This window comes from Pedobacter sp. FW305-3-2-15-E-R2A2 (genome assembly GCF_038446955.1).
Lineage (GTDB): Bacteria > Bacteroidota > Bacteroidia > Sphingobacteriales > Sphingobacteriaceae > Pedobacter.
Genome location: NZ_CP151803.1, coordinates 57,672 through 173,014, shown reverse-complemented (window position 1 = coordinate 173,014; position 115,343 = coordinate 57,672). Strand labels below are relative to the sequence as shown.

At 42.6% G+C, this 115,343-nt stretch carries 86 protein-coding genes, 1 tRNA gene and 1 riboswitch (2 of these 88 cut by a window edge); of the genes, 35 read left to right on the top strand and 52 right to left on the bottom strand.

Annotated features, from left to right (window positions below; genetic code table 11):
- The 4 genes from AAFF35_RS00650 to AAFF35_RS00635 form a co-directional block, all read left to right on the top strand.
- Nucleotides 1-548, top strand: partial view of a Bax inhibitor-1/YccA family protein gene (locus AAFF35_RS00650; RefSeq protein WP_342330416.1) — the 3' portion only. It extends 205 nt beyond the left edge of the window; only the last 548 of its 753 coding nucleotides appear in the window; its start codon lies beyond the left edge, outside the window; its stop codon occupies nt 546-548.
- Nucleotides 549-665: 117 nt separating this feature from the next.
- A riboswitch (SAM riboswitch) is annotated at nt 666-775 on the top strand.
- Between the two features lie 115 nt (nt 776-890).
- Nucleotides 891-4,550: a methionine synthase gene (gene metH / locus AAFF35_RS00645; RefSeq protein WP_342330415.1), complete on the top strand. Its 3,660-nt coding sequence runs from the start codon at nt 891-893 to the stop codon at nt 4,548-4,550.
- 31 nt (nt 4,551-4,581) lie between these two features.
- Nucleotides 4,582-5,538, top strand: a complete 957-nt coding sequence (gene metF / locus AAFF35_RS00640; protein ID WP_342330414.1) for a methylenetetrahydrofolate reductase [NAD(P)H] — start codon at nt 4,582-4,584, stop codon at nt 5,536-5,538.
- 75 nt (nt 5,539-5,613) lie between these two features.
- Nucleotides 5,614-6,045: an META domain-containing protein gene (locus tag AAFF35_RS00635; protein WP_342330413.1), complete on the top strand. Its 432-nt coding sequence runs from the start codon at nt 5,614-5,616 to the stop codon at nt 6,043-6,045.
- Here AAFF35_RS00635 and thrC read toward each other — a convergent pair.
- The 3 genes from thrC to thrA are packed head-to-tail and all read right to left on the bottom strand — an operon-like array spanning nt 6,032 to nt 10,729.
- Complete coding sequence (thrC, locus tag AAFF35_RS00630) at nt 6,032-7,342, bottom strand: threonine synthase (RefSeq protein ID WP_342330412.1); 1,311 nt, start codon at nt 7,340-7,342, stop codon at nt 6,032-6,034. The two genes, AAFF35_RS00635 and thrC, sit on opposite strands and share 14 nt — an antisense overlap.
- A gap of 7 nt (nt 7,343-7,349) precedes the next feature.
- Nucleotides 7,350-8,285: a homoserine kinase gene (locus AAFF35_RS00625; protein WP_342330411.1), complete on the bottom strand. Its 936-nt coding sequence runs from the start codon at nt 8,283-8,285 to the stop codon at nt 7,350-7,352.
- A complete protein-coding gene (gene thrA / locus AAFF35_RS00620; protein WP_342330410.1) occupies nt 8,282-10,729 on the bottom strand; it encodes a bifunctional aspartate kinase/homoserine dehydrogenase I in 2,448 nt (815 codons plus the stop codon). Before thrA ends, AAFF35_RS00625 begins: the two co-directional genes overlap by 4 nt.
- Before the next feature lie 417 nt (nt 10,730-11,146).
- On the opposite strand from thrA, the gene rsgA reads away from it, so the two are divergent.
- From rsgA to AAFF35_RS00605, 3 genes are read left to right on the top strand one after another with little or no spacing between them, the layout of a single operon-like run.
- A complete protein-coding gene (rsgA, locus tag AAFF35_RS00615; protein WP_342330409.1) occupies nt 11,147-12,067 on the top strand; it encodes a ribosome small subunit-dependent GTPase A in 921 nt (306 codons plus the stop codon).
- Nucleotides 12,068-12,073: 6 nt separating this feature from the next.
- Entirely contained in the window at nt 12,074-12,526 is a 453-nt protein-coding gene (gene dtd, locus AAFF35_RS00610; RefSeq protein ID WP_342330408.1) for a D-aminoacyl-tRNA deacylase, read from the top strand.
- 1 nt (nt 12,527) lies between these two features.
- Entirely contained in the window at nt 12,528-12,854 is a 327-nt protein-coding gene (locus AAFF35_RS00605) for a nucleotide pyrophosphohydrolase (protein WP_342330407.1), read from the top strand.
- A gap of 4 nt (nt 12,855-12,858) precedes the next feature.
- On the opposite strand, the gene AAFF35_RS00600 is transcribed toward AAFF35_RS00605, so the two are convergent.
- Nucleotides 12,859-13,326 carry an Lrp/AsnC family transcriptional regulator gene (locus AAFF35_RS00600; protein ID WP_074608504.1) on the bottom strand — a complete coding sequence of 156 codons (468 nt, stop codon included), beginning with the start codon at nt 13,324-13,326 and terminating at the stop codon, nt 12,859-12,861.
- A 158-nt stretch (nt 13,327-13,484) separates the two neighbouring features.
- Between AAFF35_RS00600 and AAFF35_RS00595 the strand changes: the two genes are divergently transcribed.
- Complete coding sequence (locus tag AAFF35_RS00595) at nt 13,485-14,675, top strand: histidine decarboxylase (protein WP_342330406.1); 1,191 nt, start codon at nt 13,485-13,487, stop codon at nt 14,673-14,675.
- A gap of 70 nt (nt 14,676-14,745) precedes the next feature.
- On the opposite strand, the gene AAFF35_RS00590 is transcribed toward AAFF35_RS00595, so the two are convergent.
- From AAFF35_RS00590 to rsmA, 4 genes are all read right to left on the bottom strand, one after another.
- Nucleotides 14,746-15,153: an HIT family protein gene (locus tag AAFF35_RS00590; RefSeq protein ID WP_342330405.1), complete on the bottom strand. Its 408-nt coding sequence runs from the start codon at nt 15,151-15,153 to the stop codon at nt 14,746-14,748.
- A 19-nt stretch (nt 15,154-15,172) separates the two neighbouring features.
- Nucleotides 15,173-15,646, bottom strand: a complete 474-nt coding sequence (gene greA, locus AAFF35_RS00585) for a transcription elongation factor GreA (RefSeq protein ID WP_124585378.1) — start codon at nt 15,644-15,646, stop codon at nt 15,173-15,175.
- A gap of 157 nt (nt 15,647-15,803) precedes the next feature.
- On the bottom strand, nt 15,804-16,733 hold the full coding sequence (locus AAFF35_RS00580) for a 2-hydroxyacid dehydrogenase (RefSeq protein WP_342330404.1): 930 nt from the start codon (nt 16,731-16,733) through the stop codon (nt 15,804-15,806).
- Nucleotides 16,734-16,750: 17 nt separating this feature from the next.
- Nucleotides 16,751-17,533 (bottom strand): 16S rRNA (adenine(1518)-N(6)/adenine(1519)-N(6))-dimethyltransferase RsmA, encoded by a 783-nt coding sequence (gene rsmA, locus AAFF35_RS00575; RefSeq protein ID WP_342330403.1) that lies wholly within the window; start codon nt 17,531-17,533, stop codon nt 16,751-16,753.
- A gap of 302 nt (nt 17,534-17,835) precedes the next feature.
- On the opposite strand from rsmA, the gene pdxA reads away from it, so the two are divergent.
- From pdxA to AAFF35_RS00525, 10 genes are all read left to right on the top strand, one after another.
- Nucleotides 17,836-18,915, top strand: coding sequence for a 4-hydroxythreonine-4-phosphate dehydrogenase PdxA (gene pdxA, locus AAFF35_RS00570; RefSeq protein WP_342330402.1), 1,080 nt, complete (start codon nt 17,836-17,838; stop codon nt 18,913-18,915).
- A 64-nt stretch (nt 18,916-18,979) separates the two neighbouring features.
- Complete coding sequence (locus tag AAFF35_RS00565; protein ID WP_342330401.1) at nt 18,980-19,513, top strand: DUF177 domain-containing protein; 534 nt, start codon at nt 18,980-18,982, stop codon at nt 19,511-19,513.
- Between the two features lie 18 nt (nt 19,514-19,531).
- Nucleotides 19,532-19,723: a 50S ribosomal protein L32 gene (rpmF, locus tag AAFF35_RS00560; RefSeq protein WP_073238280.1), complete on the top strand. Its 192-nt coding sequence runs from the start codon at nt 19,532-19,534 to the stop codon at nt 19,721-19,723.
- Nucleotides 19,724-19,824: 101 nt separating this feature from the next.
- Nucleotides 19,825-20,763 carry a phosphate acyltransferase PlsX gene (plsX, locus tag AAFF35_RS00555; RefSeq protein ID WP_342330400.1) on the top strand — a complete coding sequence of 313 codons (939 nt, stop codon included), beginning with the start codon at nt 19,825-19,827 and terminating at the stop codon, nt 20,761-20,763.
- Between the two features lie 12 nt (nt 20,764-20,775).
- Nucleotides 20,776-21,765 (top strand): beta-ketoacyl-ACP synthase III, encoded by a 990-nt coding sequence (locus AAFF35_RS00550; RefSeq protein WP_342330399.1) that lies wholly within the window; start codon nt 20,776-20,778, stop codon nt 21,763-21,765.
- Between the two features lie 73 nt (nt 21,766-21,838).
- A complete protein-coding gene (gene accB / locus AAFF35_RS00545) occupies nt 21,839-22,315 on the top strand; it encodes an acetyl-CoA carboxylase biotin carboxyl carrier protein (RefSeq protein WP_073238289.1) in 477 nt (158 codons plus the stop codon).
- A 64-nt stretch (nt 22,316-22,379) separates the two neighbouring features.
- Nucleotides 22,380-23,720 (top strand): acetyl-CoA carboxylase biotin carboxylase subunit, encoded by a 1,341-nt coding sequence (accC, locus tag AAFF35_RS00540; protein ID WP_342330398.1) that lies wholly within the window; start codon nt 22,380-22,382, stop codon nt 23,718-23,720.
- A gap of 80 nt (nt 23,721-23,800) precedes the next feature.
- Nucleotides 23,801-24,691 (top strand): twin-arginine translocase subunit TatC, encoded by an 891-nt coding sequence (tatC, locus tag AAFF35_RS00535; protein ID WP_342330397.1) that lies wholly within the window; start codon nt 23,801-23,803, stop codon nt 24,689-24,691.
- Nucleotides 24,692-24,736: 45 nt separating this feature from the next.
- The gene (rpiB, locus tag AAFF35_RS00530; RefSeq protein WP_342330396.1) at nt 24,737-25,177 is read left to right on the top strand and encodes a ribose 5-phosphate isomerase B; all 441 of its coding nucleotides are present in this window, start codon (nt 24,737-24,739) and stop codon (nt 25,175-25,177) included.
- Between the two features lie 47 nt (nt 25,178-25,224).
- Nucleotides 25,225-26,814, top strand: coding sequence for a M28 family peptidase (locus AAFF35_RS00525; RefSeq protein ID WP_342330395.1), 1,590 nt, complete (start codon nt 25,225-25,227; stop codon nt 26,812-26,814).
- A 121-nt stretch (nt 26,815-26,935) separates the two neighbouring features.
- On the opposite strand, the gene AAFF35_RS00520 is transcribed toward AAFF35_RS00525, so the two are convergent.
- Entirely contained in the window at nt 26,936-27,481 is a 546-nt protein-coding gene (locus AAFF35_RS00520; protein WP_342330394.1) for a DUF2807 domain-containing protein, read from the bottom strand.
- 282 nt (nt 27,482-27,763) lie between these two features.
- Between AAFF35_RS00520 and AAFF35_RS00515 the strand changes: the two genes are divergently transcribed.
- Together AAFF35_RS00515 and AAFF35_RS00510 are read left to right on the top strand one after the other, a co-directional pair.
- On the top strand, nt 27,764-29,155 hold the full coding sequence (locus AAFF35_RS00515) for a LutB/LldF family L-lactate oxidation iron-sulfur protein (protein WP_342330393.1): 1,392 nt from the start codon (nt 27,764-27,766) through the stop codon (nt 29,153-29,155).
- A gap of 2 nt (nt 29,156-29,157) precedes the next feature.
- Nucleotides 29,158-31,134, top strand: coding sequence for a dehydrogenase E1 component subunit alpha/beta (locus AAFF35_RS00510; RefSeq protein ID WP_342330392.1), 1,977 nt, complete (start codon nt 29,158-29,160; stop codon nt 31,132-31,134).
- A 63-nt stretch (nt 31,135-31,197) separates the two neighbouring features.
- Here the strand turns inward: AAFF35_RS00510 and AAFF35_RS00505 are convergent, their stop codons facing one another.
- Nucleotides 31,198-32,574: a M57 family metalloprotease gene (locus tag AAFF35_RS00505; RefSeq protein WP_342330391.1), complete on the bottom strand. Its 1,377-nt coding sequence runs from the start codon at nt 32,572-32,574 to the stop codon at nt 31,198-31,200.
- A 264-nt stretch (nt 32,575-32,838) separates the two neighbouring features.
- Between AAFF35_RS00505 and AAFF35_RS00500 the strand changes: the two genes are divergently transcribed.
- Nucleotides 32,839-33,648 (top strand): hypothetical protein, encoded by an 810-nt coding sequence (locus AAFF35_RS00500; protein ID WP_342330390.1) that lies wholly within the window; start codon nt 32,839-32,841, stop codon nt 33,646-33,648.
- On the opposite strand, the gene AAFF35_RS00495 is transcribed toward AAFF35_RS00500, so the two are convergent.
- The 22 genes from AAFF35_RS00495 to AAFF35_RS00390 form a co-directional block, all read right to left on the bottom strand.
- Nucleotides 33,597-34,211 (bottom strand): SprT-like domain-containing protein, encoded by a 615-nt coding sequence (locus AAFF35_RS00495; protein WP_342330389.1) that lies wholly within the window; start codon nt 34,209-34,211, stop codon nt 33,597-33,599. The two genes, AAFF35_RS00500 and AAFF35_RS00495, sit on opposite strands and share 52 nt — an antisense overlap.
- Nucleotides 34,212-34,246: 35 nt before the next feature.
- Nucleotides 34,247-34,759 (bottom strand): ferritin, encoded by a 513-nt coding sequence (locus AAFF35_RS00490; protein WP_342330388.1) that lies wholly within the window; start codon nt 34,757-34,759, stop codon nt 34,247-34,249.
- Nucleotides 34,760-34,789: 30 nt separating this feature from the next.
- Complete coding sequence (gene feoB / locus AAFF35_RS00485) at nt 34,790-36,895, bottom strand: ferrous iron transport protein B (RefSeq protein ID WP_342330387.1); 2,106 nt, start codon at nt 36,893-36,895, stop codon at nt 34,790-34,792.
- Between the two features lie 16 nt (nt 36,896-36,911).
- Nucleotides 36,912-37,127 carry a FeoA family protein gene (locus AAFF35_RS00480; protein WP_073238326.1) on the bottom strand — a complete coding sequence of 72 codons (216 nt, stop codon included), beginning with the start codon at nt 37,125-37,127 and terminating at the stop codon, nt 36,912-36,914.
- 300 nt (nt 37,128-37,427) lie between these two features.
- Nucleotides 37,428-37,838 (bottom strand): VanZ family protein, encoded by a 411-nt coding sequence (locus tag AAFF35_RS00475; RefSeq protein WP_342330386.1) that lies wholly within the window; start codon nt 37,836-37,838, stop codon nt 37,428-37,430.
- Between the two features lie 3 nt (nt 37,839-37,841).
- Nucleotides 37,842-38,222 (bottom strand): glycine cleavage system protein GcvH, encoded by a 381-nt coding sequence (gene gcvH, locus AAFF35_RS00470; protein ID WP_342330385.1) that lies wholly within the window; start codon nt 38,220-38,222, stop codon nt 37,842-37,844.
- A gap of 55 nt (nt 38,223-38,277) precedes the next feature.
- Complete coding sequence (gene sprA, locus AAFF35_RS00465) at nt 38,278-45,480, bottom strand: cell surface protein SprA (RefSeq protein ID WP_342330384.1); 7,203 nt, start codon at nt 45,478-45,480, stop codon at nt 38,278-38,280.
- A gap of 9 nt (nt 45,481-45,489) precedes the next feature.
- Nucleotides 45,490-46,074: a Holliday junction branch migration protein RuvA gene (ruvA, locus tag AAFF35_RS00460; protein WP_069378652.1), complete on the bottom strand. Its 585-nt coding sequence runs from the start codon at nt 46,072-46,074 to the stop codon at nt 45,490-45,492.
- 5 nt (nt 46,075-46,079) lie between these two features.
- Nucleotides 46,080-48,395, bottom strand: a complete 2,316-nt coding sequence (locus AAFF35_RS00455) for an NADP-dependent malic enzyme (RefSeq protein ID WP_342330383.1) — start codon at nt 48,393-48,395, stop codon at nt 46,080-46,082.
- Between the two features lie 84 nt (nt 48,396-48,479).
- Entirely contained in the window at nt 48,480-49,700 is a 1,221-nt protein-coding gene (locus AAFF35_RS00450; RefSeq protein WP_342330382.1) for a transglycosylase SLT domain-containing protein, read from the bottom strand.
- Between the two features lie 72 nt (nt 49,701-49,772).
- On the bottom strand, nt 49,773-51,191 hold the full coding sequence (gatA, locus tag AAFF35_RS00445; RefSeq protein ID WP_342330381.1) for an Asp-tRNA(Asn)/Glu-tRNA(Gln) amidotransferase subunit GatA: 1,419 nt from the start codon (nt 51,189-51,191) through the stop codon (nt 49,773-49,775).
- Between the two features lie 38 nt (nt 51,192-51,229).
- Nucleotides 51,230-51,442, bottom strand: coding sequence for a twin-arginine translocase TatA/TatE family subunit (locus AAFF35_RS00440; protein WP_074608439.1), 213 nt, complete (start codon nt 51,440-51,442; stop codon nt 51,230-51,232).
- A 10-nt stretch (nt 51,443-51,452) separates the two neighbouring features.
- Nucleotides 51,453-51,845 (bottom strand): twin-arginine translocase TatA/TatE family subunit, encoded by a 393-nt coding sequence (locus AAFF35_RS00435; protein ID WP_342330380.1) that lies wholly within the window; start codon nt 51,843-51,845, stop codon nt 51,453-51,455.
- 57 nt (nt 51,846-51,902) lie between these two features.
- Nucleotides 51,903-53,228, bottom strand: coding sequence for a peptidoglycan DD-metalloendopeptidase family protein (locus AAFF35_RS00430; RefSeq protein WP_342330379.1), 1,326 nt, complete (start codon nt 53,226-53,228; stop codon nt 51,903-51,905).
- A gap of 22 nt (nt 53,229-53,250) precedes the next feature.
- Entirely contained in the window at nt 53,251-54,045 is a 795-nt protein-coding gene (locus AAFF35_RS00425) for a DUF4292 domain-containing protein (RefSeq protein ID WP_342330378.1), read from the bottom strand.
- Nucleotides 54,023-55,720, bottom strand: coding sequence for a tetratricopeptide repeat protein (locus AAFF35_RS00420; protein WP_342330377.1), 1,698 nt, complete (start codon nt 55,718-55,720; stop codon nt 54,023-54,025). The genes AAFF35_RS00425 and AAFF35_RS00420 overlap by 23 nt, the downstream gene beginning before the upstream one ends.
- A gap of 11 nt (nt 55,721-55,731) precedes the next feature.
- On the bottom strand, nt 55,732-56,163 hold the full coding sequence (dut, locus tag AAFF35_RS00415; protein ID WP_124585434.1) for a dUTP diphosphatase: 432 nt from the start codon (nt 56,161-56,163) through the stop codon (nt 55,732-55,734).
- Nucleotides 56,164-56,189: 26 nt separating this feature from the next.
- On the bottom strand, nt 56,190-57,674 hold the full coding sequence (locus tag AAFF35_RS00410) for a polysaccharide biosynthesis C-terminal domain-containing protein (protein WP_342330376.1): 1,485 nt from the start codon (nt 57,672-57,674) through the stop codon (nt 56,190-56,192).
- Nucleotides 57,675-57,677: 3 nt separating this feature from the next.
- A complete protein-coding gene (locus tag AAFF35_RS00405) occupies nt 57,678-57,950 on the bottom strand; it encodes an acylphosphatase (protein ID WP_124585438.1) in 273 nt (90 codons plus the stop codon).
- Nucleotides 57,951-57,979: 29 nt separating this feature from the next.
- The gene (locus AAFF35_RS00400; protein WP_342330375.1) at nt 57,980-58,927 is read right to left on the bottom strand and encodes a nitronate monooxygenase; all 948 of its coding nucleotides are present in this window, start codon (nt 58,925-58,927) and stop codon (nt 57,980-57,982) included.
- A 5-nt stretch (nt 58,928-58,932) separates the two neighbouring features.
- A complete protein-coding gene (locus tag AAFF35_RS00395; RefSeq protein WP_342330374.1) occupies nt 58,933-60,123 on the bottom strand; it encodes an amidohydrolase family protein in 1,191 nt (396 codons plus the stop codon).
- Between the two features lie 25 nt (nt 60,124-60,148).
- The gene (locus AAFF35_RS00390) at nt 60,149-60,337 is read right to left on the bottom strand and encodes an ORF6N domain-containing protein (protein WP_342330373.1); all 189 of its coding nucleotides are present in this window, start codon (nt 60,335-60,337) and stop codon (nt 60,149-60,151) included.
- Nucleotides 60,338-60,641: 304 nt separating this feature from the next.
- On the opposite strand from AAFF35_RS00390, the gene AAFF35_RS00385 reads away from it, so the two are divergent.
- Nucleotides 60,642-61,367, top strand: coding sequence for a YafY family protein (locus AAFF35_RS00385; protein ID WP_342330372.1), 726 nt, complete (start codon nt 60,642-60,644; stop codon nt 61,365-61,367).
- Between the two features lie 7 nt (nt 61,368-61,374).
- On the opposite strand, the gene AAFF35_RS00380 is transcribed toward AAFF35_RS00385, so the two are convergent.
- The gene (locus tag AAFF35_RS00380; RefSeq protein ID WP_342330371.1) at nt 61,375-62,199 is read right to left on the bottom strand and encodes a DUF6266 family protein; all 825 of its coding nucleotides are present in this window, start codon (nt 62,197-62,199) and stop codon (nt 61,375-61,377) included.
- A gap of 397 nt (nt 62,200-62,596) precedes the next feature.
- On the opposite strand from AAFF35_RS00380, the gene AAFF35_RS00375 reads away from it, so the two are divergent.
- From AAFF35_RS00375 to AAFF35_RS00355, 5 genes are all read left to right on the top strand, one after another.
- The gene (locus AAFF35_RS00375) at nt 62,597-63,094 is read left to right on the top strand and encodes a DinB family protein (protein ID WP_342330370.1); all 498 of its coding nucleotides are present in this window, start codon (nt 62,597-62,599) and stop codon (nt 63,092-63,094) included.
- An 84-nt stretch (nt 63,095-63,178) separates the two neighbouring features.
- Complete coding sequence (gene rluF, locus AAFF35_RS00370) at nt 63,179-64,210, top strand: 23S rRNA pseudouridine(2604) synthase RluF (protein WP_342330369.1); 1,032 nt, start codon at nt 63,179-63,181, stop codon at nt 64,208-64,210.
- A 100-nt stretch (nt 64,211-64,310) separates the two neighbouring features.
- Nucleotides 64,311-65,363: a 23S rRNA (adenine(2503)-C(2))-methyltransferase RlmN gene (rlmN, locus tag AAFF35_RS00365; RefSeq protein WP_342330368.1), complete on the top strand. Its 1,053-nt coding sequence runs from the start codon at nt 64,311-64,313 to the stop codon at nt 65,361-65,363.
- A 189-nt stretch (nt 65,364-65,552) separates the two neighbouring features.
- A complete protein-coding gene (locus AAFF35_RS00360; RefSeq protein ID WP_342330367.1) occupies nt 65,553-66,107 on the top strand; it encodes a phosphoribosyltransferase family protein in 555 nt (184 codons plus the stop codon).
- Between the two features lie 546 nt (nt 66,108-66,653).
- On the top strand, nt 66,654-67,205 hold the full coding sequence (locus AAFF35_RS00355; RefSeq protein ID WP_342330366.1) for an AAA family ATPase: 552 nt from the start codon (nt 66,654-66,656) through the stop codon (nt 67,203-67,205).
- Between the two features lie 2 nt (nt 67,206-67,207).
- Here AAFF35_RS00355 and AAFF35_RS00350 read toward each other — a convergent pair whose 3' ends face one another.
- Nucleotides 67,208-69,973: a PAS domain S-box protein gene (locus AAFF35_RS00350; protein ID WP_342330365.1), complete on the bottom strand. Its 2,766-nt coding sequence runs from the start codon at nt 69,971-69,973 to the stop codon at nt 67,208-67,210.
- Between the two features lie 20 nt (nt 69,974-69,993).
- Entirely contained in the window at nt 69,994-71,265 is a 1,272-nt protein-coding gene (gene glyA, locus AAFF35_RS00345; protein ID WP_342330364.1) for a serine hydroxymethyltransferase, read from the bottom strand.
- Nucleotides 71,266-71,358: 93 nt separating this feature from the next.
- On the opposite strand from glyA, the gene dxs reads away from it, so the two are divergent.
- Nucleotides 71,359-73,287 carry a 1-deoxy-D-xylulose-5-phosphate synthase gene (gene dxs, locus AAFF35_RS00340; RefSeq protein ID WP_342330363.1) on the top strand — a complete coding sequence of 643 codons (1,929 nt, stop codon included), beginning with the start codon at nt 71,359-71,361 and terminating at the stop codon, nt 73,285-73,287.
- A gap of 91 nt (nt 73,288-73,378) precedes the next feature.
- Here the strand turns inward: dxs and AAFF35_RS00335 are convergent, their stop codons facing one another.
- From AAFF35_RS00335 to AAFF35_RS00300, 8 genes are all read right to left on the bottom strand, one after another.
- Nucleotides 73,379-75,322 carry an OmpA family protein gene (locus AAFF35_RS00335; RefSeq protein ID WP_342330362.1) on the bottom strand — a complete coding sequence of 648 codons (1,944 nt, stop codon included), beginning with the start codon at nt 75,320-75,322 and terminating at the stop codon, nt 73,379-73,381.
- Between the two features lies 1 nt (nt 75,323).
- Nucleotides 75,324-76,337 (bottom strand): type IX secretion system membrane protein PorP/SprF, encoded by a 1,014-nt coding sequence (locus AAFF35_RS00330; protein WP_342330361.1) that lies wholly within the window; start codon nt 76,335-76,337, stop codon nt 75,324-75,326.
- Between the two features lie 11 nt (nt 76,338-76,348).
- Nucleotides 76,349-85,744, bottom strand: coding sequence for an Ig-like domain-containing protein (locus AAFF35_RS00325; RefSeq protein ID WP_342330360.1), 9,396 nt, complete (start codon nt 85,742-85,744; stop codon nt 76,349-76,351).
- A 267-nt stretch (nt 85,745-86,011) separates the two neighbouring features.
- A complete protein-coding gene (locus AAFF35_RS00320) occupies nt 86,012-86,680 on the bottom strand; it encodes a hypothetical protein (RefSeq protein ID WP_342330359.1) in 669 nt (222 codons plus the stop codon).
- A 9-nt stretch (nt 86,681-86,689) separates the two neighbouring features.
- Nucleotides 86,690-87,760, bottom strand: a complete 1,071-nt coding sequence (locus AAFF35_RS00315; RefSeq protein ID WP_342330358.1) for a helix-turn-helix domain-containing protein — start codon at nt 87,758-87,760, stop codon at nt 86,690-86,692.
- Between the two features lie 214 nt (nt 87,761-87,974).
- Nucleotides 87,975-88,856 carry a helix-turn-helix transcriptional regulator gene (locus tag AAFF35_RS00310; protein WP_342330357.1) on the bottom strand — a complete coding sequence of 294 codons (882 nt, stop codon included), beginning with the start codon at nt 88,854-88,856 and terminating at the stop codon, nt 87,975-87,977.
- Nucleotides 88,857-89,240: 384 nt separating this feature from the next.
- A complete protein-coding gene (locus tag AAFF35_RS00305; protein WP_342330356.1) occupies nt 89,241-90,902 on the bottom strand; it encodes a RagB/SusD family nutrient uptake outer membrane protein in 1,662 nt (553 codons plus the stop codon).
- A gap of 18 nt (nt 90,903-90,920) precedes the next feature.
- Nucleotides 90,921-94,109, bottom strand: coding sequence for a TonB-dependent receptor (locus tag AAFF35_RS00300; RefSeq protein ID WP_342330355.1), 3,189 nt, complete (start codon nt 94,107-94,109; stop codon nt 90,921-90,923).
- Between the two features lie 699 nt (nt 94,110-94,808).
- Between AAFF35_RS00300 and AAFF35_RS00295 the strand changes: the two genes are divergently transcribed.
- The gene (locus AAFF35_RS00295; protein WP_342330354.1) at nt 94,809-95,510 is read left to right on the top strand and encodes a hypothetical protein; all 702 of its coding nucleotides are present in this window, start codon (nt 94,809-94,811) and stop codon (nt 95,508-95,510) included.
- Between the two features lie 80 nt (nt 95,511-95,590).
- Here the strand turns inward: AAFF35_RS00295 and AAFF35_RS00290 are convergent, their stop codons facing one another.
- From AAFF35_RS00290 to AAFF35_RS00260, 7 genes are all read right to left on the bottom strand, one after another.
- Nucleotides 95,591-99,136: a response regulator gene (locus AAFF35_RS00290; RefSeq protein ID WP_342330353.1), complete on the bottom strand. Its 3,546-nt coding sequence runs from the start codon at nt 99,134-99,136 to the stop codon at nt 95,591-95,593.
- Between the two features lie 95 nt (nt 99,137-99,231).
- A complete protein-coding gene (locus AAFF35_RS00285; protein WP_342330352.1) occupies nt 99,232-101,547 on the bottom strand; it encodes a glycoside hydrolase family 20 protein in 2,316 nt (771 codons plus the stop codon).
- Nucleotides 101,548-101,701: 154 nt separating this feature from the next.
- The gene (locus AAFF35_RS00280; protein WP_342330351.1) at nt 101,702-103,123 is read right to left on the bottom strand and encodes a glycoside hydrolase family 125 protein; all 1,422 of its coding nucleotides are present in this window, start codon (nt 103,121-103,123) and stop codon (nt 101,702-101,704) included.
- A gap of 103 nt (nt 103,124-103,226) precedes the next feature.
- Nucleotides 103,227-105,956: a hypothetical protein gene (locus AAFF35_RS00275; protein ID WP_342330350.1), complete on the bottom strand. Its 2,730-nt coding sequence runs from the start codon at nt 105,954-105,956 to the stop codon at nt 103,227-103,229.
- Nucleotides 105,957-106,040: 84 nt separating this feature from the next.
- The gene (locus tag AAFF35_RS00270; protein ID WP_342330349.1) at nt 106,041-106,571 is read right to left on the bottom strand and encodes a hypothetical protein; all 531 of its coding nucleotides are present in this window, start codon (nt 106,569-106,571) and stop codon (nt 106,041-106,043) included.
- Nucleotides 106,572-106,752: 181 nt separating this feature from the next.
- The gene (locus AAFF35_RS00265; RefSeq protein WP_342330348.1) at nt 106,753-107,241 is read right to left on the bottom strand and encodes a hypothetical protein; all 489 of its coding nucleotides are present in this window, start codon (nt 107,239-107,241) and stop codon (nt 106,753-106,755) included.
- 1 nt (nt 107,242) lies between these two features.
- The gene (locus AAFF35_RS00260) at nt 107,243-107,764 is read right to left on the bottom strand and encodes a hypothetical protein (RefSeq protein WP_342330347.1); all 522 of its coding nucleotides are present in this window, start codon (nt 107,762-107,764) and stop codon (nt 107,243-107,245) included.
- A gap of 107 nt (nt 107,765-107,871) precedes the next feature.
- Here AAFF35_RS00260 and AAFF35_RS00255 point away from each other — a divergent pair, with 107 nt between their 5' ends.
- Nucleotides 107,872-108,684, top strand: coding sequence for a hypothetical protein (locus AAFF35_RS00255; RefSeq protein ID WP_342330346.1), 813 nt, complete (start codon nt 107,872-107,874; stop codon nt 108,682-108,684).
- Between the two features lies 1 nt (nt 108,685).
- Here AAFF35_RS00255 and AAFF35_RS00250 read toward each other — a convergent pair whose 3' ends face one another.
- Nucleotides 108,686-111,031, bottom strand: coding sequence for a patatin-like phospholipase family protein (locus AAFF35_RS00250; RefSeq protein ID WP_342330345.1), 2,346 nt, complete (start codon nt 111,029-111,031; stop codon nt 108,686-108,688).
- Nucleotides 111,032-111,310: 279 nt separating this feature from the next.
- On the opposite strand from AAFF35_RS00250, the gene AAFF35_RS00245 reads away from it, so the two are divergent.
- The 5 genes from AAFF35_RS00245 (at nt 111,311) to AAFF35_RS00225 (ending at nt 115,171) form a co-directional block, all read left to right on the top strand.
- Nucleotides 111,311-112,105, top strand: a complete 795-nt coding sequence (locus tag AAFF35_RS00245) for an endonuclease/exonuclease/phosphatase family protein (RefSeq protein WP_342330344.1) — start codon at nt 111,311-111,313, stop codon at nt 112,103-112,105.
- 363 nt (nt 112,106-112,468) lie between these two features.
- The gene (locus AAFF35_RS00240; protein WP_342330343.1) at nt 112,469-113,086 is read left to right on the top strand and encodes a helix-turn-helix transcriptional regulator; all 618 of its coding nucleotides are present in this window, start codon (nt 112,469-112,471) and stop codon (nt 113,084-113,086) included.
- Between the two features lie 73 nt (nt 113,087-113,159).
- Complete coding sequence (locus AAFF35_RS00235; protein ID WP_342330342.1) at nt 113,160-113,855, top strand: hypothetical protein; 696 nt, start codon at nt 113,160-113,162, stop codon at nt 113,853-113,855.
- A 101-nt stretch (nt 113,856-113,956) separates the two neighbouring features.
- Nucleotides 113,957-114,029, top strand: a tRNA-Thr gene (locus tag AAFF35_RS00230).
- Nucleotides 114,030-114,073: 44 nt separating this feature from the next.
- Entirely contained in the window at nt 114,074-115,171 is a 1,098-nt protein-coding gene (locus tag AAFF35_RS00225) for a DegT/DnrJ/EryC1/StrS family aminotransferase (protein ID WP_342330341.1), read from the top strand.
- 85 nt (nt 115,172-115,256) lie between these two features.
- Here AAFF35_RS00225 and AAFF35_RS00220 read toward each other — a convergent pair whose 3' ends face one another.
- Nucleotides 115,257-115,343: the final stretch of an acyltransferase gene (locus tag AAFF35_RS00220; RefSeq protein WP_342330340.1), read on the bottom strand. 558 nt of this gene lie beyond the right edge of the window; only the last 87 of its 645 coding nucleotides appear in the window; the start codon falls outside the window, past its right edge; its stop codon occupies nt 115,257-115,259.

Sequence of the window (115,343 nt, the reverse complement as noted above, 5' to 3'; positions counted from 1 at the left end):
TATTAGGATATATTGCCATGTTTGCCCCTCTGGGCCTGGTACTATTAATGGGAGCTGGATTTAGCCGTCTTTCTTATGGCGCACTATTAGGCGTTTTCGTCTTATTCTCCATCCTCTTAGGGGTGAGTTTAAGCTTTATTCTTTTAATATATACTGCCGGATCTATTGTGGCTTGTTTTGCCGCAGCAGCAGGTATCTTCGGGATTATGGCCGTTCTTGGTTATACTACTGATGTAGATTTAAGTAAATTCGGACCAATCTTAATGGTTGGTGTTGCAGGATTATTCATTGCCAGCATCATTAACATGTTCCTTGGAAGTCCTACTTTTAGCTATATCATGAGCTTCTTTGGTGTAGCCATCTTTACCGCTCTTACGGCGTATGATGTTCAAAAGCTGAAACGTATCGGTGCAGGTATCGAAGAAAATGGTGATCAGATGGTTGCTGCAGATGCTAAAAAATTAGCCATCATGGGTGCCTTATCACTTTATCTTGACTTTATCAACATCTTCCTATTCTTATTAAGAATCTTCGGAAGCAGAAGATAATCACAATTTTACAGAATATTGTTCCGAAGGCCATGCAAATTTGCATGGCCTTTGCAATTTTATATGCTTTAAGCGCTGTTTTTTTGGAAATCATTTTTCTTTGTTGCATTTTTGCAGTGCTTATAGAGAAAGACGGAGGGATTAGACCCTGCGAAGTCTTAGCAACCTGTGCTTACAAGGTGCTACATTCTACTGGAACCGAACCATTGGTTCCCGAAAGATAAGTTAAAGTCGACCTTATACCGGACTTTTCAATAAGCTTTTTGACTGCGTATAAAATAGTAACCAGTATGATATTCATACCCGGAAGCTCTTTTCTTACGCGTTACCGGAGAAAACAAAATGGACATTAGAGCAGAGTTAGAGAAACGCATATTGATTATTGATGGTGCCATGGGAACCATGATTCAGCGTTATATCCTGACAGAAGAAGATTTTAGAGGAGAGCGGTTTAAAGACCACCCATGTGATGTTAAAGGCAACAACGATTTGCTGAACCTCACGCGTCCTGACATCATTAAAGCAATACACACCGAATACCTTAAGGCCGGTGCAGATATTATTGAAACCAATACTTTTAGTACCCAGCGCATTTCACTGGCAGATTACCAGATGGAAGAACTGGATTATGAAATGAGTTTTGCAGGGGCAAAGATTGCGCGTGAAGCGGTAGACGAATTCATGGCCGAAAATCCGGACAGAAGGTCTTTCGTGGCTGGTGCCGTTGGCCCAACCAACAGGACACTTTCCATCTCACCAGACGTGAATGATCCCGGATATAGGGCATTAACTTTTGATGAACTCGTAGATGCCTATGATCAGCAGGTCCGCGGATTGGTGGATGGCGGTTCCGATCTGCTATTAATCGAAACTATCTTTGACACCTTAAATGCCAAAGCTGCTATATTTTCTATTAAAAAATATGAAAAAGAGATTGGCAGAACGATAGAGATCATGATTTCCGGAACCATTACCGATGCTTCTGGAAGAACCCTATCGGGACAAACCGTGGAAGCTTTCTTAAATTCGGTGATCCACGCCAACCCAATCAGTATAGGCTTTAACTGTGCACTGGGTGCCAAAGACATGAGGCCACACATTGAAGAGCTTTCCGCCAAGGCGACTTGTTACGTATCAGCCTATCCCAATGCAGGTTTGCCCAACGAGTTTGGCGCCTATGACGAGATGCCTCATGAAACGGCGCATTTAGTAGAAGATTTTATACAACATGGATTTGTAAATATTGTGGGTGGTTGTTGTGGCACAACACCTGAACACATCAGCTGTATTGCTGCCAAAGCCAAAAAAGTTAGCCCAAGAAAAATCCCTGAAGTAGCCCCATACTTACGCCTAAGCGGCCTGGAACCCGTAACTATTACCCCGGAAAGTATTTTCGTCAACATTGGGGAAAGAACAAACATCACCGGATCCCCTAAATTTTCGAAACTCATTTTAGGTGGCGACTATGAAGCTGCCCTTACTGTTGCCCGTCAACAGGTAGAAGGTGGTGCCCAGGTGATCGACGTAAATATGGATGAAGGGATGTTGGACGGAGAAGCGGCAATGGTGAAGTTCTTAAACCTGATCGCTTCTGAGCCCGATATTTCCAAACTTCCAATCATGGTCGACTCCTCCAAATGGAGTGTCATTGAAGCCGGATTAAAATGTTTGCAGGGAAAAGGAATCGTCAACTCCATCTCTCTGAAAGAAGGGGACGAAAAGTTTAAGGAAAGCGCCCGCAAAATCATGAATTACGGCGCAGCTGTGGTGGTGATGGCCTTCGATGAACAAGGACAGGCAGACAACTTTGAAAGAAGAAAAGAAATCTGTAAACGCTCTTATGATATTTTAGTGAATGAAGTTGGATTCCCTGCGGAAGACATCATCTTTGATCCAAATATCCTGACCGTAGCAACCGGTCTGGAAGAACACAATAACTATGCAGTAGACTTCATTAATGCCACCCGATGGATCAAAGAAAACCTGCCTTACGCTAAAGTAAGTGGAGGAGTTTCCAATATATCTTTCTCTTTCAGAGGAAATAATACCGTGAGAGAGGCTATGCACTCCGCATTCCTGTACCATGCCATTAAAGCAGGTCTGGATATGGGGATTGTAAATGCCGGAATGCTGGAAGTTTATCAGGAAATACCACCAGAACTTCTGGAACGTGTGGAAGATGTATTGCTCAACCGCAGGGAAGATGCAACCGAAAGACTGGTAGAATTCGCGGATACCATTAAATCTAAAGGAAAAGAGATTGTCAGAGATGAGGAATGGAGAAAAGAAAGCGTAGAAAGCAGATTGTCTCATTCCTTGGTAAAGGGCATTATAGAATATTTAGATGCCGATGTAGAAGAAGCCAGACAGAAATATCCTAAACCAATACATGTGATTGAAGGTCCGCTAATGGATGGGATGAACATCGTTGGAGATCTCTTTGGGGCAGGAAAAATGTTTCTTCCTCAGGTGGTGAAATCTGCCAGGGTAATGAAAAAGGCCGTGGCCTATCTCCTCCCTTTCATCGAGCAGGAAAAACTGGACAATCCTGATGGAAAAGCAAGTTCATCCGCAGGAAAGGTATTAATGGCCACCGTAAAAGGCGATGTTCATGATATCGGGAAAAACATTGTAGGTGTAGTATTGGCCTGTAATAACTTCGAGATCGTAGATCTTGGTGTGATGGTTCCTGCACAAACCATTATTCAGAAAGCCAAAGAAATTAATGCCGATATCATTGGATTAAGTGGTCTGATTACTCCTTCGCTTGACGAAATGGTACACTTTGCCAAAGAAATGGAACGTGAAGGCTTTACCATTCCTCTGATCATCGGCGGTGCCACCACCTCCAGAATTCATGCAGCCGTAAAAGTGGCGCCAAACTATTCAGGCCCTGCCATTCACGTATTGGATGCTTCCAGAAGTGTAACGGTATGCAGTACCCTGATGAATGAAGAAACCAGAGGTCCTTATATTGAAGGTATCAAAAAAGAATACGATAAAGCAAGAGAAGCACATTTAAACAAACGCTCCGATAAACGTTTTAAGACCTTGGAAGAGGCCAGAAAAGATCAGTTTAAGATCGATCTTGACTTGGTTGCTCCGGCTCCGGAGTTTACCGGAACAAAAGTATTTGAAGATTATCCACTGGCAGAACTGGTTCCTTACATCGACTGGACTCCTTTCTTCCATACCTGGGAGCTTCGTGGCAGCTATCCTAAAATATTTAACGATAAGTTGGTTGGTGATGAAGCAAAAAAATTATTTGATGATGCGCAAACGCTGCTAAAAAGAATTATCGATGAGAAACTGCTGACCGCTAAAGGAGTGATCGGCTTCTGGCCGGCAAATACAGTTGGTGACGACATCATTCTTGATGTTGAAGGGCAGGAAGTAACCATTCATACCCTTCGCCAGCAGGCAGAAAAAGTAGCTGGCGAACCTTATTATGCCTTATCAGACTTCGTGGCCCCTAAAGAATCAGGCGTTACGGATTATTTTGGGGGCTTTGCAGTCACTACAGGTATAGGATGTGATGAGCTGGTGGCTGAATTTGAAGCCAACTATGATGATTACAACAGCATCATGGCCAAAGCACTGGCCGACAGGCTTGCGGAGGCTTTTGCAGAAAGAATGCACGAACTGGTCCGTAAAGATTACTGGGGTTACGCAAAAGATGAGCAGTTGAGCAATGAAGCGCTGATCAAGGAAGAATATGCAGGAATTCGTCCCGCACCAGGATATCCTGCCTGTCCGGAGCATACCGAAAAAGGAACACTTTTTGAATTGCTTGATGCAGAAAATAAGATAGGTCTCCGCTTAACTGAAAGCTATGCGATGTATCCTACCGCAGCGGTAAGTGGATTTTATTTTGCACACCCACAGTCCAGGTATTTCGGTTTAGGAAAAATCACCAAAGATCAGATCGAAGAATATGCCCTTAGAAAAGACATGCCAATAGAAGAAGTAGAAAGATGGTTAAGTCCTAACCTGGCTTATTAATTACAGACAACCAACCTAACAAGAAATATTAATGAAGATCGTAGACCATATCAGTAACGCAAAAGGAAAAACCCTTTTCTCCTTTGAGCTCTTACCACCAATAAAAGGGCAAAGCATTAAGGGCATTTTTGATGCAATAGATCCCCTAATGGAATTCAATCCACCTTTTATTGATGTGACTTACCTCAGAGAGGATTATATCTACAAACAACATCCAAATGGTTTGCTGGAAAAGATCGCTTACCGCAAACGTCCCAGTACTGTGGCGACCTGTGCAGCCATTATGAATAAATATAATGTAGATGCAGTGCCCCACCTGATCTGCGGAGGTTTTACAAAGGATGAAACTGAAAATGCACTGATCGATCTTCAGTTTCTGGGAATCGATAATGTGCTGGTTTTACGTGGAGATGCCCGGAAAAGCGACAATTCCTTTATCCCAACTCCAGACGGACATGCTTATGCTTCAGAATTGTTACAGCATGTAGTAGACATGAACAATGGCCGTTACCTGCATGATTATATGGAAGATGCTGCAAAGACTGACTTTTGTATCGGTGTAGCGGGTTACCCTGAGAAACATTACGAATCGCCAAACCTGGATACCGATTTTAAATACCTCAAACATAAAGTCGATACCGGAGCAGATTTCATTGTTACACAGATGTTTTTTGACAATAAAAAATATAAAGCATTAGTGGATAAATGCCGTGCAAATGGCATTAATGTTCCAATTATCCCAGGATTGAAACCAATCACGAGCAGCAAACAACTGGTTAGCCTGCCAAAAATTTTCCACCTGGATATTCCAATGGAACTGACTGAAGCGATCCAGGCCTGCAAATCAGAGAAGGATGTGAAAGAAGTGGGAATAGAATGGATGATCCACCAGTGTCAAGAGTTAAAAGAAATGGGTGCGCCTGTCCTTCACTTCTACACGATGGGCAATCCGGAACCTACAAAGAAGATCGTACAGGCAGTATTTTAGCCTTTTCATGATGCCCGATAGGTGTATTTTCGAATACTCTTTGTACCTTTCGGGTATCATTAAAACAATAAGGCTATGAAAAGAATCATGTTACTGGCAATTGTAATGACCAGCACTTTTGCTGCGTGCACCACCCTGAAACCCGGAACGATAGGAAATGGCGGATTATCTCAATTGGGAGGAACCTGGGAATTGAACTATATCTCCGGTCCAAGAATAGCTTTTAATGGTTTATATCCTGCAACAAAACCTACCATCACCTTTGATGTCACAGGGAAGAAATTAAGCGGTAATACCAGCTGTAATTCTTTCTCAGGTACTTTAATAGCAGATGACACTACCGTCAATTTCACCCATCCTCTAGCCATGACAAAAATGGCCTGCCCTGGTGAAGGAGAGGCCACTTTTCTGGAAATGTTAAAAAAAGCAAGTACTTATTCTGTAAGTGACAGTACGCTTAACCTGATGATGGGCGACATTGCCATCATGCGTTTTAGTAAAAAGTAGTCAGGTAGTTTTTAAAAGATTCATATACCGTATCCATCTTTTCAGCATGTTTTAATTTGGCAGTCAGTTCCTGCACCTGAGCGGGAATTTGAATTTTGCTGCTCATCTCCTCAGAAAAGACATCCGGAAACTTACAGGCATGTGCCGTAGATAAAAACACACCCGCAGCGTTTTCCTGCGGGTTTTCCTTTTTATAATCCTCCAGCGCCAACCATGCGATTGCAGTATGCGGACAAGCGATATATCCAAACTGATCATAAATCGAATGAATCCCCTTTAATGTTTCTTCATCGGTATAGCTATAACTTTTCAATACCTCCTGCAAAACAACTTTATCCTGATTAAAAAGATCCATGATCCTCACCCAATTGCTTGGCGCACCTACGTCCATTGCATTGGCATAAGTCTGTATAGAAGGCCTCGTTTCATATACTCCTGTTTTCAAATACCGGGGAACAGTATCGTTCACATTCGTAGCAGCGATAAACTGTTTTACCGGAAGTCCCATTTTATAGGCCAGCAATCCAGCAGCAATGTTCCCAAAATTACCGCTGGGCACGGAAAATATCACTTCCTTTTTTCCTGCCCTGCGGAGTTGCGCATAAGCATTGAAATAATATAAAGTCTGAGGGATCAGTCTGGAAATATTGATAGAATTGGCGGAAGTCAGACGAAGCTTGCGGTTCAGTTCTTCATCTGCAAATGCCTGTTTAACCAGATGCTGACAATCGTCAAATGTTCCATCTACTTCTATGGCATGGATATTCTGTCCATTCGTACACAATTGTAATTCCTGAATTTCACTCACCTTCCCTTTCGGATAAAGGATCGTTACCCTGGTATTCGGTACCCCAAGAAATCCCAATGCCACTGCTCCTCCGGTATCACCGGAAGTGGCAACGAGAACATCGAGTAATTGTTCTCCATCTTTTAAGAAATAAGCCATAATCCGACTCATGAACCGGGCTCCAAAATCTTTAAAAGCGAGGGAGGGGCCATGAAAAAGCTCCAATACATAAGTCTCAGCTTCAAGTGGTACCACAGGTGCATCGAAATTAAATGCTTCGTCAATGATTTTTTGCAGATCTGCAGCAGGGATGGCCTGATCTAATAGCGCAGAGGCGACCTTGAAGGCAATCTGTGGCAAGGTATATTGATCGATCTGTTGAATAAACGCCTGATCCAATACCGGAATATTTACCGGCATGTATAAACCTTTATCCAAAGGCATACTGTTAAAAACAGCGGTGGGAAAGTCAACGTTTAAATCGTGATTATTAGTACTATATAGTTTCATAATGGGATTAATCTAAAATAACTGGACCTTTTTTATTTACTTCCGAAACAAAAGACAAGCTATTGATGCCTATGCTTTTTAAATGCTGCTGCAGCTTCTGAGTGATTGCCCTGGCTGTCGCCTCATCTTTTGTTAAAGCAAAAACCGAAGGACCAGAGCCTGAAATACCAAAGCCCGTAGCCCCTGTTTTCATGGCCAGACTTCTTAGTTTATAGAAATCAGGAATTAAAATAGAACGGGTAGGCTCCACCAGAATATCAGTCATACTTCTGCCGATCAGGTCATGATCTTTCAGAAACAAACCACTCACCAGACCTGCAACATTCCCCCATTGGGTAACCGCATCTTTTAAAAGCACTTTAGAACGGATCATTTGTCTGGCATCCTTAGTTGGGACATCAACTTCCGGGTACACAATAGCAGCATACAGATCATCAGGATGAGGTAAACTGATAATGTCCAGCGGCTGATAGCTTCTGATCAATACGAAGCCTCCCAATAGCGCCGGAGCCACATTATCAGCATGTCCGTAACCACAGGCCAATTCCTCCCCTTTCATGGCAAAAGGAACAAGCTCTCTATTGGTCAACAAATTATCAAACAGTGTATTTACGGCAAATAAGCCGGCAACTGTACTTGCTGAACTAGATCCCAATCCACTGCCTATCGGCATCTTCTTATGCAATTCAATTTCTATTCCCGTATCCGGTTTTCCGATATGGTTCAGGTAATGCTGTACACTTGCACTTACCGTATTTTTCTTTGGATCCAATGGCAGCCGCCCGTCATCACCAGTGATCTTTGTGATCTTGATTCCGGGAGCTTCCGTTAACTTCATAATAACTTCATCACCAGGTTCATTTACTGCAAACCCCAGAACATCATATCCACAAACTACATTGGCAACAGTGGCAGGGGCAAAAACTTTTATAGACTCTTTCATCGTTTACCTACATTAATAATATCAGCAAAAACACCTGCAGCGGTTACTTCCGCACCGGCACCCGGACCTTTAACCACCAGTGGACGGTCTCTATACCGGTCTGTGGTAAAAGAAATAATATTGTCACTTCCGGAAAGCATGTAGAAAGGATGACTATCATCTACCATTTGTAAAGTGATCATTACTTTTCCTGCTTCCAGCTTACCGATATATCTTAGTGCTTTATTACCTGAAGCAGCCTCCTGCTTGAGTTTCTCAAAATAGTCTGTATTGTTTTCCAGCTCCTGATAGAAATCTGCCACGGTAGCTGCAGCAAGACAAGCCGGAGGGAGCATACTTTCAATCTCAATGTCGCTTTCCTCCAATGGATAACCAGCATCACGGGCCAGGATGAGCATCTTTCTCATAAAGTCTTTCCCGTTCAGGTCATCTCTAGGATCAGGCTCAGTATATCCTTTATCCTGTGCTTCTTTCACCACCTCATGAAACAATTTATCTCCTTTATAATTATTAAAGATATAAGAGATGGTACCTGATAGAATAGCTTCAATCCGGTCAATCCGGTCGCCACTCATCATGAGGTCTTTTAAAGTCCGGATGATTGGTAAGCCCGCACCCACATTTGTTTCATAGTAGAAATCGACCCCGTATTTTCTTGCTGCCTGCTTAAAGGCAACATATTGCTCATAGTCTGCAGAGTTCCCGATCTTGTTGCAAGTCACTACCGAAATGCTGGATTGAAGAACATCCTGATAAAATTGAATCGGATTATGGCTGGCAGTATTGTCCACAAACACACAATTCGGTAGGTTCATGGCCTTCATCTGCTTGATAAATACCGCTAAATCTGCTGGTTCACCATGTGTTTCCAGGTCCTTTTCCCAATCATTCAAAGCGATACCTTCTGCATTCTGGTACATCTTACGGGTATTACTTACGCCCATCACTTTTACCTGAAGGTCGTTGTTGGTCGCTAAAAAGTCCATTTGAGCTTCCAGCTGTGTGAATAAAGTCTTTCCGATGTTACCAGTCCCCAGACAAAATACGTGTAAAGTTCTTTTCAGATTAGCATAGAACGCATCATGAACCGCATTTACTGCTTTTGAAAGGTCAGGTTTGGAGATGATCACAGAAATATTATACTCTGAAGAACCTTGTGCAATTGCACGTACATTCACCCCATTCCGTCCCAAAGCATTAAATAACTTCCCTGACATCCCTGGTGTTTTTTTCATATTCTCCCCTACGATCGCCAGGGCAGCCAATCCATTTTCCACTTCAGGATATTCCAGTTTGCGTGCCTGAAGCTCCAGCTCGAACTCTTTATTGATCAGTGCCAATGCTTTTAAAGCGTCAGCAGGTTTCACGGCGAAAGTGATGCTATGCTCAGAAGAAGACTGAGTAATCAGGATAATATTGATTTGCTCGCGCGATAACAGGGAGAATAACCTTCCACTAAAACCAGCTTTTCCAACCATTCCACTTCCCGTAAGGTTCAGCACACTGATCTCATCAATAGAAGAAATCCCTTTGATTGGTAGTTTCGAAACACTGGTTCCATGTTTAATATAGGTCCCTGAAAAACCGACGTTAAAAGTATTTTTGATGACAATCGGGATTCTTTTTAAAAATGCAGGGATCATTGTTGGAGGATAGATCACCTTTGCACCAAAATAAGAGAGCTCCATCGCTTCGGTATAGCTCAGCTCCGGCAGGGAGAAAGCTTTTTTTACCATTCTTGGATCTGCAGTTAACATCCCATCCACATCTGTCCAGATCTGAATCTCCGCTGCATTTAACGCAGATCCCCAGATTGCAGCAGTGTAATCACTTCCACCTCTCCCAAGAGTGGTGATTCGGCCCTCATCGTTACTGGCAATAAAGCCGGTCACGAATAATAGCTTATCCGCATTACTCTCCTGGAAATCCCGGATCAGGGTCTCGGTCAGATAGGTATTTACCTTTGCCTGTCCGAAATTATGATCTGTTTTAATCAGCTCTGATCCATCTACATAAAGGGCGTTCGGGAAAGTCTGTCTGGCGATATGGCTGATCATCACCGTAGAACAACGTTCTCCATAGCTCAAGATCAGGTCTTTCGTTTGCAAACTCAATTCCCTCAGGTTATAAACCGACTGTAAGATTTCCTCCAGCTCATTAAAATAGATTTTAAGCTTGGTTAACACCGGATTCTGAGCGTTTGCAGGCAACAAAGCCCGGATCACATCAAAGTGCTTTTTCTCAATTGTTTTTAACTCCTCACTATAATCTCTACCCTGCCCTGCGTTTTCTGCCATTTCGACCAGGGCATTGGTTACCCCACTCATGGCCGATAAGACGACAATAGGATTTTCAGCGCCTTGCTGATCCTTAAGGATACTTAACAATGCACTTATGCTTTGCAAAGAACCGACTGATGTACCTCCAAATTTTAAAATATTCATAATTTACGGTTAAAAAAAAAGCGCCTTCCCCGATTAGAGGAAGGCGCTTTTTGTGGTTTTTAGTTTTTTATTTTTACCCATTAGCTAGCCTCCCTCCGAGATATCCCGGTGGTGGTAATAATGGAAATAATGGTTGAATTATTAAACATTGTATTTTTTACACTTACTGTGCTCTGACGTAAAGTAAAGTTATATTTTTCTAATTAGCAAATGATTAATAAAATATTTATCTGATTTTTCAAAAGTTTGCGTTTGAAGCAGATTAAAGCAAGCTCTCAAATTGGCAGGCAGTTAAGTCACTCATTTTCAGTGATGATTTTAAGATACCAAACAGCAACCTGTTTTCATTCTTCAAAGACGCAATTTTTATTAAGCAAAGATTCAAGCCCCTGAAATTTCTTACCTTTACCCCATCATATGCAAGGATTAGTCATAAAATCAACAGGGAGCTGGTATCAGGTACACGCAGAAAATGGTGTCGATTACGACTGCCGTATTAAAGGGAAGTTCCGGATTCAGGGCATTCAAACGACAAACCCCATTGCTGTTGGCGATCAGGTAGAATTTGAACTTGAACCCAACTCAGACAATGGTGTTATTTATAAATTACACGACCGGAAAAACTACATCATCCGTAAATCTATTAACCTGTCTAAACAAGCGCAGATCATCGCGGCCAATATGGATCAGGCTTTTTTAGTCGTTACCCTCGCTTCACCACGAACTTCCTTAGGTTTTATCGATCGCTTCCTCGCTACAGCGGAAGCTTATGATATTCCGGCAGTTCTGATTTTCAATAAGCTCGACTTATTTAATGAAGACGGATTGGCCATCCTGGAAGATTACAAAAGTATTTATGAAAACATTGGCTATCCCTGCTATACCGTATCGGCATTGGAAGGCACCAATATCCCTCAGATCGAAAGCCTGTTAAAAGATAAAACGACCTTATTCTCCGGACACTCAGGAGTAGGAAAATCAAGCCTGATCAATGTCCTGCTTCCGGGCAGAAGCATCAAAACCGGCGAAATCTCCGAAGCAAGTGATAAAGGACAACATACCACTACTTTTGCAGAGATGCACACGCTTCCTTTTGGAGGATACCTGATCGATACACCCGGCATCAGAGAATTGGGCATCTTTGACATCAGACCTGAAGAACTGGGTCATTATTTCAGAGAAATGAGGGCTTTACTCAATCAATGCAGGTTTAACAATTGCAGGCATGTCAATGAGCCTGGATGCGCGGTCATCAGGGCTGTAGAAAACGGAGAAATCGAAATCAGCAGGTATGAAAGCTACCTCAGCATTTACAATGGAAACGAAACCCGTGCTTAAATTCCCATGAGAGCAATTATACAAAGAGTTACTGAAGCAAGTTGTGTGGCCGAAGGAGCAACAACCGGCAGCATCAAGACCGGTTTCCTGGTATTGTTAGGCATTGAAGATGCCGATACTGCAGAAGACCTGGATTGGCTGAGCCACAAGATCGTCAATATGAGAATCTTTGGAGATGAAAATGACCTGATGAATAAATCACTGGCCGATGTGAACGGAAATATTCTGCTGATCAGTCAGTTTACTTTATTTGCCGCGACAAAAAAAGGCAACAGACCTGGCTTTACCAGAGCTGCCCGACCAGACAAGGCCATTCCACTTTACGAAGAAATGATCAAAAAACTATCCGGCCTTCTCCAAAAGGAAGTGCAAACCGGAATCTTCGGCGCAGATATGAAGATCAGCCTGGTAAATGACGGCCCGGTAACCATCATGATAGACACCAAAAATAAAGAATAGTATGACGATAGCAGAAGCACAGGAAACCGTAGACCAATGGATAAAAAATACAGGCATCCGTTATTTCAATGAGCTCACCAATACGGCGATCCTTATGGAAGAAGTAGGCGAAGTGGCCAGGATCATGTCCAGAAAATATGGGGAACAGTCTTTCAAGAAAAGCGATGAAGCCGTAGACCTGGCTGATGAAATGGCTGATGTCTTGTTTGTACTCATCTGCCTGGCAAATCAGACCGGAATCGACCTGACCGAAGCCATGGAAAAAAACCTGATCAAGAAAACCATCAGGGATACAGACCGACACAAGAATAACGAAAAATTAAAATAAACTGCTATTTTTCGATCACATAAGCGGTACTGTGCTTGATCTCCGTCATCACAAATAAGCTGTTCACGTTGGCAATATTCTCAATCGCGGCCAGCTTATTGGTCAGGAAATCCTGGTACCTGTTCATGTCATTGACCACCACTTTTAACAGGTAATCATAGGTTCCGGCAACGTGATAGCATTCCATCACCTCATCGAGCTTACTCATTGCCGCTTCAAATTTCTTTAACAAGGGAAGAGAGTGTACCTGCAAAGTAACATTGCAAAATGCAGCCAGCGTCTTGCCTATCTTTTCTCTATCCAGCAAGGTCACATAATTCTTGATCACCCCGGATTTCTCAATCTTTTTCAACCGTTCATAAGTAGGCGTAACAGTTAAACCCACCTTATGGGCAATCTCCTTCGTATTCAACCTTGCATTGTGTTGTAAAGCATTTAAAATGCGTTGATCCATCTTATCGAACTGTTCCATCTAGTTTAGTTTTTCTGATTTTTAAAATAATCAACCTCATTTTAGATCAATAAGACTAATTAAATAACAAATTAAGTGTTTATTTTCTGTTATAATCAAATTAAAAGATCAATTAACTGGTTATATATAAATTTGAAGTCTAAACAATCTGAATAACCATGGAATTTAATCTTTCAACTGAAGATAATAAAAGACTCACGGAGCTATATGGAAAGGTGCAATCGAAAACCCGTTTATTCCTTGGCTATCCCGTATCTAAAGATTTCGATTATAGCCCGCTGCTTCCCTTCCTGCAATATCCAATCAATAACCTTGGCGATCCTTTTACCGAATCTACTTATGCGGTAGACACCAGAGAAATGGAAAGAGACGTGGTTCGTTTCTTTGCGGAACTCTTCCGTGCACAACAAGACAACTGGTGGGGATATGTAACAAATGGAGGCTCAGAAGGAAACATGTATGGCCTCTACCTCGCCAGAGAACTTTATCCAAAGGCCATGGTCTATTATTCCGACTCCACACATTACAGCGTTCAGAAGAACCTTTTGCTATTGAACATGCCCAATATCGCCATCCGCTCCCAGACCAACGGAGAGATGGATTATGAAGACCTGCACAACAGTCTCCTCATGAACCGTCATCTGCCGGTAGTGATCTTCGCCAACATAGGAACAACCATGACAGAAGCAAGGGATGATGTGAAAAGAATTAAAGGAATCCTGAAAAATCTGGCCATCAAAAATCATTACATCCATGCAGATGGTGCTTTATCAGGAAGTTACAGCGCTTTTATTGAACCCCGCCCGGCATTCGACTTTGCCGATGGCGTAGACAGCATCGCCATCAGTGGACATAAGTTTCTGGGTTCGCCTATGCCTTGTGGCCTGGTGATCGTTAAAAAAACAAACCGCGACAGGATCGCGCGTTCCATAGATTATATCGGTAGTGTAGATACCACCATCACTGGTTCCAGAAATGGACACAGCCCGCTGTTCCTTTGGTATACCTTGAAGAAATTAGGGATGAAAGGCTTAAAAGAAAGAGCCATGCACAGTCTCGCCATTGCTGCTTATGCAGAAGAACAGCTGAAAAGCCTGGGGATTGAAGCCTGGAGAAATCAGAATGCCATCACCGTTGTTTTTCCTGCTCCTTCAAAATGGGTTTGTCAGAAGTGGCAACTCGCTTCAGAAAGCGGTTTATCCCACATTATCTGTATGCCAAATGTGGATAAAGACCAAATTGATGAACTGATCTGCGACATCATTTCCGATCCGCAACAGATCAATTACTGTTTCCAGAAGGGAGCCTCGGAAATGACAAAAGACATGTCCTTCTCCAATACATTTTAAAAATACAAAAGGCGGGTATTCCATGGTGGATACCCGCCTTTTGTACGGTATAAATTAATATGTTTACTTTTTAAGAAGTGCTTTCACTGAGTGCTGCCTTGATCTTGATCGCGGCTTCTGCCAGTTCTTCAGCCGAAGGTTTCAGCTTTTCCTTACTAAAGTTCATATCATTCACAGCATTCATAGGAATAAGGTGAATATGCACATGGGGTACTTCCAGGCCAATCACGGCGACACCTACTTTCTTACAGGGAAAAGCTTCCTTCAAGCCTGTAGCTACAATTTTAGCAAACAAGGTTAGTCCGAAATAGCTTTCTTCATCCATGTCAAAAATGTAATCAATTTCCTTTTTAGGAATCACCAGGACATGGCCCATAGTGAGGGGATTTACATCTAAGAAAGCCAGGAATTCTGTGGTTTCCGCTACAACATGTGCAGGGATTTCACCATCTACTATTTTTGAAAATATGCTTGCCATTGGATAAAAGGTTAAAAGATTATCGGGTGATCTCTAATATTTCGAATTCAATCTTTCCTGCAGGAACCTGGATCTCTGTTTTATCACCTACAGATTTACCCAATAAACCCTGGGCAATCGGAGATTTTACGGAGATTTTGCCGGTTTTAAGGTCGGCCTCACTCTCTGCTACCAACTGATAAGACATCGTAGCTCCGTTTTTAACGTTTTTGATCTTTACTATAGATAATGCCAATACCTTCGAGGTATCAAGCTTAGATTCATCAATTAATCTGGCTGTAGAAAGTGTTGTTGCCAATTTTGCTATTTTAGCTTCATGCAAACCCTGCGCCTCCTTTGCTGCATCATATTCCGCGTTCTCAGAAAGATCACCTTTATCTCTGGCTTCGGCAATTGCCTTAGAGATCTGTTGTCTTCCGGTAGTCTTCATATGATGTAATTCTTCCTTTAGTCTGTCTAAACCATCTTGGGTATAATAGGTAACCTCTGTCATAGCTCAATTTATTTTATGTATTACTATAAAAACAAACAAGACTACATCGGTTATTAAACCTACATAGTCTTGCTTCAATAAAAACGAAGATAATGGGGTACAACCACAAAAACAAATTATTTAATTTGAATTTCGGGAGTTTAAGTAAAATGTATGTTTAAATGACAGAAGAAAGCTTCTCGGCTAAAACTTCTGATATTTTACGGTAAGATTCGAAGGTCCAGCCACCAACATGTGGAGTTAAAATGACTTTTCCGGCATTTTTAAGGTCAGAAAACCAGCGTTGATCTGCCAATGCAGGAAATTTCTCCACCTCCAGAACATCCAGTCCTGCGGCCAGAATTTTACCTGTTTTAATCGCAGTCAGGACTGCTTCGGTATTCACAATCTCTCCCCTTGCGGTATTGATAAAAAAGAAAGGCTTACGGAAATGAAACAGGTACTCTTCATTGATCATCTGACGGGTTTCTCCTGTCAACGGAATATGTAAACTCAACACATCACTTTGCCTTACGATCTCTTCCATGCTCACTTCTTTCGCGTAAGCATCTGTAAAGCCTGTCTTATACTTATCATAAGCAATTACGTTCACTTCAAAGCCGGAAAGTTTTTTCGCAAAGCGCTGCCCCATAAAACCATAACCGATAATACCAACAGTCTTTCCTTTCAACTCATAGCCCCGGTTTCCCTCTCTGTCCCAGATGCCATTACGCACTTCCTGGTCCGCATTTCGGAAGTTATTCATTAAGGACAGCAGCAAACCGATAGCATGTTCACCTACCGCATCCATATTGCCTTCAGGCGCATTTAGCAAAGCGATGTTACGACTTAATGCATAAGCTTCGTCAATATTATCCAAACCCGCTCCGGCTCTGGCGATAAATTTAAGTGAAGGCGCAGCTGCCATCAATTCCTGATCAATTCTGAATTTTGTTCTCACAGCAATCCCCTGATAATCAGAAATTGCAGCTAAAGTTTGAGCTCTTGTAAAAAGAGGCTCATCGTCCACTTCATATCCTAAAGCTATCGCCCGCTCCTTAAAAACAGGATGCAGTTCATCAACAATTAAAATTTTCCCTTTGCTCATTGCAATTAAAATGACTGTTATAGTGAAAGATGGGCTAAGTGTTGTGTCAGTTCGATAAACTGTTCCACACTTAGCTGTTCCGCGCGTTTATCAAAGAAAATATGATCGTCCATTTTATCTTTTGGAACGACACCGGAAAGCGCATTTCTCAAAGTCTTCCTCCTTTGATTGAATCCGGCTTTCACCGTTCTCCAAAATAGCTTTTCATCGCATGGCAAACTTTCTACCTGATTACGACTTAACCTGATCACACCAGAGTTGACCTTTGGCGGTGGGTTAAAGGTGCCCGGTTTCACGGTAAATAAATATTCTATATCGTAGTATGCCTGAATCAGCACACTCAAAATTCCATAATCTTTGGTTCCGGACTTGGAGGCACAACGCTCTGCAACTTCCTTCTGAAACATACCAACCATCTCGACCACCTGCCCCCTGTTTTCCAAAATCTTGAAAAGAATCTGGGAAGAGATATTATAAGGGAAGTTCCCGATGATCGCATATTTTTCTTTAAATATCGAAGAGAGGTCTAAAGCCAGAAAATCACCATTGATCAGGCGGCTTCCCAACTGAGGGTATTTTTCCTGAAGAAAATGGTAAGATTCCACATCGATGTCGATCAGAAAAGTCTCCAGATCTTCCCGTTCCAATAAAATATCGGAAAGAATTCCCATCCCGGGGCCAACCTCAAGCACCTGCCTGTACTGATCGGTATGCACCAGGCCGTTTACGATTTTTGCCGCAATCTTTTTATCGGTTAAAAAATGTTGTCCTAAATGCTTCTTTGCCCTAACCAAACTCATAATATACTCCTCCTAAAAGCTGCAAAATAAGCAAAGTTTTGCGAGTATTGGACTAACATTCGGTCAAAAGCCTCTTAAAGGCTTTAAAATGGGAATTTCATTTTTCATGACAAAGGCGGTAAATTCTTTCACATGGGATCCTGCGCCTCAGGGAGAAATCAGAATTTAGCGTTTTTCAGCATTCACCAATAGAAAAATAATAGGGTCAATAGCCAGTCTGTCGCGACAGACTGGCCTTCTACAGGAAAAATCCGGTCATTTTAAAATGAATTCTGTAATTTGCGCTAAATTTTTCATGAAGCATGAGCAATAAAATAAAAATTGGAATAAGCATAGGTGATGTTAATGGTATTGGTTTAGAGGTCATCCTTAAAACTTTAGCTGAAAGCAAGATTCTTGATTACTGCACACCCATTGTTTACGGACATACCAAGGTTGCTTCATACCACCGCAAGGCTTTAGGCCTGAGCGACTTCAACTTCAATGTAATTACAGAAGCGCAACTTGCCAATCCTAAAAAAGCAAATATCATCAACTGCTGGGAGGAAGATGTAAAGATCGACCTTGGTGTTGCTAACGAAATTGGCGGGAAATACGCCTTAATTTCTTTGGAGAAAGCAACAGAAGACTTAATAAAAGGCAATATTGATGCATTGGTCACTGCGCCAATCAACAAACATAACATCCAGTCGGAAACCTTTAAATTCCCGGGACATACAGAATACCTGATGGAACGTAGCGGAAGTAATGACGTACTGATGTTCCTTTTAAGCGAAGACATCAGGGTAGGTGTGGTTACCGGCCACATTCCGATCACGGATGTTTCCAAAAGCATCACCACAGAGGCCATCGTGAAGAAACTGGTACTGATGAACGAAAGCTTAAAAAAGGATTTCTGGGTGGAAAAACCGAAAATCGCTGTCCTTGGATTGAATCCACATGCGGGCGACAACGGACTATTAGGCAAAGAAGAGGCTGAAATAATTATACCGGCGATTCAGCAAGCCTTCGATAAAGGGGTAATTTGCTTTGGTCCTTACCCTGCCGACGGATTTTTTGGAAAAGGTGGATACAAACAATTTGATGCGGTTCTAGCGATGTACCATGACCAGGGTTTAATCCCTTTCAAGACCATCGCTTTTGGTACCGGAGTAAACTACTCCGCAGGCCTCAAAATCGTCCGTACCTCACCAGATCATGGCACAGGATACGACATTGCGGGAAAGAACGTCGCAGATCCGACTTCGTTTATAGAAGCCTTATTTGCAGCAACTCACATCGTGAGGAACAGAAGAGAACAGGAAGAATTATTGAAAAACCAGCTCAGAAGTGGCGGAAAAATTATAGAAACTGCAGCAGATACAAAAGATGATGCAAATTAGAATGAAAAAACATTTTAATTCTATAAAATAATTCCTACATTTGCGGGCTAAAATTTTGTTACAATTGAAACCACTAAAACAATTTTCAATCCCCTTTACCGGCTTAAAAATTGGCAAGCATCAGTTTGACTTTGACGTTGATAACAGCTTTTTTGACGCCTTTGAATACTCTTTAGTAAAAAAGGGAACTTTAAAAGTTGACATTGAACTGGATAAACAGGAAACAATGTTAATTTTGCAGTTCCACATCAAAGGAACAATCGTATTGGATTGTGATAAATGTTTATCAGAATTTAATGCACCAATAGAAGTACAGGAAAGGCAGATCGTAAAGTTTGCTGAAGATGAACTGGAAAGTGATGATTTAGAAATCATTGTCCTGAGTAAAAAAGAAAGTGAGCTCGATGTAGCTCTTCCGATTTACGAACTCATCAATGTTTCAGTACCTTATATTAAAATCTGTGAGCAGGACGGCGATGGCCAGAAATGCGACCAGGAAATGATCGAGAGACTGGAACGTTTATCGGCCGGAACACCCGAAGAAGAAGAAAACAACGATGATGACCCGCGTTGGGCAGCATTAAAAAAATTAAAATAATAATTAAACAAATCAGCAATGGCACATCCAAAACGCAAGATTTCTAAAAGTAGAAGAGATAAAAGAAGAACTCACTATAAAGCAGTAGCTCCTTCTTTGGCTACTTGTCAAACCACTGGTGCAATTCACGTACCTCACCATGCATATAACGTTGATGGTAACCTATACTACAACGGTAAATTGGTTATTGAAAACACTTCAATAGGTTAATTTTCTTGAAAAATAGTTTGTGTTTTAAGTCGGTTTAAGTTTACCTTTAGCGACTGGAAACAAAGGCAATTGTGCCTTCTAACACAAACTGATTTTTTACTATGAAAATAGGTCTCGATATAATGGGCGGAGACTATGCTCCTAAAGCAAACGTTTTAGGAGCAATAGCTGCCCATCAATTGTTATCTCCCGGAGAGCACATAGTGCTGATCGGAGATACGCAGCAGATTAAGCCCCTTCTCACTGAAAACGGATTCAATCCGGATCACTTTGAATATGTTCATACCGAAGAAGTGATTGGTATGGGCGAACATCCCACTAAGGCTATTGTTCAAAAGCCTAACTCCAGTATTGCGGTCGGCTTTTCCTTACTTAAAGAAGGTAAACTCGATTCCTTTGCCAGCGCCGGTAACTCTGGTGCAATGCTTGTTGGTGCCGTATTTAGCGTAAAAACTATTCCCGGAATCATCAGGCCATGTCTCACAACCTTTCTTCCTAAACTTAGCGGTGGCGTAGGCCTCATGCTTGATGTTGGCGCAAATGCCGATTGCAAGCCTGATACCTTGCTTCAGTTTGGTATATTGGGAAGTTTGTACGCGGAATATGTGATGCAAATTGTCAATCCTAAAGTGGCCCTGATGAATATTGGTGAAGAAGACGAGAAAGGCGACATGCTGAGCCTCGCGACCTTCCCTTTAATGAAGGATACCCATCTCTTCAACTTCGTGGGAAATGTGGAAGGAAGGGACTTATTCAACGATAAAGCCGACGTCATTGTATGCGATGGATTTACAGGAAATGTAATGCTGAAACTGGCAGAATCATTTTACGTACTGACCCTGAAAAGAGGATTAAAAGACGAGTTCTTTGACCGCTTTAATTATGAGAACTATGGCGGAAGCCCGGTTCTGGGTGTCAATGCTCCTGTGATCATAGGTCATGGCATTTCAAGTCCGACGGCCGTCAAAAACATGATCCTGCAATCCAGAGACATGATTACTACTGGCTTGGTAGGCAAAATTCAAGCTGCATTTAAATAAGGAACATTGAAAATGAATAAAATTCACGCTGCGATTACGGCTGTTAATGGTTACGTACCAGATTACGTACTGACTAATAAAGAGCTTGAATCCATTGTAGACACTACGGATGAATGGATTACTTCCAGAACCGGTATCAAAGAGCGGAGAATATTAAAGGGTGAAGGATTAGGTACTTCACACATGGCTGTTGAAGCCGTGAACGGATTACTTAAAAAACGTGGAATTTCTGCCGAAGAGATCGAATTGATCATCTTCTGTACCACGACACCCGATATGCCTTTTCCTGCATCAGCAAACATCTTAGCTGATAAGATTGGCGCCAAAAATGCCTGGGGATACGACCTGCAGGCAGCATGCTCGGGGTTCATCTTCGGACTTTCTACCGCAGCACAGTTCATCGAATCGGGTAAACACAAAAAAGTATTGGTTGTTGGTGGCGATAAAATGTCGTCTATCATCAATTACAACGACCGCACCACCTGCATCATTTTTGGTGATGGATGCGGCGCTGTTCTTTTAGAGCCTAATGAAGAAGGAATGGGCATCCAGGATTCCATCCTGAAAAGCGATGGAGCCGGCCGACAATTCCTGCATCAGAAAGCAGGAGGCTCTGCCAGACCTGCAAGCCATGAAACCGTAGACAATAATGAGCACGTGGTGCATCAGGAAGGTCAGGCGGTATTCAAATTTGCGGTGACCAATATGGCGGATGTTGCTGCGGAGATCATGGAAAGAAATCACCTGACTTCAGATGACGTCACCTGGTTGGTTCCTCATCAGGCCAATAAAAGGATCATTGATGCTACTGCATCGAGAATGGGCCTTGGCACAGAAAAAGTAATGATCAACATTCAACGTTACGGAAATACGACTAATGGTACGATCCCCCTTTGCTTATGGGAATGGGAAAGCCAATTAAAAAAAGGCGATAACATTATCCTGGCAGCATTTGGAGGCGGTTTTACCTGGGGCTCCGTCTACTTAAAATGGGCTTATTAAATTTTATTAAAATAATTAATCTTAACTTAGGTAATTGTTAAGACATACTGTTTTCTCTAAATAACACCAAAAAATGGATATCAAACAAATTCAGGAACTTATTAAATTTGTTTCTCGTTCGGGCGTAAATGAAGTCGCTATTGAGCAGGAAGACTTCAAAATTACTATCAAAACCAATCAGGCACCAACAGTTGTTCATGCAACCGTTCCAGCTCAGATTGCTCCGGCAGTAGTACCGGCTGCGGCAGCACCACAACCGGTAGCACCAACAGAAACAAAAGCAAGCGTTGCTGCTGAAGACGATTCTAAATACATCACTATAAAATCACCAATGATCGGAACATTCTACCGTTCATCAAGCCCTGATAAACCTTCTTTCGCCAATGTAGGTGATGAAATCGCGGTAGGTAAAGTGATCTGTATCATTGAAGCCATGAAATTGTTCAATGAAATCGAAAGTGAAGTTTCCGGAAGAATCGTTAAGGTTCTTGTAGAAAATGCTTCTCCAGTAGAATATGACCAACCGTTATTTTTAGTTGAACCTATGTAATCCGTCTTGTTGAACCTTAACCTCCAAGGCTAAAGGTCAACAGCTCATTACTTAATAGACATATATGTTTAAAAAGATACTAATTGCCAACAGGGGCGAGATTGCATTACGCATCATCCGCACCTGTAAAGAAATGGGCATCAAAACCGTTGCGGTTTACTCTACAGCAGACAGAGAGAGTTTACACGTACGCTTTGCCGATGAAGCCGTTTGTATAGGACCTCCGCCAAGTAAGGATTCTTACCTGAGCATCCCAAATATCATTTCGGCTGCAGAATTAACCAATGCAGATGCCATCCACCCAGGTTACGGTTTCCTATCTGAAAACGCTAAGTTTTCTTCCGTTTGCCGTGATTATGGAATTAAATTTATCGGTGCTACTCCGGAGCAAATCAACTCTATGGGTGATAAAGCTTCCGCAAAAGAAACGATGAAAAAAGCAGGTGTTCCAACCATTCCTGGTTCGGAAGGCTTACTCGACAACTTCAAAGACGGTATCAAAATCGCCAATGAGATGGGCTACCCTATCATTCTGAAAGCTACTGCTGGTGGTGGTGGCCGTGGAATGCGCGTAGTCTGGAAAGATGAAGACTTTGAAAATGCATGGGATAGCGCCAGACAAGAATCAGGTGCAGCCTTTGGAAATGATGGTCTTTACTTAGAAAAATATATCGAAGATCCACGCCACATTGAAATCCAGATCATCGGAGATCAATATGGTAAAGCCTGTCACTTGTCAGAAAGAGATTGCTCTATCCAACGCCGCCATCAAAAGCTGGTAGAAGAGGCACCTTCTCCTTTCATGACACCAGAGCTTAGAGAAAGAATGGGTGAAGCGGCCATCAAAGGTGCCATTGCGGTACAATATGAAGGCGCGGGAACCATTGAATTCCTGGTGGATAAACACCGCAACTTCTATTTCATGGAAATGAATACCCGTATCCAGGTTGAACACCCGGTTACAGAAGAAGTGATCAATTACGACCTGATCAAGGAACAAATCAAAGTAGCTTCAGGAGTTCCAATCTCCGGAAAAAACTACTTACCGGATATGCATGCCATCGAATGCAGGATCAATGCTGAAGATCCTTTTAACAACTTCAGACCTTGTCCTGGAAAAATTACCAACTTCCACTCTCCGGGTGGTCATGGGGTAAGGGTAGATACACATGTATATGCAGGATATCAAATCCCTTCAAACTACGATTCAATGATTGCTAAACTGATCTGTGTTGCACAAACACGAGAAGAGGCCATCAGTACAATGGAACGTGCTTTAAGCGAATTTGTAATTGAAGGTGTAAAAACTACGATACCTTTCCACTTAAAACTGATGAAAGATCCTAACTTTAGGGCTGGTAATTTTACCACGAAGTTTATGGAAACCTTCGAATTTTCAGAATAGAAAAACTATTTAGTAGATTTAAAACGTAAATACCATTCTGAATACAATAGAATGGTATTTTTGTTTTACAAATAACGTACATGAGTGATACTAAGAAAAGGGACCTTATTGGTGCTATAAAAGAAAAAGGAAAAACTTTAGAGGCAGAGATGTCTTTCTTTGACCACATTGATGTCCTCAGAAAACATCTGTTACGCGCCTTAGCCGTGGTCCTTGTGCTAACAGCAGGAGCGTTCTATTACACTGACTTTATCTTTAATACCATTATTATGGGGCCCAAGAACCCCAACTTCTGGACCTACAGAATGATGTGTAAACTGGTAGAAAAGTTTCCTTCCATAGGTTCCGACTTCTGTATCACCAAAATTGACGCAAAGATCATCAACACAGAAATGGCCGGGCAATTTACCCTCCAGTTGAACTCCTGTGTGATGGTAGGGATCATCTTAGGTATCCCCTATCTGTTGTTCGAACTCTGGCTATTTGTTAAACCGGCCCTTCATGAAAATGAAAGAAAGTCTGCCAGCGGCTTTGTCGCCTTCGCATCGTTTCTATTCTTTCTGGGAATCCTTTTCGGATATTACATGATCTGCCCGCTGTCTATCAACTTCCTGACCAACTTCACGGTGAGTCCGGAGATTCAGAATACCTTTACCATAGATTCTTACCTTTCTTCTGTGATGACTTTAACGCTGGGCTCTGGTGTGATCTTCCAGCTTCCGGTAATCATCTACATCTTATCAAAGTTAGGCGTCATGACACCGGCATTTATGCGTGCCAGCAGAAGGTATTCCACAGTACTGATCCTGATCGTTGCAGCTATCGTAACACCGACTGCCGATCCTTATACCATGCTGATTGTTGCCCTTCCTTTATTCTTGCTTTATGAATTGAGTATTTACATCTCAGCAAATATTGAACGCAAGAAAAACAAAGAACTTTATGGCGTAGCCAAAATAAAAAAAGACTAACAAGAAGGTTACGCAGGTTTATTATTATTCTATATATTTTTGAAGATGTCAACAGAAACAAAAACCAAAATTGCAATTGGTGCAGACCATGCAGGTTTCGAATACAAGGAGTTATTAAAATCCTTTCTAACTGATTATGAGGTCAAAGACTTTGGAACACATTCTACTCAGTCTGTCGATTATCCTGATTTTGCCCACCCTGTGGCATCAGCAGTAGAAAGCAAGGAATATGCCTTTGGAATCCTGGTTTGTGGAAGTGCAAATGGTGTGGCAATTACTGCAAACAAACATCAGCATATTCGTGCAGCCATTTGCTGGCTGAATGAAATAGCTGTCCTGTCAAGAATGCATAACAATGCTAATATTTTATGTATCCCTGCAAGATTTGTTTCTGAAGACCTGGCAAAGGAAATGACCACAACTTTCTTAAATACCCCTTTCGAAGGTGGAAGGCATGAAGGTAGAGTTGACAAAATTTCCTGCTAATTTCCAGACGTACCAACTAAACCAACCGCTAACCAAATTATTAACTCATGAAAAAACATTTCTTGTACGCCAGTTTAGTGCTTACAATGGCCTGTTCTGCTTCCGCACAAAATAAGGATGCGGTCAGGTTCAGTAAAACCATCACTAAAGACAACGCCTACAAACACCTGTCTGTACTTGCTTCCGATGCCTACGAAGGCCGGGAAACGGGCACGAAGGGCGGATGGATGGCTGCTGATTACATTAAAAATTACTTCAAAAGCCTGGGCCTGAAAGGACCGGTAAATGGAGATTATTTTCAGCCGATCGATATGGTCAACACTTCGCTTTCCCAGATCGTAACGATCAACGGACAGCCGGCAGAAGCCATAAAAGATTTTTATATCGTCCCACAAACTGTTTCAGAAGAAGGTTATGCGTTTAATGCCAACAGCATTTTATTTGTTGGTTATGGACTGACGAAAGAAGGTTACAATGACTTTGAAGGCATAGACGTTACCGGAAAAGTGGTGATGCTTTTCAAATCCGGAGATCCAAGCGGTGTTGCTTCCTCAAATTCAAGGAACGCGGCCACTGCAAAAATCAAATATTTAACAGAAAAAAAAGCAGCAGCGGTATTGGTCATCGACCCTACCATTGATGTCATGCCTGAAAATCTGAAAGCCTACCTTCTTTCTTCACAATTGGTGATGAAATCTAAAGAAGAAATGGAAAAAAGGAAAGCTCCGGCAGGACTTCCAACAATCATGATCGGGACCGCAGTGGCCAATCAGATTCTTGCTGCTGCAAAAACAAATATCGCTGACCTGAAAAAGAAAATTGCAGACAACGGCAAACCGGCATCACAGGAGATTACCATTCCGGTATCCGTAAATGCGAAGAAACAGGAGACCAAAGTAAGAGCAGAAAATGTATTGGGATTCCTGGAAGGTTCAGACCCTAAACTTAAACATGAAGTTTTAGTCGTAACTGGCCATTATGACCATATCGGAATCACGCCGGAAGCGAAAGGACCGGATAAAATCAATAATGGAGCGGATGATGATGGCTCGGGAACAACAGGTGTACTCCTGATGGCAGAAGCATTTTCCAAAGCGAAAAAAGCAGGTAAAGGACCTAAAAGAAGCATCCTCTTTATGACCGTTACCGGTGAAGAAAAAGGACTGTTAGGGTCAGAATGGTATTCCGAAAATCCGGTATTCCCATTGGAGAACACCATCACCAACCTGAATATCGACATGATCGGCAGAGGCGATAAAGACCATGCGTCGGACAATAACTTTGTTTACATCATCGGTTCAGACATGCTGAGCTCGGAGCTGGACAAAATCGGAAAAAAAGCAAATAAGGATTACGTAAATATCAATCTGGATGAACGATATAATAACAGAACAGATCCAAACCGCTTCTACTACCGCTCTGACCATTATAACTTTGCCAAACACGGAATTCCTGTAATTTTCTACTTCAACGGTGTTCATGAAGATTACCATCAACCCGGAGATGAAGTCAGCAAAATAGATTTCCCTATGCTGGCCAAAAGAGCAAGATTGGTTTACTATACGGCATGGGAGCTGGCCAACCGTGCCACCCGCCCTAAAGTAGACAAGAACGACGACGGAACACCAAAGAATTAAAAATACTTAACCTCAGAAAAACCTGCCTTGTGCAGGTTTTTTCATATACAAAAAAACCGCAGATCGGATCAGCGGTTTCTTGCAAAGGGATTTCCCTTTCTTGTCTCTAAGTTACTGGCTTTTATAGTTTGGCAATTACGAAATCATTCAGGTTTAATTTAGAAACATCATTTCTAACCAGATTGTGTTCTGCTGATGAACCGCTTAATTTCAAGTCTGACTGGTCTTTCATATCGGTATAAAGGCTACCTACTTTTGCATTTACATTTGCTTTAGCGCCATCTTTTAAAAAGATCTGAAGAACGGCAAGGTCAAACTTACCACTGGTTTTTACCTCAGCTGTGTTGGCAGCATCAATCCTTTGCAAATCTTTCACAGAGATATAGATCGTTGCAGGGCTTTGCTCAGTTGAGTTGATGTACAAAGTATATCCTTTTTGCTGAACAGTAGTGTTGGCAGTCAGCTCCTCATTCGTAGTGATGCTTTCTGATTTTGCCTGTACCAATACCACTTTGGCATTTCCGGTTACGACTACTTTATTGAATTTTACAGTTGCTGCTGTTGCTGTTACAGGGTTGGTGTCTTTAGCGAAAGTACTGAAGGCTGAAGAAGTTAAAACGATAGCAGTTAACGAAGAAGCGATTAGGGTTTTGATGGCAGTTTTCATGGCTTTTATATTTTAAGTATTTAATTATTTAATGGTTGTTTTGTAGATAAGACATCATCTCACAGGAAACGTTTCAGCGTTTTTTGGCGCATTAGACCATGCCGCAGTAACAGTCGACCAACTGCCATTACTATTCGACCAACAGACACCAATATTTTTTGTCGAAAGCCCGAAAAATGAGCTTTCAATTTCCGAATGCATTTCAGAGGTAATAAAAAACATTAGATTGGGAAATAAATCAGGCAGATCATTACTGAAGCCTAATTATTTTTATATTTGAAGATGATGAAGATATCTGATGAATTTTTGGTTAAGGCCGATGAAAAGGCCTTTGATTTAGGGCATCGCAAGACAATTAATCATAATATTGGCAAATATAATGTTGCCGTAGAAAGGGGAACCTCGAGGTTTGAGAATTTAGAAAACTCAAAGAAGAAGGCTCATGTGATTAAATGGCGTGTGATGGAGAACCTGGATAAGTTTCTTCCTGAATTTGAATCCAATTTTCAACGTAGAGGAGGAAAAGTGATCTGGGCAAATGATGCAGAGGAGGCCCAAAAAGAAATCCTGAACATCATCCAGCGAAATGGCGGAAAGACGGTGATCAAATCAAAATCCATGACCACCGAGGAAATACACCTGAATAGTTTCCTGGAAAAGAACAATATTGAATCTCTGGAAAGCGACCTGGGCGAATACATTGTACAACTCCTTGGTCAGGCACCCTACCATATTGTCACTCCGGCCATGCACCTGAATAAGGAAGAAATTGCAAAGCTGTTCAATGAAAAATTCGGAACACCCATTGATGCAACACCGGAACAGCTGACACAAAAAGCCAGAGAGCTGCTTAGAGATAAATACCTGAAAGCAGATATCGGCATCTCCGGAGGGAACTTCTTAATCGCAGACACCGGAAGTATTGCATTGACAGAGAATGAAGGAAATGCCAGGTTATGTACCACTTTTCCAAAAATCCATATTGCCATAGTAGGAATTGAGAAAATCATCCCCTCCATGGCTGATCTGGACCTCTTCTGGCCTTTGCTTGCCAGTCACGGGACCGGACAAAACCTAACGGTTTACAATACGATTTTAAGTGGTCCCCGACGTCCGGAAGAAACCGACGGACCGGAAGAGATGTATGTCATCTTACTGGATAACGGAAGAACCAACCTGCTCGCCGAGAAAGATCAGCGTCAGGGCTTATATTGTATCCGGTGTGGTGCCTGCCTGAATGCCTGCCCGGTCTATAAAAATATTGGCGGACATACCTATAACACCACTTACAGCGGACCTATAGGTTCCATCATTACCCCACATTTAAAGGGAATGAAAGATTTTAAACACCTGAGCTATGCTTCCAGCTTATGTGGTAAATGTTCGGAAGTATGTCCTGTAAAAATAGACATTCATAAAATGCTGCTGCTCAATAGAAGAGATGCTGCAGCAGATCATGAAAACAGTAAATCCGAAGAAATTGGCTGGAAACTGTTCAATACAGGAATGCAAAAAAGATCAAGAATGGATATGGTGAGCGGAAAGATCAAAAACTTCTTTTTGAAGTTCCTTTTCAGGAAGACCTGGGGCAAGTACCGCAATATGCCGGAAGTTGCACCGAAGTCTTTTGCCAAACTCTATCAGGAGAAAAATAAAGCAGACAAAAACATATAATTATGCAGTTTGACAGAAAAGATAAGAATGATGCTACCTTATTAGATTTATATACGCAGTTGCTTTACCCAAGAATGGTAGAGGAAAAAATGCTTATCTTATTACGTCAGGGCAGGATTGGCAAATGGTTTTCCGGAATCGGACAGGAAGCCATTGCCGTAGGAAGTACTTTAGCGATGAAGGAAACCGAATACATCCTTCCAATGCATAGAAACCTGGGCGTATTTACCGCCCGGGATATTCCTTTAAAAAAGCTGATGGCCCAATGGCAAGGTAAGATTTCCGGCTTTACCAAAGGCCGGGACCGCTCCTTTCATTTCGGCACACAGGAATATAAAATTATCGGAATGATTTCCCATCTGGGTCCTCAGATGGCACTTGCCGATGGTATCGCCCTGGCAGACCTGATTGCCGGTAAAAAACAGACCACCCTGGTATTTACCGGAGAAGGTGCCACCAGTGAGGGCGACTTTCATGAAGCGATCAATGTGGCTGCAGTATGGAACCTACCTGTGATCTTTCTAATTGAAAACAACGGATACGGACTCTCCACTCCCATCAATGAGCAGTTTAAATGTAAAGACCTCGTGGACAGGGCCGCAGGATATGGAATCGAAGGCATCCAGATAGACGGAAATAACATCCTGGAAGTTTACGATACCCTCTCCGACATTGCCGAAAAGATGAGAGCAAACCCCAAACCTGTACTCATAGAGTGTCTTACCTTCAGAATGAGGGGCCATGAGGAGGCTTCAGGAACAAAATATGTACCTCAGGAACGCTTTGACCTCTGGGCAAAAAAAGATCCGGTAAAATGCTTTGAAGAATACCTGTTGGAACAAAAAGTATTGACTCCGGAAAGCATGGCAGAGATTAAAGCAGATTTTAAAACCGGAATTGAGCAGGAAGTAGAAGCGGCTTTCCTGGAAGAAGAGCCGGTAGCAGATATCGCAACCGAAATGGCAGACATGTATGCAGCGCATACCTACCAGCCTATTGAACCGAATGAAGCGTCCACAGAAATCAGGTATATTGACGCCATCACAGACGCATTGAAGATTGGCATGCAAAAGCACGACAACCTGGTTTTGATGGGACAGGATATTGCCGAATATGGCGGGGCTTTTAAGATCACGGATGGCTTTGTAAACCTTTTTGGTAAGGCGAGAGTCCGCAATACCCCAATCTGCGAATCCGCGATTGTAGGCGCCGGATTAGGCCTTTCCATCAACGGCTATAAGGCAGTAGTGGAGATGCAGTTTGCTGATTTTGTCACCTGTGGATTCAACCAAATTGTCAACAACCTTGCAAAAACCCATTACCGGTGGGGAGAAAAAGCCGATGTAGTGGTCAGAATGCCTACCGGAGCAGGAACAGGCGCGGGCCCTTTCCATTCCCAAAGCAATGAAGCCTGGTTTACAAAAACTCCTGGCTTAAAAATCGTGTACCCGGCTTTCCCTTTCGATGCAAAAGGCTTACTCCTTGCTGCTATTGACGACCCGAATCCGGTATTATTTTTTGAACATAAATATTTATACCGCAGTTTAAGCGGACAAGTTCCTGCAGGGGAATATACACTGGAAATTGGGAAGGCCAACCTGATTAAAGAAGGCAATCAACTGAGCATCATTACTTATGGATTGGGTGTACACTGGGCATTATCCTATATGGATGAACATCCGGAACTAAGTATCAACCTGCTGGATTTACGCAGCTTACAACCCTGGGATAGAGAGGCAGTGGCGACAGCAGTCAGGAAAACAGGAAGGGTATTGATCTTACACGAAGATACCCTGAGCAACGGCTTTGGAGCTGAACTGGCCGCATGGATTGCCGAACATTGTTTTGAGCATCTGGATGCCCCTGTAATGCGCTGTGCGAGCACGGATACTGCCATTCCTATGAGTAAAGTCCTGGAAGAAAGCTTTCTTGCCAAAAGCAGGTTAAAAGAAAGCATTCAGAAATTAGTCGCATATTGATTTTAAACCACAGGCCACCTCAGCTTTCCTGAAATGGCCTGTGATCTATTTTGAAATTCTAAATTAATCCATTGGCTTTAAAGGGATATAATAGTCAAGATCATCTGAAGTACCAACAGACATTGTTCCATCTTTATACCATGCATAACACCAACCTGAACTCGCCGCAATCCCAACATCTGCAATATCTGTATAAGTTTTTCCAGGAGGTAAGCTATAGTTATACAATCCCCTGTAAGCACCTAAATCAGTAGAATTACCCACAGAAGCCGTTCCGTCTGTATACCAGGCATAACACCAGCTCGTATTTTTAGCAATTGCAATTCCAACAACGTCAGCAGGTGTTTTTCCCGCAGGTAGGACATAAGGTTTTGGTGCGATGAAATTCCCTAAATTATTCGCACTACCCACAGACATTGTTCCATCTTTATACCATACATAACTATAGCCCGTATTTGCAATCCCCATATCTACAACATCAGCATAGCTTTTCCCCGCCGGTAGGACATAATCAGAAGTTGGTCCGTAAATGAGTGTAGAATTACCCTTAGTCACTTTCCCGGAAAGTCCCCAGAAATAGACGCCATCGTCCAGACCGATATCAATTCCTGCCATGGTGGAAAGTGTACCTGAAGACCCATTACCGGCTGCCACCGGGTATAAAACAGCAGTGGCCAGCTTATCCTTATCCGACAGGAAGCTCGCACCTGAACCACATTGACCTCCGTTCATAAGCGATCCCGGGTCCGTACCTCCGGCCCCCGGAACGTCAATGGCACCTGCAGGAGTTCCAATATCATCAGTTCCATTCTGAGGCTCCCCGTTTCCAGCCCAGTTCGTATGCCTAAATCCTATCGCATGACCCAATTCATGTGCTATTGTCCGCTGCCGCTGATCGAAACTATTACCAGATATATAGCCTTTATTAATCCTGATCAATCCCCCTGCGACACCATCTTTTGGAAACCTGGCAACGCCGCAATATCCTACGCCAAGATTTGCATCCTGCACAAGGATATCATAGGGTCCACTGGTAACTACATTGAAATGAATGTTGGTATTGGGAACTGTATTCCATTGATTAACCGCAGAATTAACTTCATTAAGCATACTTGTCATTGATGGATCAACATATACCCTGATATTGGTACGGTTTGCCGGACTAACTAAATAACCGGTAAAGTACTGTTCTGTCTTCGGATCACCTGGTGTCGGTATAGACATGTTTTTAGGAAATGATAAATCTCCCTCTACAATATATTCGTCTCCAATATCTTTAATTGAGGATGCAGGAAAACCCATATTCTTAATATAAGCTAAAACCGATTCGGCTTTGTTGTTAGCCACTTCCTGAACTTTCTCTTCTCCCTTTTTACAGGAATAAGATAGCATACAAACCATACCGGCAATAATGCTGATTTTTAAGTATTCTTTTTTCATAAAGTATATATATTTAATGTTTATATCTAAAATACAAATAATAATGACAAATAAAATTTACTTAAATAAACAATTATCAATAAAACACATAAATAGCGTATTAAAATTAACAAAAACACTATTCCAAAGATAAATTCATGATTACGCAACAATATAGCATTGACTATCAGCGAATCAACCTTCATCAGTATTCATGAAAATCAACAAATTATTTCGCTGGCACGATAATGGCCTTCTTTAAACTGTCAGACTAAAAAAAATGCCATGAAAACCTCTTATATCCTATCCTGCCTACCTGTTCTAGTCACCATACTCAGCTGCAGCCAACAGCCCAAACATCCACAGGCAGACTTGATCAGCCAGTCTGCTGCAACTGCGATGACCGATAAGACCATCGGGATCTTAGCAGATTCGATTGATGCCAACCTGGCTCAACTGGAAAAACAAAGCAGCCTCGTTTACCTGCAGGGGGAGCAATCCATGTACGCAGAAAGATACAGCTCGAATGGCAAAGCCATCCTTTATGTGGAACAGCGGGATAACGGACTCATCAACAGCCAGATTAAAAAATACTATTTCAAAAATGACAGCTTAATCCTTGTTCAGGAGAACAAAAAAATCAATAATGACTATACGGACACGCGTATTTTTCTGAGAAATAACATTGCCTTTAATAAGGAACAACGCAAGGCCAACTCTTTCTCAGCCCTTCAGACCAAACCTTACCTGTCCTTAAAATCAATCAAAGACAATACCCTAAAGGAAGATGACTACAAGCAAAACATCAGGACATTGGACGAAGCGATCGCCGGAAATAACCAGTATGAAATGTTGTTCGATCAGTTCATTGACATCCCAGGTGAAAACATCATTCAATTGAAAAGCAAGGCACAGAACGGCTATACTGCCAGTATCCTCGTAAAAGAACCCGATGCATTCATCGACAGCTTAAAAAGCAATCCGCAAAATTTCAGAAATGAAAAGCTTAATTTTAAATGGAAAGTGGAAGAAAAAGAAGCTGTTTATGTACCTGTAGCCGCTAAAGTTACTTCCGCTAAAGGATTAAACAAATAGACATTACCATTGGTCAGGCAAAGACAACGGTATCTTTTCCGTAATTTTTCTCCCTTTCTGAACTGACGACCGTCTTTTATGGTAAATACCGCATCTAACGGCAATTCCTCCAGGCGGGAAGCGTCTTTAGGCAGGTCGTGCTTTTTTAATGCGCGGGAAAGTTTCAGGTCGGTACAGCTTGCTGCAGAAGGATTATTCAGGTAACTCACAATCGCTTGCTGAACGTCCTGAGGAAAGACATTCTGTTCAATAAAGGGTGCCATCATCCTTTTAAAATTGTGCTTCCATTCTGCACCATGAGGCTTCACTTTATTTTTATGGTCATTCCAGGTCAGCAGATGGGCAAATTCATGTACCGTGGTGACTAAAAAAGCATAGGCATTCAGGTCATTGTTGACCGATATTTTATGCCCTAAATCTTTATAAGGATGACGGTAATCGCCAAGTTTCGTCGTTCTGTTTTTAGATATTTTAAACTCACATTGAAAATAATCTATCCACTTCGCGATAATTGGCGCCGCTCCCGGGGGCATATACTGCGCTAAGATCTCCTCCTTTTTCACGCTTCCAAGATAAGGAAATTAATTAAAAGCGATGCTTAGGCAGCGCCACCTGTGGCGGCGTTAAATGTTCTTTGAGCTAATTCCGTATTCAGCAGATATAAAGCCGAAGAATTGTCCCCGATCATCTTCAGCTTGCTGATGATCTGTGATACCGTCGCCTCTTCTTCTACCTGCTCCGTAACGAACCATTGCAAAAAGGTATGGGTAGCAAAATCACTTTCCTCAAAAGCAGCTTTAATCAGGTTTCCAATGCTCCTGGTAACCGCCTTCTCATGTGCCAGGGTGATTTCAAAAATTTCCAGCACAGAACCAAAGTCAGATTCAGGTTGCTGAATTGAACCAATAGTGACCTTACCGCCAACATCATGAATGTAGTTGAATTGCTTTTCCGCATGAAAAAGCTCCTCTTTTGCCTGAACTTTAAAATAATTAGCGAATCCATCCAAATCCTTGTCCGAGAACCAGGAACACATTGCCCAATAGGCATTAGCCGAATACATTTCTAAGTTAACCTGCTCATTGAGCAATTTTTCCATTCTTTTGTTCATGACAGCATTGCGTTTTATGAAGTCAATATATTACTTTAAAAACTGATAAGCAATTAAACTCGCCACATAAGCCATCACGGTCATATACACCAATTGTATCATTGGCCACTTCCAGGATTTTGTTTCCCGGAACACCACGGCTACCGTACTCATACACTGCATCGCAAAGGCGTAAAATAACATCAATGAAAAGGCAGTAGCAAAAGTAAACACCGGCAATCCGGTTTCCGGATTTTTTGCGAGTCTCATACTATCGCGGATCTGCATCACATTCTCATCTCCACCTTCCACGCTGTAAATCGTAGCCATCGTTCCTACAAAGGCTTCTCTGGCAGCAAATGAAGTGATCAGTGCAATGCCGATCTTCCAGTCAAAACCCAAAGGTCTGATGGCTGGCTCTATGGCATGACCCAGAATTCCTGCATACGAATTTTCAAGCCTTTCAGCCGACTTATCCCTTTCAAGCGTAGAAATCTGTACACTATCTTTTTGAGCCTCTATAGCGGCGTATTTTTTATCAATTTCAGCAAAACGCTCGGAAGGACCATAAGTCGCCATTACCCAAAGCACAATGGAGATGGCAATGATCACTTTACCCGCTTCAAATACAAAAGTCTTAGACTTATCATACATCGTGAAAAGCACATTTCCCCATCTCGGCATTCTGTATACCGGCATTTCCATGATAAAATAAGATTTCTCTTTTGCCTTCAGGATGAATTTCATGACAAAAGCCACCAATACCGCTGCAACAATGCTGATCAGGTACATCCCCATCAGGGTTAATCCCTGAAGGTTAATGAAGCCCCAAACCATTTTTTCAGGAACAACAAGGCTGATCAATAAAGTATATACAGGTAACCTTGCAGAACAACTCACCAAAGGGGCCACCATAATGGTAATGATGCGGTCTTTCCAGTTTTCGATATTTCTGGCACTCATGATGGAAGGAACCGCACAAGCCAGACTTCCGATCATCGGCACCACGGATTTTCCACTCAAACCGAACTTTCTCATGATCCTGTCCATCATAAAAGTCACCCTGGCCATATAGCCTGTGTCTTCCAGAATCGAGATAAAAGCAAAGAGAATAGCAATCTGCGGAATGAAAACCACGATCCCACCTAAGCCGGCAAGCACACCGTCCAGCAGTAAATCACTCAGCTGCCCGGCGGGTAAATATTCATGTCCCAGTTCCTGCAGTTTGGCAAAGATAAACTCAATCATCTCCATCGGATAAGCCGACCAGGAGAAAATGGCGTTGAACAAGAAGAACAACAAGCCCATAAAAATGATCAGGCCCCAAAACCTATTGGTCAGGATGGAATCGATTTTATCACTAAAAGCAAACTTCTTTGCCGCTCCTGTATCTTCGATTATACCAGTCAGGACCTTTCCCAGGTCACGGTAACGCGCAACGGTTTCCTCGGTCTGTAATTTAGAGGTTTCAAAACCGGTTGCTTTTTTGATCTGATCAAACCCTGCATGATCTACCTCGGAAAAGTGATCCAGGTTATAATGCTGGTGCAATACCTGCAAAGCAAAATAATCGTTCTCTGTTCCGATCTTGTCTTTCACTTTCTGAATCGCTTCAGGAGCCAGCGCAAGTACATCGGTACCTTTTAACTGTGTCGCAATCTTCGTGGTATTGCTGATCGCTTGTTTTAATTCGGTTAGTCCCTTATTGCTTCTCGCAGAGATCGCAACAATCTGGATGCCCAATCTTTCCGAAAGTAAATTAACGTTGACATTAATCCCTTCTTTTTGTGCCAGATCGGTCATATTAAGCGCCAGTACTACCGGCACCTGCAGGTCAGCAACCTGCGAATAAAGCAATAAATTTCTTCGGAGATTGGTCGCATCAGCCACCAATACCACAATGTCCGGATAGCTTGAATTGTTCTTATCCGCCAACACCTGGAAGACAATACTTTCATCCTTACTCTTCGGATATAAACTATAGGTTCCCGGTAAATCGGTAATCTCTGCACTTCTGCCATCAGGAAGCTTGCAGTAACCTACTTTTTTATCAACGGTAATGCCCGGAAAATTTCCAATTTTTTGATTTAACCCTGTAAGCAGATTAAAAAGAGTAGACTTGCCTGTATTGGGATTCCCAACCAGAGCTATTTTCAAATCCTTTGCCAAATTACTACTGAATTATAATACTAGATGCTTCGCTCTTACGTAAACAAAGTTGATAACCTGAGACCCGAATGGCAATCGGATCACCAAGCGGAGCAAACCGTTCCACCTCTACAACTTCTCCAGGCAAACAGCCCATCTCCATTAGTTTAACAGACATTTCTAAATCAGTAAATGCCACTATAGTGCCTCGTTCCCCCGGATTCAATTGTGAAAGTTTCATCTTTATTAATTTATTTTAATTCTTGAAGGACCATATTGACTCCTTCCCTAATCAAGGCGCAATTTAGGCTTAATTTATAATAGTTCCAAATAAACAGAATCCCCCGCTCTTCTCAGAAATAGCTTTCAGCGCAGCAAAAGGATGATTTGTGCAATTAAAAAGTCACAACAAAGTAACATAATGAATACAGGGTGTTTTTACCGCTGAGGATAGCTGTTATAGCTTACCGGAGGGCATTTACAGCCCGGCTTAAAAATACTGCAGCTACTGGCCGTCAGTACCAGCAAAAGCAGGAATAACCTACTGATGTTCTTTTTCATTATAATGAGATTTATGCAAAAGTATAAAGCTGAAGACCCCCATAAATACGCCACCCATATCGCAGGTAAAATCCCACCATTCTGCCGACCTGTAGGTAAATACTTTCCATTGAAGCAATTCAATGCCACCACCCAAAGCAGCGGTGATCAGGATGATCTTAAAAATCGTCAGCGAGCGAAAACTATAGTTATGGGTATAGTTTATCCTTCCATAAAACAGCAGGATGGTCAGGACAAAGAAAAACCCAAGATGCACCATCTTATCAAATCCTTCAAAAAAAAAGCCTGTCCCATTAGTGGAGACAGGCATTTCTATATTGCAAAGGATCAAAATCACTACCGTCCATACGATGGCCCAGATCTGGTATTTTAATGCTTTAATTTTATTCATTGATTAAGCTCCAACAAGGGCTTTGTAAGCATCAGCATCTAATAAACCATCCACTTGTGAAGCATCAGAGATCGTTACTTTAACCATCCAGCCTTTTCCATAAGGATCAGCGTTTACCAGTTCAGGATTGTCATTCAATTCCGGGTTGGTTTCCAATACGGTTGCAGTTACCGGCATAAACAAATCAGATACGGTTTTAACAGCTTCTACTGTTCCGAAAACATCGTCTTTGCCTACTTCATCACCCACGGTATTAATATCGATGTATACAATATCACCTAACTCACGTTGTGCAAAATCAGTAATACCGATATAGGCCTCGTTACCTTCAATCTTAACCCATTCGTGGTCTTTAGTGTACTTTAATTCTGATGGAAAATTCATGTGTATATTTATTTTTATTTTCAAAGGTAATTAATCTGCGCATTTATAACAATGCCTAATTCAGCGTTACCCTCAAACTAAATCCAAAGTTGCTGAATGAGGTATTAAACGTCTGTGAAGTATAAGGCTTCGTGATATTCGAATCGTAGAACACCCTTACATTAAAGCGTTGGTTCAGGATATAATCCACACTCGGCCTTAAAGTGATGTTTTTTGCTCCCGAGGAAACTTCTGCCTCCGTCACATCAGCACGGTAGATCACGGTTTTGTTATCCCTCACCGCAACATCCAGTTTAAAGTCCATATTGTTGTCCATCTTCAATTGTTTAAACAATCCGAAAGGGAACCTGAACTTCGTAGTACGATACCCCAGACCAAAGACCAGGTTATTTTCCGTCAATTGTGCCAGCTGGCTGTTCGCCATACTTAGCCCTAACAAACGTGTCCTGCCGATCTCAAAGTTCGCCGTCAGGTTATTCTTTAAGCGGGTATCTATTCCAATCAGCGGAGAGAACTGCTCTGCAATCGTCACCCTTGCATATTGCAACTGCGGAAGGAAATTATCGTCTTTATCCCTGCTGCTTACCCCACCATTACGCTCCTCATATTTCAATAAAGAGTTAAAGCTATTGATGCTGTATACAGAGCGGTAAGAATGCCTTAAATCAATAGAGCTGAAATGTTCGGCAAGGAAAGCAATCCGGGTTAATCCCCTGTAATTCAAACGCCAGTTTGGCAATGGAATTTTAGGCATAGAATTCAGACTTGCCGAAGAGGCACTCTTTCCGGAATAGGCTGCAAGGAAGGCAGAGATCACCACATCCTGTGAGTTCTTATCATAACCATCCGCATAACCTCCACCTCTTATTCCTGAGGAATTCGGATTCAATTCTCCCAGGCGCTGAGAGATCACCTGTCTGTTCGCCATAAACTCATTGAACAATTTAGATACTGCAGCTCCTGATTTTTCTGAAAATGCCGTTCCCAGACTAATGAAGGAAATGCTGTAATCACCAGTGGTGAAAGGACTGAAATTCTGGAATTCTTTACTCAGGTCATCATACCTGAAATTCGTAGAATAATTCATCGTCTTATTTCTGTTCGCAGTCAGCGTAATGGTCAGGTCTTTGATCGGCTCGATTAAACTCGTTAAACTCAGGTCTTCTCTCAGGGTATTGATGTACAGCTGAGATTGTAAAGTATCCGTCGTAATCCAACCATTCCTCAATGCCTCTTCCCTGATGTCCCGCTGACTTCCCAAAACAAACCCTAATCCCGGTGCACCTGTCGCATTGTCTATCCCGAAAATATTTGTTTTCGGTAAATAACCAGGCAGGAAGATTCCTTTGGTTTGGGTATAAGCACCCACCACATTTTTGATACTCGTTAACAATCCGATCAATACTCCTGAACCTGTTTGTTTCGCATCAGCAGCACTACTACCTGATTTCCTCACGAAACCAAATTTATTGTAAAGTGAAGCCAGGTTAAAAGTCGGATTGATCTGTATTGTTCTCGAGTTCTGAACCGTATTTCCGAGATTGATATTTGGATCTCTCAAAGTAGAAAGTGGTTCTGTCTGCCAGTTGAAATTCGTGCCATAACGTGTAGCCACATTTATCCAGTCTAAGCCTGGAATCTTATTAATTGGCAATGCATAGGTTACGTTTAGGTTATGGCTATAATCTGTTGTTCTGCCCAACCTCATCATGTTCTGCCATAAAGTATCTCTTTTCAATCCTTCAATTCTTCCATAAGGCTCATCAATGATCGAATAATTCGTTGCATCAATATCCAGTGTCAGTGATTTACTCAGGTTCCAGGCAATTCCATATACCCTGGACACCAGGAAGTTTTTGTTAAACGTGGTATTCACCGGAATAGAATTCATCGGATCATTATTTCTCAGGCTGTTTTCCGAATAGAAACGGTCTACATCAATCCTGAAATTAATTGCCGTTGGCATCAGGCTAAAGTTAAAATCTTTTAACAACGCCAATGTGTTCGACTTGATCAGCTTTTTGAAAGGCTCATAAGTTTTTGCCGGCCCGGAATAATTATAAGCCAGGGAACCGCGGTAGGTTTTCTGGAAATTGTTTTCCACGATAAAGTCGCGGTGCGAATACTTGGTATAGGCATAGCTGACATTAAAGTTTTCTATATCCCAGACCTTCGGTTTCTGCTCCGGATTGGTCCTTTCCTTTCTTACATTGGTAAAGTTGATGCTGCTTCTGGTGGTAAAGTCCTGTGCAAAGTTCAAAATAGAATCCCTTTGCGATTTGGTTGCGGCATCCAGTGCATTTTTCAACTCAATATCCGGCATGCTCGGGTTGTACTGAGGCGTACTTACCTGACTGGAATAACTCACAAACATAGGCACCTTGATCCCTGTTTTCTTAGGGAAAAACTTACCCAGCTCCATGCTCGAAGAAATGTCAAAGAAGACATTGTCTGCCCTGTTTCTTTCACTCACCCGGGTTTCCAAAGAACCAAATCCAATGGTCGATTTACTTCCTGATACATTCACATCTGCAAAGTCCGCCAGTTTCGCACTCAGCCTGGCCGTAGCTGCCCAGCCTCCACGTTCATCAAATTCTGTTAAACGAAGCTCATTAAACCAGATGATCGCACTTTTATCCAGCCCGTCGTCATTCCCGGTTACGTTTTTATATGGGTTCTTTACCCCCAACATATAAACCCTGACCTTACTCATGTCCGGCTGCCCTTTTACCACAATCACTTTCCCATTTACAATATAGTTAAAGGGAATGTTAATTGGCCATGGTGCACCTGTAGACGTCTTTGCATTATTTCTCGCCAGCTTTGCTTTCTGGAAAAGCTCCAGCTGGATGTCCATTTTGTTATATTCAGGCCAAATGTTGTTCGGATCATTTGTTCCCGGCTGTGTTACCCTTAATGGCTGTGAATACTCATAATAGTTGTCCTGATTGTCTGTACCGATGCGTAAAAATGCACTCAGATCATTGTCATTTAAGATGTTTGAGCCCAACGCTTCCGCATGGATGTACATTTCCAAATGTTTGTAAGATCTGAAATCGTTAAAGGCAGTTTTAAATGCTGCACGGCCATAACCATCTTTCAGATCCCTGATCGTTACCGATAAAGACTGTTCATTCTGACGGGTATCTCCACGATAGTTACTGAAATCGCGTTCTCTTTCAATCCCCGGAGGAATCACATAAGGGATCGGTGTACGTTTACCATTTTCTTCAATATTCACTGTTGCCACTTCGATCTTGGACTGATCTGGACTGATCGTTCCTAAAGCAGGGTCAACAATTGTTTTTGAAGCTTCATTACTGGCATTGTACTGTCTCCACTCTCCTCTTACCAATTGAATTTTTCCAAACCTTAATACCGTAGTATCTGCGAAATTGGTCATGAACATCCGGATGAAACGGATCGATTTAAAATCCTGAATTCCTCCGACTACGTTTGTCGGTTGTGCCAATGGAATGCGAATCTGATACCAGGTAACGGCTTGCGTCTGTCCATTCGCCAGTTTTACTTGTGAAGTCACCTTATCGGTGATGTATTTTTGTCCCACCACCAGGTCAGCCGGACGCATAGAGACCTTGTATTCAAAGTACTCGTCAGACTGCGTCATGTTGTTGTCCCTGTTGATGTCTTCCCCATCAGGTAAAGAAGTAGAAGCAGAATTTTCTACGCCCAGGTCGGCCTGCGACTGCTGTGCGGTCTTAGAGTTTCCTTCTGTACCGTTATATTTCTGGTAACGCTTTAAGATCCCTGCATTTTCACGGTCAAGATCCGGTCCTCTGAAATAGGTATAATCATCTGACGAAGGGTCACTTTCAATTTTAGCAGCAGCATCCGGATTTAACTGCCCTTTGATCTGGTTGATTAAAGTCGCAAACTTCCGTTGCTCATCCGCATTGCCCATTCCATCAAGACCCACATCCTGTGCTTTTCTCGCATTAGGATCGTTGTCAAATGCCTGAACTACCGGTTGCAACTTCGGAACCCTTCCCCAATTCGTTTCATCAAATTTTGAAGGATCACCATCTGCAGGCAAACCATTCTCCAATGATTTACGTCCGTCTTTCAGAATATCCTCAGAGATGTTGCCAATGTTAAAGTACAGATCACCTCCCAAAGAATTCGGTTTATAAATATTGGGATCCATTACCCAAAGCTCAATAAACTCAATGTTCAAAGCTTCAAAGTCATTGGTTTCAATTCTTCTGAACAAACCACCCCAACGGCTACGTGGGTTATTCAATGCACCTGTAGGATCAAAACCTGTTGGTGTATAATTGTAAGGACCGCGGACCGTCGGATAAAAAGCAACATCTAAGGTTGGCAAAGCAAATGGCTGTCCCGTTCCGATTTCTTTAAAAGGAAATACTTCCTGTTCAACCACCTGACGTACATAGTGATTGGAAAGCTCATTTTTATTGTTCCTCAATGCGGAAGGAAGCGTCGCATCCGTCCGGTTGTAAAAGATAGGATCAATGTTGTAAAAAGCGATCAATGCCCTGTTAAAGCCATAGCTCAGGTCGTCCATTCTCGCAGATTCAGAGAACATCTGAGGCGTACCAGACAACTGCCAGGCCACAGCACTTTTCAGGTCGATCACCGAACGTGATGCTTCAAAATCGTCCAGGTAACTTACCCCACCTTTCTTGCCACCGAAGTTCAGCGCGGAAGGGTGTCCAGGAACGAGTTGTGCAAACTCTCCGGAGAAACTAAAGCTGGAAGGAACTTTTGTAGAAATGAAAGGCAACTTATCCACCAGCTTTGTTAAGAACCTGGAAGGCGAGCTATAGTTCAGATCCAGTCCCCACATCGTATTTGAGATGGGTTCTTCCCCAAGGTTTACTTTTGGGGTAAGTGGCTTTTCAGTGAGGTTCATAATCGTACCTCCCAAATTCAACTTATTGTTTACCTTATAGTCCAGACGTGTTCCAAACAAGGAACGCTGCTGTAAACCAAAAAGCTCATTATTTTCTGTAGAAATCTTTATCGGCTGACCGGAAATCAAAACGGCGGTATTCAGAATTCTAACCCTTCCACCCTGGTAATCTACGGTATAATCCACCCCTTCCTGCAAGGGAATCGTTCCGGCAAATACTTTTACCGAACCCTCAGGAACGTTGATCGCATTTAAGCTAAACTCTGAAGCAACCTGACTTTGATAAGCTCCTTTAATCACATAACGGTTTTGTTTCGTGAACAATTGCTGAGCAATTACTTTGGTCGAATCATACAAAGCGGTATAGGTGTATTTGTCTATCAGCGCTTGTTCTGCCGGACTAAACTGATCGGCAAGATCCTTACCAAAAGGCTCGATAAAAGGAAGGATAATTCTTCCATTCAATGGATCTATGGTCACATAACCATTACTGGTATTCGTGGAGAAATTACTCAGATTGGTATTGGAACCATTTGTATTTCCGCCGTTGTTGTTAGGATTGTTGTTAACAGGTGTATTGAAAGCAATATTCTGGTTAGCTCCGAATGGCTTATTTTCCGCTTCAAAGTCAAAGATCCCATCCGGGCTTCGCTCCTTCTGCTGATTTAAACGGTCTAAACCAACGATCTGAATCCATTGTTTATTCTTCAATGGCCTGCGGTCCGCATCAAGTTTCTCTCCCTCATCAATGTATGGTTTTTCTACACCCGTCTTATCGTCAATCCTGAAAATGTCCAGCTTAAAATTCATCGGACTGATCTGGTAACCACCTATAGAATAGATGTTTTTCATCATCAGGTCCCAGGTAGGCAGTTTCACTTTTGTCGTTTCGTTCTTCAGCAATTTGGTAAACAAAACCTTTGGCGAGGCCTGATCAAAAGAAACATCTGTCGTGAATTCCCCCACCTGATATTCCACACCACGATAGGTATAACGGTAAGCTACCGTCAATACTTCATCTGTATTTAAAGCGTTATTCAAGGAGATGTATCCGAGTTGAGGATGGAAAGTATACTCCCTGTCAGCCAGCTTTCTGGCGTAAGTTAACTTGGCATAATTGTCTGTTCCTCCATTCGCTGCAAAGAAGCCGATCACGGCATTAGAATTGGTCTGCCTCGCGTCAGGCGGCAATTGTGAAAGTAAAGTATTGGATGCCCTTGGAAACTGCGGATTGTCAAAACCGGAAGGCAACACTGAGCCTCCTCCTGGTATTGCCGGATTATAAGGCGCATTTTCAGCAAGGTCTATAAAGCCGAGTACATCCCTGGAATCCTGCGTATTTCCGGTTTTATTGGTAATCCAGACTTCCACTTTGGTAATGAGTACACCCGAGGTAATCGTTGGTGGTGTAGCCAGTGTTTTATTGTAGTTATTTCTAAAATATTGCGCTAAGAAATAGTGTTTATTCGCTTCATAATTGTCGGCACTCAGCCTGAATTCATTTTGCTGTGCGCCATTATTGATACGGATTTCCCGGGATTGGGACTTCTGCTGAGAGAAGACCGAGCTCACACTCAGTTTTCCGAATTGCAATTGTGTTTTTACCCCGAATAAAGCTTGTGTTCCATTGATCAGCGTCGTGTTCAGCGGCAAGCTTACATTTCCCGCTTCGATCTTCTGGATGATGTCGTCCTTTCCTCCGGTATAATCCAGTTTCACCTGGTTTTCAAAATCAAACTGAGCTTCCGTATTGTAGTTCATGTTGATCTTCATCCGCGTTCCGATATTTCCGATCACATCCATCTGGATGCGCTGGTTAAAATCAAAATTTGATTGTACACGCTGACGTTCATTGAAGAGCGGATTTTCGTTTTTATTGATCCTGCCCAGGAAAGTCAGTTCGGCCTCTCCACGAGGCTGGATATCTATGGTGGTACCACCAAAAATACGTTCAAAAGCCTTACTATTGATTTTCAGGCTGGGAATGAATCCGTTTTTTCTGACTTCATTCAATTCTTCACTGGAGTACATCCGCCAGTTGTCTCTTTTCATCTCACTGTTCACCAGGCGTTGGTATTCTTCAATCGTCAGGTATTGTGGAGGGGCAAAAAGGCGGTTACCGATCAATTGCCGGATGATGTATCGTTTATTCTTCGCGTCGTATTCGACTTCCCGCTTCACATTATCCGGAAGGGGTTGAAAAGAATTGTTTAAGTTTCTGAGACCTAATCGTTGTTTTTCCTTCAGACTAAAGGAATTTCTAAGGGTATCTGTTCTTTTTCCCGGGGTTCCCGTTTGAGAAAATGCTTGCTGTCCGCCAAGGCAGAGAAAAAAAAGAAGAAGGAGCGCTAATCTGGTTTTCAAGGGAGAAAGTTATAAGTTCTTCAAAGCTATTTTAATCATTTGTTCTACTGATAAGTCTACACCACCGTTTTTCACCGCATTATCAATTGATTTCTCTGCAGGTTGTTTTGCAAACCCGAGCATCATCAAGGCCGATAAGGCTTCTTCTCTAACAGTATTATTTAGAGGGGCCGCGATCAAAGATCCGGTTCCTTCTTTTTTCAATTTATCCTGCAATTCCAGCACTAAGCGCTGTGCAGATTTTACACCAATTCCCTTAATCCGTTGGATTAAAGGCAAATCACCATTCACAATAGCCGTTTGAATTTCTGTAGGCGTGATCGAAGAAAGCATCATCCTACCCGTATTCGGTCCAATTCCGGAAACAGAGATCAGATGAAGGAAGAGCCTGCGCTCTCCTTCATCTGCAAATCCGTATAAAGTATGTGCATCTTCTTTAACATGGAGCCAGGTATACACCTTGCAGCGTTCCACATCAGCCAGACTGCTATAAGTATTCAGTGAAATATTGATATGGTAACCAATTCCTCCGGCCTCCACAACAATATAAGCGGGGCATTTAAAGGTCAGCTTACCATCAATATATTCAAACATAATTCCTATTTCTTAGTTATTCTTTTTAATAAACCACCTTTTTTAGCGTTTGCTTCCTGTTCTTTCGACTGAACATCAAGAACTGCTAAAGTGACCATATTTACAATCTCACGAACTGAACTGCCCAACTGTACAATGTGAACAGGTTTGTTCAATCCCAGTAGAATTGGACCTACCGCTTCAGCACCGCCTAATTCCTGCAACAATTTATAAGCGATATTTCCGGACTCCAGGTTCGGGAATACCAAAGTATTTGCAGGAGCATCTACTAAGCTACTAAAAGGAAAGTTATCTTTCAGCAAAGAATTGTTAATTGCAAAATTTCCTTGCATTTCGCCGTCTACGATAATCTCAGGGTACTTTTCGTGAAGAATTTTTACTGCTTTTCTTACTTTTTCAGGAACTACACCTTCGTTCGAACCGAAGTTTGAGTACGAAAGTAAGGCAATTCTTGGCTGAATATTGAACTTACGTACTGCACGTTCCAGCAATAAAGTAATGTCTACCAATTCCTCTACCGTAGGGTCTACATTAACTGTAGTATCCCCAAAAAATACAGGTCCTTTTTTGGTCATCATCATGTACATTCCTGCAACCCGGTTTACACCTGGTTCCGTACCGATCACCTGTAATGCAGGCTTAATCGTAGACACATAATTTTTGGTCAAACCAGAAATCATGGCATCTACCTCACCAAATTCTACCATTGAAGCACCGAAGTAATTCCTGTCGCGCAAAAACTTATTCGCTTCAAACAAGGTCACCCCTCTTCTTTGTCTCTTTTGATACAAAGCTTCCGCATATTTTTTCATACGCTCAGGCTCTAAAAACGGATCCATGATCTCCACGCCGTCCAGCTCCAAAGCATTCTCTTCAATAATTTTCTGGATGATTTCTTTATTTCCCAACAGGACTGGAATGGCGATATTCTCGTCTTTCACAATCTGAGCTGCTTTCAGGATCTTGTAATTATCAGCCTCTGTAAATACCACACGTTTAGGGTCAGACTTCGCTTTGTTGGTAATGGCACGCATAATCGCATCATCCATTCCCAAACGTTGTTTCAACTCTTCCGTATACGCATCCCAGTCGGTGATGATTTTGCGGGCAACACCGGATTCGATTGCTGCTTTAGCCACTGCAGTAGATACATTCGTCATCAGACGTAAATCCACTGGTTTTGGAATAATATAGTCTTTACCGAATTTAATATTCTTTTCATTGTAAGCCATATTTACGGCCTCAGGAACAGACTTCTTAGCCAGTTCCGCAATCGCCTTCACGGCAGCAATTTTCATCTCCTCATTGATGCTTGTAGCCCTTACATCCAATGCCCCTCTGAAAATGTATGGGAAGCCCAATACATTGTTCACCTGGTTAGGATAGTCAGAACGGCCTGTTGCCATAATCAAATCCTTACGGGAGCTGATGGCCAGTTCATAAGCAATCTCCGGGTTAGGGTTTGCCATGGCAAAAACGATCGGATTTTTGGCCATCGATTTCAACATCTCTACCGTTACACAATCTGCAGAAGAAAGACCGATGAACACATCAGAATCTTTCATCGCATCTTCCAGGGTAACCAATGCTCTTGAAGTCGCAAATTCAGCTTTAATGGCATCCAGGTTTGCCCTGTTATCGCGGATCACGCCAGTACGGTCGCACATCACGATATTTTCTTTTTTAGCACCTAAAGAAACATAAAGACGGGTACAGGAAATCGCGGCAGCACCGGCACCATTCACCACAATCTTAATCTTATCCATTTTCTTTTTCTGCAATTCGCAGGCATTGATCAATGCTGCTGCAGAGATAATGGCGGTACCATGCTGATCGTCGTGCATGACAGGAATATTCATTTCCTCTTTTAAGCGACGTTCAATTTCAAAGCACTCCGGTGCTTTAATATCTTCCAGATTCACCCCGCCAAAAGTAGGCTCAAGGGCTTTTACGATTTTAACAAAATCATCAACATTTTTAGTATCCAGCTCTAAGTCAAAAACATCGATATCAGCAAAAATCTTGAAAAGAAGACCTTTACCTTCCATCACAGGTTTACCCGCTTCAGGACCAATATCACCAAGACCTAAAACCGCTGTTCCATTACTAATTACCGCAACCAGGTTTCCCTTCGCGGTATATTTATATACATCTTCTGTGTTTTCTGCTATTTTTAAACAAGGTTCAGCTACACCTGGTGAATACGCCAATGCCAGATCTCTCTGAGAGTTTGTTGGTTTTGTCGGTATTACCTGTATTTTCCCCGGTCGCCCTTGCGAGTGGTAGTCCAAAGCATCTTGCTTCCTGTTAATTTTACTCATAAATCAGTTCATTTATAAAGGGCCAAAGTTACAATCTTTTAATTAGCCCTGAAATAAAAAAGGAATACCGATTAAAAGCAATGATTAGCCTTTTATAGCCATTTTTCGCTTTTTGGAAGACTGAGGGTGATGAACTTTGAGTTTTTGTCCGGGTACAATGGAGGAGCCTTTGAGTCCGTTCCAGACTTTTAAATCCTGAACTTCGACATGGTACTGATCCGCAATTGCGCTCAGGGTCTGCCCCGGTCGGACTTTATGATAGGAAACTGCAGCTAAAGGGCGTTCTACCACCTTCTTCTTCCTCCTGCGGTCATCATTAGCTGCCAGGACCACATTGGAATTCACATCCAGCTCCGTATTGTTTAGCACTTCATAGATCTGTGCAAACTGGGCCATGTTCACCTTGGGAATAATGATTCGCTTGGGTTCCAATTCCGTTCCGTTAACAATCTTCTTCTTGTAAGAAGGATTCAGACTGCACAGATCATCTTCATCGATACTCAATGCACCCGCCAATTGAGGCAGGGAAACGAAACGGTTCACATGAATCGTATCGGTATTTTTTACGAAAGGGGATTTTTGCGCCCGAATCTGATGCTGACCAGGATAGTTCATCACATAGATCGCTGCAATAAATGCCGGCACATAATTTCTGGTCTCCAATGGAAGGTATCCTCTGATTTCCCAGAAATCCTGAGAATCTGCTTTAAGCATCGCTTTTTTCACATTTCCCATTCCGCAGTTATAGGCCGCAATCGCCAGAAGCCAGTCGCCCAGCTCTTCATAAGCATCTCTGAAATACGCTGCTGCGGCATAGCTGGCCTGAATCGGATCTTTTCTTTCATCTACAAAGTTATCCATGTTCAGTCCATAATCTTTTGCCGTAGCAAACATGAACTGCCACAGACCTGTCGCGCCAACTCTGGATACTGCATGTGCGTTCATAGAAGATTCTATGATCGGCAGGTATTTGATCTCCTCAGGAATGTTATAATATTTTAATGCTTTTTCGAAAACAGGAAAGTAATAGTCCGAAAGACCTAACATCTTCCCCATCATATCTTTCCGTCCGCTATAGATGTCGATGTACTTCTGCACATGTTCATTATAACTGAGGGGCACCATTTTCTGAATAGAATCCAGACGGGCCTTATAGCCGAAATTGTGGTTGTAAAAAGTTGGGGTTTCCGGTAAAACAGGGACCGGAATGGTATCGTTAATTTGTAAAGCCTGATGTTGCTGAGCAATTGCTGAAAAGCTGGTTAGTGCTAAAATACAGGATGCAAAAAGTACATTTATTTTCATAGGCATTTGTTTGTCTTCAATGTCTATAAAGCTTGCATGCAGGTTTCATAGACAATGACAGTTGACATGGGTCTAGGTTAAAAATGTATGGGACAGGGAAAGTAGTTCCTGTTCCTTAAAGTGCTTTGCCATAAGCTGTAAACTTAACGGCAATCCTTCTTTATTATTGCCCAGAGGAATTGCGATCGCCGGTATTCCCGTCAGAGAAGCCAGCACCGTAAAGATATCTGCCATATACATCACCAATGGATCTTCGATATTTTCTCCGATTTTAAAAGGTGGTGTTGGCGTTACCGGGCTTAATATCACATCGAAATCTACCAGCAGTGCTTCCATCTTTTCACGGATCAACCTCCTCACCTGCTGTGCTTTCTGATAATAAGCATCATAATACCCTGCGCTTAAAACGAAAGTACCTAAAAGAATCCGTCTTTTCACTTCTTCCCCAAAACCTTCTGCTCTGGATGTCTTATATAAATCATTCAGGTTGCCGGCTTCCGTATTCCGGTGGCCATAATGGACGCCATCATAACGGGATAAGTTCGAAGAAGCTTCTGCAGTGGTCAGTACATAATAGGCAGGCACCAGGTAATCCAAAAGGTCAAAAGACACGTACTCCACCGTATGCCCCTGACTTTTAAAACGTTCGATTGCCGCTAATATCGCTGCTTTAATTTCAGGATCCAGCGCTTCACTTTCCAGTGTTTCCTTTAATACCGCAATCTTTTTTACACCGCCAGTGGATAAACCAGCTTGGTAATCCGGCACTTCTTTTTGAGAAACCGTGCTGTCATGATCATCCGCTCCTGCCAGCACTTCCAATAAAATGGCCGCATCGCTTACCGAAGACGTGATCGTTCCTACCTGATCGAATGAAGAAGCATAAGCAATGACACCATATCTGGAAATCCGCCCATACGTAGGCTTCAATCCGATACATCCGCAAAATGCTGCAGGCTGTCTGACAGAGCCACCGGTATCGGTTCCCAATGCCGATAAGCAAAGGTCCGCCTGAACGGCTACTGCTGAGCCACCTGAAGATCCTCCGGCAACGCGTGAAGTGTCTGCTGCATTTTTAACTACGCCATAATAAGAAGTCTCATTAGATCCACCCATCGCAAACTCGTCACAATTCAACCTTCCGATGATGATGGCATCTTCGGCAAGTAAACGGGCAACAACAGTAGCAGAATAAGGAGAAACAAAGCCTTCCAGCATTTTGGAAGAGGCAGTTACCTCATGGTCTTTGTAAGAGATATTATCTTTGATACCAATCACCATCCCTGCCAGCTTCCCGGCAGTTCCCTGATCTATTTTCGCCTGTACTGCCTGAGCCTGGGCGGCTGCAGAATAAAAAAACACCTCATTAAAAGCATTGAGGTGTTGATGACTTTCTATTTGCTTAAAATAGTGATCCAGAAGCTCAGATAAACTTAATTTTTTTTGAGCAATAAGGGATTGTATCTCTGATAAGGAGCTATACTTCTTCAAACTTCAAGAATAGGTTAAATTTAAAATTGGACTTAAACCTATAAAGGTTTGTTGGTGCGGTTTTGTTCTACGACATCAGAGCCATTACCATCCACACCTTCTTTTCCATCTTTAAATTCTTTAATACCTTTACCTAAACCACGCATCAATTCAGGAATTTTTTTACCACCGAAAAGTAGTAAAACAATAACAAGAATAATGGCGATTTCTGCACCACCTAAGCCAGCGATTAATATGGTTGTGTTTAACATGATATTTTAGTTAAAGTTGTGTTTTATCTGTTTCTATTTTAGGGTTTTCCGTGCTATTTGCCAGAGCTTCCTTTTTATCTAAGTCTATTCCTTCTTTAGCAGTACTGCTGCCAGGATACATTTGTTCTTCCAGGCTGGTTTCTGTTGGATGATGACGGTCATTGCTGTTCGTGTCTTTAATGATCGAATCAATGTCGTCCACTATACCTACGGAATTAATGTTGCGGTGGATTTCTCTTTTCACACCTTCAGAAGCATCTTTAAAATCACGGATTCCTTTTCCTAAGCCACGTGCCAGTTCCGGTAATTTTTTACCACCAAACAACAAAAGCACTACAGCCAGGATGAGCATGATCTCTCCTCCGCCCATATTTAAGAATTCCAATACTGTCCCTGTATACATTTTACCCTATTTTTTTTTAATCTATAATACAAATATAAACATTTATTGCTCAATCCTCTATTTTGCAGAAAGCCATCCTGCAGGATTTTGGGCTACTGCACCTCTGTAGATCTGGAATTGAAGTTCCGGCATGTCTCCGGATGAGGCTACCGTACCGATCGTCTGTTTGGTACTCACATCGTCTCCCTGTCCTACACTCACAGATTTCAGGTTCTGATAAACCGTAAAAAACTGTCCGTGTTTGATCAGCACATAATACCTTCCAAGGGCATTTCCGACTTTAGTAACTTTTCCGTTAAACACCGATCTTACCGCAGCACCTTCATTCGTTTGAATGGTAATTCCGGCATTATCGTAAGTCGCCTGTCCTTCTTTGTGTTTACCAAAGCTCTCTGTGGTTGTTCCTGTAGCCACCGGCCAGGGTAAAGATCCGCGGTTGCTTTCAAATGCAGCAGATAACTTTGCCGCTTCCGGGGTTGCCGTCAGGTAATTATTACTGCTATTTGCCGTCACCGTCTTCGGTTTCGCTACTGCCGCTACCGGAGCTGGCTTATTTTCAGCCTTGGCTTTCGCTATTGCCGCTGCTCTTTCTGCAGCCGCTTTTGCCGCTGCAGCCCTTTCCGCAGCTCTCGCTGCTTCTTCTGCTTTCTTTCTGGCGATGGCAATCTCGCGGACAATGGCTGCCCGGATGCTACGGTCAATCTGTGCCTGTTGTTTTTTGCGGGTTACAATATCCTGTCTGTATTGTTTTTCCTGTTTATTGAACTTGTTCAGAACCTGAGCCTGTTCATTTTTATTCTTACCCAGCTTATCTTTTTCATTCTCCTGTTCATGCAGAAGACTACTTTTTTCCTTTAAATTTTTATCGAGGACCACGATCTTATAGTTCAGGTCTTTCTGTGTTCCCTGAATATATCCGGCCTGTTTTTTACGGTATTGACCAAATTGCTGAAGGTATTTAATCCGCTTATAAGCCTGGTTGAAATCACTGGCGGCAAAGACAAACATCATCTTTTCATACGCATTCCGGTTGCGCTGTGCAAAGCGGATCATTCCTGCATATTCTTTTTTGAGTTGAGAAAGCTGTCCTTTTAAGTTAATGACGGTATTGGTGTTCTCATGAATCTGATTGTCAAGATTTTTGATCTCAGAATTGATGACCGTAATCTTGTTCTGCATTAAACTGATTTGCGTATTCAATGCATTGATCTGGGCCTGAGTAAGTTTCTTGTTCTTTGCAGTCTTGGTAAGGTTTCTCTGCAAGAGTTCTATTTCGCGCTGAATAGCTTCCTTTTTTCTTTTAAGCTCTGAACTGTTTTGCGCAACGGCGATGGTTGCGGAGCATACCAATAATAGGAGTAAAAGTAATTTATTTAGCTTCATTGCGTCAAAAGTAGGAAAAAAATCAGTTTATTACTTCATACTTACCTGGAACATTAAACGGAAATTCCACCGGAACATTGCTTTCTACTTTTGAAAAGTCCAGTTTAAGATTGATCTTCTGCGTGCCCGCCATCGAATTGATACTTAAAGTTGTAGGGAATAAAGCACCGTTCATATTTTGATAATCTCCGTAAACAACCTTTAAGGCTTTCCATGACTTCAAGTCGTTCAGGTTGCTCTCTGAAACCTTCAGTAAGGTATTGAACAAAACGCGGTAACCCAGCTCTGCCTGCTCCCCCTGCAACACCCAAACTCCATTTTCCAATTGCAGGTCGGAACTTTCCGTCATGAGTTCGCCGATGGTATTTCCCGATAAGATCGCCTGAAGCATTTTAAAGTTCACCTGTTTATTCGAAAAGCGGTGTACATAATTAAACGGCTTCTTCAGGTATACCCCTTGTAATTTATTCAGCACCTTGATGCTGTCCGGGGTAATCAGCGCACGGGCACCTTCAATTCCCATCAATCCGGTAACACTTACCCAAATGCCCTCATCTTTTCTGATGCGAATGTTCATATTGACATTATTCGAAGCCCCGTTGATGTCCAGAATTGCTTTTCCTTTTAACGATAAACTCGTAAAAGCAACATCCTTCTGCCGCAACAGTTGTAAGGTTTCCGACTTTTTACGATCAACCACTACAGAATCCGTCGCCGGTGGTACCACGACCACGACTTTCTTTTTTGTTTTACAGGCAGTCAACATAAAGGCCAGCAATGTCAGCAGCAGTACTTTATTTGATATATTTCTTTTCATTGATCTTTCGGTTTAATATTGCAGCGTCATTTCCCGCTTCCTTTGCTTTTTGCCATTGGACCAATGCCAGCTCTTTTTCTCCTTTTAAGAACAGAATGTCGCCATAATGCTCCAGGTAAAGTCCGTTTTTGGCCCCATTATTCTGCAAAGCCTGCTCTGCCCAGATTTTAGCCTGATCGTATTTTTCCAGTTTGAGTAACACCAGTGCATAGGTATCCGCCACAGAAGGATTCCCCGGCATTGCGGCCGCCGCTTTAGCAATCAATGCTTCCGCTTTAGCAAGGTGTTGGTTTCGCAGGGCGAGGTAAAAAGCATAGTTATTCAGCAACAGGTAATTTGTTGGTGCAAGCGCTACCGCCTTATCGAAAGCGGTATTGGCTTCAGAAAATTTCTGTTCATCGATCAGGATTTCACCCTGTAATCCCAGAATCAAGGCCTGAAGATCTTTATTCTCTCCATCCAGCTGTAAAGCCGTTTTGATATTGCTCATTGCTGCCGCGTTCTGGTTGTCTCGGTGCAAAGCAAAAGCGGTATAGTAATAAATGATGGCCTGATTGGGATAGATTCCCAGGGCAGCATCTCCGGTTTTCACCGCCTCTTTATATAATCCCAGACTCGTCTGAATATTTAAGACCTGCTCCCAAACTGCATATAAATCTTCCGTCTTTTTTAACACAGACTGATACTGCTCCAATGCTGCCGAAAGGTTTCCCTGTTGGTACAGCACATCTCCATATAAGGCCTGGGCCTTGGGATCCGAGGGATTGGACTCGACCATGATCTTCGCCAGCTCTCCGGCCTCCTGCATCCTGGCTTTATTTCTGGCTGCACCTCCAGCCAGCATCATTACAATCTTGATCTTTCTTTCTGCCGGCATTCCCGAATTGGCAAAAGCCGTCCTCAATGACTGACCTGCAGCGGTACTGTTTTTAGAATTCCGGTAATAATCGGCAAGTGCCAAATCTACTTCATAATCTTCAGGAGCTACTGTTTTTGCCTTCAGGAGTAAGGGCAAAGCAGTTTCATGTTGTCCTTTTTCCATCAGGGACTCACTCATTTCCAATAGCCCTTTAACGTCATCCTGCCCTTCCGCAAGAATCTTGTCGACTTCCTGTTTCGTTGCTGTTTTTCCAGTTCCCAGGGTGATCCTTTGACGGGCCTGGGTCAGCGCTTTTGAAGGGCCGAATTTTTGCTCCAGAAGCTCATAACCTTTTAGCGCCTCTTCTGTCTTACCCATTAAAAGGTAAGCATTAGACTTGTCAAAATAATAAGCATCATTCTCCGGCGACAACCGGATCATCTGTGTAAAGACCGTCACCAGTCCTTCCATATTCCCTTTACGTTTATACAATTCGGCCAGGAGCTTCCAGTACCAAAGGTTGTTGGCATCCAGTGCGACCGATTTTTTAATCGAAGCCTCTGCTTCTTCCAGCTTATTCTGCCGATAGTTCAGGTTCGCGATTTCGTAATGCACTGCTGCATTGTTCGGGTCTATGGCTAATATTTTATTAAAGCTTTCACCGGCCTTGCTATAATTCTCATTCAGCTTTTCTCTCAGGCCGGCAAAAAAAAGGTTTTTTACTGCATTGCTATCCAATACCGGATTTACAGGCTGTTGTGCTACCGCCGACAGGCCTGCAAAAAGTAATGGCAGTAAAAGAGACCTTTGCTTCATTTTTTTGTTTTTTATTTTCCGGTGTGTCCGTACCCACCTGCACCACGTGCAGTGTCGCTTAGCTCTTCCACCGCTTCCCATGAAATGGTTTCATGTTTGGCAATCACCATCTGTGCAATCCTATCGCCGTTATTTACGACAAAATCAGTATCGGAAAGGTTTACTAACAATACTTTAATCTCTCCACGGTAATCTGCATCAATCGTTCCCGGAGAATTCACAATACTGATGCCATGTTTATAAGCCAATCCACTACGCGGGCGAATCTGTGCTTCAAAACCTACAGGCAATTCAATATGCAAACCTGTTGGAATCAAAACACGCTGTAAAGGTTTAATGGTAATTTCAGTTTCTGTAAAAGCACGCATGTCCATCCCCGCAGCATGAGCAGTTTCATATTGAGGCAAGGCATGTCCGGAATTGTTAATGATATTAATCTTCATTGTTGTATATATTGTTGTTAATCTTTTTATTTTTTAAGTAGGATCGCTTTCAGGTCGTCCTTTTCAAGGTAAGCAATACCCGCTATGAAAACGAGCAGCATAGCATTTCCAATATAAATATTTCTGTTAAACACCCAGAAAGATAAAATCACCAGGATTACCGAGATGATCAGGTAACTCAGAATCCTTTTCAGGTTATAAGGAATGGGGTAATATTTTTGTCCAAGGACATAGGAAATCACCATCATTACCGCATAAGCCAGCATAGACACCCATGCAGAGCCCATATAGCTGAATCTGGGAATGAGTACAAAGTTCAGCGCAATGGTAATCAGCGCGCCGATGACGGAGATATACAGCCCAAAACGGGTCTGATCCGACAGCCGGTACCAGATGGAAAGGTTCATATAAATTCCCAGACAAACATACCCAAACAACAAAAAGGGAACTGCCGGAAGACCGACCCAGTATTCCTCTTTACGGATAAAATATTTCAGGATTTCGATATTGGCGACCAGGCCAACAAACATAATGGCCAATGCAATTACAAAATAATGTAGAATGGCAGCATAAGTCTTTTTCGCATTTGCATTCTTTGCATGACTGAAGAAGAAAGGCTCCGCACCCAGCCGGAAAGCCGTAATAAAAATGCTGATAAATACAGCAATCTTACAAACGGCACCATACACCCCGACTTCATGATCCGCAATTTTCTCTGGCAATAGCCAGCTCAGGACCACCTTATCCAGATTTTCATTGACGATAAAAGAAAGGTTTGCTACCAGAATCGGCCAGGAATAAGAAAACATTTTTCCGAACAATTCTTTATCAAATTTCAGCTGAATCTTTAAGAACTGAGGCAATAACATCAGAAAAGTCAGGACACTTGCCGCAAGGTTTGCTATAAATATATACCCAAGCCAGGTTCCGCGAAACCAGGAATTCAACCATTCTGACAAAGGCCATTGATGCTTGATGATAAAAGGAATGGTATAAATGAACACGAGGTTAAGCCCCACAAAACACCCAATATTCAAAAACTTAATCAGACTATATTTGAAGGCTTTATCATCTGCCCTTAGTCTGGCAAACGGGATGACACATATCGCATCCGTAAACAAGATCCACAGGAAGTACTGTACATATTTTCTATAGTCGTCCAGTTTTTTGGGATCATCTGTCAGGTAATGGGTAATTACATTGGAAAAAACCAGACCGGTGATCAGGAACAAAACGGAAATAAAGGCAACACACAAAAAGGAGTTATTGTAAACTTCCTGTTTTCTGTCTTCATGTTTGTTCAGATACCTGAAATAGGTACTCTCCATTCCAAAGGCCAATACCGCATTAATCATCGAGGCATAGGCAAAGAGGGTCGTCATGATCCCATAAGTACCCGCCGCAAATTTGCCCGTGTAGATTGGGGTCAGGATAAAACTAAACAGCCTGGAAAATACGGTACTTAAACCATAAATTGCCGTCTGGCCGAGGAACTTTTTAATTACAGACACGTGCTACTTTTTGATGATTTCAAAATTACGGTAGTTCTTCAGTTCCCCTGAAGTCACTTCTACATTTTCGATCTTTGCCCTGTCCGGCCCTTCATTGCACCATTCCTGAAAAACCTCCAGTGAAGTATCATCACCTTCTGCTTCCATATATACACTACCATCTTTCTCATTTCTTATCATTCCACGGACGCCCATCTGATCTGCGATTGCTTTTGTGGTTGCCCTGAAAGATACACCCTGCACTTTTCCGGTAATTCTTATCTTGATGTGTTTCATTTATAATTCAAATATTATTTTTAATCGGCTTAAAATTCCAGTGAACTGATGCGCTGTTTCTCTGTTGAAAACTCCTGCAAAATCTCATTGAGAATGGTTGCAGCGGGCTTAATTCCCTTTAACATAGCGGATACCTGTCCGATTTCCAGCTCCCCTTCTTCTAAATTTCCTTCAAACATACCTAATTTCGCGCGGGCACGCCCTAAAAGCTGTTTCAATGTTTCTGCATCTGCACCCTCGGCTTCTGCCTGAGCAATGGTTTCGTCAAAAGTATTTTTGAGCAGCCTGACCGGCACTAATTTTTTCATTCTCAATTTAGTATCTCCTTCTGCAGCACCAATGATCCGGTTTTTAAAATCCGGATGCGCAGAAGATTCCTCTGCTACCGCAAATGCCGATCCGATCTGTACGCCCTCAGCGCCTAAAGCAAGGGCAGCAAGCATGGCCCGGCCACTTCCGATTCCTCCGGCAGCAATCACCGGAATTTTCACCTGATCCTTCACCATAGGAATTAAACATAAGGTCGTCGTTTCTTCCCTGCCATTGTGCCCTCCGGCTTCAAAACCTTCTGCAACGATCGCATCAACTCCACAAGCCTCCGCTTTTAAAGCGAATTTCGTGTTGGCAATGACATGCACTACTGTAATTCCTTTTTCCTTCAAAAAGCCCGTCCAGCTCGCAGGATTTCCCGCAGAACTGAAGACAATCTTTACCCCTTCCTCCACAATGATGTTCATGATTTCTTCCACATTGGGATAAAGCAACGGGACGTTTACTCCAAAGGGTTTTGAAGTGGCCTTTTTGCATTTACGGATATGAGTTCTCAACACTTCCGGATACATGGATCCTGCGCCAAGAATTCCCAATCCACCAGCATTAGAAACCGCAGAAGCGAGTCTCCAACCACTGCACCAAATCATTCCAGCCTGAATAACAGGATATTGTATCTTAAATAAGGTTGTAATTCTGTTCGACATATCTACTAAGCTATTCTTTTAATTTTGCCAGTTATCAGGATATCCACATAGTTATCCACATAGTTATCCACAGTTTCCAACAGGACAATACCAGGTGTTTTTCCAACAGCTAAACTACCAAATTGATCTTCAATTCCTAAGAATGCCGCGCCATTCCATGTAGCCCATTTCAGGAGCTCCTCAAAAGAGATTTTAAAATGATCCTGTAAGGTTTTCATTTCTTCAATGATGCTCAACTGATCATTGCTCGCCAGACTATCAGTACCGAGCGTAATTTTAACGTTTGCATCCTGCAAGCGTTTTAACTCCGGCAGTTTATCTTCTATATATAAGTTTGCATTCGGACATAAGCACCAGTATAAGGACGGGTGATGAGCTGAAGCAAAATCAAGGTCAGCCTTACTGGTAAAAGTATTGTGGACCAACAGTGTTTTTTGTGTAGTTGAAAGTTTAGGTAAGTAAGAAATTAAAGAAGTTTTTCCTGTCGCCTCAAAAAAGTCAATGTTCAGTCCGAGAAACTGATAGAGCTTTAAAAAACTTCCTGTTTTACCTTCAAAAAAAGCATTCTCATCGGGAGTTTCCTGATTATGGATGCTGATCAGGTCATGGTTCTTTTCCCCTTCTATACGAATCTGTTGAAACAATTCATCAGAAACAGAATAAGGAGCATGCGGAACGATCGAAGCCGATAAAGGTTTGAACGCATGCTTCAATTCAGCTGCAGCTTTGATAATTTCTTCCGCTTTGACTGGATTGAAACCCATTGCCTCAATAAAGGTATGGTAATGAATCCCGCTGATCTCCTTCACTTCTTTTGAGATGAGTTTATTGGAAATATCTCCTACCGCCACAATCCCATTTTCATACATCTTCCGATCGGCTTCTTCCATAGCAGCGATGACTTCTGCCTCGTCTGCCTGCCTTTGTCGGATCACCTGTTCTACAAATCCGGGAAGTCCGGTATGTTTAGCGATTTTACCTTTCAGATGAGAAAGCTCCAGGTGGCAATGGGTATTGACAAAACCAGGAACCAATGCTCCCTTATAATAGGTAATGTCTGTAATTCCTTTCGACGCCGCTTCAGCCGCAGTTAAAATTTCTTTAATTAAACCGTTGGAATCAATGGCTATCACCCCGTCTTTCAAAGGGGCGGCAGATACAGGATATATGTAGGAGGCAGAAATGTAGGAAACCATAATCACAAAGAAAAGACATTTCTCCTTAAAAGTTTAGAGAATACGAAAACGGCAAATATTTATTCCCCTGTTCTGTAAAACAGAACGGCATATAACGCAATCCTTGACGATCTTCTTTGGAGGTCACAATTTGTGACCTCCAATTTTCCAGCTCTTCTTTTGTCATTTCAAAAAACATAAAGTCTTCCGGAAAACGGGCAATATTACGTCTCACGGCTTGCTTTAATACCTTGGTTTCAACACCATACAATTCGGCAAGATCTCTATCCTAAATCTTATTCATAACCGCCTCATCGGGCACAGTAAATTTTTTGACGAGCTCATCATAAAACCAGACTTAGCCATAGCGTTAATTTAGACCAATTGATTTCCAACGGCACAAATACAGCTATTATACAATAAATATCTATACTATAAAATAAGCTAACTTTAAATTTCATTTCAGCACAAACAGGCGCTTCAAAAAGTAAACAGTCTTTTAAATTCCTTTTTACATTTAGCGTATTAAAAAGCATAAGATGCTTAACTTTATCAGCCCTAATCCACAAAACCTCATGAACCGTATTGACCGACTTTTTGGTATCCTGCTTTTACTTCAAACAAAGAAATACGTCACTGCAGACCAAATCGCAGACCGCTTTGAAATTAGTGTCCGAACGGTTTACCGCGACATCAAAGCTTTGGCAGAGCAGGGAATCCCGATCAGTTTTGAACAGCCCAAAGGATATTACATTGTACAAGGGTATTTTCTTCCTCCTGTTTCCTTTAATTCAGAAGAAGCAAATGCTTTACTGATCATGGAAAGACTGGTTGCCGGGTTTGCGGATAAATCCATCCTAAACCATTATACCAATGCTTTAAACAAAGTAAAGGCCGTCTTGAGAAATTCCCAAAAGGAAAAGCTGGAATTTCTGAACAACAACATTAAACTGCAATTACCACAGTCCATAAATAACGAATTTGAATACCTTTCCCTCTTGCAAAATGCCATATCGGCACAATGCATTATTGAAATAGAATATAGCAACAACAGCAAAGAGGCCAGTAAACGCGAAGTCGAAGCCATAGGATTAATCTTCTATGCTTTTAACTGGCATTTAATAGCTTGGTGTCATTTGCGCAAAGAATACCGGGACTTCCGGGTCTCCAGAATTGTAAAGGTCCGCCAAACCGATCTCCCTTTCAGGAAAACAGAACACATGCCTTTAAGCGAATACATGAAGATGCTTCCGGTAAATTATTAAAACTGCTCTAACCAGGCTTTCCGGGGAGGTGTTCCAATTTATTCTTTAACACCTTATACTCCTTTTCCAGGTTCCGGAAAGCTTTACTATCGACGGGATTTCCCCAATTGTCTTTCAATTGCTGCAAGTAATCGACTTCCAGAATATCAAACCGTTGCTTTACCTGGGCATATTTTTGCTTTTCCGCGATCTCTTCTTCAGTTTCCGCTGCTCCGTTTAAATTTCCGATATAAGCACTGTCTGAAATCTCTTTCCCATCCGCAGCTCTGAAGCAGATATAGGCTTCTATTGGCTCGTCCAGGTATCCTTCATATTCCAATGCAATAAAGCAGGTTCCTGCATCTCTACGACTGGCATTAATGCGTGAAGTCGCTGATTTTTGCAAAGGATGACAAAGCAAAATCATCACGATATCATCATAACGTCCCTCAGTATTCCAACTGACCTGTACTCCTTGTTCCCTTTTTTCGATCTTCAAGTCTGTAGCACCAGGCAAAGTACCGTGACTCAGTTCTACTTTACTGTAATCCACGGAAATGTTAGGATATTCGCCTTTCAAGGCCTTCTTTTTTAGATAAGAAGTGGCCAGATTATGCGCGTTTTTAACTGTTCCCTGAGCTTCCAGATCAAAGCTGACACTGATAAATTCTGTAATTGACTTCACCAAACGCATCGTGACTGACATCGCCTGGCGGTTGGCCAGCTGATGGATACTTGGTTTACCCGGATCGCCAATGGTACGGCAAATATGTTGTCCGTTTAGCGTGTAAAAAACCAGGTTGTTTAATTTTCCGTTTAGGGCCCCTAATGGGCCGTTTGCTGCTTTCGCCATATTTAATGGATTAATTGTTTAATCATAAAAGTTAATAAACCGATACTCAATAGTACCAATATACGCAATAAATTTTATTAAAGTCAATACACTAGCCGGACACTGACTTCATTTACTTATAAATTACAATTATTTTTCATGTAACAACAATAGTGCTTGACAGGGCTACAAGCCTTACAGGGCCCTAGCAACCTTCTTCCAAAAAAGAAGCAAATAAGTAGCAAGTAAAACCTTGGTACGGACGCTTATGCTATAAGAATACCGCTATGTTCCCAAACTTCAGGAAGCAACACAACAGAAAGGTAGAATTTGTGGTCATTAAAAAAAACAGACTGCCATAGGGTTGACAGTGCCCCCTCTTTTCTTTGTGCTACACATTTAAACAAAACACAAGATTATGGATATGATTAAAACGTTCCTGAAAGAACTGGAAGAAGAAGCGCAAACCACACGCAAGATGTTAGCCATTGTACCTACAGACAAATTTGACTGGCAGCCACACCCAAAAAGTATGACCGTAAAAGTTTTGGCTACACACATCGCAGAACTGCCAACCTGGGTTACCCTGGCCGTAACCACAGAAGAGCTGGATTTTGCTTCAACACCTTACGAAAAAAAGGAAGTCAACACGAACGAAGAGCTAATGGCATTTTTTGAAGCTTCGCTGGAAGATGGAAAATCACATCTTTTAAAAGCAAATGAAGAATTATTGTCTGGTGAATGGACTTTAAGAAACGGAGCGCAAATTTATACCAAATTCTCGAAAGCAGAGTTGGTGCGCCATACTTATTCACAAATTATCCACCACAGGGCACAACTAGGCGTGTTTCTACGCTTGCTGGACATCCCTATCCCGGCCTCTTATGGCTCTAGTGCTGACGATGTTAATTTCTAGAATCATCAGCTTTAAAATATTTTGATAGCATATATGGGTATAAATTCGGTTCTTTGTAAACTGAAATAATTTATACCCATATCTATGTCTGATTCTACTACCCGATTAAATAAATACATTAGTGAGAGCGGTCTGTGCTCCAGAAGAGCTGCAGACAGATATATAGAACAAGGAAATGTATTTATCAATGGCCGCAAAGCCAAGGTAGGCGACAAAGTATTTTTTGGTGATATCATAACCGTTAACGGTCAAACGATTGAACCTAAAGAAGTAGATCATTCTATCTTAATCGCTTATAACAAACCTGTCGGCATCACCAGTACTACTGAAGCCGGGGTTAAAAGCAATATGGTAGACCATGTGAACCATAGTGACCGCGTTTTCCCTATCGGCCGTCTGGATAAAGATTCTCAGGGACTGATTTTCCTGACCAATAACGGAGATCTGGTAAATAAAATCCTTCGTGCCGGAAATAACCATGAAAAGGAATATGTTGTTACCGTGAACAAACCACTAACAGAGCAGTTCATTGCCGGCATGGCTAAAGGTGTTCCTGTATTGGGTGTGATGACCAAGAAATGTAAAGTAACCAAAGAAAGTACTTTTGTTTTCAAAATCATCCTTGTTCAGGGCCTGAACCGTCAGATCAGAAGAATGTGCGAATATTTCGGATTTGAAGTGACCAAACTGGAACGCACAAGGATCATGAACATTGGCCTTAAAGGAATTCCTGTAGGCGAATGGAGAGAACTGACTCCGGAGGAACAAACCGGAATCTATAACCTGGTTGCGAAGTCAAGCTCTTTGGCAGATGCTACTCCAAAAAGAGTGAGTAAAAAACCTGTTGAAGAAGCAGAAGAGAAACCCGCACACCGCAAAACTGCTTCCGGCAGACCTTCAAGAGGCCCAAGAGCCGGAGCCGCAGGAGAAAATACTTCCGGCCCAAGATCTTCAGGAAAACCAAGATCAGAGCAAAAATCAGGAAGCCCATACCGTGGTGCTTCATCTGCTTCGGGCAATGACTGGAATAAGACCAACGGACCAAGCAAAAGACCGGTAAGACCTTCGAAAGGAAAGTCAGGAGCTCCTGGAAAAAGCAGAGGACCAAAACGTTAACATAATTTAACCGTCATAATTTGAGGGTAATCGATACAATATTAAGCCAGCAAAATCAATTTTGTCTGGCTTATTCTTTTTTTAGGTAACTTTGCAGCAAATGCTTACGACTACAAAAAAAACAGACATCCGTTCATTGGATCTTCCTCAACTGCAGCAACACTTTATAGCGATGCAGGAACCTTCTTACCGCGCCAAACAGGTTTACCAATGGCTATGGGAGAAATCAGCACGCACTTTTGAGGAGATGAGCAACCTTTCTAAAGACCTTAGGAAGAAACTTACAGAAAATTACGCGATCAATGTAGTCGAAGTCAACAACTCTCAGTTCAGTAATGACCATACGATAAAGAACACCTTTAAGCTGTACGATGGAAACATCGTAGAGGGGGTTTTAATCCCAATGGAAGAGCGCATGACTGCCTGTGTAAGTTCTCAGGTAGGATGTAGCTTGACTTGTAAATTCTGCGCTACAGGCTATATGGACCGCAAACGGAACCTAAATGCCGATGAGATCTATGATCAGGTGGTCCTGATTGATCAGCAAGCCAAGAAAAACTACAATGCCCCTTTAACCAATATTGTATATATGGGAATGGGCGAACCCTTGCTGAACTATGCCAATGTATTAAAATCCATCGACCGCATTACTTCACCAGATGGTTTAAACATGTCGTACAAACGCATTACCGTCTCTACAGCCGGAATTGCAAAGATGATTAAAAAGCTGGGTGATGATGGTGTCAAGTTTAACCTGGCGATTTCTCTTCATGCGGCCAACGACAAAAAGAGAAATGAGATCATGCCGATTAATGAACAAAACTCATTAAAGGCATTGGAAGAAGCATTAAAATATTATTTCTCTAAAACCAAAAACCCGGTTACCTACGAATATATCGTCTTTAATCATTTCAATGATGAGATTGAAGATGCAATGGAACTGGCTAAGTTTTGTAAACACGTACCTTGTAAAGTGAACCTGATTGAATATAACCCGATCCAGTTTGCAGATTTTCTCAACGCAGAGGGCGATAAAATTGATGCCTTTTCAAATTACCTGAAAAGTCAGGGTGTAAATACCAATATCAGAAGAAGCAGAGGCAAAGACATCGATGCTGCCTGTGGACAGCTGGCGGTGAAAGAACAAAACTAACCAGGTTTTTCAACCAGGGAATGGCTAATTCTTATAGATTAGCCCATGTTTCTTTTCCAAAAGCATTTTGACGACTTACTAAGTCTATTATTTCCAAACCTCTGTTGTGGTTGCGGGGCTTCGCTTTATGCCGGTGAATCCCAGCTTTGCAGCAGCTGCCTGTATCATCTCCCCTATACAGACCATCATTTGCATAAGGAGAATAGGGTAGCCCGTCAATTCTGGGGTCGCATTCCTTGTCAGGCCGCAATGGCGATGTTGTTTTTCAGAAAAGAGGGCAATGTCCAGCAAATCATTCATCATTTAAAATACGGCAACCGGCCGGAACTTGGGGTCAAACTTGGGCAATTGCTTGGCGAAAGACTCCTCCTCTCCCCCTACTATCAACATATTGATCTTCTGGTTCCGGTACCCCTCCATAAAAAAAGAGAACGGCAACGCGGATATAACCAAAGTGCGGGCATTGCCCAGGGAATTGCCAAAGTCATGCAGCTCCCGATGAGCAACTCCCACCTGCTGCGAAAGGTTTCGACCGACAGTCAGACGAAAAAAGGAAGATCCCTCAGATTTGAAAATATGTCAAAAGCTTTTGAAGTCAGGGATGAAGAAGCGCTGCAAGGTAAACACATCTTACTGGTAGACGATGTCCTCACTACCGGAGCCACGCTGGAAGCTTGTGGGTTAGAGCTATTAAAATGTGGTGTTGATACCGTCAGCTTCGCCACCCTGGCCTTTGTCGGATAAAAAAATAAGGCCCCTCATAACATTCTGCGAATAAGCTCGTTTATATATTTGAGAGCGTTAATTTAGATGGTAAGGGCTGATATTTTCTATACAGAAATATCGGCCCTTTACTTTTCCCGGAACCTGAAAACACCCCTCCTGATTACTCAATCCCATGAAAACTAAATTATTTAAAAATAAATTTTGCCAATTGATTTCTTTTCCTTTACTTTGTACTTGAGAGCGTTAATTTAAGGGTCGATACTTTCACTCTCGTGAGATATCGGCCCTTTATCTTTTCAAAAAAAATCGCTTTTTATTCCCCACATTTCATCTTTATTTTCTCCTGATTCATTCTTTTAAGACGTTGAATTCAATCTGCTTTTAAGCAATCTTCAACCCGTTTTTTTATTTAACTCGGCCTCAGCAATATCGCAGTAAAGCAACAGCTGCTATCCCTTCGTCGTCAGCGAAAAACAACTTATATTCCAATGAAATCACCATAAGCATACCGCTACAAACATGCTTACAATAGCTTTATAAGCTATAAAAGACAAATACATCTCTATGAAAACAGTAAACAAAAAGAACTTTTTTGTGATTACCGGTGGACCAGGAATGGGCAAAACTTCCCTGCTTGAAGAGCTGGAAAGGCGAAAATACATTTGTATCCCCGAAACCGGCAGACAAATCATCATCCATCAAATGAATATAAAAGGCATCGCGCTCCCCTGGAAATCACCAATGTTGTTTGGGGAACTCATGTTCCGGCAAGCGCATGAGGACTTCCTGACCTGTGGAGAACAGCAACAACCGGTTTTTTTTGACCGGGGTATTCCCGATGTAATAGGCTACATGGAGCTCTGCAGACTGCAACCGGGCAGGGAGATAAAAGAAATTGCTAAAAGCCTGCGTTACCATCCCCTTGTTTTTATCACTCCTCCCTGGGAAGAGATTTACAGGAACGATACCGAGCGGAAACAATCTTTCCCCGAAGCTGTGGAAACCTACAAAATGATGCAAAGGGTTTACACAAAATTCGGTTACCAGACCTTGGAAATTCCAAAAGTATCCATTCGCGACAGGGCGGATTTTTTAATAAAAGCAATTGGTTTTTAATTTTACCTCAGGTATTCGGAAAGGATGTTCCGCATTTCTTCGGGCTTAAAGGGCTTTAAGATATGTCCATTCATACCGCACTCGTTGAACTTACTGTGTTCATCATGGAGCGTTGAAGCTGTTAAAGCAACAATTGGTACATTTTTAAAATAAGCACCCTCCATCGCACGAATCAGGCTCGTGGTTTCGAACCCATCAATTCCCGGCATTTTAATGTCCATAAAGATCAGGTCATAAATATTATTGCCCACTTTTTCTATTGCCTCTTCCCCATTGGAAGCAAAATCCAGGTTAAGTCCCCATTTGCCAAATATTCGCTTTGCAATCAGGGCATTAATCTCATTGTCATCGACCACAAGAATCCGTTTATCGGTAAACATATCCGGCTGCTTCAGGGGCTTTACCTGAGGGATGTAATCCGATGCCTTTTCAAAAGAAATGGAGAAATAAAATACGGTTCCCTTTCCTTCTTCACTCTCCACATGAATATCGGCACCATAGAGCTCCAGCATTTTCCTGGTAATGGTTAAACCCAATCCGGTTCCGCCATATTTCCTGGAGATGTCCGTTCTGGCCTGAATAAAGGGTTCAAAGATATAAGCTAATTTTTCCTGCGCGATTCCGATTCCGGTATCCCGGACCTCAAAATAAAGCAATACATTTTTATCGTCCTCGGTCAGCTGCCGGATCTTCAATATGATACTCCCGCTCTGAGTAAATTTGATAGAATTACCAAGTAAATTCATCAATACCTGATACAAACGCGTTTTATCTCCTTTAATATACCCTGGAATATTCTCATCGCAGATCAGCTCCAATTTATTATTTCGCGCAGATACGGTCATATGCAAGGAACTTACCACATCTGAAGCCAGGGTTTTTAAGCTAAACGGAATGGTTTCCAGTTGCACATTTCCGGTCTCCATTTTGGTAAGGTCCAGAATGTCATTGATGATGTTCAACAGGTTTTCTGCGGAGAACCGCAGCAGGTTAAGGTCATGAAGCTGGGATTCTTTAGGATCATTGTCCAACAGCAGGTGCGCCATTCCAATCACCGCATTTAGGGGCGTTCTGATTTCATGACTCATGACAGAAAGGAACATTTCTTTTGCTGCACTGAGCTGTAATGCCTGTTCTTTAGCTTCGACCATTTCTTTTTCTACCTGTTTCCGTTGAGAAATATCAGTAATCAGGTCGATTTGTCGTTCTACCTTCCCTTTCTCATTCACGATCGGGGTATTGGAAACAGAAAGCCAGATTGATTCTCCGGATTTCTTCTTTGCCTGAACTTCTATCGCATAAGACTCCCGGTTGTTTGCTTTCTCTCTGGAGGCTAAAATGAGTTGGCGTTGTACATCACCTTCCGGTGCCAGGATATCACCCAGCTGAAGTCCCTGTAGCTCGCTTAAAGAATAACCAGTTAACTTTTCCAGCGAATGGTTGATCCAGGTGGTATTTCCATTTTCATCGGAGATGTTTACTCCCGTATCAGTCTTACTGGCCACTAAGGATAGCAATTGCAATTCTTCTTCCGCCTTTTTCTTTTCTGTAATATCGAGAATGATCTCTACTTCGATTTCTACTTTCCCTTCGTCATTAAAGACAACCGTATTATAGATTGACAACCAGATGGGCTGTTTATCCTTACGATAGGCTAAAAGGTCAACTGTAAAAGACTGGTTATTATTCGTCAGCTCTCTGGCCTGTTCGATGAGTTCCAGATCCGTTCCCGGCCCCTGGATCAAGTCGCCAAGCCGGTTGCCTTTCATGTCTTCCAGGGTAAATCCGGTAATTTTTTCAAAAGCGGCATTCACCCAGGTCACATGGTTACTGGCATCGTTAATCACCACGGCATTATTTACCTTACTGGCTACAAAAGACAGCTTCATCAGCTCATTTTCTACCCGTTTATTCTCGGTAATATCTCTGCCATAGGCGTACCAACGCCTGTTTTTACAGACCATATTCCAGCTTAACCAGCGAATGACTCCGCTTTTACTGACAATTCTGAAATCTACATTAAACTGCTTAATTCCGGCAGAGAGTCCGGCCTCGATGGTATTGACAACCCTTGTGATGTCGTCACGGTAGCAAAGCCCCCATGCACTTAGTCCTATGGCTTCCTCCACCTCGTATTCCAGCACATTGGTAATCGCATTGTTGACAAACAGCAGTTCGCCTTTATCATCCAGTATGCAATGAATTTCGGGAGATACCGTAGAGATGTTCAATAATTCTTCAAAGCGCTGATTTTTGATGTTCAGTTCGAGCGCTTTTTTCCGAAGGGAAATATGGGTAATGATTTCTTTGGCAAGGATTTGAATGCCTTCTTTTTGCTCTTTGCTTAGCTTTTTAGGGACCTGATCGAAAACACAGATCGTCCCGAGCTTAAAGCCGTGCTCATCAATCAGCGGTGCACCGGCATAATACCTGACATGGCTTCCGTCGATCACGGCGGGATGGTTAACAAAGCGCTCATCACTGAGGGCATCACAAACCTCAAATACCTCTTCGCCCTGCATCACATATTTGGCAAAGGAGACGTCTCTTGGGACTTCGCGGCATTGAACCCCTAATACAGACTTAAACCACAGCCGGTTTTCATCAACTAATACGATCAACGCAATAGGTGTGTTGCAGATCAAGCTGGCTAGCTTGGTGATATTATCGAATTCAGTCTCCGGCGGAGTATCCAATATATCATAATCATGCAACGCCCTTAAGCGCTCTTGCTCATTAGTTGATGAATTCTGGCTATTAGTTAACATTTAAGCAATTCAGTCCCGGTTTATTTATATAAGGGGAACCGACTTACCAGATTAATTACTTTTTCCTTTACCGCTTTCAAATTGTTCTCATCCTCCGCATTGGTAATTACCTGATCAATCAGATCAACTATGGTTTCCATTTCAGCTTCTTTAAAACCTCTTGTGGTAATGGCTGCAGTTCCTACACGGATACCTGAAGTTACAAAAGGTGATTTATCATCAAAAGGAACCATATTCTTATTCACGGTAATATCTGCTTTTTCCAGCGCATTCTCCGCTGCTTTTCCAGTTATATTTTTATTGCGCAGATCGATTAACATCAAATGGTTATCTGTACCACCTGAGATGATGCCATAACCTTTTGCAACGAAGGCTTTGGCCATCGCCTGAGCATTGGATTTCACCTGTTTGATATAGGTTAAATATTCGTCACTTAATGCCTCACCGAAAGCGATGGCTTTAGCAGCGATGATGTGCTCTAATGGTCCGCCTTGTGTTCCAGGGAACACCGCCATATCCAATACAGAAGACATCATTCTTGTTTCGCCTTTAGGAGTTTTCAATCCGAAAGGATTTTCAAAATCTTTACCCATCATGATCATTCCGCCACGAGGTCCGCGAAGGGTTTTGTGGGTAGTCGTGGTTACGATATGGCAATGTGGAAGTGGGTTGGCCAATAATCCACGGGCAATCATTCCGGCAGGGTGTGAAATGTCAGCAAGCACCAATGCACCGATTTTATCAGCTACACTACGGATAAATGCGTAATCCCACTCTCTTGAATAAGCTGAAGCACCACAGATGATCAGTTTAGGACGTTCTGCTAAAGCAATTTCTTCCAGTTTAGCATAGTCGATAAGCCCGTCTTCTTTTTTAACGCCATAAAATAAAGGCTGATACAGTTTTCCTGAAAAGTTAACCGGTGAACCATGGGTTAAGTGTCCGCCATGAGAAAGGTCAAATCCTAAGATTTTATCTCCCGGCTGAATGACAGCAAGCATTACCGCAGCATTTGCCTGAGCACCTGAATGCGGTTGTACGTTTACCCATTCTGCACCAAAAAGTTGCTTGGCACGGTCAATAGCCAAGGTTTCTACCTCATCTACGATCTGGCAACCGCCATAATATCGTTTCCCCGGAAGGCCTTCGGCATATTTATTTGTTAAACACGATCCTGCGGCTTCCATTACCTGTTTGCTTACAAAGTTTTCAGAAGCGATCAGTTCAAGGCCATTTTCCTGACGGTCCAATTCCCTGTCAATCAAATCAAAAATTAAAGTATCTCTAGTCATTTATTGAAGTATTAATTTGTAAAATTAATGATTTTCCTTCTTAGTTTGGCAACAAAATACCTTACTTTGTACTTCTATTCTATAAAACACTGCATGGAAGATATTACCCGTCCATTATTACCAAACATTAATTATCCTGCTGATTTAAAGCAGTATAAAGAACAAGACCTTGAACAAATCTGTCAGGAGCTGCGTCAGTACATTATTGATGTAGTGAGTGTAAACGGGGGGCATTTTGGCGCAAGTCTGGGTGTTGTAGAACTTACAGTAGCCTTACATTATGCTTTAAATACGCCTTACGACAAATTAGTTTGGGATGTTGGACACCAGGCTTATGGCCATAAGATCCTGACCGGAAGAAAGTCGGTTTTTCACACCAACCGTATTATGAACGGGATCAGTGGCTTCCCTAAGATCAGTGAAAGTGAATACGATACCTTTGGTGTTGGCCACTCTTCCACCTCTATTTCTGCCGCACTGGGAATGGCTGTAGCGTCTCATTATAAAGGAGAAACCGACCGTCAGCACGTTGCGGTGATCGGTGATGGGGCCATGACTGCCGGATTGGCTTTTGAGGGATTAAACCATGCGGGCATCGAAAATTCGAACCTGTTGGTGATCCTGAACGACAACTGTATGTCTATTGATCCTAATGTTGGCGCCTTAAAAGAATATTTAACAAGCATTACCACTTCTAAATCATACAATCGTTTCCGTGATGACATTTCTAATGTTTTGATCAAGCTTTCTGAACTTGGGCCAAATGCGCACAAGTTTGTAAAGAAAATTGAGAAAAGCATTAAAGGAACCTTACTGAAGCAAAGCAATTTATTTGAAGCCTTAAATTTCAGGTATTTTGGTCCTGTGGATGGCCATGATGTACAACGTCTGGCACAGGTAATTTCTGACCTGAAAGACATTCCCGGCCCTAAGCTGTTGCATTGTGTAACGGTAAAAGGAAAAGGTTTTGCCCTTGCGGAGAAAGACCAGACCAAGTGGCATGCACCCGGATTATTTGATAAAATTACCGGAGAGATTAAAAAGCCGGTTTCCGATAAACCTCAGCCACCGAAATATCAGGATGTTTTTGGACATACCCTGGTAGAACTTGCCGAGGCCAATAAAAAGATTGTCGGGATTACTCCTGCCATGCCTTCGGGCTCTTCCATGAACATCATGATGAAAGCCATGCCTACCCGTGCATTTGATGTGGGTATTGCAGAACAACATGCGGTTACCTTTTCTGCCGGATTGGCTACACAAGGACTTGTTCCTTTCTGTAACATCTATTCCAGCTTTATGCAAAGGGCCTATGATCAGGTGATTCATGATGTGGCGATTCAGAACCTTAATGTAGTATTCTGTTTAGACCGGGCCGGTTTTGCAGGCTCTGATGGGGCAACCCACCATGGGGCTTATGACCTTGCTTACATGCGTTGTATTCCAAATATGACTGTTGCAGCTCCAATGAATGAAGAAGAACTGAGAAACCTGATGTATACTGCACAGCAGGAAAATGCAGGGCCGTTTTCGATCCGTTATCCGAGAGGAAACGGGGTGCTTACCGATTGGAAACGTCCATTTAAAGCATTGGAGATTGGAAAAGGCAGGAAAATCTGCGATGGAGAAGATGTGGCGATATTAACGATCGGACACGTCGGAAACTTTGCTGTTGAAGCTTGTAAAGAGCTGAACAGTGAGGGCATTCATCCGGCACATTACGACATGCGTTTTGTGAAACCTTTGGACGAAGCGCTATTGCATGATGTATTCAAACGTTATAAAAACGTGATCACAGTAGAAGATGGCTGTCTGCAGGGCGGTATGGGAAGCGCTGTACTCGAGTTTATGGCAGATCATCAATACAATTCACATGTGGTCCGTTTGGGTATCCCTGACGAGTTCATAGACCATGGAGAACAACCTGAATTATGGGCGCTGTGTGGATTTGACACGAATGCCATCATTACCGCTGTAAAAAAAACGGCCGTAAGAAGGACAACTGCGACGATCGCATCGTAAAGAAATAACGATTTTCATATTAAAAGAAAAGGGAGGTGTAAATACATCTCCCTTTTCTTTTTTGAATCATTTTAACTTCTATTGTATCGGATTAAAATTCCAGGACCTTAAATTCTGTCCGGCGGTTTGCCTGATGTTCTGCAACAGAACAGGCCACTCCGTTTGCGCAGCGGTTCAGTAACTTTTGCTCTCCATATCCCATAGCAGTCATACGATCGCGGGAAATCCCTCTGGAAACAAGGTAATTTACCACCGAATTTGCCCGTCGTTGTGACAAGTCCAGGTTATACACATCTACCCCACGGGAGTCGGTATGGCTTCCCAATTCAATTTTTAAAGTTGGATTGTCGCGCATGGTACGAACCAGCTCATTCAGGATTTTAGCCGCATCTGTGCGGATATTGGCTTTATCAAAATCATAATGGATGTTCTCTAACCTCAGCACCTTCCCTTTCTCAAATAGCGGATTCAGATTTAAAGCCACCTTAAGCGTATCTGATTTAGTTAGCCCCAGCGTACTCAGACTAGTAGAGTCGCCATAAAAACCTTCTTTTGTAGCCAGAACACGATAGTCAGCACCAACTTCCAGCTCAAAGAAAAAAGTTCCATCATCTTTGCTGTTTTGTTTGCCGGTAATGGTTCGCCCTCCGCTAAATAAAGTGACCGCAGCTGCGGGGAGTCGCTCGCCGGTTTTCTTGTTATAGGTAACCCCTGCTAAAGCCAGAATAATTCTTGCCTTCTGATGGCTGAAGGAATAAATGTCATCCTCCCCTTTACCTCCTTTACGGTTGGAAGAAATAAAGCCTGCGGTGTTTGCCCCGTTGATCACGAAGGCAAAATCATCCGCAGCCGAGTTTAGGGGGAATCTCAGATTTTGTGGCTTGCTCCAGTTTGAAGCATGACCTTTACTACTAAAAATATCGAGGCCTCCCATTCCCGGAAGACCGCTGGTTGAATAGAACAATGTCCCATCAGGACCAATTGCGGGAAAAAGTTCATTAGCTGAAGTATTGATATCCTTTCCTGCGTTTAGTGGTGCAGACCAGGTGCCATCTGTATTGGCAGTAACATACCAGATGTCTGTTCCTCCGTAACCTCCCGGCATATCAGAAACGAAATACAGTGTTTTTTCATCAGTACTCAGTGCCGCATGTCCTACAGAATACTCCTGTACTTTGTTATAAGGGAAGGCTTCCGCTTGTTGCCATTCACCATTTACCTTTTTCTGAATAAACAGTTCCAGCGTATTCGTTTTATAACTGCGTTTGTTTTCTCTGCTCAGTTCTCCCTTTTTCCCTGGATAAGTGCGGGTAATGAACAAAACATCACCTGCTTTATTTCCCGTTACCGGTCCCATGTGAAAGCTTTCTGTATTGAGGGTATTCCCGGCGAAAGCAGGCTTGGAAAGCTCATTTTCTGATCCGCGCTCTGCGGTATAGATCTTCAGAAATGAATTTCCTGTCCAGCCATATGTTTTATCCATCAGCCCTGTTGCAGGTTCTCCGGCATAGTACACTGTTGTTCCCTGAGGAAAGGCAGCAAATTCCGAATTTTGTGTATTGATTTCTGCTTCATTTTTCAGCTTATGGACAGTTGGATGGGCCATCCAGACCTGCGCAGAATCACAGCCTGCCAATTCGTTGGCCACTGCCTGATGCTTCCCGGTTTTAGCAGCATACTCCTGCAGTACCTTTTTTGCCTGTTCATATCTGGCATTTGTTTTAAGCACTTCTCCATAAAGGATCAGATTTTCGGTACTGCTTTTCGGATCGGCAACAATGCGGGCATACCAGGTTTCAGCATCTTCAAAATTGTTCATCTTCCGGTAGCAAATGGCCAGGCGCTCCATGTCCATTAGCCTTGGCTTTTTAACAACCACCAGTTTCAGGTATCCTTTTGCGGCATTCGCATATTGATATTCCTGAAAAAGGCGGTTGGCCCTCGCTCTCAGGTCGGGTTGTTCCTGTGCTTCAGCAGATCCATAAAAGCATAACAATAATGCTGTGGTCAGGAAGGTATAAGTAGTTTTTATCATGTTAAAAAAATCTTGGACTAAGTAAACGTTTGTCTTTACCAGGGAAGGTCATCCCAATGGTAATCTCATGTGTTCCGTTCTGGATGCTGCTCAATTTGCTCGTTATATAATCATAAGAATAACCGATTCTAAACCGCTCCGTCACATAAAATTGCGTGATGGCAGATATCGAATTCTGATGACTCAGGCTTTGTCCTTTAGTATAGTCTTTGTCCCATATAGAGATGCCCGTACGCAACGAACCGCCCAGCCAAAAGCGGTCTCCGAAGATCACCATCGCGCTGAGGTCGAGACTCGTTGGCCCTTTAAAATCTTCCTTCATCAGCAAGCTTGGCCTCAATTTCGTGTCTTCAGACAGGTTCAGCAAGGTTCCTGCAATCAGGTAAAAATGGCGCTTACGTTTCAGGTTGTCTACTGTATTGCCATCCCATTTAAAGATGCCATTCGATTTATCTCCTGAAAACATGTCCATCACTGATGCTCCGATATACCATTTAGGACTGCTGTAATACACCCCGAAACGCATGTCCGGAATCGTGCTGCTGATCTTTCCAAGGGGTAATTCTTTGTCGTCGGGATCTTTTGGCCTTAATTTATTCCCATCCAATCCATATTGTGTGACGCCAAGACCGATACCAAAGCTCAGCCGTTGTGTATCTTCTGCATCTAACCTTAAGCGGTAGGCGTAATTGCCATATACAGAGGTGGAAGATTGTGCGCCCAGTTTATCGGCGCTGAGCTGTAAGCCCAGGCCAACATTCTTACGCGTTGGATCTGCAATGCCATCGATAGAAAGCTGCCCCGTTTGGGGAGCGCCATCCAGTCCGCTCCACTGGCTTCTTAAAGCCATTTGAGCGAACCATTCCTCTTTGTATCCTGCATAAGCAGGGTTAACACTCAGCGCGTTAAAGATATACTGGGAGAACTGAATATTTTGCTGGGCTTTTGCCGGAAGCAAGCCTGCAACGGTTAATCCAAGTGCCAGTACTCCTTTTTTTATAATGTCCTTATTCATGATTTGATCAACTATCTTTTGATTAATACCCATCCTTTATGAACCTCCAGTTTGCCGTCCTTTTTCAATCGGATCAGGTAATAATAGGTTCCTTCATTCAACCCCTCTCCGGTCCAGGTGTTCCTGTAATTGCCATTGCGGTATACTTCATTTCCCCATCTGTTAAAAATGGTCAGTTCGGCACTATTGAATTCTTCCAGACCTACGATCACAAACTCATCGTTCTTTCCATCACCGTTAGGGGTAATGACATTCGGGATAAAGAAGCCTTTGATGGTGATTTCTGCCTTTGCAATATTCGTCCAGTTTCCATTGGCATCTTTTACCTTGTATGTAAAGCTATCCTTCCCTGTGAAGCCACTGTTAGGCACATAAACGACCGTACCATCCGGGTTTTTCCTCAGGACTCCATGCTTCGGCTGTTCGATAATTTCTACCGTCGGCTTCTCGAAAGCAGCACCATCTGTTTTATCATTGTTTAGTAAAGGAATCTCTACTTCTTTATTGAACTCCGTCTCCGCCACGTCATCTATAGCCAGCGGCTTAGAAGGCGTAACCTCCACTTTTACGGTTGCCGGATTAGAGATCTGTCCGTTTTTATCCGTTACGGTATAGACAAATTCGTCTGTTCCTGTAAAGCCTGGATTTGGCGTATAAGTTACCGTTCCATCAGGGTTTAGGGTCAGTGTTCCATTCTTGGGCTGGGTAATGATCTTTGTACTTCCCGGAACGATCGGGCTGTTTCCAGGCTCATCATTTTTCTGCACTTCAATTTTAACCGGTTTGTTTTGTTCTGCTTTTGCCAGGTCGTCTTTAGCGACAGGTGGTTTAGCCAAAGAGATCACCGTTGGGTTGTTATTTCCGGCATCCGTTCCCGACAATGCGGTTACCTCTTTATCCTTAGGATCTTTCGCGGTTACCCTTGCCTGGTTGGTCACTTTACCAACAGCAATATCTGCGGCCGTAATGGTATAATATTCCTTATGACTCATGCTTTCGCCCGGAGCTAAAGAACCAGGGATCTGAATCGCTGAGGTTCCCAGTAAAGGATCGTTTAAGACGATTCCCTTCAAGGTCGTATTTCCTGTGTTTTTGATGATGAAAGTATATTCAATCTTATCATTCAGGATAAAAGCGTCCTGTTCACCAGTTCCTTTATTGGTGATTTTCTTTACCAGGTTTATTCCGGATAACTGCTCCGTTGGCGTTAGCGTACAATCTTTACAAACCGGATCCGTTGGTCCTCCCGGTACCGCTGAAGGATCTTTCGATTCTGCATGTACATTATTATTTTTAGGATCTTTACCATCTGCCTTCGCCAGGTTACTCACAGATCCTCTATCCATATCGGCCTGTGTCAAGGTATGTTTAGCAGTAATATTTACTGTTGCACCAGGCGCAAGGCTTGCAATATTTGCCGGACTGATGCTTCCTGCATCTGCATTATCATCAGTAATAATGATGTTCCTGAGGGTTACATTTCCTGTGTTTTTCAATACCAGGTTATAGTTGATGATGCCTCCTGCTTTATTATGCGTTCCAGCGACAGCCGTTTTAGATAAGCTAAGTGCTCCTTTTTGAGTTGTCGGTGTAATTGTGCAATCTTTACAGGCAGGGTCCGTTGGTGCTCCCGGTACCGGAGAAGGATCTTTCGATTCTGCATGTACCTCTTTGTTTTTAGGATCTTTGCCATCTGCTTTCGCGAGGTTACTTACATATCCTTTATCCAGGTCTTTCTGTGTAAGGGTATGTTTCGCCCTGATATTTACCGTTTCGTTCGGTGCCAGGCTGACAATACTTGCCGGGCTGATGCTTCCTGCATCTGCATTATCATCGGTAATGATGATGTTTTTTACCGTTACGTTTCCTGTATTTTTCAATACCAGGTGATAACTGATCAGCTCTCCTACTTTTTGGTGATCTCCAGCGATGGCCGTTTTCGATAAAGTAATGGCTGCTTTCTGTTCTGTAGGCACCGTTACTTCCGGTACTTTCGGATTTGCCGGATCCTTTGGATCAGTTACGATTGCTTTATTCACAATTGTTTCCACATTCGTTAAATCGGCCGCAACTTTCAGTGTCAACAACACTGTTTTAGTTTGTCCGAAGGGAACATTAATTGTCCAGTTTACACGGTTTCCAGTTTGTGAACCGTTTTGATCTGCACGGACAAAGCTGGTTCCGGCGGGCAGATCATCTGCGATGTTTAGTCCAATCAGGTCTTCCCCTCCGGTATTGACCACATCAATTGCATATACCAGTTCCGCTTCCGATGGAACTTTTCCATTCACAAGACCGCTTACCACTCTTTTTATGGTCGTAAAACTACGCTTCGCCTCAGTAGGTACTTCCACTTCCGGAATTACCGGAGGTTTGCCCGGGGTGGTTGGGTCCGTAATGGTTGCCGCATTTTTGATCGTTGCAACACCCGTTAAATTGTCCGCTACCTTTACCTGGAAGCTTACCGTTTTGCTTTCGCCGAAGGCTAAATTAACCGACCAGTTGAGGATACTGCCTGTTAAAACACCGCCATTATCCGCTGTTCCGTTAACGTAGGTGGTATGATCCGGAAGCTTATCTGCAATCGCGATATTCGTTAATGCGGTACTTCCTGTGTTTGTTACTTCAATGCTATAAGTGATGGTAGATCCAGCAACAATTTTATTGTTCTGTAATCCGCCAGTGACTTTTTTAGTTGCCGTAAAACTTTTAACCGGATCTGTCGGCACTTCCACTTCCGGAGTTACCGGAGGATGGCTTGGGGTAGTCGGATCGGTTACCGTTGCTGCATTTTTGATTGTTGCAATACCGGTCAGGTCATTCGCCACCTTCACCTGGAAGCTGACGGTTTTACTTTCGCCAAAGGCTAAATTAACCGCCCAGTTAAGGGTACTACCGGTTAAAACACCACCATTATCCGCTGTTCCGTTAACGTAGGTGGTATGGCCTGGGATGTTATCCGCAATCGCGATATTCGTTAATGCGGTACTTCCTGTGTTTGTTACTTCAATGCTATAAGTGATGGTAGATCCCGCAACAATTTTATTGTTCTGTAATCCGCCAGTGATTTTTTTAATCGCCGTAAAGCTTTTAACCGGATCTGTCGGCACTTCCACTTCCGGAATTACCGGAGGATGGCTTGGGGTAGTCGGATCGGTTACCGTTGCTGCATTTTTGATTGTTGCAATACCGGTCAGGTCATTCGCCACCTTCACCTGGAAGCTGACGGTTTTACTTTCGCCAAAGGCTAAATTAACCGCCCAGTTAAGGGTACTACCGGTTAAAACACCACCATTATCCGCTGTTCTGTTAACGTAGGTCGTATGGCCTGGGATGTTATCCGCAATCGCGATATTCGTTAATGCGGTACTTCCTGTGTTTGTTACTTCAATGCTATAAGTGATGGTAGATCCAGCAACAATTTTATTGTTCTGTAATCCGCCAGTGACTTTTTTAGTTGCCGTAAAACTTTTGACCGGATCTGTCGGCACTTCTACTTCTGGATTTACAGGAGGGTTGGTTGGCCTAAGCGGATCGGTCACTGTTGCGACGTTTTTAACGGTTGCAATACCAGTCAAGTCCTTTGCCACTTCTACCTGGAAGTTTAGGGTTTTAGTCTGACCAAAAGGAACATCAATTGTCCAGTTCAGGGTATTGCCCATGATTACTCCTCCGTTATCTGCGGTCCCAATCTTATAAGTTGTATTTGCAGGAATAACATCAGAGATCTTAATGCCCGTTAATTCGGTACTTCCCGTATTCTTTACCCCGATGCTATAGGTAATGGTAGATCCCGCAGCAATTTTATTGTTGTTTAAACCTGCACTAACCACTTTAGTAGCGGTAAAGCTTCGGATCGGATCTGTTGGCACCTCCACTTCCGGAATTACCGGAGGATGGGTTGGTGTAGTCGGATCAGTTATTGTTGCTGTATTTTTGATTGTTGCAATACCGGTTAAGTCATTCGCCACCTTCACCTGGAAGCTGACGGTTTTACTTTCGCCAAAGGCTAAATTAACCGCCCAGTTGAGGGTACTACCTGTTAAAACACCACCATTATCTGCCGTTCCATTAATGTAGGTCGTATGGCCTGGGATCTTATCCGCAATCGCAATGTTCGTCAATGCGGTACTTCCTGTGTTTGTTACTTCAATGCTATAAGTGATGGTAGATCCAGCAACAATTTTATTGTTCTGCAATCCGCCAGTGATTTTTTTAGTCGCCGTAAAGCTTTTAACCGGATCAGTCGGCACTTCTACTTCTGGATTTACAGGAGGGTTGGTTGGCCTAAGCGGATCGGTCACTGTTGCGACGTTTTTAACGGTTGCAATACCAGTCAAGTCCTTTGCCACTTCTACCTGGAAGTTTAGGGTTTTAGTCTGACCAAAAGGAACATCAATTGTCCAGTTCAGGGTATTGCCCGTGATTGCTCCTCCGTTATCTGCGGACCCTATCTTATAAGTCGTATTCGCAGGAATCACATCAGAGATCTTAATGCCCGTTAATTCGGTACTTCCCGTATTCTTTACCACGATGCTATAGGTAATGGTAGATCCCGCAGCAATTTTATTGTTGTTTAAACCTGCACTAACCACTTTAGTAGCGGTAAAGCTTCGGATCGGATCTGTTGGCACCTCCACTTCCGGAATTACCGGAGGATGGCTTGGTGTAGTCGGATCAGTTATTGTTGCTGTATTTTTGATTGTCGCAACACCCGTTAAATTGTCTGCTACTTTTACCTGGAAGCTCACCGTTTTACTTTCGCCAAAGGCTAAATTAACCACCCAGTTAAGAGTACTACCTGTCAGGCTACCTCCAAGATTGGCAGTTCCGTTAACGTAGGTGGTATGGCCTGGAATGTTATCCGCAATCGCGATGTTCGTTAATGCAGTACTTCCTGTGTTCTTTACTTCAATGCTATAAGTGATGGTAGATCCGGCAACAATTTTATTGTTCTGTAATCCTCCGGTGATTTTCTTAGTTGCCGTAAAGCTTTTAACCGGATCTGTCGGCACTTCCACTTCTGGATTTACAGGAGGGTTGGTTGGCCTAAGCGGATCGGTTACTGTTGCGACGTTTTTAACGGTTGCAATACCAGTCAAGTCCTTTGCCACTTCTACCTGGAAGTTTAGGGTTTTAGTCTGACCAAAAGGAACATCAATTGTCCAGTTCAGGGTATTGCCCGTGATTGCTCCACCGTTATCTGCGGACCCTATCTTATAAGTCGTATTCGCAGGAATCACATCAGAGATATTAATGCCCGTTAATTCGGTACTTCCCGTATTCTTTACCCCGATACTATAGGTAATGGTAGATCCGGCAACGATTTTATTGTTGTTTAAACCTGCACTAACCACTTTAGTAGCCGTAAAGCTGCGGATCGGATCTGTTGGCACCTCCACTTCCGGACTTACCGGAGTAGTTGGATTTACCGGATCAGTAATTGTTGCGACGTTTTTAATGGCTGCAATACCGGTAAGGTTATCCGCAACCTTTACCTGAAAGCTCACTGTTTTGCTTTCGCCGAAGGCTAAATTAACCACCCAGTTGAGGGTGTTTCCTGTCAGGCCACCTCCATGGTCAACAGTTCCTTCAACATAGGTGGTATGATCAGGGATGTTATCTGCAATCGCGATGTTCGTTAATGCGGTGCTTCCCGTGTTTTTTACTTCAATGCTATAAGTAATGGTAGATCCGGCAACAATTTTATTGTTGTTTAAACCTGCACTAACCACTTTAGTAGCCGTAAAGCTGCGGATCGGATCTGTTGGCACCTCCACTTCCGGGATTACCGGAGGATGGCTTGGCGTAGTCGGATCGGTTACCGTTGCTGTATTTTTGATCGTTGCAATACCGGTCAGGTCATTCGCCACCTTCACCTGGAAGCTGACGGTTTTACTTTCGCCAAAGGCTAAATTAACCGCCCAGTTGAGGGTACTACCTGTTAAAACACCACCATTATCCGCTGTCCCGTTAACGTAGGTCGTATGGCCTGGGATGTTATCCGCAATCGCGATGTTCGTTAATGCGGTGCTTCCCGTATTTTTTACTTCAATGCTATAAGTGATGGTAGACCCCGCAACAATTTTATTGTTCTGCAATCCGCCAGTGATTTTTTTAGTCGCCGTAAAGCTTTTAACCGGATCAGTCGGCACTTCCACTTCTGGATTTACAGGAGGGTTGGTTGGCCTAAGCGGATCGGTTACTGTTGCTACGTTTTTAACAGTTGCAATACCAGTCAAGTCCTTTGTCACTTCTACCTGGAAGTTTAGGGTTTTGGTCTGACCAAAAGGAACATCAATTGTCCAGTTCAGGGTATTGCCCGTGATTACTCCTCCGTTATCTGCGGTCCCAATCTTATAAGTTGTATTTGCAGGAATCACATCAGAGATCTTAATTCCGGTTAGCTCAGTACTCCCCGTATTCTTTACCCCGATACTATAGGTAATGGTAGACCCCGCAACGATTTTATTGTTGTTTAAACCTGCACTAACCACTTTAGTCGCCGTAAAGCTTCGGATCGGATCTGTTGGTACCTCCACTTCCGGACTTAGCGGAGTAGTTGGATTTGCCGGATCGGTAATGGTTGCAATATTTTTGATTGCTGCAACACCGGTAAGGTTATCCGCAACCTTTACTTTGAAACTTACTGTTTTAGGCTGGCCGACCGGAATATTAATCACCCAGTTGAGGGTACTGCCGGTTAAAACACCTCCATTATCCGCTGTTCCGGTTACATAGGTCATCTGATCTGGAATGACATCAGAAATTTCAAGATTGGCCAATGCCGTATTTCCGGTATTCAATACCTCGATACTATAGGTGATTTCTGACCCTGCAGTAATTTTATTGTCTACCAATCCTCCGGTCACTTTTTTGATCGCAGTAAAGCTGCTGACCAACTCTACCGGCACCAATACTTCCGGTGTTAAAGGCGTTGTAGGATCTATCGGATCAACCACACTCGCAACATTCCTGATCGAGGTTATTCCTGTTGAATTTGGACCAACAGTTGTTTTAAAGCTCAGCGTTATTTTGTTGTTGGCAGGAACAGTCAGATTGTCCCATGTAACCGTTGTTCCGGTTAAAGTACCACCATGTGAAATCGCAGTTGCCCCTATTAAACCTGCAGGAAGAACATCACTTGCAGTTACCCCTGTTTTATCCGTGCTATTTGTGTTTTCTAAGATGATGTTATAAGTCAGCACATCCCCTGCTTTTACTTTAGCAGGATTTCCGTTAATTTCTTTTGTAGCAGTAATTTTGTTGATCACCGTTGCCGTATTGTTTTTCTTGATGTTATTACAAGGAATCGCCTGGCCACTTAACGGGTCGTATGCACTACATTCGAAATAAGGGTCTGTTGGTGGAACATTTGGATTCGGGTTCGTCGCATCAATATCGGTCACATCATTAGGACGCATAATTGTTGCCCATACCTCCATACTTCCGGCCACCATTGCAGTGCCGACTGTTCCTTTGAAGACATATTGCCCTTCACAACCACTGGCTAATTTCAATACAGACTTATACAATCCCGTTGTGGGATCGAAAGCCACAGGTACTGCTTCAGTGGCACCACAAGCAGACACAAACTGCATCTCGCTAACGGTAAAACCTGCTGGTAATTTAAAAGTAAAGGGCGCACCGGTATTGTCGTAAATCCCGGTAATGGGATCTTTTTTTCCGATTACATCACTTGGTCCGCCATTTTTTACTTTAACAGTATAAGAAAGCTCCTCCCCTTTAGTTACAATAGTTTTTGAAGGGACGATACTGACTACCTCAAGATCTGCCTCTTTTACATCAACTGTGATCTCTTTAATTTCTTTTGCCCCGAGAATAAATGTCCAGGTATCTATAGACCTTTCATCGGCAAAAGTTCCGGATGTAGGGCTACTGGAACTCCCCCATTTGTGACCATTCAGGGAGCTACTTGTTCCCAGAGGGGTAATAAACTGACTGGCATTAACCGGGTTTGAAGGAATATCCCTTGCAGGCAGGATCAGACTATCATCCCAATATACGATATCCGACTGTACACCACTTAACTGTGCATTCAACAATTCGAGAATCATTCCATTAGGATTGATTTCCATATCGAAGTAAGGGAAATGCACCTCTGCTCCCTGCAGCTGAATATTTAAAATTGCCGGAACCAGGCCATTCGGCAAAGCAACACCGGCACCATCTTTTCCATCCCATGGGATATTATTTGTTCCGGCCAATGCACTTCCCGAGATCTCACGGGTTGGAAAATAACCTGGACTCCCCACTGCAGCTTTACTGATAATTTCTATCTTAAACCTTCCGGCCAGATTGGCATCAAAACGAATTTGCCCTCCTTTATTACTCATCTGACCAACCGTACCATCCACACCAACGACATTCAGATTTTCTACCGTCGGCGTAAGTCTTGGATTTTTCAACCATGTTGTTCCACCCGGAACAGCTCCATTCGCTGTTGTTGGCAGGTCAGGATCGGGTAAAGTATAAAATATTTTATGTGTTATACCGGATTCGGTATCTTCTTTAGTTGGATTCTGAATCTTGTCAGCAATACCGGTAGTGGTATTTAAACTTTGATAAATCGGCTGACCGTCCTTATCTATAAAACCTTTATTATTGACAAAAAAAGTAAAGGAAATTCCATTGTTTCCATTGTTCCTGACGTTATAAGTATAACCATCCTTTGTCAGGATTTTTAACTGCCCATAAAAATTATAATTGTCCTTGAAACCTGCATCAATATCCATGTTCAGGATATTTGCATAAACCCTTCCTTTCTGCCATGCATTTTTCGCCGCATTGCTGACAGAAATGTCCCAGGCCGCTATGGTGGCTGATGAATTATTTTGTGTCCAGTCTGCGTAAGCATAAACCTCACTTTGGCGTTGTGTTGTCGTGCTTGTTTCCCCGCCATTAGCTATAAACTCCACCTTATAAATCCCCTCAGCACCCGCAGGAACATCGTAATAGTAGGGTGTATATCCTCCATCTGCCTGATTTGGAAGGTGAGGTCCGCGTTTTTCCGCATTACGGTCAGGAATCCTCCCCACTTCACTCCCTGCTCCGGTTCTTGGGGTTTGATGAGAAACGATCATATTTCCATCTGGTCCCGTCAGAATTAATCTGGAAGCATTGTTCGCATTACTGGAAGATACCCCCTGCGTACTTGAAGCAATTGCGATGACTTCTCCTGCTTTTGCATAAACATAATGTGTTCCTAATGTTGGAAAAGGATAAGATGCGCTGCTTGCAGTACTTGCCCTGAGCCTTGCCCGTCCTCCTTTTACCCCATCGGGATAAATGTCCTTTGAGCCGTCCGCATAACTGCTAAAGCTGGCCGCAAATAAAAAGCACATCAGTAATGATGCAAAATGAAAAATTCTAGTAGCGTGTTTCATGCGATAATTTTTGTTCCTGTTCTGCGTTGTATCAGAATGGGCGCAAAGATGTATGAAACAACGGCTTAGCATGTACCAGAAAAGCGGGAAGCACGCCATCCCATTTAACTGGCACACCGAAAAAGAGATTTTACCCCTTCCTTTTTTTTCTTTAAGGCCTAAAATTCTGACTGCTGCGGGTGTTAAATAATTGGCGAAGCTGATTTCTGGTCAGACTGGTTGTCTGCCGGATTTTTCATCAAAATATACGATAGTTGCCGGCGAAGATTATGCCTGCGTTTTTTTTAAAATCCGGATTACCTGATAACGAAATGCAAAAACCATGACCGTAAACATGGCAAAGTAAATGATCATTCTGGGCAATAACGAACTGGCTTCTCTTTTGGAGAGTCTCCCCGAATAACTAAGCGCGATGAACATTATCGCAACCATAAAAACGAGGACAAGTACCGTAATCATCATCTTTTTACCTTCCTGTGTGCGTTCTCTTTCATCTCCGCCATTGTAAAATAAGAGTAGTCCGGTATAGCCAATCATTGAAATTTCAACAAAAACATATAGCCACCTCAGGATCAGCAAATAATAGGCCTCCCGAAAAGATGAGGACCACAAAATCATCAGGTAAAACCCTAACCCGACGATAACGGGCATCAGGTGGAGAAAAACCCTGTTTTTATCTGGCAATTTTCCGGAGAGGCTGTAAAACGAAAAATAGCATAGTGGGCCATAGAGCAGCCCAAATGGCGCTGCGGCATCTATGTATCTTTGCAAAGGAAAAAACAGCTCACCTATCAGCACAAAAATCCCATGAAAAAGGATTACTGCAATTCCTACATTCACCATCTTGTCAAACGCATTTGCTTTTCCTGCATGAAAGCTCAGGTACATCGTGATTAACGATAAAACAATGATGCAGGAGGTTATAAATTCTATCATCCGGGTTTACTAAAGGTTACGGTATTCAGAGGGGGTACAACCCACCTGTTTTTTAAAATATCTGTTAAAGGAAGTTTTAGAATTGAACCCGCTTTTATAGGCAAGTTCTTCCAGAGTCAGGTCTATTACGGATTGATTGATAAGTTTACAGGCATAGTCAATCCGAAAACGATTGACATAATGATAAAAATTTTCGCCCATCCTGACACTCAACAGCTGAGTCAGGTGATGTTTAGGAATTTTAAGCGCTCTGGCAAGTGTTTGCAAGGACAACTCCGGATCCAGAAAAACCCTCTGCTGGATCATAAGGGCATACAGTGTTTGTTCATAGTGATCCAAAATCGCATCGGAAAGCGCGCTTTTTTGATAACGTTTAACTTCTCCTTCTTTAGGCTCCAGCACTGCGCTGTCACCCTCTGCCCCTGCCGACAGGAAGCCATTGATCGTATAGCGAAAAACGAGCAGCACTGCGATCAGTAAAATAAGGTAAAGGAATCTGCTCACCGGCGAAGCATCTTCACTATTTCCACTATTTCCATAAACGATGTTACTGTAAGCGAAAACAACATAAATCACGGAGCCAATGAGCGTTAGAAAACCCAACCTCTGAATCAGTTTCCGTTGTGCATGATGCCCTCCTTTGTTGTTCAGATGATTAAAAAAGAGAATATACAGTGCATAAAAAAGCAACATCAGGGTTTTTACTGTGTGGTGAGTGTGCCTTAGCCAAGCCGCATCGAGCCATACCGGATAGAGGCACCGAAATACATAAAAAACAATCCCCAACAGGAAAGGAGTCAAATGAGCCGCTATTTTCCAGGGACTGAGTTTCTTATCGGATATTGCTTGTGCAGCAAAGTACAAGACCGGACCATAAAGAAAGGCAAAGGGTAAATAGAGTAAAAAGTCCCTTTCTAAGGAAAGCTGTTCAGCGGCAAAGAAGTAAATAACGTTGAGAAGGATACTTACCACATGAAGGTTCATGATTTGCTGAAAAAGACCATGACTATTTCTTTTATAGCCGAGATATAACGTCACCAACGTTAAAATAAGAATGCAGCAGAGAACGTATTTCACCATTTTTATATCATAACGCGTATCAAAAAAACATCCAAAATCACCGTCAGAAGATATCTTTTCAGAAAATCTGCCTTCCCTTTAACCGTTAATTAAGCCGCAGCTCCGGAAGGTGTGATTATGCGGTTCAAAGCTATCGCCGGAAGGTCAAAACCATGGGCAAAGACCTGAGACATCAGACACTCTACGTGGGGAGAACGCCCCTTTTGGGAAAAAATTAACCCAGTACTCCCGTATTTTTCAGTTCGCGATAATCAGAAGGTGTAAACCCGGTTTTCTCTTTAAAATACCTGTTGAATGACGTTTTCGAATTAAATCCACATTCATAGGCCAGCGATTCTATGGTAAACTGAGCGCCTGCCTCCTCCAGAAGCGCTAGTGCATGAGCAATCCGATAGTCTGCAATCACCTGATAAAAGCTCTTTCCGAGGTAGACATTGAGCAACTGAGAGAAATGATGCTTCGGGATCTCTGTCTCCTTTGCCAACAACTCTAAAGACAGTGCAGGTTTAAGATAAATCTTTGAAGTTTGGAGGTGACTGTGCAGTTTATGCTCATATGCTTTTAACGTTTCTTCTTCCAGGCTTGATTTGGCGTAGCGGGAATGCAGCAGGTTCTCCTGATCAGGCTGCGAAGGCTCTTTTTGTAACAAGAGGTAGCGAAATAAAAGTCCGGACGCCATGACCTGGCTTCCATACAGCAATGCCAAAGGATTAAATGCAAATTCTAGCTTTATCCAAAAGGAATCGATCGCCAGCAAAGCGACAATGAATGCCCAGGCTCCTTCAATAATGATAATCTGGCTAATCAAACGATCTTTTTCAGGAGCAACAGGTGATTTTACCTTCATTTTATACCCGGTAAAAAACGCATAAAAAACTAGAGAAAGTGATACACTGAGGTGATGAAAAGAATTGATCATCAACCTTCGGCTGTGCCAGTTCCCACTTTCTTCCGGCAGGCCGTAAGTCAAGGTCAGATACAACAAGGTTAAAAAGAGGAAAGGAATGGTATGGACTAAAACTGCCTTCGCAGTGATCTGCTTTTCTATCGCTGTGAGATATAGAAAATACAATAGCGGTCCGTACAGGAGGGCCATCGGGCTCCCAATTTCATTGGGCAGCCAGTTACTGATAAAATACAGATGAGTTAGCTTATAAATAACATGTAAAAAGGAAAGACTAAGAATGAGCCGGATGCATTTATTAAAGCTATTTTCCGGTTTGCTTATTTGGAGCACAGCACCCACTATTAGAATATGAAAAACTATAATTAAGAGTATAAGTTTCATCTTTTCAAGCGTAACGTCTAATTTAAAAGCAAATTTAGACAATAATATTCAATGAGTTACCCGTATTTCCCGCAAAGAAAAGCCCCCCGTATTTCCCGCAAAAGAACAGCATTCATCCAAACAACAAGGGCCTAAAAAAAGCCCCTGTAAAACAATTACAGAGGCTTTCTGGAGCATTTAACCGGACAACAACTATTTGCTGTATCCTGGTGTTTGTGTCAATACCCCTTTTGATAAGTCAATCTGACTCTGAGGAACCGGCATCAGGTACAGTTTATCTGTCCATACCCTTTCCTGAACCTGCTGATTGATTACATTTTTAATAGATTTCATCACCTCAGGTGCAATTTTCCACCTGCGAATGTCCATATACCGTTGTCCTTCCAGTGCAAGCTCTACCCTACGTTCGCTTCTGATCACTGCTCTCAGAGCAGCTTGTGAAGCGTATTTAGAGCGGTCTATAACCGGCATGCCTGCCCGTGTTCTGATCTTATCCAGGGCATCATATACGGTTGCATCTGGTCCTGTCAGCTCGTTCTTTGCCTCAGCATAACTCAGTAAGACTTCTGCATATCTGATCAAAATTACATTGGCATGGTTTCCGATCTGGCCTTCGTAGGCAATCGGGTCAACCAGTTTACGGAAATTATAACCTGTTTTTGACATGTTATTTCCTTGTTTCCAGGTGAAAGTAAACGCAGTTTTGCTCATCGCATTCCATGGTGCACCATCAAATAAGATACTTGCATAAAAACGGGGATCTCTGTTTTTATACTCATTGGCAAATGCAACTTTATCTGAAGCATACCAGGCTGCCCGCTGAGCAGGATCTACAGGAACAACCGCTTCACCATTTTTGTAATTGCTATAACTATCTACCATCGACTGTGTTGGCGTAATTGAACTCCAACCACCCAGTGTTGCCGGCGGCAAATAAGTATTGAAAGAATTTTCATCCTTTTGCATGATTTGCTCCCGGTTAAGGATCACCTCTTTATTGCCTTCATTTACCTGACGGAAAAGACGCTCATAGCTTCTTAATCCCTTACGGAATTTTTCCTGATCAGTGGCATCAGCAAAGTCCACCCATTTCGTATAGTCGTCCTTAGCATCCGAAGGTTCTTCAGCAGTCGTGGTAAACAGATCGTAACCCAGCGTCATCACTTCAGCAGCGGCATCAGCTGCCGGCTTCCAATCCCCTTCATATAGATGGGCACGCATTTTCAATGCCAATGCTGCGCCTTTGGTAATTCTGCCTTTTTCATTGGGCTTTCCACCGGCATATGATGCAGGCAAAATTTTAGCTACGGCATCCAGTTCCTGCAAAACAAAAGCAAGCACCTCTTTTTTCGGTGTTCTGGGTACATTTTCTTCTTCGATAGCCAATGTTTTTGTGATTAAAGGCACATCTCCAAACAAGCTCATCAGCCTGAAATAAGAAAAAGCGCGCAGGAAACGTACTTCTGCCTCATATCTTTTCAGCAGCTCAGGAGCGATCACTTTTACCTTATTTGCATTTTCAAGGAAATAATTCGCCCGGCGGATATCAATATAATACCAACCTGCATCTTCAGTTGAAGAGATCGTTCCGGCAGAAGTGCTGCTTGCCGGGCCCTCCCATGCGTTCTGGACATGTGCATTATCAGTTGAACCATCGTCGTAAACCATGTTATCACCCGGCAGCTTCTCATAGACTCCCATAACCGTTTCATAAACATCCTTTTCAGTTTTCCAGAAAGTAACTTCAGAAACCTGATCCAGCGGAGGACGCTCCAGAAAATCTTTTTGACAGGCAGACAAAGACGTAAAAGTCAATGCCGCTGTAAGTATATATATTGATGATTTCTTATTCATATTCATAATTTCAATTCGTTAAAAAGCGGCACTTAAACCAAATGACCAGGTTTTAATTCCCGGATAACCTCCACGACCAGACACCATTTCGGGATCAAAATCATTCAAACGCTTATCTGCAGTAAAGGTGAATGGGTTATTTGCAGTTCCATATACACGAAGATTGGTCATGCCCATCTTTTTAACAAAATTCTGCGGTAAGGTATAGCCCAGTGTGATGCCTCTCACCCTAAAATAAGATGCGTTAAACAACCAGAAAGAAGAGATTTCATTGTAGTTGTGTTTCCCATCACCGGAGTTTAAAATGCGTGGGAAGTCTGCATTAGGATCTGGATTTTCTGTTGTCCAGCGGTTTTCCCAACCTTTCTTTACCCCAGCTCCGTTAAAGAACGGAAATGCCGCTTCTTCAGAAAGGTAAGCTTTCACTTTTCCAACCCCATAAGTCAGCACATTCAGGTCGAAACCTTTATAACTTGCACTAAGGTTAAAGCCATAGTTGAACCATGGAACATCATTTCCTATCACGGTACGGTCTCTGGAATCCCAAACACCATCGCCATTTAAATCTTTGTATTTGATATCACCAGGTTTGGTATTTGGCGTCTGAAAAACATGATTCGCCACATCCGCTGCATCTTTGAACAAGCCATCCGCTTCATAACCGTAGAAAGAACCGATAGACTGACCTATTCTCTGAATGAATTTACCATCAATAAATTCTTCTCCGTTACCCAGTTTGGTAATTGAGTTTTTGATCACAGAAAAGTTTCCGCCGACACTAAATTGAAAATCTTCGCCAATTTTATCGTTGTAAGTCAAGCCCAGTTCAAAACCTTTATTTCTGGTAGAACCCGCGTTAACCAAAGGCAAGCCTGTTTTTGTTCCGCTGGTTTCTACTCCAATCGTTAACAAGGTTGGAACACGCATTAACAGGTCTTTAGTATCTTTAATGTAATAGTCTGCTACCAGGTCTAGTTTTCCTTTGAAAAAGGTCGCATCCACTCCAAAATCGGTCATGTATACCCTTTCCCATGTTGCCAAAGGATTTGGTATTTTATTCTGGGAGGTGCCACCCTGGGCATTGCCTTCAAAACTATAAGCATAACCTGTTTCCAGCATACTGTAATAATTACCTATCGGAACAACTCCCTGATTTCCAAGAGATCCCCATGAACCCCTCAGTTTCAGGTTATCTACCCAACTGATATGCTGCATAAAATCCTCTTTAGAGACGTTCCATCCTGCCGAGAAGGAAGGAAATATCCCCCTGCGGATATCCTCACGGAAACGGGAAGAATAGTCGATCCTGGTATTTGCTTCGAACAGATATTTACCATTAAACACGTAATTAAAGCGTCCGAAGAAGGAACGAATGGCCCATTCCTGCTGACCAGAGCGATTGGCCTGACCATCATCATCCGTATTCATATCTTCCGGATTAGAGGAACCACTTCCAACCGTGGTCATGTCATTGTTCGGGAAGTTTTTTCTTCCAACAAAAGCATTCCTGGTTACGTTATTTTCCTCACTCGCACCTACGGTTAACTTACCAAAATGCTGTCCGAAGGTACGTTCATAATCCACTGTTCCCTGAATCAGGAGTTCCTGTCTCTTACGCCAGTATTCCTTCATATTGTTGATTTTCAAGGCGGTCGATTCCATGGGCGCGCCAGTAAGAAAATCATTCACCGGCGACAGCGTACTTGTAAATTCCCAGGAATTGGAGTTGTAATATTTCAATGAAGCCAATCCGTTTATAGAGAGCCCTTTCAGTGGCGTCAGGCTTGCATTAATCGCTGTTTGTAAATAATTATCTTTATCCCAGGCACTTCCACCTTCTGCCAGTTTCCTCAATTGGTTATTCCCGGCAACGTTAGGCACTGCCTGGCCGCCGTTACTGATCGATCCCCAATCTCCATTAGACTGACGGGCAACCGTAATCGGCAAAGCGCGGTTTAACTCGGTCCATGACATTGCGGCTCCATCACGGCTAAAATCCTGCTTGATAAAGGAGATATTTGTTCCCACTTTTAACAAGTCTGCAATCACTTTACTTTCGGTATTTAATTTACCTACGATCCTGTTTTGGCTTTTTCCCGGAATCAAAGATTCCTGAGTCAGATAGGAAAGTCCTAAATAACTACTCGTAATTTTACCCGGAGAGTTGATGTTTAAGTTGAGATCACTTTGTGGAGCTACTTCCCGTAAAACTTCCTTATACCAGTTTGTATTTGGATAAAGATCTGGTTGTGAACCATTCCTGAACAAAGCGATCTGATCAGCAGTATATAGTGCTGCTCCTCCTGCATTGACCGCTGCTTCATTATAAAGCGTTGCATAGTCCCCTGAATTGACATATTCCGGTAAACGGGTAGCCGCCTGCAATCCATAATTCGCATTGAACTGAATGGTTGTCTTTTCGCCACTTCCTCTTTTGGTGGTCACCATGATTACCCCATTTGCGGCTCTGGAACCATACAGCGCAGCTGATGATGCATCTTTCAACACAGACATACTGGCAATATCATTTGAATTCAGTGTTGCAAATTCCTGTGCAGAAGCCGGAATTCCATCAATGATATATAAAGGACTTGATCCTGCAGTAAGACTGCTTCTTCCGCGGATAGATACCGCTCCGGTATTGTTTGATGTTCCGTCGGAGGTACGTCCAACATCGCCGGGACGTTGTAAGATAGTTAGTCCGGGAGTGATTCCCTGTAAGGCATTCTGTACCGAAGTTACCGGCCTGTTGGCCAATGTTTTTGGACTGATCGTGGCTACAGCCCCGGTCATACTTGCTTTTTTCTGGGTACCATAGGCTACCACGACCACTTCTTCCAGGTCATTACTGGAAACAGTTAGGGTGACGTTGATCGAAGCCTGTTTATTTACTGGAACTTCCTGAACCGTGTAGCTTAGCATTTTAAATACCAGCACACCATCTTCAGGTACGCTGATCGAAAAATTTCCGTTGCCGTCTGTACTGGTTCCGCGGCCCGGATCTGATTTTAAAGTCACCGTTACACCTGGCAACGGCCCCTGACTGTCTTTAACAGTTCCTTTCACCACGATATCAGCCACATTACGCTGCACACCAGGTTTTAGCATCCGGGGGTTAACCGCAGCGATGTTTTCCTGCAAAAACAGGAGCATCACTGCCATTAAAACCCAGATCCCTTTAGTCTTAAAAAGTTGTTGTTTTTCCATTATGGGATTTGGTTGTTAAGAAATATTTAAGCCAATGTTACGTATAGTAATCCCTAAATGAAGGTCAATAAGGGCTTTGGCTTTACGCAAACGGTTGTGTTTAATTAAGTGTATGACGAAATATTTAAGGCAAATCAGCTGATCGTAAATTTTAAGGATTTCCCCACAAAAAGGTATAATGCTTTCAGTCATAGGAATTAGGGTGGGAACTGGCCAAAACCGCTTTTATTTCAGGGAAGCGCAACATTTTATTTAAACGAAAATAACCGCTCTGGAAATCCAGGATTTCACGCAAACGGTTGAATACAGTTTTAAGCCTCATTCAAGCCCTGTTTTTCATTCCTACAATCCACATCATTTTCGCTATAAAACAGGATTACAAACTCAGGTAAACTCAAACTTTGCTTTTTTTCCGGATAGGATTACCAAGGATCATAAAGGCCAAAAAAAACAGCGTTAACGCATTAAATATCTGAAAGTTAAGACAAACAAACATTTGACAGATTAAACAAAATGGTCAAATAATCAATTGCAGCAGCAAATTGAAAAAAGGCAAAAAAACCAGTCAGACTATCAGACAGTTACCGCCAAAAAAGGTTCTAATGACAATAATCTGACATAAATAATTCTATTAAGCCTACTTTTGCAGCCGTAAATTTTACAGTTAATTAACATCTATTTAACATCAAACACACATTTATGAAAAAAGTATTATTATTTTTAGGAATGGCTATTTTCGGAGTAGCAGCACAAGCACAGGATTTTAAACCAGTTGCAGGTGACGTTACCACTGAATTTGGTTTAACAGGCGGTATCAACAACACAGATTTCAAATTGAATGATGGTGCTGCTTTATTACGTTTCCGTTATTTCAACACTGAGAAAGTTGCTTACCGTTTAGGTTTCAACGTAAGTACAGTTAACGACAAAACAAATGCTTATGGTACTGGTGCTGATGCAAATCAAAAAGGTACTTTCACTCAAAAAGCTACTAACGTATTGATCAACTTAGGTATCGAGAAACATTTCACTGGTACTGACCGTTTATCTCCTTACGTAGGTGGTGATATCCTTTTCGGAACAGGTTCAAGAACAGAAACTGCTGAAAATACCATCAATAAAGGTGCTGCTTATGCAAAAGATACTTTCAACGAAGTTAAAGGTCCAGGTTATGTATCTTTCGGTCTTCGTGGAGTTGTTGGTGCTGATTACTACATCGCTAAACGTATGTATTTAGGTGTTGAAGCTGGTTTAGGTCTTGTTTACGAAAAAGAAGGAAAAACTAAAATCACATCTACAACTGCTGGAGTTACGACTACTACTGACCACAAATCAGCAGGAAGTACTTTCAATATCAAACCAAGTGTAATCACTGGTGTTCGTATTGGTTTTGCATTCTAAATAAAAAACTGATCTGATCAGTTTTACAATAGAGAAGGCTGTCTGAGCGGTATGAAATTCATATCCTTCAGACAGCCTTCTTATTTTAACCAGTTTCTAAATGCCTGGGCAATTTCTTCCTCCAGCACCGGCTTGGATAAGAAATCATTCATTCCGGCATGGATACACTTCTCCTTCTCCCCTTTCACATTTCCGGCCGTTAAAGCAATGATCGGCAATTCTTTCAGCGACATCTTCTCTCTGATGTATGTTGCAGCTTCATAACCGTTCATTTCCGGCATTTGCACATCCATCAGGATGATATCGGGAACCTGTGATTTGCAATATTCCAGGCATTCCAATCCGTTTGAGGCTTCATGGATTTCAGCATTGGGTGCAATCCTCTTCACAATGGTTTTCGCGAGCAGCATATTGATCAGGTTATCTTCGGCAATGAGCACATGAATTGGCTTTCTGCTTCCTTCCGTCTGTTCAGCAGGGCCATTTTCTTTTGTTCTTTTAACCTGATATAAATGAGATAAGGCATAGTACATATCTCTCATTTTAACCGGCTTGACCAGGCGGCAGTTGATGTCCAGCTCCTCACAGGCACGAACCACTGTATCATCATCAGAAGAGCTGAAAAGCAGCACAATGGGTTGCGTATCGGATCTACTGTTAAATCGCGTTCGGATCTGCCTGATGGTTTCCAATCCATCCATCTCCGGCATATGGTAGTCCATCAGGATTACATCAAACTGCGCTCCTTTAAGCAGCATGTCAACAGCCTGAAAACCATCCTTCACTGCAACGGAATTAATTCCTCTGAGCAGGAGCATCTGTTCTATAATGATCCGGTTGTTCTCATTATCATCTACAATAAGTACTCTTTTGATCATGGAAAGGTCAGTCCATTCCAGGGGTTCCCCCTCTTCCGCCTTCAGCCAGATGTCAAAGAAGAAAGTACTTCCATTCCCCGGGGTGCTGATCAACTCGAGCTTACTCCCCATCAACCCTAACAACTGATTAGAAATGGTTAGTCCGAGGCCTGTTCCTCCATATTTTTTTGTCGTAGAGCCGTCTTCCTGAGAAAAGGCTTCAAATATCTGATGTTGTTTGGCTAATTTAATGCCGATTCCGGTATCCCTCACCTGAAAGCGAAACAAAGTCCGGTCTTCCACCGGCGCTTCCAACGCGACGATCTTTAGTTCTATCTCGCCTTTTTCCGTAAACTTTACCGCATTGCTCAACAGGTTGATCAGGACCTGTTTTAACCGGACCTCGTCAGTCCATATAAAACGGGGCAGATCTTCAGAGACGTTCAACAACATCTCCAGATCTTTACTTTGTGCCTGGTAGGTATTGATGTCCACGGCCTGACTTCCCAGTTCATAAAGGTCACACTTTTCTATATCCAGTTCCAGTTTTCCTGACTCGATCTTCGAGAAGTCCAGAATGTCATTAATGATGCCCAACAACGCGTTCGCAGATTCATTAACAATGGTCAGGTATTGTTCCTGTGTTGGGCTTAAAGCTGTTTTCAGTACCAGGTCGGTAAAACCGATCACCCCATTTAAAGGAGTCCGGATTTCATGGCTCATGTTGGCCAGAAATTCAGATTTCGCCAGACTTGCCTGTTCTGCCTGTTCCTTTGCTTTATGCAGCTCCTCTCTTTGCCTGCTGCTTTCGGTGATGTCCTGAGTAAACATCATGATTCCCCCTACAGACCCATCAAACTGATACCAGGGCCGGACTTCCCAGCGAAGGCATTGGTCATGATCCCAACCCGTTGGCCGCCAGACGTCCATATCTTTTTTTATGACCTCTCCCTTCAGACAACTGCGATGAATGTCCTTCCATTCCTGAGTAATATCAGGGAAGACCTCATAGTGAGATCTTCCAAGAATTGGGGTATCTTCCAAATGGTATTCTTCGATCCAGCGGTTACTTGCCGCAATGTACCGCAACTCCTTATCAAACATCGCCACTGCAGCAGGTGCATGGGTCACAAAAGCCAGGAGCCTCGCTTTCTCTTCAAATAAGGCAATTTCTGCCCTCTTTTTCTCTGTAATGTCCTGAAACGTACCAAAGATCTTCTTGCAGTTTTCTTTTTCAAATTCCACATGCCCCAATGACCTCACCCAACGTTCATTTCCTTTTGCACTGACGATCATCAGTTCAAGGTCCCAGGTTTTCCCCTCGGTAATGGCAAGCTCCAGCGCCTTAACGATCTTATCCCTGTGCTCCCCTTCTTTATAAAAATGAACCGCGGTTTCCAGCTCAGGTTCAAAATCATATTCCACTTCATGTATTTGTTTCGTCACCTCAGACCAGGTCACTTTATTCAGTCCCACATCCAGATCCCAACCACCGATCTGTGCCATGCGGTTGGTCTGCTCCAACATCTTCTTGGTCCGATCCAGGGCCTGTTCCAGACGGTGCTTTCCTGTGACATCAATAGAGTTGACAATCACATATTGATTGCCTCCCGGACCAGATTCCACCAAATTATTATAGAGCCAGACTTTGTGAGAACCATTTTTATGAAGGGTGGTCATCAGTCCTGACGAAGTTCTGTTATTCTTAATTGCTTTCAGGTACGTTTGCAATTGCAGATGATGTTTTACAGGAATCAGGTCCGACAAGTTCATCCTGCAAAATTCTTCCGTTGTATAGCCCAACAAGGCTGCACCAGCAGTATTTACAGCTTTAAATTGACCGTTCAGATCATGGGTACACATCAAGCCCTGAGAATTCTCAAAAAAAGACCTCAGGTTATGTTCATTTTCTTTAATCTGCGCTATCCTCTGATTTTCCTGTGTGACGTCCCTTCCTATTGCAAAGACATTGTCTGTCCCCGGCTCTGGCGTAACAGTCCATTGCAGCGTTCTGTAATCGCCATTAAAAGTTCTGCATCGTACAGAAAAATTGATATTATTTTCTCCCGCAGACAGTTTTTCCAACGCGGCGATACAAGGCTGCAAATCGTCGGGATGGATAAAAGTCAGCAGGCTATTGCTGAGCAGGTACTCCTTATCCCAACCCAACACCTGTTTAAAGGCAGGATTAACACGCCTGAGAAAGCCATCCCGGCCAGAGACACAAATCAAGTCATTGGACAATTGATAAAACTGATCAAAAAACCGGCTTTCCTCTGCTCTTCTTCTCTGCAGAATCAACTCCATGGCCTGATCAGCCAACAGGGACAGTGCATTCTTTTGCGCAGCAGTCAACACTTTCGGTTCAGGACTCAAGACACATAAAGAACCCAGCGCATGTCCGCCGGGATCTACCAGGGGATATCCGGCATAAAACCTGAGGTGTGGCTCCCCCTTTACATGGGGACTGTCTTTGAACCTTTCATCTTTACTGGCATCTTCTATTTCAAAGATTCCGGGATTTAGGATCGTATACTGACAAAAAGCAAGTTCTCTCGGGCTTTCCACTTCCTGGATGCCTACTTTAGACTTAAACCATTGCCTGTTTTCATCAAGCAAGGTGATCAGGGAAACCGGACTCTCGCAGATTAAGGAGGCCAGTTCTGTAATCCTGTCGAATTCCTTTTCTGCTCCGGAATCCAACAGTCCATAGCCTTTTAGTGCAAGTAATCTTTCCTTTTCTTTCTCTGGGAGATTGGGTATTTTCATAGGGATGAATTCTCTCAAGGGCAATGTTCTTTGCGCTATAACAAATATAACATTACCCCATTAATATCCAACCCTATCAGAACGTTCAAAAAACGCTACTTTGTAACGATGATTTCATCCGCAAACAGCCATGCAGGCTTCCCTTCGCCACTATGACCTTTAGGTAAAGCCTCCAGCACTTTAGCCGTTACACGGACAAAACGAGCCTTCTTTTGCTTAAAATCGGCTTTAAAATCATAGATTAAAGTCATCTTTTCTTCCGGAGAAACCGGACTGCTGATGGTTTTCGAGTCCCTGAAGGTAATGCCATCATCGGAAAGTTCGAACTTTACCCATCGGGGCATCATGATCCAATCTTTATAATTTTGAAGACAACCCAGGCTAATGCTACCGATGCTTGTTTGCGCGCCCAGGTCTATCGTTGCCATCAGGTCCTGACCACTGAAGCCATGCCAGTACTTGTTAACCGCCATTGTTCCACGAATGCCATCCGTTAATGAATTCGGGCCATCTGCCAGGTAATTTGGGCTCACCGGATTGGTATACACCACATTCTTAGCCGTTGCCTGATGAAAGACGAAGGATTGTTTGGCAGGGATCAACCCCATTACAGAACCATTTACCGCATAAACAGCCTTTAAGATTGCTGTAGAATCTATGTTTACCGGTCCGGTATATTTAAGACTTCCTATCGTTGGCTGCTCCCCGTTAAGCGTATAAAAGATCTCCCCGTTAATCGCATCCGACAACAATTCAGCCGTTAACTTCCCATTACTGATGGCCGGTTTTATGGCTATCGTATAATTCCCCGGAGAAAAACGATATCCTTTTTGTTCGAAGCCTTTGAAATGATACTTCAACCGTTCAGAAAAACCGTTCCAGTTTTTAGTTTGTGCCGGCGACCAGACCACTTCGGCCAGGGCCAACATACGGGGAAGCAACATATATTCCAGGTGTTCCTTAGTGGTAATTTGCTCGGTCCAGATATTGGCCTGAGCACCCAATACATATTTAGCCTGTTCTGCATTCAATTCTTTAGGGATCGGCTCATAATTATAGACCTTTTTCAAGGTATTAAACCCTCCGAAGGCCAAAGGCTCTCCTTCCGGCCCGGCCTGATAATGGTCAAAATAAAGCGGGTTATCGGGCGTCATCACCACCTCATGTTTCATCTTTGCAGCTTCGATCCCTCCGGCTTCTCCTCTCCAGCTCATGACTGTCGCCTCCGGAGCCAATCCACCTTCCAGGATCTCATCCCAGCCAATCATGCTTCTCTTTTTGCCGATCAGGAATTTCTCCATTCTGGTAATGAAATAACTTTGCAATTCGTTTTCATTTTTCAGGCCAAGTGTTTTCATTCTCGCCTGACAACGTGCACAACTTTTCCAGGAGGTTTTGTCGACTTCATCACCACCAATATGGATGTATTTTGAAGGAAACAGGGCAAGCACTTCTGTTAATACATCTTCCAGAAAAGTAAACACCTCTTCATTTCCGGCACAGTAATTCGAGGATGCTCCGGTATAATTCCCTCCCGTTAAGGGCAGTTGAGGGCGCTGACTGCAGCTGAGATTCGGATAAGCAGCAATGGCAGAGGCCACATGCCCAGGCATCTCTATCTCCGGCACGACATTTACATTTCTAACTGCCGCATAGGCAATGATCTCTTTAATTTGTTTCTGGGTATAATATCCCCCATACGTAGCCTCCTGCCCCGGCATCGCCTGTGGCCTGATGTCCCATGGGCGATCGGTCTGGTCTACTCTCCAGGCGCCAACAGCTGTTAACACAGGGTATTTCTTTATCTCGATCCGCCATCCCTGATCGTCTACCAGGTGCCAGTGAAAAGTATTGATCTTATAAGCGGCAATGAGGTCTATATATTCCTTCACCATCTCTGCCGGGAAGAAATGACGTCCCACATCCAGGTGCATTCCACGCCATTTAAAACGGGGATAATCGGTAATTTCCATTGCCGGCACCCTCAGCTCCTGGTTCGTTTGCACCTGAGGCAGGGTCTGAAACAAACTTTGCATTCCGTAAATGATTCCTGCACGTTCGTTTGCAGCAATCTGAATCCCTTCGCTATTAACGGTCAGGGTATAGCCCTCTGTACCAATCACCGGGTTATTGATAATTTTAAGGGTGATCGTGTTTAAGTGGTTCTTTTTTACCTGCAGATCGTAATCAGAGATTCCCCGGATATAGCTTTGAAGAAATGCTGAGGCAGGTTTCAATATTTTTTTATCGCCATCCAGGCGGATACTGGTTTCGGAATTGATCACAAAATTGCCCTCCAGCAAACGAAGGCTTACCGGCTGAGGAATAATACTTATTTTTTGTTGGGTAAATCCGGTCAGTCCGGCACACAAAAGGATCAGGATCAGGCTGGTTCTAAATAAAGGTTTCATGGCTTCAAGGGAAGGATTTTTAACAAGTTATTATTTAACATTTCCTACAAAATATTCAGCGATTTTGGCCTAAAAAAGGGTTTAGCATCCTGGATTTCATCGCATAAAAAAGCCTTCTGAAGATCTATTCAGAAGGCTTTGCATTTCAAAAGAATTAACCCAGAAGGTGTGGTCTTTCTTTATATGTTTTCCAAAGGAATTCCCCAAAAATGGTATTGGTCCAAGCGAACCATGCACGGGTAAATTTCTTGGGATCGTTTTTATGAAAAGATTCATGCATAAAACCAGTATCTCCATGAGTAGACTGCAACATTTGAAGACATAGCTTAATTTCGTTATCATCCGAACTCGTTAATCCTCTTGCAATGATGCTCATTGGCCAGATCATGTCTTTACCAATGTGTGGGCCACCGATTCCTTCTGCAGCAGAACCTTTAAAGAAGAAAGGATTGTCATCTACAGAATGGATCATTTTACGGGTATTCTGATATACAGGATCATCCGCCGGCACCGCACCTAAATATGGAAGGGCGAGTAAGCTCGGGATATTTGCATCGTCCATCAGGTTAAAGCTTCCCATTCCGTTCACTTCAAATGCATAGACTTTACCAAATTTTTCGTGGTTAATGATCGCATGCTTCTGTAAAGCATCCTGAACTTCTGCTGCCAGTGCATCCAGGTCTTTTGCTGTTTGTTCATCTGCTTTTATGGCTCTGAAAATTTCAGCAGCCTGCTTTAAACTCACTACCGCGAAGAAGTTAGACGGCACCAAAAAGGAGAATACGGTCGCATCATCACTTGGTCTGAAAGAAGAACAGATTAAACCTACAGGTTTTACGGGATATCCGTATCCCGACATGGCAACGCCGTCTGTCGCCCATGAAGTTCTACGCTGGAAAGTATAAGGTCCGTCGTTTTCTTTGCGCTGCTGCTCTTTAAAGGTCTTTAAAATCAATTTTACAGAAGCCTGCCAGTCTGCACCGAAAGGAGTGGTATCTTTCGTTTCCTGCCAGTAACGGTAAGCCAGACGAATCGGATAACAAAGAGAATCAATCTCCCATTTTCGCTCATGTAGTCCCGGCTTCATATCTGTCACATCGTCTTTCCATTCCCCTACTTTATTTGGGTCATTGTAAAAAGCATTGGCGTAAGGATCTTTAAGCACACATTTAACCTGGTGGTTAATCACCCCCTGAACGAGATTTTTTAAAGGCTTATCTTTTTGTAAAAAAGGAAGATAGGGCCATACCTGCGCAGTACTGTCCCGCAGCCACATCGCATCAATATCACCGGTAATCACATAAGTATCTGGTTTACCAGCAGTCTCTGTATAAGTAACCGTAGTGTCTAAGGTATTAGGGAAACAGTTATTGAATAACCAGGCCAGTTCTTTATTTTTTACTTTGGATGTAAATTCAGTGATGGCACTTTCTACGGCTTTACTGCTAAAGTGACGTTTCGCGAGTGGTACCCTCACCGTAGGAAAGCCTGGTTCTGCAGCAAATGACACCAGGTCACTGGCCAATAACCCTGCACCAAGTAATCCTGCTTTTTGAATAAATGATCTTCTTCTCATTTTTAAATATTTGGTTCTAATTACTTTAAATCAATAACACAGCTAAGCTAAAAACGAAGATAGGAAAGATTTAAATAGTTTTAGCAACTATAAAATGGAAGATTTAATATTGTTTTCTAATATTGATTTGCCGCTTGCGTTCGCGGACTTCAAAGATGAGGTGTTCGGAATTTTTGTGCAGGAGATCGGCATTAAAAGTATCGGAAAGCAGCCTGAAATCTTCATCAAAAACATTGCTGCTGATGCGCACTTTATAAGTATCCTGAGGTAGGTTAATAAAAAACTCCCCATTCTCAGTGGTCAGGGTACTAAAGCTTTCCCCTCTTGAATTGCTGACATTGATCCTGATGTTATCAGGGCGGAAGACCAGATTGGAGCGCGGGTCCTTTTGAACATTCAATTTCCCGGAGAGGTAACGACTCTGGCTAAAAGGAATATAAACCGTCTGGGAACTGCGAACCTCATAATGCTGGCGGAAGCCATTTCTGGGCATCCATCCCTTTACGGTATTCACCCGGCTAAGGTCCACATCGTATCCCCCGGCCTTGATGTTTTTATAGCTCACCTCTCCTTTCTTATTGCTCAGAAAGTTCTGGGCCGCGATTCCCACAGCTGCATCCGGAATGGCCTCATCTCCCAGATCATAAATTCCATTGCTGTTAACATCTTTAAAAACCAGAACTTTCATCGTCACAAAGCGTTTGATTCCCAGCAGGGGCAGATTGAAGCTTTTGCGGATGCTCATGCTTATATAATCGGACCTGTTTCCTGAAATGTTCCTTACATTTTTGGAACCAAAAATACGGAAAGATACACCCCTGGTGTTCAGGTCCAGACTTAAATCTCCACGCGCCATCAATTCCGGATCAGGCAGGGAGCGGTCGTCGGTATAGTCCATTTGCAACCTGAAATGCAAAACGTCTTTAAAAAAAGATTGTTCATAATAGGGGGAGAACTGAAACCTTCTGGTAGCGTAACCATTGCTCAGATAGTTCACAAAATCAAAATAATAAGAAGGTCCATTGTCCAGTCTGACAAAGAATCCATAGTTTCGTGCAGCAAGCGTAGCATAAGCATTAAGACTGTACCCCGCCTTTGCTGAAGGATTATCCGGAGCTTCATTTCTCAATAGGCTTCCTGAAAATGAAGCCGACAGGTACTGACTAAATTCTTTGCCTGCATTAAAATTCAGCTTGTAAGACCTGACCAGGAGCAGGTCGCTGGACGACTGAACCTGATCGATCAGGGAGCTGATCAAAGTAACATATCCTTTATCAAACCTCCAGCCCGTCTTCAATCCATATTCTGCAATACGCCCTCCTAACAATTGGCTCAATACAGTACCTGTATCCAAAGCAGGATTGAGCTGCCGTTCGTTATAGTCGAACAACAGACCCAGGGATAACCGCTTAAAATGGAAGGTCAGTTCATTATTGGATTGCATTAAACCACGGTTAATTCCCGGAAAGTTGACATCGGTAGCAGTGAGGCCAAACCGTCCCGTTAAACGCGGACTGCTATAGCTATAAGCCGCAGCCAGGCTATTTCCGGTTTTTCTCAGCGGCTTGCTGAACCGGTAAAACTCTTCCCTGCTGATTCCTGCACGAAGAACGAGGTGATTGTATTTTCTCCAGCCCAACTCATAAGTACTCATATTGAGCACACTGTTGATCTTATTTTCCCGGTCAAAGCTCCCCACAGTCTGATTCTCCAGCTGCTGATTTCCCAGAAAATTAAGCTGCTGATCCAACCTGAACAACTTAGCATCACCGAGCCTGCTGTCTACCCCAAGCACCTCAGTCCGATATCCTTTTCCATTATCAAAGCCCAGACGTGCACCAAGACCATCGATCAGGAAGTCACCAAATTCAGACTGATCTCCTACAGAGATCTTCCATTTGGGGGAACTATAATTGAGGAATGCATATCTCGAAGACCCATCAGATTGTGTGCTAAAATTATCTGTCCTGTAATTGAAGCTCAGAGCACGCCCTTTATTTAAATCCAGACTTCCGTTACTATTGATATACACTGTTTTATAGGTAGTTGTAAAATTCTGGGCCACGAATTCGACGCTTAGCGGAAAGGTATACCAGCCCGAGGGATTCTCCCTGAAAAACGTTCCAAAGCTCGAAATTCTCTGCAGGAGCAATTGGTTTTGCTTTTTCTGATCGGTCACCTGAACGATCACTTCCTGACTTTTAAAATCCTCCAGAAATTTAGCGGCAATGGTAAAACTGTAAACGAGCGTGGTGTCTTTACCCGCAGCAAGTTTCACAGTGCTGTTCCTGGCTTGTAAAAGTGTGAGGGAAGTATTGATACGGACATTTAGTTCTTCTGTTGCATTTCCTTTATTACTGAGCAACAAACGGAAGCTGTTTTCCCGGCTTGCCCTTGATAAGAGCAGATTTGGATTGAGCAATGAAACGCGCCATTTTGAATTGGCACCAACCCTGGCGTAATAAGTGTAGGCGGATTTCTGCGAATACCCCGCAACATTCAAAAACAGGCGGACGCTGTAAATCGTCGCCTCTGTTTGAATAGCGGCCGCAAGCCTCAGGGGCAGAGAAAGCGTTTGATTGGGACCAAGTTCGAAGACCTTACGGTTGTCGAAAAGCAATTGCCAGCCTTCAGGAGCCTGTGCTTCAATGGTAAACTTACGAACTACCGCCGAGGTATTCCTTAAAATCACCGTATTAAAACTATAGGTATTTCCGTTTTGCTCCACCGTATCTTTCAAGAAAGTAAGGTCAATGGATTGCGCAGCAGCAGAACAACACAGAAAAGAGACAAAAGCCAGGCAAAGCAGGCCTATATAGCGAATCTTACACATAGGATTACCAGCCATTCCATCATAAGGAAAGCCCTTTTTATTTGAGGGCTTTCCTTATTAAATTATGATGATGCCGGAAATTGCTTACTGGTTGGTCATCGTATAGATTACACCCACGGTATATTCGCCTGTTTGATAAGTATATCCGGGAACAGCCTTATAATCAAGGGTAAAGTTACCAGTACCACGTGTACCCGATGCTACCGTAATTGCTGCGCCGGTACTTGGAGGCAAGGCCTGATAAGTACCACCGGTTTTACGGATCTGCAAAACAGAAGTCGGCATTGGAGAAAGGTCAGCTACATTGCTGTTGGCTGTTGGGGCATAAGTAAATTCTGGTGCATTTGCAATTGCCGTTACTTTCCACAAATGGTTGGCTTTATAGTTCACGGTATTTGCAGCGGCAAGCTCAATACCACCCGCAGCATCATAATTAGCCAGGGCGTCAAAGCTAATCGTTTGTAATGTACCTGGTGTTAAGGCAAGATCGAAGACTTCCTTGATGATAATCTTCATGTTTTGAGTACGTGTGGGTGTCGTACCTGAAGCAACTTGTGCATTTACAGTCATAAATGTTGCACAAAAAATTGCAACAATTAGTAAATTTTTTTTCATTGGATAATTTAGCTTGTTGGTTAATATGTCAACACAAAGACAAACCACATGCCATTAAAATAGGTATTACTACCTATAAATGGGGAGAAAATCGTAGAAAAACAACACCACGCTTTTCCCAAAATGGGGAATTTTGAGAAACTTATTCCACACGAAAATGTAACAAGTTTGAGTTAATGTACTATTGTTGTGACACAGTGAAATAAAAATCACCAAGGTATTCCTGGGTTTCATACTGATAGCCAGGAAGTGCCCTCAGGTCAAAGACAATGGTATATAATCCCTTATTGTTCTGAACAAAAAAAGGGGCATTGTTTTGGACCGGAGTATAGGTCGAAGCGGTAGCCGCCTTAATGCTAATCACGCTTGCAGGCATCGGTGTAGCGGTAATCTGGGGAGACAGCGTATTGTTTCCCAGCGTCAGTGTCAACTTCCAGGGCACATTGGCCTTTACCGTTGCCGTGATCATTCCGGGCTTGGTGATCCCATTTTCATAGTCCGCCAAAGCAGAGAAATCAAAGACTGAGCTCGTACTGCTTAAAGAAACATCCAGCACCTGATATAACTGCACCGTACGACTTCTGGTTACATAACGCTGAGCCATACCTACCAAAGGGATAAATGCCATAAGCCATCCAATAAAAAGAATCGTTCTAATGAAATTTTTCATATTAATAATGACACAGTCTATAGTGAAACTTAAGTGTATAATTACCAGGCGACTGGGTATAAGTATTCATTCCAGATAGTTTCACCGTCAGGTCGAACACATCGCCCGCGCTATTCGTTGCACTTGTGCGTTGTACAAACTGCTGATAAGCTCCGGAAAGCGTCACATTGCTTACCGTGATGCTATTCTGGGGGTTGGTTCCTACCAGCGCAGGCTGGACCTGAAAATTGGTTAATGGAATCGCTGTAGAAGGGCTCCCTGCCAGGGACAGCTCGGCAGCGATATACACCCTGTATTTAGAATCTCTGGACAAAACATTGAGTCTGATGTTATTGGAATAGGTCTGCATCGTTTCAAAACTATTGAGCGTACCCAGGGTAAAGTTCAGTGTTCCTTCAGAAACAACTGTCAGCTTATTTCTGGCTTCCGTTCCCAGCGCATTACAGGGAGAAGGTGCAGCGGGCTGGGCATTCGCCCGGATAAAGAAGCCAAAAAACAATAGAGACAGGTATAAATATTTCATAAAATAAAGCAGCACTATTCCTTAAGGGATGCAAAAATCGACCCAAAACAAAAACTGCATTATTATTGCAACACCTGCAAAGATCATCCGGACACCACATTCAATTTATGAAAGCTATCTTATTCTCTTTCGCTTTAATATCAGGCTTACTGACCTGCCCTTTTATGACCAGTGCACAGCGGGTCAACATCAATCCAACCTTACTCAGCTTCAATGCCGCAGCCGGAGAGAGTTCCTCACAAACCATTACCATCGTAAACATCTCAAATGAAAAGCAAGTATTTCAGCTATCTCTGGGAGACTGGTTAAGAGACAGCCTGGGCAATCACCAGTACCTGAAAGCGGGAACACTAAGCCGCTCCTGTGCCAACTGGATCAAACTGGATAATTCATTTATAGAAATAGAACCCAGGGCATCGAAAGAGGTTCGGGTTACACTAAATGCCCCAACAGATACCTTAATGATTAAGGAAATGAAATGGGCCATGCTATTTGTTCAAAATGTGAAGGAGCAGGAAAACAGTAAGAAGAAAAAAGGAAAGGTAAATGCCGTGATCAATGAAATCTTTCGGTTTGGCATTCACCTTTATCAGGTCCCTCCCGGAATTCACAACTATGAAGCGAAGGCCATTGCCCTTCGTCCGGATAAATCCATAAAAGGCAGTTATCACTTTTTTGTCAGAAACACCGGAAATTTAATGCTGCAATGCCAGGCCCGTCTGGAGTTAACCAATATGGAGACTGGCGAAGAAACCAAACTGGAGCGCATTGAGTTTCCCATTTTCCCGGACGCAAACAGAACCATCCCTCTTGCTATTCCTGCCAACCTCAAAAAAGGCCGCTATTCGGCCTTGGCCATACTGGAGTATCATGACGATATGCCACTGGAAGCTATAGAAACGACGATAGAAATCAAATAAATTAAAACTTAAATCCGATAGACAAATACATTCTCCATGGGTTGCGGTCAAAGCCATTGGTTTTAGCTACGGAAAAATTAATGGGGCCAACGAAAGACATATAGCCTAGTTTAGCGCCGTATCCGAAGAGGTAGTCGTCATTAAAAGCTACATTAAAAGGATTCCAACCTCTATTTTCCCAACCTACATTTACCTGTGGAGTCAGGTACAAATTGCCCCTGATGTTGTATTGCAATGCGAAACCAAAGGTTGTCAAACTAGCCAGGCCCAGCTCTGCCCGCTTTAATCCGATAAAATTACTCTGCGCGATGTCTTGTCTGGCGTCTATTCCTCCCATGCTAAATTTTGCACTTTCATACATATAGGACGAATCAATTCCGTATTTATCCGAATAATTGAATCCCCAGGATGCCGAGGCATTTAAAGAAATTCTTCTGTTGATGCGCTTCACAAAAGTCTCGCTGAGGAAGAACCTGGTAATGTTTCCGGGAAGGCCATCCATAGGATTTAAATATTGATAAATCAGCTGCCCTTTCTCATCGTCAGGGTCCGGCACTTTAGTGCTGAGCCTGTTATTTACAAGATATTTTGCCTGAATCGTTAGTGAATTTCCACGCTTTGGAAAATACGGATGATCTAAAGTATTCTGTTTGAAGAGCAACGTGAAGGCTTCATTGCTATGTTTATAAAGTGTCCGAACGTCATTTCCCTCTCCAAAAAATCTTTTAAAAAGATTGGGGCCTCTCTTAATCGCCTCATTTTCATTACTCAGGCTTAAGGAAAGATAGCTGGAGCGCCCCAGGCTGTATCCAAGAGACAGCTCGGTGTTCATCGTATTGTTAAAATAGTTCTCATCGGAAATCAGCTTGTACAAAATAGAATTATTCTGCAGGGCCTGATAGTTAAACGAAGCTTTAAACCACAACCTATTGTTTTCGCTAATGAATTTATAATAGTCGAACCGGGCTTTGAATCGCTCTGAAAGGTCGACCGACGCCAGCAACCTCGACTTACTTAAAAAGATATTGCGGTAGGTATAATTGACAATCAAGCCGGCAGATTGTTCCGTATCATAATGAACTGCAGCTTTAAACACTCCCGGTTTCCCCTGTTTCAGGCGGACATTCATGGTCAATCCACTATCTCCTTTATTCTCAAAAGTATAATATACCTTATCAAAAAACTGTGTACCATAGATATCTGCCACACCGTCGTTCACTGCCTTTACCTTTAATTCTTTTCCAGCCTCCAGGCCCAAACGTGAGGCTGCAAATTGTTCCATTACCGGAAAATCTAAAGGTTGCCCCTTATCATTCTGATAAATGATTTTTGTGACCGGTAACCTGGGATCTTTAATCACACGTGTGGTACTTTCCTGAGGATATTTCTTCTGTTCTTCTGCAATTTTTATCAGTTGCGGCAGGTATTTTCTAGCTTCAATCTCCCCTATTTCAATGATGCGCCTGTTCTGGTAAAAATCAGCCGTAGAATAGCCGGTCAGTGCCTGAGTAAAATCAACCACCACATCAGCCATCGCTTCCTGCTTTTTCGAATCCTCTACTGATCTGAACGCATGAGTCTGGTAAATCAGTTTCATTGGGTTTTCAATTTCTTTCTCTGTAAAAAGACGAAATCCGGTATAACCACCTATGACAATATCAGCACCCATTTCTTTCACTTCCTGCACAGGGAAGTTCCGGTCTAAGCCCCCGTCCACCAGCAAACGTCCATCGATATATACCGGCGCAAAGGCGGCGGGTATGGCCAATGTTGCGCGAATGGCCATCGGTAAAGAGCCTGCATGCTGCAAGACCAATCCCCCATTTACAATATCTGAGGAAGTAATGGTAATGGGGATCGGTAATTTATTAAAATCGTTAATGTGTTTTGCCGGATAAGTAAGGGTATTGAGCACTTCCGAAATATATTGTCCTTCAATTAAAGCGCCCGGTAATCTTGGTCTCCCTCCCGTTACCGGAAACTCGATCATATAATTATCATACTCATCTTTTTCTTCAATATTGATCTGATTTAAAGGAACCTTATTACTCAGCACCCTGCGCCAGTTGATGCTCAATGCAATCTTTTTTAGCGTATCTGGTGTGTAGCCCATGGCATAAAGTCCGCCGAAGATCCCACCCGCACTGGTACCTGAAATATAATCTATTTTTATTCCCAGAGAATCAACCAGCTTTAATAAACCGATATGCGCCATCCCCTTAGCTCCCCCACCACTGAGTGCCAGGCCGACCTTTGGACGGTTCCCCAGCTTAGGGCTTGTTTGAGAAAAAGAAACACTGCTTAACCATAAACAGAAGCAGATCACCAACGATAAACCGCGAGTCATTGTTTGTAACATGGGGATGTTCATTATCATGAATCAATATTCCGTCATCCTAAATTTATTTAAGGATTTCTAAATATCCGAATTTTAATATTGAAATTGATATCGATTAATAATCTACATGACAATCCTTAGCTATTTCATCCAATAAATGACCCGAAGATAGGCGGGATGACTCAGTTCTTGCCCGAATTGACTGCGCAAACGTTTGATATCTATGGGAAAGCAGCTGCCAAATTCCAAAATAAAGCATTAATTTTAAACATAGAAATCCAGCATTTTATGAAACGATATTTCCCATTTTCAGGTACCCTTTGCTTTCTTTTTATGTACGCATTCAGCACAGTTGCACAACCCGGAACAAAAACATTAAAAGTGATGACTTATAACATTCATCATGGAAATCCACCTGCGCAAAGCGGGGTAATTGATTTGAAAGCCATTGCTGATGTCATCAACAATCAGGCGCCAGATCTTGTGGCCCTCCAGGAACTGGATGTGCTGACCCGTAGAGCAAATGGGGTTGACGAGGTAAAAGAACTCGCAGCGTTAACAGGAATGCATCCTTTCTTCTCCAAAGGGATAGATTTTGACGGGGGCGAATATGGCGTGGCCATTCTTTCCAGGTTTAAGATCAACCATACAGAACGTTTCCCCCTACCTTCTAAAGAAGGACTGCCTGCCGAGGCCCGCAGCCTGGCCGTCGTGAATGTAAACCTGCCCAGTGGACAGCGGTTAGATTTCGCCTGTACACACCTTGACTTAAAAGAAGAACATCGCTTACTTCAGGTTGCAGAGATCAACAAGATTCTAGGTTCAAGAAAAGGAACCGTTATCCTTGCCGGGGATTTTAACTTTGAGGCTACAAATCCGGCAATGGCAATATTGGAGCAACATTTCAACCGGAGTTGCAGAGAGAATTGCGATCCCACCATTCCGGAGGTTAACCCAAAAGAAGAGATAGACTTCATTCTATTAAAAAAAGGTAGTCCCCTTAAAGTAGTTTCCCATCAGGTACTCAAAAACATCATTGCTTCAGACCATCTTCCTGTTGTAGTCAGCTATATCCTTCCTTAACGATCATTCTCCTTATTGATATAAATGAAAAGACCGGCAAAATTGCCGGTCTTTTCATTTATAAGAAAAAAGTACTTTCAAAACACAATTTTAAATCTCCCTTTAATTACCACTCAGGATCGATTATCTCCAAATCATGTCGACAAAACCCTGAATTAAAGGATATTAACTAATATATAAAAAATATTAGTCTTTAGTTTCCGTATCTTGTTGTTATAATTCTCAGGAATTTACCAATTATTAATTTCCATTTCAGGTAGCACCCTCTAAAAGATTGGTTTACAGCACCAGTACGGCTTCTTTTTTTCAATTACACCAATATCTCAACTGAAAATAGTCTTTACAAAGGCTATTTCTTGCGCAATGGCCAAAAAAGATAAAAAGTGGCACCCTTCAACGGTAAAAGCTGCTGATTTAGAGACGATCAATAAAGTCAAAGAAGCCCGCGAAAAACAAGAGATTTCCCATAGGACACTTGAAAATAAAGCGGGAATTGCCGAAGGTTATATTTCAAATGCCGAGAACCCACGATTAACGGCTAAGTATACCTTGGGGCATCTGAATAAAATCGTCAAAGCCATTAATCAAACCGTAAAGGATAAATCTCAGCTGTCTGGAAAAAAACCTGACAAAGGAAAAAATAAAACCCTGCTGAACCTCCATGACCTTGTTCCTGAAAAGCCAATTCTTTCGAGGAAAAAGACAATTAAAGTCATCAACCCAAGCGTAAAAGAAATCGGGCCAAAGAATGCTATTCTCACACTAATTACCACAGGATTTTTTGATAGGGGATTGGTAAATCTGGATGAAATTGAAGCCAACTGTATCCGGTTATTTGGAAAAAGCTTCATTCGTAAATCACTTAGTCACCGGTTAAACCTGCTTTCTGATGAAGGGATTCTCATCAGACATAAAACCGGAGAACCAGATACCTACCATTACAAAAAAAACAACACTGAAGAACATCCGTCTCAAGAATAAAACCCGCTAAGTTACGCCCCAGATTTTACTATTTACGAAATAGTCCGCATATTTAAGGAAATTTAAATTAAATATGCAGACCGTACTCATCTACAATGTTTACGCCATAGATCTGGAGATCATTTATAACGTCTGGAGACGAAGAATCGCAAGGGGTTTTTGGATTGCAGATATGGCCTTTCTGATGGATGAGGTTCCGCTGTACCTGAAAGAAATAGAAAATCCAACATTAAAGATTACTTCCCGAACGGTATTTAAAGATCCTGAAACAGGAATTTACACACTCCCGCAGCGAAGTATATCCGTATATGACCTGGATCAGATCAATTTCATACGTCATATTTTCTATGACCAGCCTTTGTGGAGGCTATTGCCAGCAAAAGCGCTCATTGAGGACGAGATTACAGTTAAGGTGACACATTCCGTTGTTAAAGGAAAACAACAGCTCCTGATTGAGAAGGTAGGCCTTTATGGCGAACTGAAAAAGTTATACCTGCTGGATGAATCGAAGATTCCCAAAAACGTAGTGAAATTTATGATTGATACAGAACGGGTAAAAGCCCTATTGCTATTAATGATCAATACATCGTATTTTGACCTGCCAAAACTAGCCGTAGAAATTTACAGGGATTTTATAGCGTTGCATAAGATTACCCCCCAGCCCGTCATACTTGAAGAAGCACTCCGTTTTTATACCTCCAGGCATAAAGGACCGAGGTTAAAAAAGTTAAAAGCAAAAGGAGAATACACCACATTTGGGAAAGGTTAAATTATTTTAAAAAATAATTTGCCAGAAAACAATATTTTTCTACTTTTGTGGCCTCACCAGAGCATCAGGCGATATTTATCGCATTTGATGTCATAATAAAAGCCTTCTTAGCTCAGCTGGTAGAGCAACTGACTTGTAATCAGTAGGTCATTGGTTCGATCCCGATAGAAGGCTCTTTATTTCTCCTCCCACAGCATTCGATCCGAAAGACTATCTTTATGAGCCTTATGAAAATTCCTTATGAAAATTTAAAAACATTAAACCGTTCTTTTGAAGATGAGCTTAAAAAGCGGTTTTCAGATTTTCTAGATAAAGGATGGTATATACTTGGAGATGAAGTCTCTATGTTTGAAAAAGAATTTGCTGATTTTCACCAGGAACAATTTGTAGTGGGAGTAGCCAACGGTCTTGATGCACTTATACTTTCGTTGAAATGCTGTAACTTTCAGGATGGGGATGAAGTTATTGTTCCATCCAACACTTATATAGCCACCATTCTTGCCATATTGCATTGCAACCTTGTTCCGGTGTTTGTTGAACCCGACATCTGTACTTACAATATTGATCCAAAAAAAATAGAGGCTGCAATTACAAAGAAAACCGTCGCTATTATGCCTGTCCACCTCTACGGACAATGTTGCGACATGAATCCAATCCTTCTTATTGCCAGAAGCCATAATTTAAAGATCATAGAAGATTGTGCCCAGGCACACGGAGCAACTTACAAAGGAAAGATGGCCGGCACTTTTGGAGATTTCGGCGCTTTTAGTTTTTACCCAACTAAAAATCTCGGTGCATTAGGCGATGCAGGGGCAATTATTTGTAAGTCCAGTCAAGATTATGAGAAGCTTCGTCAACTTAGAAACTATGGTTCTGAAAAGAAATACCACAATGGAATCATAGGGTTTAATTCCAGGTTGGATGAAATTCAGGCTTCATTTTTAAGAATCAAGCTGCCATATCTTAACAGAATTAATGAGCATAAGCAAAAGCTAGCGATGATCTATCTTGAAAACCTGGATAAATCCTACATCAAACCAGTAGTTGCTGAAGATTTTGGGAATGTTTATCATATATTCAATATAAGACATTCCGAACGGGATAGAATTAAGGCGTATCTACAAGATGCAGGAATTGGAACAGAAATCCATTACCCGGTAGCTCCTCATAAACAGGAAGCGCTTAAAACCATGAATAATTTGCATTTTCCGATCTCTTCTGAAATTCATGCGACCACTTTAAGTCTGCCTTGTTCGTTTGCTCATGATCCGGAACAGATATACCGGGTGGTTGATGTGTTAAATAAGTTTGTTTAGGTAGAAGATCAGTAAGCCTCCAATATGATACATGTTGACATAAGTGCCAGATCATTATAAGCTTGGGTTTACAAAATAAACAATATTAAACATCCTCTTGGGTGAGGAATGTTCCATCAAAGTTGGTTTTTTTCCATCGTCGGGTTTCGACGCAATATCTCTTCACTATCTT

Bases quoted from the DNA above. Each gene is read 5' to 3' on its own strand.
- AAFF35_RS00625 (WP_342330411.1), bottom strand. From the start codon at position 8,285: ATGAAAGAGTCTATAAAAGTTTTTGCCCCTGCCACTGTTGCCAATGTA.
- AAFF35_RS00595 (WP_342330406.1), top strand. From the start codon at position 13,485: ATGGAATTTAATCTTTCAACTGAAGATAATAAAAGACTCACGGAGCTA.
- AAFF35_RS00475 (WP_342330386.1), bottom strand. From the start codon at position 37,838: ATGAATAAAATTAAAGCATTAAAATACCAGATCTGGGCCATCGTATGG.
- AAFF35_RS00420 (WP_342330377.1), bottom strand. From the start codon at position 55,720: ATGAAGCAAAGGTCTCTTTTACTGCCATTACTTTTTGCAGGCCTGTCG.
- AAFF35_RS00250 (WP_342330345.1), bottom strand. From the start codon at position 111,031: ATGACTCGCGGTTTATCGTTGGTGATCTGCTTCTGTTTATGGTTAAGC.
- AAFF35_RS00405 (WP_124585438.1), bottom strand. From the start codon at position 57,950: ATGAAACACATCAAGATAAGAATTACCGGAAAAGTGCAGGGTGTATCT.
- AAFF35_RS00290 (WP_342330353.1), bottom strand. From the start codon at position 99,136: ATGAAAATACCCAATCTCCCAGAGAAAGAAAAGGAAAGATTACTTGCA.
- metF (WP_342330414.1), top strand. From the start codon at position 4,582: ATGAAGATCGTAGACCATATCAGTAACGCAAAAGGAAAAACCCTTTTC.
- dtd (WP_342330408.1), top strand. From the start codon at position 12,074: ATGAGAGCAATTATACAAAGAGTTACTGAAGCAAGTTGTGTGGCCGAA.
- AAFF35_RS00275 (WP_342330350.1), bottom strand. From the start codon at position 105,956: ATGTGTAAGATTCGCTATATAGGCCTGCTTTGCCTGGCTTTTGTCTCT.
- AAFF35_RS00635 (WP_342330413.1), top strand. From the start codon at position 5,614: ATGAAAAGAATCATGTTACTGGCAATTGTAATGACCAGCACTTTTGCT.
- AAFF35_RS00430 (WP_342330379.1), bottom strand. From the start codon at position 53,228: ATGAAGCTAAATAAATTACTTTTACTCCTATTATTGGTATGCTCCGCA.
- AAFF35_RS00435 (WP_342330380.1), bottom strand. From the start codon at position 51,845: ATGTATACAGGGACAGTATTGGAATTCTTAAATATGGGCGGAGGAGAG.
- AAFF35_RS00505 (WP_342330391.1), bottom strand. From the start codon at position 32,574: ATGAAAAAAGAATACTTAAAAATCAGCATTATTGCCGGTATGGTTTGT.
- AAFF35_RS00335 (WP_342330362.1), bottom strand. From the start codon at position 75,322: ATGATAAAAACTACTTATACCTTCCTGACCACAGCATTATTGTTATGC.
- AAFF35_RS00265 (WP_342330348.1), bottom strand. From the start codon at position 107,241: ATGAAAAATTTCATTAGAACGATTCTTTTTATTGGATGGCTTATGGCA.
- AAFF35_RS00315 (WP_342330358.1), bottom strand. From the start codon at position 87,760: ATGGTGAAATACGTTCTCTGCTGCATTCTTATTTTAACGTTGGTGACG.
- gcvH (WP_342330385.1), bottom strand. From the start codon at position 38,222: ATGAATTTTCCATCAGAATTAAAGTACACTAAAGACCACGAATGGGTT.
- AAFF35_RS00225 (WP_342330341.1), top strand. From the start codon at position 114,074: ATGAGCCTTATGAAAATTCCTTATGAAAATTTAAAAACATTAAACCGT.
- AAFF35_RS00520 (WP_342330394.1), bottom strand. From the start codon at position 27,481: ATGAAAACTGCCATCAAAACCCTAATCGCTTCTTCGTTAACTGCTATC.
- AAFF35_RS00425 (WP_342330378.1), bottom strand. From the start codon at position 54,045: ATGAAAAGAAATATATCAAATAAAGTACTGCTGCTGACATTGCTGGCC.
- greA (WP_124585378.1), bottom strand. From the start codon at position 15,646: ATGACAGAGGTTACCTATTATACCCAAGATGGTTTAGACAGACTAAAG.
- AAFF35_RS00325 (WP_342330360.1), bottom strand. From the start codon at position 85,744: ATGAAACACGCTACTAGAATTTTTCATTTTGCATCATTACTGATGTGC.
- glyA (WP_342330364.1), bottom strand. From the start codon at position 71,265: ATGACTAGAGATACTTTAATTTTTGATTTGATTGACAGGGAATTGGAC.
- tatC (WP_342330397.1), top strand. From the start codon at position 23,801: ATGAGTGATACTAAGAAAAGGGACCTTATTGGTGCTATAAAAGAAAAA.
- AAFF35_RS00235 (WP_342330342.1), top strand. From the start codon at position 113,160: ATGCAGACCGTACTCATCTACAATGTTTACGCCATAGATCTGGAGATC.
- AAFF35_RS00550 (WP_342330399.1), top strand. From the start codon at position 20,776: ATGAATAAAATTCACGCTGCGATTACGGCTGTTAATGGTTACGTACCA.
- AAFF35_RS00310 (WP_342330357.1), bottom strand. From the start codon at position 88,856: ATGGCCCTCCTGTACGGACCGCTATTGTATTTTCTATATCTCACAGCG.
- dut (WP_124585434.1), bottom strand. From the start codon at position 56,163: ATGAAGATTAATATCATTAACAATTCCGGACATGCCTTGCCTCAATAT.
- AAFF35_RS00295 (WP_342330354.1), top strand. From the start codon at position 94,809: ATGAAAAAAGTATTATTATTTTTAGGAATGGCTATTTTCGGAGTAGCA.
- rpiB (WP_342330396.1), top strand. From the start codon at position 24,737: ATGTCAACAGAAACAAAAACCAAAATTGCAATTGGTGCAGACCATGCA.
- AAFF35_RS00355 (WP_342330366.1), top strand. From the start codon at position 66,654: ATGAAAACAGTAAACAAAAAGAACTTTTTTGTGATTACCGGTGGACCA.
- AAFF35_RS00580 (WP_342330404.1), bottom strand. From the start codon at position 16,733: ATGAGCAAAGGGAAAATTTTAATTGTTGATGAACTGCATCCTGTTTTT.
- AAFF35_RS00385 (WP_342330372.1), top strand. From the start codon at position 60,642: ATGCTTAACTTTATCAGCCCTAATCCACAAAACCTCATGAACCGTATT.
- AAFF35_RS00330 (WP_342330361.1), bottom strand. From the start codon at position 76,337: ATGAATAAGGACATTATAAAAAAAGGAGTACTGGCACTTGGATTAACC.
- AAFF35_RS00590 (WP_342330405.1), bottom strand. From the start codon at position 15,153: ATGGCAAGCATATTTTCAAAAATAGTAGATGGTGAAATCCCTGCACAT.
- AAFF35_RS00490 (WP_342330388.1), bottom strand. From the start codon at position 34,759: ATGAACAAAAGAATGGAAAAATTGCTCAATGAGCAGGTTAACTTAGAA.
- AAFF35_RS00285 (WP_342330352.1), bottom strand. From the start codon at position 101,547: ATGAAACCTTTATTTAGAACCAGCCTGATCCTGATCCTTTTGTGTGCC.
- thrC (WP_342330412.1), bottom strand. From the start codon at position 7,342: ATGAAACTATATAGTACTAATAATCACGATTTAAACGTTGACTTTCCC.
- AAFF35_RS00450 (WP_342330382.1), bottom strand. From the start codon at position 49,700: ATGAAAATAAATGTACTTTTTGCATCCTGTATTTTAGCACTAACCAGC.
- pdxA (WP_342330402.1), top strand. From the start codon at position 17,836: ATGAGCAATAAAATAAAAATTGGAATAAGCATAGGTGATGTTAATGGT.
- AAFF35_RS00440 (WP_074608439.1), bottom strand. From the start codon at position 51,442: ATGTTAAACACAACCATATTAATCGCTGGCTTAGGTGGTGCAGAAATC.
- rlmN (WP_342330368.1), top strand. From the start codon at position 64,311: ATGCTTACGACTACAAAAAAAACAGACATCCGTTCATTGGATCTTCCT.
- AAFF35_RS00375 (WP_342330370.1), top strand. From the start codon at position 62,597: ATGGATATGATTAAAACGTTCCTGAAAGAACTGGAAGAAGAAGCGCAA.
- AAFF35_RS00260 (WP_342330347.1), bottom strand. From the start codon at position 107,764: ATGAAATATTTATACCTGTCTCTATTGTTTTTTGGCTTCTTTATCCGG.
- AAFF35_RS00605 (WP_342330407.1), top strand. From the start codon at position 12,528: ATGACGATAGCAGAAGCACAGGAAACCGTAGACCAATGGATAAAAAAT.
- rsmA (WP_342330403.1), bottom strand. From the start codon at position 17,533: ATGAGTTTGGTTAGGGCAAAGAAGCATTTAGGACAACATTTTTTAACC.
- accB (WP_073238289.1), top strand. From the start codon at position 21,839: ATGGATATCAAACAAATTCAGGAACTTATTAAATTTGTTTCTCGTTCG.
- AAFF35_RS00255 (WP_342330346.1), top strand. From the start codon at position 107,872: ATGAAAGCTATCTTATTCTCTTTCGCTTTAATATCAGGCTTACTGACC.
- AAFF35_RS00270 (WP_342330349.1), bottom strand. From the start codon at position 106,571: ATGAAAAAAAATTTACTAATTGTTGCAATTTTTTGTGCAACATTTATG.
- rpmF (WP_073238280.1), top strand. From the start codon at position 19,532: ATGGCACATCCAAAACGCAAGATTTCTAAAAGTAGAAGAGATAAAAGA.
- AAFF35_RS00380 (WP_342330371.1), bottom strand. From the start codon at position 62,199: ATGGCGAAAGCAGCAAACGGCCCATTAGGGGCCCTAAACGGAAAATTA.
- AAFF35_RS00300 (WP_342330355.1), bottom strand. From the start codon at position 94,109: ATGGAAAAACAACAACTTTTTAAGACTAAAGGGATCTGGGTTTTAATG.
- AAFF35_RS00245 (WP_342330344.1), top strand. From the start codon at position 111,311: ATGAAACGATATTTCCCATTTTCAGGTACCCTTTGCTTTCTTTTTATG.
- rluF (WP_342330369.1), top strand. From the start codon at position 63,179: ATGTCTGATTCTACTACCCGATTAAATAAATACATTAGTGAGAGCGGT.
- AAFF35_RS00600 (WP_074608504.1), bottom strand. From the start codon at position 13,326: ATGGAACAGTTCGATAAGATGGATCAACGCATTTTAAATGCTTTACAA.
- AAFF35_RS00280 (WP_342330351.1), bottom strand. From the start codon at position 103,123: ATGAGAAGAAGATCATTTATTCAAAAAGCAGGATTACTTGGTGCAGGG.
- AAFF35_RS00240 (WP_342330343.1), top strand. From the start codon at position 112,469: ATGGCCAAAAAAGATAAAAAGTGGCACCCTTCAACGGTAAAAGCTGCT.
- AAFF35_RS00510 (WP_342330392.1), top strand. From the start codon at position 29,158: ATGCAGTTTGACAGAAAAGATAAGAATGATGCTACCTTATTAGATTTA.
- metH (WP_342330415.1), top strand. From the start codon at position 891: ATGGACATTAGAGCAGAGTTAGAGAAACGCATATTGATTATTGATGGT.
- AAFF35_RS00350 (WP_342330365.1), bottom strand. From the start codon at position 69,973: ATGTTAACTAATAGCCAGAATTCATCAACTAATGAGCAAGAGCGCTTA.
- plsX (WP_342330400.1), top strand. From the start codon at position 19,825: ATGAAAATAGGTCTCGATATAATGGGCGGAGACTATGCTCCTAAAGCA.
- AAFF35_RS00395 (WP_342330374.1), bottom strand. From the start codon at position 60,123: ATGGTTTCCTACATTTCTGCCTCCTACATATATCCTGTATCTGCCGCC.
- AAFF35_RS00480 (WP_073238326.1), bottom strand. From the start codon at position 37,127: ATGAAACTTTCACAATTGAATCCGGGGGAACGAGGCACTATAGTGGCA.
- dxs (WP_342330363.1), top strand. From the start codon at position 71,359: ATGGAAGATATTACCCGTCCATTATTACCAAACATTAATTATCCTGCT.
- AAFF35_RS00400 (WP_342330375.1), bottom strand. From the start codon at position 58,927: ATGTCGAACAGAATTACAACCTTATTTAAGATACAATATCCTGTTATT.
- AAFF35_RS00515 (WP_342330393.1), top strand. From the start codon at position 27,764: ATGATGAAGATATCTGATGAATTTTTGGTTAAGGCCGATGAAAAGGCC.
- rsgA (WP_342330409.1), top strand. From the start codon at position 11,147: ATGCAAGGATTAGTCATAAAATCAACAGGGAGCTGGTATCAGGTACAC.
- AAFF35_RS00455 (WP_342330383.1), bottom strand. From the start codon at position 48,395: ATGAGTAAAATTAACAGGAAGCAAGATGCTTTGGACTACCACTCGCAA.
- ruvA (WP_069378652.1), bottom strand. From the start codon at position 46,074: ATGTTTGAATATATTGATGGTAAGCTGACCTTTAAATGCCCCGCTTAT.
- AAFF35_RS00525 (WP_342330395.1), top strand. From the start codon at position 25,225: ATGAAAAAACATTTCTTGTACGCCAGTTTAGTGCTTACAATGGCCTGT.
- thrA (WP_342330410.1), bottom strand. From the start codon at position 10,729: ATGAATATTTTAAAATTTGGAGGTACATCAGTCGGTTCTTTGCAAAGC.
- AAFF35_RS00305 (WP_342330356.1), bottom strand. From the start codon at position 90,902: ATGAATAAGAAATCATCAATATATATACTTACAGCGGCATTGACTTTT.
- AAFF35_RS00320 (WP_342330359.1), bottom strand. From the start codon at position 86,680: ATGATAGAATTTATAACCTCCTGCATCATTGTTTTATCGTTAATCACG.
- accC (WP_342330398.1), top strand. From the start codon at position 22,380: ATGTTTAAAAAGATACTAATTGCCAACAGGGGCGAGATTGCATTACGC.
- AAFF35_RS00500 (WP_342330390.1), top strand. From the start codon at position 32,839: ATGAAAACCTCTTATATCCTATCCTGCCTACCTGTTCTAGTCACCATA.